The organism is Streptomyces sp. x-19, from assembly GCF_046549115.1.
In the GTDB taxonomy this organism is placed as follows: domain Bacteria; phylum Actinomycetota; class Actinomycetes; order Streptomycetales; family Streptomycetaceae; genus Streptomyces; species Streptomyces albulus_C.
In genome coordinates this window covers 343,062-458,404 of record NZ_JAJPWK010000005.1, presented here as the reverse complement: position 1 = coordinate 458,404, position 115,343 = coordinate 343,062, and the positions used below count along the sequence as shown (strand labels likewise).

The 115,343-nt window shown below is 72.3% G+C and carries 86 protein-coding genes and 1 pseudogene (2 of these 87 cut by a window edge); 50 read left to right on the top strand and 37 right to left on the bottom strand.

Annotated elements, in window-relative coordinates; genetic code table 11:
* The 12 genes from ACLJT4_RS16680 to ACLJT4_RS16625 all read left to right on the top strand — a co-directional run.
* Window positions 1–799, top strand: the 3' portion of a protein-coding gene (locus ACLJT4_RS16680; RefSeq protein ID WP_411123103.1) for a hypothetical protein. The gene continues 53 nt to the left of window position 1, outside the view; only the last 799 of its 852 coding nucleotides appear in the window; its start codon lies beyond the left edge, outside the window; it ends in the stop codon at window positions 797–799.
* Window positions 796–1,524, top strand: a complete 729-nt coding sequence (locus ACLJT4_RS16675; protein ID WP_411123102.1) for a hypothetical protein — start codon at window positions 796–798, stop codon at window positions 1,522–1,524. The genes ACLJT4_RS16680 and ACLJT4_RS16675 overlap by 4 nt, the downstream gene beginning before the upstream one ends.
* Before the next feature lie 35 nt (window positions 1,525–1,559).
* On the top strand, window positions 1,560–2,789 hold the full coding sequence (locus ACLJT4_RS16670; RefSeq protein ID WP_411123101.1) for a cytochrome P450 family protein: 1,230 nt from the start codon (window positions 1,560–1,562) through the stop codon (window positions 2,787–2,789).
* A 167-nt stretch (window positions 2,790–2,956) separates the two neighbouring features.
* On the top strand, window positions 2,957–3,382 hold the full coding sequence (locus ACLJT4_RS16665; protein ID WP_411123100.1) for a protein-tyrosine phosphatase family protein: 426 nt from the start codon (window positions 2,957–2,959) through the stop codon (window positions 3,380–3,382).
* Between the two features lie 378 nt (window positions 3,383–3,760).
* Window positions 3,761–4,609, top strand: coding sequence for an oxidoreductase (locus tag ACLJT4_RS16660; protein ID WP_411123099.1), 849 nt, complete (start codon window positions 3,761–3,763; stop codon window positions 4,607–4,609).
* Window positions 4,609–5,223 (top strand): TetR/AcrR family transcriptional regulator, encoded by a 615-nt coding sequence (locus tag ACLJT4_RS16655; RefSeq protein WP_411123098.1) that lies wholly within the window; start codon window positions 4,609–4,611, stop codon window positions 5,221–5,223. The genes ACLJT4_RS16660 and ACLJT4_RS16655 overlap by 1 nt, the downstream gene beginning before the upstream one ends.
* Window positions 5,224–5,449: 226 nt before the next feature.
* Window positions 5,450–6,079: an AAA family ATPase gene (locus ACLJT4_RS16650; protein ID WP_411123097.1), complete on the top strand. Its 630-nt coding sequence runs from the start codon at window positions 5,450–5,452 to the stop codon at window positions 6,077–6,079.
* A 275-nt stretch (window positions 6,080–6,354) separates the two neighbouring features.
* Window positions 6,355–7,509 carry an ABC transporter substrate-binding protein gene (locus ACLJT4_RS16645; RefSeq protein ID WP_411123096.1) on the top strand — a complete coding sequence of 385 codons (1,155 nt, stop codon included), beginning with the start codon at window positions 6,355–6,357 and terminating at the stop codon, window positions 7,507–7,509.
* A gap of 244 nt (window positions 7,510–7,753) precedes the next feature.
* Window positions 7,754–9,298: an FMN-binding glutamate synthase family protein gene (locus ACLJT4_RS16640; protein ID WP_411123095.1), complete on the top strand. Its 1,545-nt coding sequence runs from the start codon at window positions 7,754–7,756 to the stop codon at window positions 9,296–9,298.
* A 130-nt stretch (window positions 9,299–9,428) separates the two neighbouring features.
* Complete coding sequence (locus tag ACLJT4_RS16635) at window positions 9,429–10,202, top strand: alpha/beta hydrolase family protein (RefSeq protein WP_411123094.1); 774 nt, start codon at window positions 9,429–9,431, stop codon at window positions 10,200–10,202.
* 112 nt (window positions 10,203–10,314) lie between these two features.
* Complete coding sequence (locus ACLJT4_RS16630; protein WP_411123093.1) at window positions 10,315–10,881, top strand: flavoprotein; 567 nt, start codon at window positions 10,315–10,317, stop codon at window positions 10,879–10,881.
* Between the two features lie 219 nt (window positions 10,882–11,100).
* A complete protein-coding gene (locus ACLJT4_RS16625; protein WP_411123092.1) occupies window positions 11,101–14,109 on the top strand; it encodes a BTAD domain-containing putative transcriptional regulator in 3,009 nt (1,002 codons plus the stop codon).
* 86 nt (window positions 14,110–14,195) lie between these two features.
* On the opposite strand, the gene ACLJT4_RS16620 is transcribed toward ACLJT4_RS16625, so the two are convergent.
* The 6 genes from ACLJT4_RS16620 to ACLJT4_RS16595 all read right to left on the bottom strand — a co-directional run bounded on the left by ACLJT4_RS16620 (window position 14,196) and on the right by ACLJT4_RS16595 (window position 27,571).
* The gene (locus ACLJT4_RS16620) at window positions 14,196–21,848 is read right to left on the bottom strand and encodes an amino acid adenylation domain-containing protein (RefSeq protein WP_411123091.1); all 7,653 of its coding nucleotides are present in this window, start codon (window positions 21,846–21,848) and stop codon (window positions 14,196–14,198) included.
* 28 nt (window positions 21,849–21,876) lie between these two features.
* Window positions 21,877–22,077, bottom strand: coding sequence for an MbtH family protein (locus tag ACLJT4_RS16615; protein ID WP_016577617.1), 201 nt, complete (start codon window positions 22,075–22,077; stop codon window positions 21,877–21,879).
* 72 nt (window positions 22,078–22,149) lie between these two features.
* Window positions 22,150–22,950: a thioesterase II family protein gene (locus tag ACLJT4_RS16610; protein ID WP_411123090.1), complete on the bottom strand. Its 801-nt coding sequence runs from the start codon at window positions 22,948–22,950 to the stop codon at window positions 22,150–22,152.
* A gap of 105 nt (window positions 22,951–23,055) precedes the next feature.
* Window positions 23,056–24,891, bottom strand: coding sequence for a non-ribosomal peptide synthetase (locus tag ACLJT4_RS16605; RefSeq protein ID WP_411123089.1), 1,836 nt, complete (start codon window positions 24,889–24,891; stop codon window positions 23,056–23,058).
* Window positions 24,888–25,901, bottom strand: coding sequence for a TauD/TfdA family dioxygenase (locus ACLJT4_RS16600; RefSeq protein WP_411123088.1), 1,014 nt, complete (start codon window positions 25,899–25,901; stop codon window positions 24,888–24,890). The genes ACLJT4_RS16605 and ACLJT4_RS16600 overlap by 4 nt, the downstream gene beginning before the upstream one ends.
* Before the next feature lie 332 nt (window positions 25,902–26,233).
* Window positions 26,234–27,571, bottom strand: coding sequence for an MFS transporter (locus ACLJT4_RS16595; protein ID WP_411123087.1), 1,338 nt, complete (start codon window positions 27,569–27,571; stop codon window positions 26,234–26,236).
* Between the two features lie 132 nt (window positions 27,572–27,703).
* Here ACLJT4_RS16595 and ACLJT4_RS16590 point away from each other — a divergent pair, with 132 nt between their 5' ends.
* Window positions 27,704–28,738 carry a LuxR C-terminal-related transcriptional regulator gene (locus tag ACLJT4_RS16590; RefSeq protein WP_411123086.1) on the top strand — a complete coding sequence of 345 codons (1,035 nt, stop codon included), beginning with the start codon at window positions 27,704–27,706 and terminating at the stop codon, window positions 28,736–28,738.
* Between the two features lie 31 nt (window positions 28,739–28,769).
* On the opposite strand, the gene ACLJT4_RS16585 is transcribed toward ACLJT4_RS16590, so the two are convergent.
* The 7 genes from ACLJT4_RS16585 to ACLJT4_RS16555 form a co-directional block, all read right to left on the bottom strand.
* A complete protein-coding gene (locus tag ACLJT4_RS16585) occupies window positions 28,770–30,062 on the bottom strand; it encodes a condensation domain-containing protein (protein WP_411123085.1) in 1,293 nt (430 codons plus the stop codon).
* Between the two features lie 323 nt (window positions 30,063–30,385).
* Window positions 30,386–32,110, bottom strand: coding sequence for an AMP-binding protein (locus ACLJT4_RS16580; protein WP_411123084.1), 1,725 nt, complete (start codon window positions 32,108–32,110; stop codon window positions 30,386–30,388).
* Window positions 32,111–32,124: 14 nt separating this feature from the next.
* Window positions 32,125–34,035 carry an FAD/NAD(P)-binding protein gene (locus tag ACLJT4_RS16575; RefSeq protein ID WP_411123083.1) on the bottom strand — a complete coding sequence of 637 codons (1,911 nt, stop codon included), beginning with the start codon at window positions 34,033–34,035 and terminating at the stop codon, window positions 32,125–32,127.
* Between the two features lie 30 nt (window positions 34,036–34,065).
* Complete coding sequence (locus ACLJT4_RS16570; RefSeq protein WP_016573838.1) at window positions 34,066–35,457, bottom strand: TrpB-like pyridoxal phosphate-dependent enzyme; 1,392 nt, start codon at window positions 35,455–35,457, stop codon at window positions 34,066–34,068.
* A 20-nt stretch (window positions 35,458–35,477) separates the two neighbouring features.
* The gene (locus ACLJT4_RS16565; RefSeq protein ID WP_157846738.1) at window positions 35,478–35,735 is read right to left on the bottom strand and encodes an acyl carrier protein; all 258 of its coding nucleotides are present in this window, start codon (window positions 35,733–35,735) and stop codon (window positions 35,478–35,480) included.
* A gap of 49 nt (window positions 35,736–35,784) precedes the next feature.
* A complete protein-coding gene (locus ACLJT4_RS16560; RefSeq protein ID WP_260222763.1) occupies window positions 35,785–36,381 on the bottom strand; it encodes a LysE family translocator in 597 nt (198 codons plus the stop codon).
* Window positions 36,382–37,024: 643 nt separating this feature from the next.
* A complete protein-coding gene (locus tag ACLJT4_RS16555; protein WP_411123082.1) occupies window positions 37,025–37,522 on the bottom strand; it encodes a MarR family winged helix-turn-helix transcriptional regulator in 498 nt (165 codons plus the stop codon).
* Between the two features lie 170 nt (window positions 37,523–37,692).
* On the opposite strand from ACLJT4_RS16555, the gene ACLJT4_RS16550 reads away from it, so the two are divergent.
* Window positions 37,693–39,195, top strand: a complete 1,503-nt coding sequence (locus tag ACLJT4_RS16550; protein ID WP_411123081.1) for an MFS transporter — start codon at window positions 37,693–37,695, stop codon at window positions 39,193–39,195.
* Window positions 39,196–39,276: 81 nt separating this feature from the next.
* Here the strand turns inward: ACLJT4_RS16550 and ACLJT4_RS16545 are convergent, their stop codons facing one another.
* Window positions 39,277–39,429: a DUF6191 domain-containing protein gene (locus ACLJT4_RS16545; RefSeq protein ID WP_411123186.1), complete on the bottom strand. Its 153-nt coding sequence runs from the start codon at window positions 39,427–39,429 to the stop codon at window positions 39,277–39,279.
* A gap of 50 nt (window positions 39,430–39,479) precedes the next feature.
* Complete coding sequence (locus ACLJT4_RS16540; RefSeq protein WP_411123080.1) at window positions 39,480–40,385, bottom strand: NADP-dependent oxidoreductase; 906 nt, start codon at window positions 40,383–40,385, stop codon at window positions 39,480–39,482.
* A gap of 484 nt (window positions 40,386–40,869) precedes the next feature.
* Between ACLJT4_RS16540 and ACLJT4_RS16535 the strand changes: the two genes are divergently transcribed.
* From ACLJT4_RS16535 to ACLJT4_RS16510, 6 genes are all read left to right on the top strand, one after another.
* On the top strand, window positions 40,870–42,009 hold the full coding sequence (locus tag ACLJT4_RS16535) for an LPXTG cell wall anchor domain-containing protein (RefSeq protein WP_411123079.1): 1,140 nt from the start codon (window positions 40,870–40,872) through the stop codon (window positions 42,007–42,009).
* Between the two features lie 110 nt (window positions 42,010–42,119).
* A complete protein-coding gene (locus ACLJT4_RS16530) occupies window positions 42,120–42,722 on the top strand; it encodes a hypothetical protein (RefSeq protein WP_411123078.1) in 603 nt (200 codons plus the stop codon).
* A gap of 638 nt (window positions 42,723–43,360) precedes the next feature.
* Window positions 43,361–44,653 (top strand): helix-turn-helix domain-containing protein, encoded by a 1,293-nt coding sequence (locus ACLJT4_RS16525; protein WP_411123077.1) that lies wholly within the window; start codon window positions 43,361–43,363, stop codon window positions 44,651–44,653.
* Between the two features lie 13 nt (window positions 44,654–44,666).
* Complete coding sequence (locus ACLJT4_RS16520) at window positions 44,667–45,422, top strand: toll/interleukin-1 receptor domain-containing protein (protein ID WP_411123076.1); 756 nt, start codon at window positions 44,667–44,669, stop codon at window positions 45,420–45,422.
* Window positions 45,419–47,410 (top strand): hypothetical protein, encoded by a 1,992-nt coding sequence (locus ACLJT4_RS16515; protein WP_411123075.1) that lies wholly within the window; start codon window positions 45,419–45,421, stop codon window positions 47,408–47,410. The genes ACLJT4_RS16520 and ACLJT4_RS16515 overlap by 4 nt, the downstream gene beginning before the upstream one ends.
* Window positions 47,407–48,492, top strand: a complete 1,086-nt coding sequence (locus ACLJT4_RS16510) for a hypothetical protein (RefSeq protein ID WP_411123074.1) — start codon at window positions 47,407–47,409, stop codon at window positions 48,490–48,492. Before ACLJT4_RS16515 ends, ACLJT4_RS16510 begins: the two co-directional genes overlap by 4 nt.
* Window positions 48,493–48,642: 150 nt before the next feature.
* Here the strand turns inward: ACLJT4_RS16510 and helR are convergent, their stop codons facing one another.
* The 4 genes from helR to ACLJT4_RS16490 form a co-directional block, all read right to left on the bottom strand.
* Window positions 48,643–50,799: an RNA polymerase recycling motor ATPase HelR gene (gene helR, locus ACLJT4_RS16505; RefSeq protein WP_411123073.1), complete on the bottom strand. Its 2,157-nt coding sequence runs from the start codon at window positions 50,797–50,799 to the stop codon at window positions 48,643–48,645.
* A gap of 309 nt (window positions 50,800–51,108) precedes the next feature.
* Window positions 51,109–51,909 (bottom strand): GNAT family N-acetyltransferase, encoded by an 801-nt coding sequence (locus ACLJT4_RS16500; protein ID WP_411123072.1) that lies wholly within the window; start codon window positions 51,907–51,909, stop codon window positions 51,109–51,111.
* A 136-nt stretch (window positions 51,910–52,045) separates the two neighbouring features.
* The gene (locus tag ACLJT4_RS16495; protein WP_411123071.1) at window positions 52,046–52,240 is read right to left on the bottom strand and encodes a hypothetical protein; all 195 of its coding nucleotides are present in this window, start codon (window positions 52,238–52,240) and stop codon (window positions 52,046–52,048) included.
* 43 nt (window positions 52,241–52,283) lie between these two features.
* On the bottom strand, window positions 52,284–53,741 hold the full coding sequence (locus ACLJT4_RS16490; protein ID WP_411123070.1) for an MFS transporter: 1,458 nt from the start codon (window positions 53,739–53,741) through the stop codon (window positions 52,284–52,286).
* A gap of 58 nt (window positions 53,742–53,799) precedes the next feature.
* On the opposite strand from ACLJT4_RS16490, the gene ACLJT4_RS16485 reads away from it, so the two are divergent.
* A complete protein-coding gene (locus ACLJT4_RS16485; RefSeq protein WP_411123069.1) occupies window positions 53,800–54,330 on the top strand; it encodes a CGNR zinc finger domain-containing protein in 531 nt (176 codons plus the stop codon).
* A gap of 27 nt (window positions 54,331–54,357) precedes the next feature.
* Here ACLJT4_RS16485 and ACLJT4_RS16480 read toward each other — a convergent pair whose 3' ends face one another.
* Entirely contained in the window at window positions 54,358–55,812 is a 1,455-nt protein-coding gene (locus ACLJT4_RS16480) for a hypothetical protein (protein ID WP_411123068.1), read from the bottom strand.
* A 253-nt stretch (window positions 55,813–56,065) separates the two neighbouring features.
* Here ACLJT4_RS16480 and ACLJT4_RS16475 point away from each other — a divergent pair, with 253 nt between their 5' ends.
* Window positions 56,066–56,644 carry a hypothetical protein gene (locus ACLJT4_RS16475; protein WP_411123067.1) on the top strand — a complete coding sequence of 193 codons (579 nt, stop codon included), beginning with the start codon at window positions 56,066–56,068 and terminating at the stop codon, window positions 56,642–56,644.
* 172 nt (window positions 56,645–56,816) lie between these two features.
* Here the strand turns inward: ACLJT4_RS16475 and ACLJT4_RS16470 are convergent, their stop codons facing one another.
* Window positions 56,817–58,268, bottom strand: coding sequence for an aromatic amino acid ammonia-lyase (locus ACLJT4_RS16470; RefSeq protein ID WP_411123066.1), 1,452 nt, complete (start codon window positions 58,266–58,268; stop codon window positions 56,817–56,819).
* 174 nt (window positions 58,269–58,442) lie between these two features.
* Here ACLJT4_RS16470 and ACLJT4_RS16465 point away from each other — a divergent pair, with 174 nt between their 5' ends.
* Entirely contained in the window at window positions 58,443–59,828 is a 1,386-nt protein-coding gene (locus ACLJT4_RS16465) for an MFS transporter (RefSeq protein WP_411123065.1), read from the top strand.
* Between the two features lie 37 nt (window positions 59,829–59,865).
* Here ACLJT4_RS16465 and ACLJT4_RS16460 read toward each other — a convergent pair whose 3' ends face one another.
* Entirely contained in the window at window positions 59,866–60,342 is a 477-nt protein-coding gene (locus tag ACLJT4_RS16460; RefSeq protein ID WP_411123064.1) for a (2Fe-2S)-binding protein, read from the bottom strand.
* A 44-nt stretch (window positions 60,343–60,386) separates the two neighbouring features.
* Window positions 60,387–62,759, bottom strand: a complete 2,373-nt coding sequence (locus tag ACLJT4_RS16455; protein WP_411123063.1) for a molybdopterin cofactor-binding domain-containing protein — start codon at window positions 62,757–62,759, stop codon at window positions 60,387–60,389.
* Between the two features lie 312 nt (window positions 62,760–63,071).
* Here ACLJT4_RS16455 and ACLJT4_RS16450 point away from each other — a divergent pair, with 312 nt between their 5' ends.
* Both ACLJT4_RS16450 and ACLJT4_RS16445 read left to right on the top strand, forming a co-directional pair.
* Window positions 63,072–63,536 carry a MerR family transcriptional regulator gene (locus ACLJT4_RS16450; RefSeq protein WP_411123062.1) on the top strand — a complete coding sequence of 155 codons (465 nt, stop codon included), beginning with the start codon at window positions 63,072–63,074 and terminating at the stop codon, window positions 63,534–63,536.
* An 8-nt stretch (window positions 63,537–63,544) separates the two neighbouring features.
* Entirely contained in the window at window positions 63,545–64,570 is a 1,026-nt protein-coding gene (locus ACLJT4_RS16445) for an aldo/keto reductase (RefSeq protein ID WP_411123061.1), read from the top strand.
* On the opposite strand, the pseudogene ACLJT4_RS16440 reads toward ACLJT4_RS16445, so the two are convergent.
* Window positions 64,528–64,761: pseudogene (locus ACLJT4_RS16440) on the bottom strand (putative quinol monooxygenase); the annotation flags it as partial. The gene ACLJT4_RS16445 and the pseudogene ACLJT4_RS16440 overlap by 43 nt on opposite strands.
* Between ACLJT4_RS16440 and ACLJT4_RS16435 the strand changes: the two are divergent.
* The gene (locus tag ACLJT4_RS16435) at window positions 64,663–64,989 is read left to right on the top strand and encodes an ArsR/SmtB family transcription factor (RefSeq protein WP_411123185.1); all 327 of its coding nucleotides are present in this window, start codon (window positions 64,663–64,665) and stop codon (window positions 64,987–64,989) included. The pseudogene ACLJT4_RS16440 and the gene ACLJT4_RS16435 sit on opposite strands and share 99 nt — an antisense overlap.
* Here ACLJT4_RS16435 and ACLJT4_RS16430 read toward each other — a convergent pair.
* The 3 genes from ACLJT4_RS16430 to ACLJT4_RS16420 all read right to left on the bottom strand — a co-directional run bounded on the left by ACLJT4_RS16430 (window position 64,957) and on the right by ACLJT4_RS16420 (window position 69,885).
* The gene (locus tag ACLJT4_RS16430) at window positions 64,957–67,584 is read right to left on the bottom strand and encodes an MDR family MFS transporter (protein ID WP_411123060.1); all 2,628 of its coding nucleotides are present in this window, start codon (window positions 67,582–67,584) and stop codon (window positions 64,957–64,959) included. The two genes, ACLJT4_RS16435 and ACLJT4_RS16430, sit on opposite strands and share 33 nt — an antisense overlap.
* A gap of 118 nt (window positions 67,585–67,702) precedes the next feature.
* The gene (locus ACLJT4_RS16425; RefSeq protein WP_411123059.1) at window positions 67,703–69,151 is read right to left on the bottom strand and encodes an ATP-binding protein; all 1,449 of its coding nucleotides are present in this window, start codon (window positions 69,149–69,151) and stop codon (window positions 67,703–67,705) included.
* Window positions 69,148–69,885 (bottom strand): response regulator transcription factor, encoded by a 738-nt coding sequence (locus ACLJT4_RS16420; protein WP_411123058.1) that lies wholly within the window; start codon window positions 69,883–69,885, stop codon window positions 69,148–69,150. The genes ACLJT4_RS16425 and ACLJT4_RS16420 overlap by 4 nt, the downstream gene beginning before the upstream one ends.
* A gap of 144 nt (window positions 69,886–70,029) precedes the next feature.
* On the opposite strand from ACLJT4_RS16420, the gene ACLJT4_RS16415 reads away from it, so the two are divergent.
* The 6 genes from ACLJT4_RS16415 (at window position 70,030) to ACLJT4_RS16390 (ending at window position 76,337) form a co-directional block, all read left to right on the top strand.
* Complete coding sequence (locus ACLJT4_RS16415; RefSeq protein WP_411123057.1) at window positions 70,030–71,391, top strand: ferric reductase-like transmembrane domain-containing protein; 1,362 nt, start codon at window positions 70,030–70,032, stop codon at window positions 71,389–71,391.
* A 9-nt stretch (window positions 71,392–71,400) separates the two neighbouring features.
* The gene (locus ACLJT4_RS16410; protein WP_411123056.1) at window positions 71,401–71,841 is read left to right on the top strand and encodes an FMN-binding protein; all 441 of its coding nucleotides are present in this window, start codon (window positions 71,401–71,403) and stop codon (window positions 71,839–71,841) included.
* Between the two features lie 34 nt (window positions 71,842–71,875).
* Window positions 71,876–72,637, top strand: a complete 762-nt coding sequence (locus ACLJT4_RS16405) for an FAD:protein FMN transferase (protein ID WP_411123184.1) — start codon at window positions 71,876–71,878, stop codon at window positions 72,635–72,637.
* Window positions 72,638–72,715: 78 nt separating this feature from the next.
* Window positions 72,716–72,880 carry a hypothetical protein gene (locus tag ACLJT4_RS16400; RefSeq protein ID WP_411123055.1) on the top strand — a complete coding sequence of 55 codons (165 nt, stop codon included), beginning with the start codon at window positions 72,716–72,718 and terminating at the stop codon, window positions 72,878–72,880.
* A 203-nt stretch (window positions 72,881–73,083) separates the two neighbouring features.
* Window positions 73,084–75,387, top strand: coding sequence for an ArnT family glycosyltransferase (locus ACLJT4_RS16395; RefSeq protein WP_411123054.1), 2,304 nt, complete (start codon window positions 73,084–73,086; stop codon window positions 75,385–75,387).
* 74 nt (window positions 75,388–75,461) lie between these two features.
* The gene (locus ACLJT4_RS16390) at window positions 75,462–76,337 is read left to right on the top strand and encodes a class I SAM-dependent methyltransferase (RefSeq protein WP_411123053.1); all 876 of its coding nucleotides are present in this window, start codon (window positions 75,462–75,464) and stop codon (window positions 76,335–76,337) included.
* On the opposite strand, the gene ACLJT4_RS16385 is transcribed toward ACLJT4_RS16390, so the two are convergent.
* Complete coding sequence (locus tag ACLJT4_RS16385; RefSeq protein ID WP_411123052.1) at window positions 76,277–77,020, bottom strand: SAM-dependent methyltransferase; 744 nt, start codon at window positions 77,018–77,020, stop codon at window positions 76,277–76,279. The two genes, ACLJT4_RS16390 and ACLJT4_RS16385, sit on opposite strands and share 61 nt — an antisense overlap.
* Window positions 77,021–77,316: 296 nt before the next feature.
* Here ACLJT4_RS16385 and ACLJT4_RS16380 point away from each other — a divergent pair, with 296 nt between their 5' ends.
* Together ACLJT4_RS16380 and ACLJT4_RS16375 are read left to right on the top strand one after the other, a co-directional pair.
* Window positions 77,317–79,509 carry a polymorphic toxin-type HINT domain-containing protein gene (locus ACLJT4_RS16380; protein ID WP_411123051.1) on the top strand — a complete coding sequence of 731 codons (2,193 nt, stop codon included), beginning with the start codon at window positions 77,317–77,319 and terminating at the stop codon, window positions 79,507–79,509.
* Between the two features lies 1 nt (window position 79,510).
* Complete coding sequence (locus ACLJT4_RS16375) at window positions 79,511–79,996, top strand: hypothetical protein (RefSeq protein ID WP_411123050.1); 486 nt, start codon at window positions 79,511–79,513, stop codon at window positions 79,994–79,996.
* A 100-nt stretch (window positions 79,997–80,096) separates the two neighbouring features.
* Here the strand turns inward: ACLJT4_RS16375 and ACLJT4_RS16370 are convergent, their stop codons facing one another.
* The 4 genes from ACLJT4_RS16370 to ACLJT4_RS16355 form a co-directional block, all read right to left on the bottom strand.
* Window positions 80,097–80,567, bottom strand: a complete 471-nt coding sequence (locus tag ACLJT4_RS16370; RefSeq protein ID WP_411123049.1) for a flavodoxin family protein — start codon at window positions 80,565–80,567, stop codon at window positions 80,097–80,099.
* Window positions 80,568–80,654: 87 nt separating this feature from the next.
* Window positions 80,655–81,803, bottom strand: a complete 1,149-nt coding sequence (locus tag ACLJT4_RS16365) for an NAD(P)/FAD-dependent oxidoreductase (protein WP_411123048.1) — start codon at window positions 81,801–81,803, stop codon at window positions 80,655–80,657.
* A gap of 208 nt (window positions 81,804–82,011) precedes the next feature.
* The gene (locus ACLJT4_RS16360; RefSeq protein WP_411123047.1) at window positions 82,012–83,358 is read right to left on the bottom strand and encodes an MFS transporter; all 1,347 of its coding nucleotides are present in this window, start codon (window positions 83,356–83,358) and stop codon (window positions 82,012–82,014) included.
* Window positions 83,355–83,576, bottom strand: a complete 222-nt coding sequence (locus ACLJT4_RS16355) for a hypothetical protein (RefSeq protein ID WP_411123046.1) — start codon at window positions 83,574–83,576, stop codon at window positions 83,355–83,357. The genes ACLJT4_RS16360 and ACLJT4_RS16355 overlap by 4 nt, the downstream gene beginning before the upstream one ends.
* A gap of 1,657 nt (window positions 83,577–85,233) precedes the next feature.
* Between ACLJT4_RS16355 and ACLJT4_RS16350 the strand changes: the two genes are divergently transcribed.
* The 10 genes from ACLJT4_RS16350 to ACLJT4_RS16305 all read left to right on the top strand — a co-directional run bounded on the left by ACLJT4_RS16350 (window position 85,234) and on the right by ACLJT4_RS16305 (window position 102,882).
* Window positions 85,234–91,236 (top strand): acyltransferase domain-containing protein, encoded by a 6,003-nt coding sequence (locus ACLJT4_RS16350; protein ID WP_411123045.1) that lies wholly within the window; start codon window positions 85,234–85,236, stop codon window positions 91,234–91,236.
* Complete coding sequence (locus tag ACLJT4_RS16345; protein WP_411123044.1) at window positions 91,233–93,053, top strand: non-ribosomal peptide synthetase; 1,821 nt, start codon at window positions 91,233–91,235, stop codon at window positions 93,051–93,053. The genes ACLJT4_RS16350 and ACLJT4_RS16345 overlap by 4 nt, the downstream gene beginning before the upstream one ends.
* A gap of 34 nt (window positions 93,054–93,087) precedes the next feature.
* Complete coding sequence (locus ACLJT4_RS16340; RefSeq protein WP_359821800.1) at window positions 93,088–94,872, top strand: type I polyketide synthase; 1,785 nt, start codon at window positions 93,088–93,090, stop codon at window positions 94,870–94,872.
* Window positions 94,869–96,107: a cytochrome P450 gene (locus ACLJT4_RS16335; RefSeq protein WP_411123043.1), complete on the top strand. Its 1,239-nt coding sequence runs from the start codon at window positions 94,869–94,871 to the stop codon at window positions 96,105–96,107. Before ACLJT4_RS16340 ends, ACLJT4_RS16335 begins: the two co-directional genes overlap by 4 nt.
* Entirely contained in the window at window positions 96,107–96,304 is a 198-nt protein-coding gene (locus ACLJT4_RS16330; RefSeq protein ID WP_016575682.1) for an MbtH family NRPS accessory protein, read from the top strand. Before ACLJT4_RS16335 ends, ACLJT4_RS16330 begins: the two co-directional genes overlap by 1 nt.
* Window positions 96,305–96,430: 126 nt before the next feature.
* A complete protein-coding gene (locus ACLJT4_RS16325; protein ID WP_411123042.1) occupies window positions 96,431–97,126 on the top strand; it encodes a formyltransferase family protein in 696 nt (231 codons plus the stop codon).
* A 112-nt stretch (window positions 97,127–97,238) separates the two neighbouring features.
* Window positions 97,239–98,906, top strand: a complete 1,668-nt coding sequence (locus ACLJT4_RS16320) for a membrane-associated oxidoreductase (RefSeq protein WP_411123041.1) — start codon at window positions 97,239–97,241, stop codon at window positions 98,904–98,906.
* A 70-nt stretch (window positions 98,907–98,976) separates the two neighbouring features.
* A complete protein-coding gene (locus ACLJT4_RS16315) occupies window positions 98,977–99,411 on the top strand; it encodes a PPOX class F420-dependent oxidoreductase (protein ID WP_038517486.1) in 435 nt (144 codons plus the stop codon).
* 196 nt (window positions 99,412–99,607) lie between these two features.
* A complete protein-coding gene (locus tag ACLJT4_RS16310; RefSeq protein ID WP_411123040.1) occupies window positions 99,608–100,735 on the top strand; it encodes a haloacid dehalogenase-like hydrolase in 1,128 nt (375 codons plus the stop codon).
* A 206-nt stretch (window positions 100,736–100,941) separates the two neighbouring features.
* Complete coding sequence (locus ACLJT4_RS16305; protein ID WP_411123039.1) at window positions 100,942–102,882, top strand: protein kinase domain-containing protein; 1,941 nt, start codon at window positions 100,942–100,944, stop codon at window positions 102,880–102,882.
* A gap of 140 nt (window positions 102,883–103,022) precedes the next feature.
* On the opposite strand, the gene ACLJT4_RS16300 is transcribed toward ACLJT4_RS16305, so the two are convergent.
* The gene (locus ACLJT4_RS16300; RefSeq protein WP_411123038.1) at window positions 103,023–103,553 is read right to left on the bottom strand and encodes a GNAT family N-acetyltransferase; all 531 of its coding nucleotides are present in this window, start codon (window positions 103,551–103,553) and stop codon (window positions 103,023–103,025) included.
* A 675-nt stretch (window positions 103,554–104,228) separates the two neighbouring features.
* On the opposite strand from ACLJT4_RS16300, the gene ACLJT4_RS16295 reads away from it, so the two are divergent.
* Both ACLJT4_RS16295 and ACLJT4_RS16290 read left to right on the top strand, forming a co-directional pair.
* The gene (locus ACLJT4_RS16295) at window positions 104,229–105,428 is read left to right on the top strand and encodes a hypothetical protein (RefSeq protein WP_331247288.1); all 1,200 of its coding nucleotides are present in this window, start codon (window positions 104,229–104,231) and stop codon (window positions 105,426–105,428) included.
* 81 nt (window positions 105,429–105,509) lie between these two features.
* Window positions 105,510–106,247, top strand: coding sequence for an SOS response-associated peptidase (locus ACLJT4_RS16290; RefSeq protein ID WP_411123037.1), 738 nt, complete (start codon window positions 105,510–105,512; stop codon window positions 106,245–106,247).
* An 18-nt stretch (window positions 106,248–106,265) separates the two neighbouring features.
* On the opposite strand, the gene ACLJT4_RS16285 is transcribed toward ACLJT4_RS16290, so the two are convergent.
* Window positions 106,266–107,492, bottom strand: coding sequence for a cytochrome P450 (locus tag ACLJT4_RS16285; protein WP_411123036.1), 1,227 nt, complete (start codon window positions 107,490–107,492; stop codon window positions 106,266–106,268).
* Between the two features lie 263 nt (window positions 107,493–107,755).
* The gene (locus ACLJT4_RS16280; RefSeq protein WP_411123035.1) at window positions 107,756–108,223 is read right to left on the bottom strand and encodes a hypothetical protein; all 468 of its coding nucleotides are present in this window, start codon (window positions 108,221–108,223) and stop codon (window positions 107,756–107,758) included.
* A gap of 266 nt (window positions 108,224–108,489) precedes the next feature.
* On the opposite strand from ACLJT4_RS16280, the gene ACLJT4_RS16275 reads away from it, so the two are divergent.
* Together ACLJT4_RS16275 and ACLJT4_RS16270 are read left to right on the top strand one after the other, a co-directional pair.
* Entirely contained in the window at window positions 108,490–109,914 is a 1,425-nt protein-coding gene (locus ACLJT4_RS16275) for a lamin tail domain-containing protein (RefSeq protein WP_411123034.1), read from the top strand.
* A gap of 285 nt (window positions 109,915–110,199) precedes the next feature.
* Window positions 110,200–111,654 carry a hypothetical protein gene (locus tag ACLJT4_RS16270; RefSeq protein ID WP_411123033.1) on the top strand — a complete coding sequence of 485 codons (1,455 nt, stop codon included), beginning with the start codon at window positions 110,200–110,202 and terminating at the stop codon, window positions 111,652–111,654.
* Between the two features lie 64 nt (window positions 111,655–111,718).
* Here ACLJT4_RS16270 and ACLJT4_RS16265 read toward each other — a convergent pair whose 3' ends face one another.
* Window positions 111,719–112,783, bottom strand: coding sequence for a D-alanyl-D-alanine carboxypeptidase family protein (locus tag ACLJT4_RS16265; RefSeq protein WP_275466104.1), 1,065 nt, complete (start codon window positions 112,781–112,783; stop codon window positions 111,719–111,721).
* A 412-nt stretch (window positions 112,784–113,195) separates the two neighbouring features.
* Here ACLJT4_RS16265 and ACLJT4_RS16260 point away from each other — a divergent pair, with 412 nt between their 5' ends.
* Together ACLJT4_RS16260 and ACLJT4_RS16255 are read left to right on the top strand one after the other, a co-directional pair.
* Entirely contained in the window at window positions 113,196–113,792 is a 597-nt protein-coding gene (locus ACLJT4_RS16260; protein WP_411123032.1) for a TetR/AcrR family transcriptional regulator, read from the top strand.
* Window positions 113,774–114,619 (top strand): MBL fold metallo-hydrolase, encoded by an 846-nt coding sequence (locus ACLJT4_RS16255; protein WP_411123031.1) that lies wholly within the window; start codon window positions 113,774–113,776, stop codon window positions 114,617–114,619. Before ACLJT4_RS16260 ends, ACLJT4_RS16255 begins: the two co-directional genes overlap by 19 nt.
* 22 nt (window positions 114,620–114,641) lie before the next feature.
* Here the strand turns inward: ACLJT4_RS16255 and ACLJT4_RS16250 are convergent, their stop codons facing one another.
* Window positions 114,642–115,343, bottom strand: the 3' portion of a protein-coding gene (locus ACLJT4_RS16250; protein WP_411123030.1) for an alpha/beta hydrolase. It continues 384 nt past the right edge of the window; the window shows 702 of its 1,086 coding nt (coding positions 385–1,086); the start codon falls outside the window, past its right edge — the gene reads right to left on this strand; its stop codon occupies window positions 114,642–114,644.

The window sequence follows — 115,343 nt, the reverse complement described above, 5'->3', positions numbered from 1 at the left end:
CGAGACCACCGCCCGAACTCTCGGTCGCCACCTGAAGGGGGCGTGGGAGGTTCCGAGCAAGGCGGTACGCATCTTCAAGGACTACGCCGTCGACCTGTACTTCCCGGCGAACCGCCTGTCCGTGCCCCAGCGCCTGCGGTGCTCGATACCGCTCCTCCTGGTCGAGTACCTGGTGTACCGGGTCGATTCCGTCGCCGAGCGCGCCAAGGACGTCGACCTCGACATCGCCAGGAACGACGACTACGACAAACTCCACCGGTACAAGGCCCGGTTCGAGAGCCTGCTGCGCCGCGCCCACGCCTACAACGACGTGGTCGCCCGGGAGATCGAGAACGGCGAGCGCTACGTCCGACTGGAGAACAAGGTCACGTCCAGCGGCACGCTCGACCACGCGGACGTGCTGCGCCTGGCGGAACTGCGGCCGTCGGACGTGCGCCTGCTGCACGGCATGGCCTTCGCCCTCCTCGGCCGGCCCGGCGACCCGGCCCTGCTGAAGCTGCTGTGGCCCGTCGAGGTGCTCGCCGACATCGGCAACGACCTCTCCCACTACCACCAGGACGTCGCCAGCGGCCAGTTCAACACCTACGCGGCGTTCGTCAAGCTCTACGGCGCCGCCGCCCCGGAACGGATCCGCGCCGAGATCGCCCGCTACGAGCGGATGTTCCTCGACGAACTCGCGGGGTTCCCCCGCGGCCGGCAAGCCGAGCTCCGGGCCCTCGCCACCCGGCGCTACCGCCCCCTGACCGCGGTCGTCCCCGACGCCCTTCCGGTCGCACGCCCGCATGCGGAACGCCCGTGATCAAGGACCCGCCCATCGTCGTCCTCACCGGCGTGCTGTGCGTGTTCTTCTGGATGGTCGCCTACGTCGCGATCATCTACCGGGGATTCCGCGACAAGACGTACGGCATGCCGCTCGCCGCCCTCGGCGCCAACCTCTCCTGGGAAGCGATCTACTCGTTCTTCCTGGACCCCATGGGCGACCACATCCACGCCCTGAGCATCCCCTGCTTCTTCATGGACCTGGTCATCGCCTGGCAGGTCTTCAAGTACGGCTCCCGCGACCGCACGGCGACACCATTCGCCCGCACGTACTTCAAGGCGCTCTTCTGCGCCGCGGTCGTCATCGCCTTCCCCCTCGTGTACCTGGCCTTCTACGAGTTCCACGACCCGCTCGGCGAGTACACCGGCTTCGGCATCAACTTCATGATGTCGTTCCTCTTCGTCGCCATGCTGACGCGACGGGAGGGCGTCGCCGGCCAGTCCCTGTACGTCGCCGTGTCCAAGTGGCTGGGGACGCTCTTCGCCTACATCGCGACCGGACTGACGGTGACCACCAGCAAGAACCACCCGATGCCCGACAGCCTGTGGTCCTTCGTGACCGGCACCGTCACCAGCACCTCCTATCCCCTCACACCGCTGATCAGCGTGCTGTACCTGGTCGTCTTCCTCGTCGACGTCCTCTACATCGCACTGCTGTACGCCCGTCTCAAGGAAGCCGGCATCTCCCCGTGGCGACGCTTCTGACGCCGGCCGGTCCCTCGTGAGAATGGAGCACACCGATGACCACCCCGTCCTCAGGACCGAACATCATGGACCCGGCGCTCATCGCCGACCCCTACGGGGGCTTCGACCGCCTCCGAGAGGAGGCACCCCTCGTCCTCGGACGGAGCGCGGACTCCACCCCGACCTGGTACGCGACCCGCTACGACGACGTGCGCGCCGTGCTCGCCGACCCCCGCTTCGTCGTCGACCCGGAACTGACGCCGGGCACCGAAGCAGTGGACAACCGCAACAGGATGCTCGACATGCTGGAACTCCCCAAGGAGTTCCACCCCTACCTCAGCGAGTCCATACTCGACGTCGACGGCGACCGCCACACCCGCCTGCGCGGCCTGGCGACCCGCGCCTTCACCGCACGCCGCGTCAACGCGCTGCGGCCCCGGGTCGAGGCGATCACCGCGTCGCTGCTCGACGGCTTCGGCGAGTCCGTCGAACTCATCTCGGAATTCGCCTATCCCCTGCCGATCGCGGTGATCTGCGAACTCGTCGGGATACCGGAGGAGGACCGCGACCTGTGGCGCACCGCGGGCTCGGCACTCACCTCGATCGCACCGGGCTCCAAAGGGGCCGCGGCCCACGAACTCATCGCGTACACCCACGCACTGGTCGACCAACGCCGCGCCGCACCCGCCGACGACCTGATCTCCGACCTCGTCAGGGTGCAGGACGAGGACGGCGACCGGCTCTCCGACGTGGAGCTGGTGACGATGCTCCTGGGACTGGCAACGGCCGGCCACGAGACCACCGCGAACCTCGTCGGCAACGGGGCGCTCGCCCTCCTCAGCCACCCCGACCAGCTCGAAGCGCTCCGCCGCACCCCGGACCTGTGGCCTACGGCGGTGGACGAACTGGTCCGTTCGTGCGGTTCGATCCTCATCACGCAACTGCGCTACGCCACCGAGGACATCGACGTCGGAGGGCAGACCATCAAGGCGGGCGAGGCCGTCCAGCCGGTCGTGGTGGCGGCCAACCGCGACCCCCGCGAATTCAGCCGGCCGGAATGCCTCGACGTGACCCGCCGGTCCGTCAAACCCGGTGACGGCCACGTCGGTTTCGGCCTCGGCGCCCACTACTGCCTGGGAGCCGCACTCGCCAGGCAGGAGTGCGAGGTCGCCCTGCGCGGCCTCTTCGACCGCTTTCCCCGCGTGGCCCTGACGACGGACGAGCACACCTGGGTCCCCGTACCGGGACTGCGCCAACTGGCCTCGCTCCCCCTCACGTTGCGCTAGCCTTCCGCGGCGCCGCGCCGCACTCGCCGCCCCTCGTAGGTCCCCTGAGACGGGACCAACAGAGCACACTCGTATGCACGTTCAATAATCCCCACCGAATTCAGACAGCGGCGTTTGACTGCGAAGAACATCGCCGCCACGGCAAACTCGAAGGATATGCTTGAGTCGTGAATGCCACATGGGAGCCCACAGAAGGCGTCTTACAACTGCCATCGGGACGACTCATCCGCGGTCGCGGCCTACGGAACCCGCTTCCCCCCGGACCGCAACCCGACTTCGCCCTCTACTTGCGCGGCCGTCAACCCCCGACGGTCGACTGGGAAAGTCGCTGGGTGCGCTGGCCCGACTTCTGGCTGCCCAGCGATCGGACGGCATTCGCCGAATCGCTGCGCGATCTGCTGGAACGGGCCGAAAACCAACGCGTGGAAGTCGCCTGTGGCGGCGGCTTCGGACGCACCGGAACCGCCCTGGCATGCCTTGCCGTACTCGACGGGATCCCCAGCGACAAAGCCGTGGCATACGTGCGCGAGCACTACTCGCACCGCGCCGTCGAAACACCCTGGCAGCGCCGCTTCGTGGCGCGCTTCGGCTGACCTACGCAATTCCCGAGAGCGCCGTGCGCGGCGGGAAACGGGAAGCAGCAAGCGGGCCGGAATACCGCAGTTGAGGTGATCCGGTCGCCTCGACACAGCCGGCCGACGCGCCACAGCGACGAGCCGGAGCCACCATGGCGCCCACCCCAAGACCGCAGGCCGTCGACATCGGCCGCGCAACGAAGCCCGCCGGAATCGTTCCGGCGGGCTTCGTCGTTCCCCGGGCCGGGTGCGGTGCGGGTGAGAGGCCGATCCGCTCCCGCACCGTGCAGCGTGCAGCGCGGGCAGAATCAACGCCATGGCGAGAAAAATCGACACTGTGTAGACTTTCTGGTGAGGGAGCACTCCCGCTCCTCGCAAGACCCTCTTGGAGGAGCAGTGGCGAAGCAGAACTGGCTCATCACCGGCGTCAGCACGGGGCTCGGACGTGCCTTCGCCGAAGCCGCCCTGGCCGCCGGGCACACCGTCGTCGGCACCCTCCGCGCACAGCGCGACCTACGGTCCTTCGAAGAGCTCAAGCCCGGGCACGCGCACGGCCGCATCCTGGACGTGACCGACGACGACGCCGTCTCCGGCGTGGTCGCCGAAGTGGAGCGAAGCGTGGGCCCGTTGGACGTCGTCGTCGCCAACGCCGGCTACGGCCTGGAGGGCACCTTCGAGGAAACCCCGCTGGCCGAGGTCCGGCGGCAGTTCGAGGTCAACGTGTTCGGTGCGGTGTCCACCCTGCGGGCGGCGCTGCCGCCCATGCGCCGGCGCCGACGCGGACACCTGATGGCCGTCACGTCCATGGGCGGGCTCATGGCCGTGCCCGGGATGTCGGCCTACTGCGGCAGCAAGTTCGCCCTGGAAGGCATCCTGGAGGCGCTGGGCAAGGAGGTCGCGCAGTTCGGTATCCACGTGACGGCGATCGAGCCCGGCTCCTTCCGCACCGACTGGGCCGGACGGTCCATGACGCGCGCCGCGCGGACCGTCGACGACTACGACGAGCTGTTCTCCCCGATCCGCGCGGCGCGGCAGAAGGCCAGCGGGAACCAGCTGGGCAACCCGGCCAAAGCCGGGGAGGCCGTCGTGCGCATCGCCTCGGTCGAGCGGCCGCCGGCCCACCTCGTCCTCGGCTCGGACGCGCTGCGCCTGGTCACCGCCGCGCGCACGGCCGTGGACGAGGACCTCCGCACCTGGGAGACGCTCTCCCGTACGACCGACTTCGCCGAGGGCGCTCAGCTCTGATGACCGGCAACCACCCCGCGCGCGGCCGCCGCACCACCGAACGCAAGGGCGACGTCCGGGAACGGGCCATCCTCGACACCTGCGAGGCCCTGCTGGCGCAGAAGGGCTACGACGCCATGACCGTCGGCGACATCGCCCAGGGCGCCGGCATCACCCGCGGCGCCCTGTACTTCTACTTCGGCTCCAAGCAGGAAGTGGTCACGGCGCTCGTGGCCCGGACCGTCGAGCACCTGTGGGAACGGTCCCGGGCCACGGCGCAGAGCGACGAGCCGCGCCAGGCCATCGCCACGGCCATGCAGCGCACGGTCGACCTGTGGAACGAACACGGTCTGGTCATGCGCACCGCGATCGACCTGTCGTTGACCGTGCCGGAGATCGGCGAGCTGTGGAACCACACGGCTGACCTGTTCATCACGGCGATCACCGCCGTCCTGGAACGGTCCGGCGTCCGGGCCGGCAGCGCACCGGACCAAGCGTCGGCGCTGGCGCGCGCCCTGTGCTGGATGATCGAGCGGACCTTCTACCACGCCTCCCAGGAGTCCCGCCGGAAGCTGCGCGAGGCGTCCGCGACCTGCGAACACATCTGGCTGACCAGCGCCGGTCTGACCGCCTGAGGCATCCGCCCAACTGCCCGACCACGGAAAGCTGCCCCCTACAGTGCATGCAGGAGTGTCAGCTGCGGTCTGAACGAGAAGGCGTCCACCGAATGCGGGCAGGCGTTGGGGAGATCGGTCAACCGCCGCGGCGACAGGGGCGGTGAGTCGGGTCAGAGGGCGGGTAGTGGGCGATTCGGTCGGGGCGGGTGCGGCGCAGACACCCGTTGGCGGGCATGCGGGGTCGGTGGTGCGGCCGCGCGGGCTGGTGGACCTGCGGGACTCGGGCGACGTGCCGGCCGTGTTGTCGTATCCCCCGGGTGCCGTGGTGGTGGTCTCCGGCCTGCCCGGCAGCGGCAAGAGCACACTGCTGCGGCGCTGGTCGGGAGCCGCGTTGGTGATAGATCCGCGAGTGGTCCACGTCGCCTGTGAAGCGGTGATGCCGACGTGGCTGCCCTACGCCGCGTACCGGCCCTGGGCACGGTGGAGGTACTTCCGTTGGCTGCGTGCCGCGGTGCGCGGTGGTGAGCCGTTGCTGGTGCACGACTGCGGCGGCCGGCCGTGGATGCGCCGGTGGCTTGCCGGCAGTGCGGGGGCGCAGGGTCGCGAACTGCACCTGGTCCTCCTGGACGTGGGGGTGGCCGAGGCGTTGGCGGGTCAGGCGGCCCGTGGCAGGTGGGCTCCGCGCAGTGCGTTCAGCCGGCATCGCAGGGGGCTCGACCGGCTGCTCGGCACGTTCTGCGGACTCGGGGAGGCGGCGGCCCCGAACCGTGGGCCGGTGCGGGAGGTCAGGTCGGTGGTCCTGCTGGACCGCGGGTCGCGAGAGCGGGTGTCCGTGGTGGAGTTCGGCAGCGGACGGGTCCGCACTCCTCGATAACGGCACCGCCGCGCCCTCGTCATGCGGCGCGGGAGGTGATCGTTGGGGCTTGCCCTGGCCGCGGTGTCGCGACGCGCCGCTGCGAACAGTGATTGCAGGACGGACACAGAGTTGTCAGTTTCCCCAATGTTTACCCGGCGGACAGCATAGTTGGGCCTACTAAGGCGCCAGCTTGTTCCGCCTTGACGTCGAACAGGTGCTCACCCCCCACGTGCATCCCCTGTGTGGCCCCACAGGAAACCCCTCAAACCTCTGTGCGTACCCCTGGAGAGACCGTGACCGTGCTCCGACCGAGGACCGCCGCCCTCACCGGCGTCCTCACCACCGCCGCCGCACTCGCCCTCAGCGCCTGCGGCGCGGCCTCCGACGCGTCGACCACTGCCGACGGGAGGAGCGCGGCCAGCGCGACCTCCGCCGAGGACTTCGGCGGCGTCGACGGCCTGGCCAAGGAGGCCAAGAAGGAGGGCACCCTGCACGCCGTCGCACTGCCCCGCGACTGGGCCAACTACGGCGCCCTGATAGACGGCTTCGAGAAGAAGTACGGCATCAAGGTCGAGGTCGAGAACCCGACCGGCACCAGCCAGGACGAGATCAGCGCGGTCACCGCGCGCAAGGGCCAGGACAACGCCCCCGACGTCCTCGACCTCGGCAGCTCCTTCGCCCAGAGCGCCGCGCAGCAAGGGCTGCTCGCGCCGTACATGGCCGCCGGCTTCAGCCGGATCCCCGACGACCAGAAGGACTCGATCGGCCGTTGGTCGAACGACTACGGCGGCTACATCTCGTTCGGCTGCGACACCAAGCGCGTGCAGACCTGCCCGACCACCTTCAAGGACCTGCTCAAACCGCAATACAAGGGGCAGATCGCACTCAACGGCAACCCCGCCAAGTCGGGTTCGGCCTTCGGCGCCGTGTACGCGGCCGCCCTCGCGAACGGCGGCTCCTTCGACGACATCCAGCCCGGCATCGACTTCTTCGCCCAGCTGAAGAAGGAGGGCAACTACATCCCCGTCGAATCCACCCCGGCCACGATCGAGGCGGGCAAGACTCCGATCAGCATCGACTGGGACTACCTCAACGTCGGATACACCGACGCGCTCAAGGCCAAGGGCCGCGGCTGGACGGTCACGGTCCCCTCGGACGGGCAGTTCTCCCAGTACTACTCGCAGGCCATCAACAAGGAGGCGCCGCACCCCGCGGCCGCGCGCCTGTGGCAGGAGTACCTCTACAGCGCCGAGGGGCAGAACCTTAGACTCAAGGGACACGCCCGCCCGGCCCTGATGACCGCCATGGACAAGGCCGGCACGCTGGACCGGTCCGCGGCGGCGAAGCTCCCGAAGGTCTCCGGCACGCCGAGCTTCCCGACCGAGTCCCAGCAGAGCAGCGCCAAGTTCGTCATCTCCCAGAGCTGGGGCCAGGCCGTCGCTGGATGACCGCGACCCGCATCGGGGCCGTCGTGGTGCCCGCCGTGCCCTCCCCCGCGGCCGGCACCACGCGGCCGGCGGGCTCGCCCCGCCCCCCTGCGCCTCCACCGGCCCTGGCGAGCCCCTAATATCATTTCGCGTTCTCCGACGGACGTGGACGCCCACGGGCTCGTGTCCGCCGCCCAACGCCCGGTACGACACGACGACGTCCACCGCACGACGATGGAGTCGAGCATCGAGGAGAGGAACGTTCATGCGCGCCCGGAGCATCGCCACGGCCACCGCAACAGCACTGGCACTGGTGGCCGCTCGTGACCTTGTCCAGAAGAAGCACGCACTGCTCCGGAACTTCCCGGTGATCGGGCACGCCCGGTACCTGCTGGAGACGATCGGGCCCGAGCTGCGGCAGTACATAGTCACCTCCAACGACGAGGAGCGTCCGTTCAGCCGCGACCAGCGCACCTGGATCTACGCGTCGTCGAAGGGGGAGAACAACTACTTCGGCTTCGGCACCGACAACGACGTCGAGCACATGCAGGGGCACGCCTACCTGAAGCAGCGCACGTTCGCCGGCCCGCTGCCCGACGTGCACGACCCGCAGGCCCCGCTGCCCTCGGCCAAGGTGCTGGGCGGGCCGCGCGGGCGCGCCAAGGCGTTCCGACCGGCGAGCGTGGTGAACATCTCGGCGATGAGCTTCGGCTCGCTCTCCGGCGCCGCGATCACGGCGCTCAACAAGGGAGCGGCGCTGGCGGGCACGATGCAGAACACGGGAGAGGGCGGCCTCTCCCCCTACCACCGCAACGGCGGCGACCTCGTCCTCCAGATCGGCACGGCGTACTTCGGCTGCCGCAACGAGGACGGCACCTTCAACATCGACAAGCTCAAGGACGTCGTCGCCAGCGCCCCGGTCAAGGCGATCGAGATCAAGCTCTCCCAGGGCGCCAAGCCCGGACTGGGCGGGATGCTGCCGGCCGCGAAGGTGACCGAGGAGATCGCCGGGATCCGCGGCATTCCGCTCGGCAAGGACTGCGCGTCCCCGTCGCGGCACACCGCCTTCAGCGACGTCGACTCGATGCTCGACTTCGTCGAACTGCTCGCCACCGAGACCGGTCTGCCGGTCGGGATCAAGAGCGCGGTGGGCGAGATGGAGTTCTGGCAGGAGCTGGCCACGCTGATGGCACGCGGTGACCGCGGTGTCGACTTCGTGACCGTCGACGGCGGCGAGGGCGGCACCGGAGCGGCACCGCTGATCTTCAGCGACTCGATGTCGCTGCCCTTCCGGATGGGCTTCTCCCGGGTCTACGGCACCTTCGCCGAGCTGGGGCTGACCGACGACCTGACCTTCATCGCCTCCGGCAAGCTGGGCCTGCCCGAGAACGCCGCGGTCGCCTTCGCACTGGGCGCCGACATGATCAACGTGGCGCGCGAGGCGATGCTGTCGATCGGCTGCATCCAGGCGCAGAAGTGCCACACCGACAAGTGCCCCACCGGCATCGCCACCCAGAACCCGCGGCTGGCCCGCGGCCTCGACCCGACCTCGAAGGCCACCCGGGCCGCCGTCTACCTGCGCACCCTGCGCAAGGAACTGTTGAAGGTCTCGGCGGCCGTCGGCGTCGCCCACCCGGCGCTCCTCACCCCCACCGACGTCGAGATCATGAACGGCGACTACGAGGCCCGCACCCTGGCCGGTGTCTACGGCTACAAGGAGGGTTGGGGCGAGCTCGGCCCGCACCTCGCCGAGGAGATCACCACCCTGCTCACCACCGAGTCGGCCCCCACACCGAAGCCGATCGTCTGACACCCTGGCAGCGGCCGGCACCGCGCCCGCTGCTCCCCCGCTCGGAGCACGCGCGCGGCGCCGGCCGGTGTCGCCCCTCCCCCTGCCCACGCACAGTCCCTGCTTAGGTGATCGCAACATGCCCGAAAAAGTGAGATTCCCGAGCGTCGTCGGCCCCGAACTGGCCGGCGCGATCGACCTGCCCGAAGGCGAGATCCGGGGCTGGGGGATCTTCGTGCACGGATTCACGCTCGGCAAGGACTCGCCGGCCGCCTCCCGCGTCAGCAAGCAGCTGGCGCGCGAGGGGATCGGCATGCTGCGCTACGACAACCTCGGGATCGGGGACTCCGACGGCGACTGGGGGGACGGTTCCTTCACCGTCAAGGTCCAGGACACCATCCGTGCCGCAGCCCTCATGGCGGAGCGGGGAACCCCGGCGGACCTGCTGGTGGGGCACTCGTGGGGCGGCGCCGCCGCGATCGCCGCGGCCACCGAGGCAACCGGCGTCCGCGCACTCGCCACGATCGGGGCGCCCGTCGAGCCCAGCCACGTCGAGCGGCAGTACGACGCGGTCATGGACCGCGTGCTCAGCGAGGGTTCGCACGAGTGGTTCGTCGGCGGGCGGACCCTGGTCCTCAAGCGCGCCTTCGTCGAGGACATCCGCCGCGCTCATCTGCGCGACCGCATCCGCGAGTTGAACCTCCCGCTGCTCGTCCTGCATTCGCCGACCGACCAGACCGTCGACATCGACAACGCCGGGGAGATCTTCCGCGAGGCACGCCACCCGCGAAGCTTCGTCGCGCTGGAAGAAGCGGACCACCTCCTGACCGCACGCGGACAGGCACAGCGGGCCGCCCACATCATCAGCGCCTGGGCCGACCAGTACATCCACGGGGCGCGGCCGGGAGGCAGGCCGTCCCGGTGACGCAACGCTCGCTCGGGTAGGGGGGCGGGGCCGCCGTCGAGTCGTGGCTCGGCGGCCGCCGTCGTACCCTGCCGGAACTGCACCACGTCAGGCGACAGTTGGGAGTCCCCGCGTGAGCGATCAGCGCACCGACCCGCAGACCGGGAAGAAGCCCTTCCTCTACGTCGTCGTGTGCGCCGCGGGGATCGCCGGCGACGTCGAGAAGCTGATCACGGCCGCCCAGGAAGCGCACTGGGACGTCGGCGTCGTCGCCACCCCGCAGGGCCTCGGCTTCATCGACGCGACCGCCGTCGAAGCCCGGACCGGCTACCCGATCCGCTCGGCCTGGCGCCGCCCCGGAGAGCCCCGGCCCCTGCCACCCGCCGACGCCATCGCGGTCGCCCCGGCCACGTTCAACACGATCAACAAATGGGCCGCCGGCATCTCCGACACCCTGGCCCTCGGCATCCTCTGCGAGGCATACGGCTTCGGCATCCCCACCGCCGTCCTGCCCTACCTCAACTCCGCCCAGGCCGCCCACCCCGCCTACGCCCGGAGCCTGGCACGACTGCGCGAGATGGGCGTCCTCATCAGCTCGTACGAACCGCACCAGCCCGACGCGGCCGGCGGAGCGGACCTGTTCCGCTGGGAAGAGGCACTGGAACTGCTCACCCCGAAACGGGCCGACGGCCGGGGGTGAACCCTGGGGGCTCCGGCGCACGCTGAGGGGCGTGCGACTCCGGCACACCGGGCTCCGAGGACGCGGTGCGCTGCCCCGTTGACGCCTCAGCCCCCACCGTCCGGCTCGGAATCCGGGCTGTCGGATCTCGCCAAAAAGTGCAGAGGACACGTAAGGTCCCGGCATTCGGGAGATGTCGTGTACGCGAGAAACCGGCCTACAGGAGACATGCAGGTAGATATGGCACAGACTTCCGTGCTGCCGGGATCGGACCGCATACGACTGCTGGGGCCCGTCCGGTACGTATCGGGCCGGGGGGACGTGACCCGGCCCGGTGCGCCCGGGCCGCAGACCGTGTTGGCGGCGTTGGCGCTGCACCCCGGCACGCTGGTGACGGTCGACGAGCTGATCGACGGGCTGTACTTCGACGACCCGCCCGCCTCCGCCCGGCGGGTGATCGTCAACTACATCCACCGGTTGCGGACGCACCTGGACCGCGAGGCCCACGGTGAACCGCCGGGCGACAGTCCGGGGCGGGCCGTGATCGAGACGATGGCCGACGGGTACGTGCTGCGGATCCCGGAGGACCGGGTGGACGCGCTGGACTTCGGTCGGCTGGTCGGGCTGGCCCGGCGGCACGCCGACGGCGAGGACCCGGCCGCGGGGGCCGCCCTTCTGGAGGAGGCGCTCGCGATGTGGCAGGGCCCGGCGCTGGCGGGGCTGCCCGGACCGTTCGCCCTCGACTGGCGCCGCACGTTGGGCGAGCAGTTGGCGTCCGCCCTGGAGTACCGGCTGGAGCTGCTGCTGGCGTGCGGACGGCATGCGGAGGCCGTGCCGGACATCGTGCGGGCCCTGAAGACGTACCCCTACCGGGAGCGGCTGCACGGCGCGTTGATGGTAGCGCTGTACCGGTCGGGGCGGGCGGCCGAGGCGCTGTCGGCCTACGATCGGGCCCGTCGCGTGCTCGCCGAGGACCTGGGCATCGACACCGGTCCCACGCTGCGCGCCCTGCACGCCGCGATCCTGGCCGGGGACCACGCGCTGCTGCTGCCGCCGGAGCAGGGCGACGAGGACGCCGGGGCGCCTTCGGGAGCCACCGGGGCGCACGCGCCCGCGGCGCTGCTGCCGGCCCAACTTCCGCCGGCGCCCTGCGATTTCACCGGGCGCCGGGAGCAGATGTCGGCGCTGGTGTCCGCGTTGACCGCGGGCCAGCCGCACGCCGTGGCCGTCGTGACGGGCATGGGCGGGGTCGGGAAGACCGCGCTGGCCCTGCGGGCGGCGCACGCGGTCGCCGGAACCTACCCGGACGGCCAGTTGTACGCGAACCTGCGGGCGCCCGACGGCGCGCCCGCCGAGCCGGCCGAGGTCCTCGCGGGGTTCCTGACCGGACTGGGGGTGCCCGCCGAGCGGATTCCGGGGTCCCTGGCCGAGCGGGCGGCGTTGTTCCGCACGCTGCTGTCGCCGCGGGCGGTCCTCGTCGTGCTGGACAACGCCACCAGCACGGCGCAGGTGGACCCGCTGCTGCCGGGTGCGGCCCGGTGCGCGGTGCTGGTCACGGGGCGGAGCCTGACCGCGCTGCCCGCCGCGGTCACCGTGCCGCTGCGGGGGCTGGGGGTCGACGAGGCCGTCGAACTGATCGGCCGGATCGCCGGGATCCACCGCATCCAGGAGGAGCCGGACGCGGTGACGGCGCTGGTGACGGCCTGTGGCCGCCTTCCGCTCGCGCTGCGGGCGGCCGGCGCACGGCTGGCGGCCCGCCCCGGGTGGAGTGTCGCCGCGCTGGTGGAGCGGGTTTCGGACCAGGCGCGGTTGCTCGCGGAGCTGCGGGTGGGCGAGGTGACGGTGGAGGCGGTGTTCGAGATGTCGTTCGCGCAGCTCTCCGCCCGGCACGCCGGGGCGTTCCTGGCCCTGTCGGTGCCGCACTGCACCGAGTTCGACGTGCGGGCCGCGGCGGCGGCCCTGCGGGTGCCGGAGCGGGCGGCAGAGGACGTCCTGGAGGCGTTGGTGGATGCCGCGCTGCTGGAGAGCGGGGCGCCGGGTAGGTACCACTTTCACGATCTGGTCGGGGCGTACGCCCGGCAGAAGGCACGTGCCGAGTTGCCCGCGTCCGAGCACCGGGCGGTGCTGCGCGGCGCGATCGACTTCCTGTGCGCCGGCGTCGTCGCGGCGGTCCGGGCCACCCAGCCGCTGAGCGGTCCCCTGACCGCGGAGATCCACCCGCGGCGGACCCCGGACCTCCCGATGTCGGGCGGGCCGGAGGCGGTGCAGTGGGTCCGGCGGGTGCTGCCCGTGCTCGCCGCCGTGGTGGAACAGGTCGCGGCGGGCGACGATCCCGACGCGGTCGCACTGGCCGTGGACGTGCTGACGCTCGTGCCCTGCTTCGAGGAGGTGCTGCCCCTGGGGTCGTTGGGGCGGGCGGCCGCCGCGCTGCTGCCCGCGGCGTTGGCGCACTGCGACGCGGACATGATCGGCACCGCCTACTACGCGGCGGGGACGATCCTCAAGAAGCACCCGGAGGCCGGTTCCCTCCAGTGCGCCCGGGAGTACCTGCGGCGGGTGGTGGCGGTCTTCGGTGACGCGCCCCGGCCCGAAGCGGGGCACCGGCCGTTCCTCGCCGTGCTGTTCACCCTCGCGATGCTGGCCCAACTGGAGCTCCAGTTCGGTGACTTCGAGGCGGCCCGCGGGTACGCACAGCGGTCGGTGGAGTTGGCCGGGAGCACCGGCGACCAGGCGCTGGTGGCCCGGCGGCGCACCCTCCTGTTGCAGATCGAGGTCCTGGACCCCGACCGGCGGACGGACCTGGCCGCGATCGGGGTGGAGTGCCGGGAGCTGGCCGGGGTCCTCACCCGCCACCAGGACGTGAAGTGGCTGATCAGAGTGATGATGACGGAGGCGGACAGCCTGCTGTACGCGGGGCAGCACGCCGCGGCGGCCGGGCTCTACCGACGGGTGCTGGCACGGGCCCGGGCCACCCACCACTTCCGTAATGTGACGGAATGCCAGTTCCAGTTGGCCGAGGTGATGTTGCGCGTCGGAGACGCCGGGGAGGCGGTGCGGCACGCACGGGAGGCACTGGCCGGCGCCCGGGACTCCTGTGAACAGCACCTGCTGGCCCGCAGCCACCAGGTGCTCGGCGAGGCGCTGCGCGCTGTGGGGCGGGAAGCCGAGGGGGGCGGGCACCTGGTGCGGGCCGCGGCGTTGTACCGGGAGTTGCAGCGGGACGGGCCGGCCGGCACCGCGGTGCCGTGACCCGCTCCCGCCCCGGCTGGACACCGGGGCGGGAGCGGGTCACCGGGCGGATGCGGAGCCCGGGTGGGCCGGGCCCGGTGCCGGCGTCACCGGGGCGCACGCTCCAGCCAGTCGGCCAGCACCGGCCCGATCTGGGCGAGCTGCTCCGGGCGGGTCAACTCGCCGTGGGCGCCGCGTACGGGGGTGACGGCGATCCGCCCCGTGACGTGCGGCCGCCAGTCGTCCGGTCGGGGCGCGTCCGCGGACTTGCCCTCGGTGGCCTCGAAGAGCAGCACGTCACCCGTGAACGTGCCGGGCACGAAACCGTCCTGGAGGTCGCCGTGGTGCGCGAAGACCCGCAGCATGGCCGCGGTGCCGCGTTCCCCGAGCAGGGCGAGCGGCCCGGCGGGGTCGTCGACGTCCGGCTGCCGGCCCAGCGACGCGAAGAGCACCTGCCGCAGTTCGGCCTCGTCGACCGTCTCCTCCCCGGGCAGCCGGAGCCCCGGCGGGAAGCTGTCCATCAGCACCAAGGAGGCGACGTCCTGGCCGGCTTCCTGGAGCTGGACCGCCATCTCGTGGGCGACCAGGCCGCCGAAGGACCAGCCGAGCAGGGCGTAGGGCCCGTCCGGCCGGACCGCCCGGACCTGTTCCAGGTACGCGCGCACCAACTGCGCCATGTCGCCCGGTGCGGCGTCCGGTTCGGTGAGCCCGGGGGCCTGGAGGCCGTACACCGGCTGGTCGGGCGGGAGGTGGCGGAGCAGCCCGGAGTACACCCAGCTGATGCCGGCCGCCGGGTGGACGCAGAAGAGGGGGGCGGGTGCGGCGGCCGCGCGGGACGACGCGGGGCGGGCCCTGCGCAGCGGGAGGAGCACGGCGAGGGAGTCCTCCCGTCGGTCCGTGCCGAGGCGTTCGCCGAGTTCGGCGACGGTGGGTGCGTCGAACAGGGTCCTGATGTCCAGCTCGGCCCCGAGAACCGACCGGATGCGCCCGATCAACCGGGTGGCGAGCATCGAGTGGCCGCCCAGCGCGAAGAAGTCGTCGTCGATGCCCACCTCGGGCACGTCCAGCACCTGTGCGTACAGTCCGCACAGGAACTCCTCGCGCACCGTGCGCGGGCCGCGCCGGTGCTCCGCCGCACCACCGCCGGGTGCCGGCAGCGCGCGCCGGTCCAGCTTGCCCCGGGAGGTCAGCGGGAGGGCGTCGAGGAGGACGAAGGCGGACGGCACCATGTGCCGCGGCAGGGTGGCCGCCGCGAAGCGTCGCAGCGCGCCGGCGTCCGGCTGCTTCGGGGCGGGGCCGACGCTGCCGCGTTCGGGGACCACGTAGGCCACCAGTCTGCGGTCGCCGGGCTGGTCCTCCCGGACGACCACGGCGACCTGGCGCACCGCTGCGTGCCCGGCCAGCGCCGTCTCCACCTCGCCCGGCTCGATCCGGAACCCCCGGATCTTGACCTGTTCGTCGGTGCGGCCCACGTACTCCAGGGCGCCGTCGGGGGTCCACCGGGCGAGGTCGCCGGTGCGGTACATCCGCTCGCCGGGTGCACCGAACGGGCAGGCCACGAACCGCTGCGCGGTCAGCGCCGGTCGGCCGACGTACCCGCGGGCCACGCCGGCTCCCGCCAGGTACAGTTCGCCGGTCACGCCCGGCGGCACGGGGCGCAGTCCCGCGTCCAGGACGTAGGCGCGGTTGTTGCCCATCGGGCGCCCGATCGTGGGCCGTTCGTGGTCGGCGGCGCGGGCGTGGGTGACGTACACGGTGGCTTCGGTGGGGCCGTAGCCGTTGACGGTCACGGTGCCGGGCACCGCCCGCAGCTCGCTCCACAGGGCCTGGTCACAGCCCTCGCCGCCGAGTTCGATGATGCGCGGCCGGGCGGGACGGTCGTCCGACAGCAGCCCGGCCGCCATCAGTTGGCGGCAGAACGTCGGTGAGACCTCCAGGTAGTCGATGGCTTCGTGGGCGACGTAGTCGGCGAGGGCCTGCGGGTCTCGGCGGGTCTCGTCGTCGACCAGGTGCAGTTCGTGGCCGCCCATCAGCCAGAGCACCGGGCACCAGGACGAGTCGAAGGTCAGCGGCCCGGTCAGCGCGGCCCGCAGGCGTCCGCCGTCCGTCGCCTGCGCGGCGTGCACCTCGCCGAGGTGACCGTGGAAGAGGTTGATCAGGCCGCGGTGTTCCACCGCGACGCCCTTGGGCCGGCCGGTCGAGCCGGAGGTGTAGATGACGTAGGCGAGGTGGTCCGGACGCAGCCGTACGGGGCGGTCGGCGCGGGTGGGGTCGGCCGAGGGGTAGCCGGCTCGGGTGGAGCGCACGGTCGGGTCGTCGAGCGGCAGGACCGGCAGCGTCGTCGCGCAGTGCGGTCGGATCCGCAGGTCGCCCGCCCCGTCGGTCAGCAGCAGGACGGGGGCCGCGTCGGCCAGCATGAGGGCCAGCCGCTCCACCGGGTACTCCGGGTCCAGTGGGACGTAGCAGGCGCCGGCCTTCAGCACGGCCAGCAGGGCGACGAGGTGGTCCGCGGTGCGCGGCAGCAGCGTGGCCACGTGCTGGTCGGCCACCACGCCCTGGGCCAGCAGGAGCCAGGCGAGTTGGTTGGCGCGGGAGTTGAGTTCGCGGAAGGTCAGCGGTCCGTGCGCGTCGACCAGGGCGATGGCGTCCGGGGAGCGGCGGGCGTGCTCCTCGAAGACCTCGTGCAGCAGCCGGTCGTCCGGGAGTGCGCGGTCGGTGTCGTTCCACTGCGTCAGGATGCGGGCGGTCTCGCCGGGGCTCAGCAGGTCCACGGCGTCGAGGCGGGTGTCGGGTTCCTCGGTGACCGTGTCGAGTACCCGCAGCAGGCGCTGGGCGAGGGACTCGACGGTGCCGTGGTCGAACAGGTCGGCCGCGTAGTGCAGCAGTCCGCGGATCCCACCGGGGCCGCCGTCCGCCGCCGTGACTTCGACGAAGGTGAAGTCGAGGTCGAACTTGGCCGGGACGGTGTCGAAGGTCCGGGGCGTGAGGGTGGTGTCGGCGAGGTGGAAGTTCGCCTCGGTGTTGTTCTGGAGCACCAGCATGGTCTGGAACAGCGGATGCCGGCCGCCGGTCCGGTCGGGGTTGAGTTCCTCCACGATCCGCTCGAACGGCAGGTCCTGGTGGGCCAGCGCGGCGAGGTCGGTCTCCCGCACCCGTCGCAGCAGCTCCGCGAAGGTCGGGTTGCCGGAGGTGTCGGTGCGCAGCACCAACGTGTTCACGAAGAACCCGACGAGGTCGTCGAGGGCCTGGTCGGTGCGCCCCGCGGTGGGCGTGCCGAGGGGAATGTCCGTGCCGGCGCCCAGTCGCGTCAGCAGCGTCGCCACCGCCGCCTGGAGCGCCATGAAGACCGTCGCCCCGTGCTCACGAGCGAGCCCGGCCAGACGCTCATGCAACCCGGCCGACAACTCGAACCGAACCAGGCCCCCTTCGTACGTCGGCTGCACCGGACGCGCCCGATCGGCAGGCAGGGACAACTCCTGCGGCAGGTCGGCGAGCGCACCCGCCCAGAACTGCGTCTGCTCCGCACCGACTTCCGCCAACAACTCCCGCTGCCACAACGTGTAGTCCGCATACTGCACCGGCAACGCACACCACTCCGGTGCCGCGCCCGACAACCGCGCCTCGTATGCGGCCGACAGGTCCCGCAACAACGGCGCCTCGGACCACCCGTCACTCGCAATATGATGCAACGTCAACAACAACACATGCGCCTCGGCACCAGGCGAGAACAGCGTCACCCGCAACGGCAACTCCGACGCCAACGCGAAGGGCGCGAACGCCGCTTGTTCGATCAGGGTGGGCAGTTCGTCGTCGTCGCACCGCACGACGGAGAAGTCCACCGTCGCCCGCTCGGGCGGCAACACCAGTTGGAAGGGCTCCCCCTCCACCGCCGGATACACCGTCCGCAACGCCTCGTGCCGCGCCACCACGTCACCGACCGCCGACCGCAACGCCACCACGTCCACCGGACCCTCGACACGGAAGGCGAACGGCGCGTTGTACGTCGGACTCTGCTCGAAACGATCCAAGAACCACAACCGCTGCTGCGCCGACGACAACGGCAACACCTCAGGCCGCGCACGGGGCAGCACCACCGGTCGCGCCGCCACCCCCTCCTGCGACAGCCGCTCCAGCAAACCCGCCACCGTCGGCGCGGCAAACAACGCTCGCACCCCCAACTCCACACCCAACACCGACCGGATCCGACCGATCAACCGCGTCGCCTTCAGCGAATGCCCACCCAACGCGAAGAAATTGTCGTCAGGCCGCACGCTCGGCAGGCCGAGCACCTGCGCGAACAGGCCACACAACAACTCCTCCCGCACCGACCGCGGCCCCCGCACCACACCACCCTCAGCGCCCGACACCGCCGAGGCTTCACGACGCTCCGCACCCGCACGCAGTTCGGCACGGCGCTGTTCACTGCGCCGCAACAAGGTCCGCTCCTGCTCCACGGACTCGAAGACGCCGACCGTCTCCACCCCGGCCTCAGGATCGCCCGTCACCGCGTCCACCACCCGCACGAACAGGCGGTGCAGCAGTTCGGCCGTGGCCGCGTCGAAGAGGTCGGTGGCGAAGACCAGGGCCGCCGCCATCCCCGCCGGGTTGCCCTCGGCGTCCTGCCGCTCGGTGAAGCTCCAACTGAGGTCGAACTTGGAGGGGAGGGTGTCGAGGGCGTACGGGGTGAGGGTGGTGTGGGCGAGGTGGAAGTTCGCCTCGGTGTTGTTCTGGAGCACCAGCATGGTCTGGAACAGCGGATGCCGGCCGCCGGTCCGGTCGGGGTTGAGTTCCTCCACGATCCGCTCGAACGGCAGGTCCTCGTGCCCGAACGCCGCCAGATCCGCCTCCCGCACCCGCTGCAACAACTCCGCGAAGGTCGGGTTGCCGGAGGTGTCGGTGCGCAGCACCAACGTGTTCACGAAGAACCCGACGAGGTCGTCGAGGGCCTGATCGGTACGCCCCGCAGTGGGCGTGCCGAGGGGAATGTCCGTGCCGGCGCCCAGTCGCGTCAGCAGCGTCGCCACCGCCGCCTGGAGCGCCATGAAGACCGTCGCCCCGTGCTCACGAGCGAGCCCGGCCAGACGCTCATGCAACCCGGCCGACAACTCGAACCGAACCAGACCGCCCTCATACGTCGGCTGCGCCGGACGCGGCCGGTCCGCGGGCAGGGACAGTTCCTGCGGCAGGTCGGCGAGCGTGCGCGCCCAGAACTGCGTCTGCTCCGCACCAACTTCCGCCAACAACTCCCGCTGCCACAACGTGTAGTCCGCATACTGCACCGGCAACGCACACCACTCCGGTGCCGCGCCGGCCAGGCGCGCCTCGTAAGCGGCCGACAGGTCCCGCAACAACGGCGCCTCGGACCACCCGTCACTCGCAATGTGATGCAACGTCAACAACACATGCGCCTCGGCACCAGGCGAGAACAGCGTCACCCGCAACGGCAACTCCGACGCCAACGCGAACGGCGCGAACGCCGCTTCGTGGAGGAGGGCGGGCAGGTCGTCGCGGGTGCACTGCACCACCTCGACCTTGGCGGCTGCCTGCTCGGGCGGCAGGACACGTTGGAAGGGTTCCCCGTCGACGTCGGGGAAGAGCGTGCGCAGGGTCTCGTGGCGGGCCACCACGTCCTCGATCGCCGCTTGCAGTGCGTCCCCGTCCACCCGGCCGTCGATGCGGAAGGCGAACGGCGCGTTGTACGTCGGACTCTGCTCGAAACGGTCCAAGAACCACAACCGCTGCTGCGCCGACGACAACGGCAACACCTCAGGCCGCGCACGCACAGCAAGCGCCGGACGCGCCACCACCCCGTCCCGCGACAGCCGCTCCACCAAACCCGCCACCGTCGGCGCCGCGAACAACGCCCGCACCCCCAACTCCACACCCAACACCGACCGGATCCGACCGATCAACCGCGTCGCCTTCAGCGAATGCCCACCCAACGCGAAGAAATTGTCGTCAGGCCGCACGCTCGGCAGGCCGAGCACCTGCGCGAACAGGCCACACAACAACTCCTCCCGCACCGAGCGCGGCCCCCGCTCCGAACCGCCGTCCGCATCGGATTCCGCCTGGGCGCTGCGCAGCCCGGCGGCGCTCAGCAGCTCACCACGCCGCTCCGCACTGCGCCCGAGCAACGTCCTTTCCTGCTCCGCTGACTCAAAGACCTCCACGCCCGCCACGCCGGCGTCCGGGTCCCCCGTCACCACGTCCACCACCCGCACGAACAGACGGTGCAGTGCCTCGGCGGTGGCGGGGTCGAAGAGGTCGGTGGCGTACTGGAGCATTCCGGTGATGCCGGCCGGGTTGCCGTCGGCGTCCCGCTGCTCCGTGAAGCTCCAGCCGAGGTCGAACTTGGAGGGGGCGGCGTCGAGGGGTTGCGGGGTGATGTGGGTGTCGGGGAGGTCGAGGCTGGCCTGTGCGTTGTTCTGGAGGACGAACATGGTCTGGAACAGGGGGTGCCGGCCGCCGGTGCGGTCGGGATTGACCTGCTCCACGACCCTCTCGAACGGCAGGTCCTCGTGCGCGAAGGCCGCCAGGTCCGCCTCCCGGACCCGCTGCAACACCTCAGCGAACGACGGGTTCCCCGAGGTGTCGGTCCGCAGCACCAACGTGTTCACGAAGAACCCGACGAGGTCGTCGAGGGCCTGATCGGACCGTCCCGCGGTAGCGGTACCCAACGGAACGTCGCCGCCGGCACCGAGCCGCGCCAGCAGCACCGCCAGTGACGCCTGGAGCGCCATGAACATCGTCACCCCCTGCCCGCGGGCCAGGGACTCCAGTCGGTGGTGGAGTTCGGCGGGCACCCGGAAGTGGAGGAGGCCACCGGCGTGGGTGGGGTGTGCCGGGCGCGGGCGGTCGGTGGGCAGGGCCAGTTCCGGCGGCAGGTCGGCGAGCGTCCGCGCCCAGAACTGTTCCTGCTCCTCCCCCACGCGCGCCAACAACTCCCGCTGCCACAACGTGTAGTCCGCGTACTGCACCGGCAACGGTTTCCACTGCGGCACCTCACCGGACAGTCGCGCCCCGTACGCCGCCGACAGGTCCCGCAGCAACGGCGCCTCGGACCACCCGTCACTCGCGATGTGATGCAACGTCAGCAACACCACGTGTTCCCGGACGCCCGACGAGAACAGCGTCACCCGCAGCGGCAGCTCCGTCGACAACGCGAACGGCCGGAACGCCTCCGTATGGAAGCGTCGGGTGACTTCGTCCGCCGGGCACTGCACGACGGAGAAGTCCACCGTCGCCCGCTCGGGCGGCAGCACCTGCTGGAAGGGCTCCCCCTCCACCGCCGGATACACCGTCCGCAACGCCTCGTGCCGCGCCACCACGTCACCGACCGCCGACCGCAACGCCACCACGTCCACCCGACCGTCGACGCGGAAGGCGAACGGCGCGTTGTACGTCGGACTCTGCTCGAAACGGTCCAAGAACCACAACCGCTGCTGCGCCGACGACAACGGCAACACCTCAGGCCGCGCACGGGGCAGCACCGCCGGTCGCGCCGCCACCCCGTCCGTGGTCCGGGCCGACAGCCGCTCGGTCAGGCGCGCCACAGTGGGCGCGCCGAACAGTTCCCGGATCCCCAGTTGCACGCCGAGCACCGAGCGGATCCGGCTGAGGAGCTGGGCGGCCTTGAGGGAATGGCCGCCCAGGGCGAAGAAGTTGTCGTCCGGCGCCACGCTCGGCACCCCGAGCGTCTGCGCGAACAGGCCGCACAGCAACTCCTCCTGCACCGACCGCGGACTCTGCGACTGGCTCATGACGCTCCCTTGAAGATCCGGAATGGGTTCAGTTGCTGAGCGCCGGCTTCGGCGTCAGGTCGGCCCAGTGCGTGTCGATGTAGTCCAGGCACGCCTGGTGGCCGGTCGCGCCGTGGGCCACGGTCCAGCCCATGGGGGGTGCCAGCCGGGCCGGCCACAGGGAGTGCTGCTGCTGGTCGTTGGTGAGGACCAGGTAGGTCCCGTCGGCGTCTTCGAAGGGGTTCGTCACCGCGTGGGTGTCCTTTCTGGCGGAACAGGGCGGAGGAAGGTCGGACTGGGGGTGCGGCGGGGCCGGGCGGCCTCAGGCACCGGCGGTGGACGGCACGGTGGACGCCGTCGTGGTCAGCGCGGGGATGTGCAGCGGCAGCCGGCGCCAGATCTCGGGGGTGTAGAAGTGACCGCCGGGCAGGACGTCGTGCTGGTAGGGGCCCCTCGCGACCCGGCGCCACTGGTTGCCGGCGTCCTGTTCGATGACGGCGTCGTCGGTCGCGGAGAGCATCTGCACCGGGATGCTCACGCGGGCGCCCGGCGTGTATCGGAAGGTGTCGCGGACCTGTATGTCGGCCCGCATGAGTTCCACCGCCATTTCCTGGAGGTCGGGGTCCTCCAGGACGTGCGCCGGCATCAGTCCGTTGGTGCGCATCCAGTCCAGCAGCGCGTCGTCCGTGTCCTGGCGGGCGGGGAACATGTCGCGGGGCGTCAGGCCGCGGTCGGGTGCGTTGCACGAGGAGACGATCAGCTTCTCGGGCAGCGGTCCGCCGTCGCGCTCGATGCGGCTGGCCACGTCGAACGCCATCCAGCCGCCCATGCTGTGGCCGAACAGGACGTACGGCCCCTGGACGGCGGAGAGCACGGCCTGGGTGGTGTCGGCGGCCAGTTCGTCCCAGTCCGTCGCGCAGGGCTCCAGGAACCGCCCCTCCCGGCCGGGGTAGCAGATGGCGGAGAGGGCCGTGTCCTCGGGGAGGCAGTCGCCCCAGGCGTGGTACGGCCCGGTGCCGCCGCCGCAGAAGCCCAGGCAGATGAGCGTGTGCGAGGTCCGCTCGGTCCGCTCCTTGATCCGGATGACAGTGGTGTCCTGTCGTCCCTGGGTGTGTCCGGCCATGATGGCTCGATTCCTCTTCCTGTCGTGCGGATGGGGTCGGGGCTGTGCCGCCCCGCGGCGGGGCGGTGACCGGCCGGTCCGTGCCCCGCCGGCCGGGGGCGACGGTCAGGCGGCGGCGCGCAGCGCTTCGACGTGCCGGGCGAGGTCCCGGAGCTGCGGGTGGCGGTAGACCTCGCGGGTCGACATGGCGATCCCGAACTGCTTCTTGAGCCGGGCCACGACGCGCAGCGCGATCAGCGAGTGGCCGCCCATGGCGAAGAAGTCGTCGTCGGCGTGGACGCGGGCGCGGCCGAGCACCTCGGACCAGACGGCCGCGATGAGCGTCTCGACCTCGCCCTGCGGGGCGTTGTCCGGGTCCTCACCGGTCTCCGGGGCCGCGGTGGGCTGCTCCTCGGGCGCGGGCAGGGCGGCGAGGTCCACCTTCCCGTTGACCGTCAGGGGCAGCGCGTCGAGCCGGGTGTAGGAGGTCGGGAGCATGAACTGCGGTAGTACGGAGGCCAGTTGGTCGCGGAGGGTCTCGGCGGTCGGGGGTGCGTCGGCCGGGTCCGCCGGGGACACGAAGTAGGCGGCGAGCTGTTCACCGGAGACGGGGCTGCGGTGCAGGGTGACGGCGGCCGCGGCGACGCCCGGTTGGCGGGTGAGGGCGGCTTCGATCTCGCCCAGTTCGACGCGGTAGCCGCGGATCTTGATCTGGCGGTCGATGCGGCCCAGGTACTCCAGGGCGCCGTCCGGGCGGCGGCGGACCTTGTCGCCGGTGCGGTACATCCGGGAGCCGTCGGCGGCGAACGGGTCGGCGACGAAGCGGGTGGCGGTCAGGGCGGGCCGGTTGAGGTAGCCCAGGGCGACCTGGGGGCCGGCGAGGTACAGCTCCCCGTCCGCGCCGTCGGCCACCGGGGCGAGGTCCGCGTCCAGCACGTGCGCGCGGACGCCGGGCAGGGCGGGCCCGATGTGGGGTCCGTCGCCGTCGATCCAGGCGGCGGCGGTGTCCACGGTGCACTCGGTGGGGCCGTACAGGTTGAGCGCGTCGAGCCGCCCGGCGGCGCGTTCGGCCGCCAGCTCCCGCCAGGTGCTCTCGGGAACGGGCTCGCCGCCCATGAACAGGCGCAGGTGCCGGCCGGCGGCGGCGCGCGCCAGCAGGTCGTCGCGGAGCAGGTGCCAGTGCGAGGGGGTCAGGTCGAGGTCCTGCACGCCGTGTGCGTCCAGGGCCGCGGTCAACCGGCCGGGGTCGGTGCGCTCGTCCTCGTCGAGCACGACGAGGGTGTCGCCGCGGCACACGCGTGCCCACTGCTGGACCGACGCGTCGAAGGAGACGCTGGCGTTCCAGGCCACGACGCGCGGCTCCGGGGCGTACATGCCCGCCTCCTCCAGCGCGGCCACCAGCGCGGCCACGCCGGCGCGGGTGGTCTGGACGCCCTTGGGGGTGCCCGTGGAGCCGGAGGTGTAGATGACGTAGGCGGGGGCGTGCGCGGCGACGGGAACGGGCGGTGTCGGACGCGGGGCGGTCGACGTGGCGGTCCGGTCGACGGTGACGCCGCGCACGCCGGACGGCCAGTCGCCCGCGGCGGCCGTGGTCACCACCACCCGGACGCCCGCGTCGCGCACCATCGCGTGCCGGCGCTCGCTCGGGTACGCGGGGTCGATCGGCACGTACGCGGCGCCGGCCCGCCAGACGGCGAGCAGCGCGACGACGAGGTCCGTGCCCCGGGGCAGGCTGACGCCCACCCGGTCGCCGGGGCGGACGCCGGCCCCGGTCAGCGTGGCCGCCACCGTCGTCGTCAGCGTGTCGAGTTGACCGAAGGTGAGGGTGTCGGCCCGGTCGCGGACGGCGGTCCGGTCGGGTGCGTGCGCCACGGTCCGGTGGAGGCGGTCCATGAGGTCGACGGGCCGGCCGGGGGCGACGGTCGTGTCGAGGCCGTGCGGGCCTTCCAGTACGCCGGTCACGCGGGCTGCTCCTCTCGGGCGGCGGGGGCCACGGTGGGCCGGCAGTCTGCGAGGGCGACCGGTTCGCCCATGGCGACGACGATGCGCCGGTCGCCGCGGAACGGGTCGCGGCCGTGGGTGGCCAGGACGTTGTCGACGAGCAGGATGTCGCCGGGCTCCCAGGTGCGGCGCAGCGTCGCGCCCTCGTAGGCGGCGTTGATCGTGTCGACGTCCGCGCGGGTCAGGGGCTTGCCGTCGCCGAGGCCGGTCTCGAACGGCAGCCCGTCGGCGCCGAATTCGTCCTGGAGCGCCTCGCGGATCTCCTCGTCCAGTGACCAGGAGTTCCAGAACGCCATGTGGTTGAACCAGACGTCCTCGCCGGTCTCGGGGTGGTGGATGATGCCGGGGCGCAGTTGGCGGGTGCGCAGGGCGCCGTCGTCGTCCCACGCGCAGGAGACGAGGTTGTCCGCGCAGTACTTCTCGACGTCCGCCCGCTGGTCGGTGGCGAAGGCGGTGCGCCAGTCCAGGGAGATGTGCTCCGAGTAGTTGCGGGTCAGCAGCCAGCCCGCGGTGCGCATCCGCTCGACCAGGTCGGCGGGGAGCCGGCGGAGGACCTCGCGGCAGTCGGCGACGGGGGTCGCGCCGCCCTCCTCGGGGGCCGTCAGGCAGCCGAACAGCAGCAGGCCGGGGAAGGTCAGCGTGTAGCTGTTCTCGTTGTGCATGCGGATCGGTTGGTTGGGCGGCAGGTCGGTGGAGGAGTAGACGTCGTTGCCGTAGCTGCTGCGCGGCGTGGCCTTCTCTCGGTAGGGCGTGCGCTGCGGGACGAGGACGTCGCGCACCGCGGCGAAGTCGTCGACGTCGTGGACCGGCAGGCCGCGGAGGTACAGCGCGCCGTGGCGGTGCAGTGCCGCGCGCAGCTCGGCGTGGACCGAGGTGAGCCATGCGCACGCCTCGGCGGCGTCCGCGAACTGCGGGACCTGGGTCGTGGCCGGCTTTCCGGGCTCGATGGTCCAGAAAAGGGAATCGGTCATCGTGATGCGCGTCCTGTCGTGTCGTTTCTCACGGATTTCCTCGTGCGCCCATTACTGCGGCGCGTCATCCCCATCCGGTGTCGTGCTCGTCGAACGGTTCGCCGGGTCCGGCCGAAGGCAATTGGGCTAAGCGCATGGGGGGTTCTCCTGCTTCTTCGAAGGGGGCCCGAGCGACTCACGGGATTCGGTCTCCGGATTCGGTGGGGGCCGACGCGCTTCACGCTGTCACCGGAATAGGTCGGCCACCAGGGTCGTCGAGGGCTGACATACACGTCTGTCGCATAGACGAGAGGGCGCAAAGCGGGCATACGACACCGGGGTGGGCGCGCGCCTCAATGCCCCGCGTCCGCCCGCGTCGGCAGGTCACGGCAGGTCCGGACGGGCGAGCAGAGCAGGATCAGCGCGCTCAGCGGGATGCCCGCGATCATCACCCAGAGCGTCGGGCGCACCCCGAACCAGGTGCCCAGCGCCCCGGCGAGCAGCGCACCGAGCGGCAGCGTGCCGAAGTTGAGGAACGACGAGCACGCGGCGACCCGACCGAGCACGTCGGCCCGGCAGTAGCCCTGTTGGAACCCGGCCTTGATGACGTTGCCGGCGACCACGCCCACCGAGACCGCGGCATAGCCGATGACGAAGAGGGCGAGCCCGGCGCCCCGGGAGGTGAGGGCCATCAGCGGTGCCAGCGCGGGCACCGCGAGTTCGAACAGGAGCAGTGCCCGGGCCGTGCCGAAGCGGGTCACGCCCCGGCGCACGACGAGCGCGCCGACCACCCCGCCCGCACCGCCGATCGCCACCAGCACGCCCACCCCGCTGTCGGTCAGCCCGACGTCGCGCACCAGGAACACCACGAGCAGCGACTGGTAACCGGCCAGGAAGAGGTTGGAGACGGCGCCGAAGAGGGTGAGGCTGCGCAGATAGGGGTCGCGGGCCACCAACCGCACGCCCTCGCCGACTTCCCGGAACAGCGCGCCGCGGGCCCGTGCGCCGCGGGGCGGCGGCGGCTCCCGATGGCGGATGCGGGCCACGCACGCGAAGGAGACGAGGAAGGTCAGCGCGTTCGTGAGCATGCCGTTGACCGAGCCGACGACCTGGGCGATCAGTCCGCCGGAGCCGGTGCCGGCGATCTGGGCGGCGGAGGCGCTGCCGTGCAGTTTGGCGTTGCCCTCGGCCTGGTCCGCGGGGCCGACGATGCTGGGGAGGTAGGCGGTGTAAGCGGTCTGGAAGAAGACGGCGGCGGTACCGGCGAGCAGCGCGACCAACAGGAGCCGGGTCACGTCGAGGGCGCCGGACCAGTAGACCAGCGGCACGCTCACGAACAGCACGCAGGAGACGGCGTCGCTGACGAGCATGACCGTCCTGCGCGGCCACCGGTCCACCCACACCCCCGCCGGCAGGCCGATGAGCAGCCAGGGCACCCAGGTCGCGGCATTGAGCAGGCTCACCTCGAAGGTGGTGGCGTGCAGGACGGAGACGGCGACCAGCGGCAGCACCACGCTGGTGACCGCCGCGCCGAATTTCCCCGCGCTCTCGCCGTACCACAGCTTCTTGAAATCTCTGTTACGGCGCAGTAATCCACCGGTCGCAGGGCGGTTGGTTATTCGCCGCCGGGCGTCCTTGCGGGTCCGGTGCGCCACTTCCCCTTGCGGGTCGTCGCGCTCTCTCACCGGCATGCGGTCATTCCCGTCTGCGCGGCGTTGACCGGTTGTTGATCGGTCGTGTCTAGGCTTCCCTCCGACCAGGGGAAGACTCTGATACAGCAGGGGTAGGCCATGAATACCTCACGTTCAGTCAGTGAACTCAAGATGAGCCAGAGAGCCTTAGAAGTCTTCGAATTCGCGGCGAACCGGACCGCATTCGACATCGAGGACCTCGCCGTCCTCGGCCTCGACGCCGACGAGGCGGAGCGGGTCGTCAAGGAACTCGCGGGCCTGCGGCTGCTGTCCCACGCCGAGGGCACCCCCGGGCGGCTGGCCGTCGTACCGCCGCGGATCGCCGCCAACCGGGTGCTGCGCCCGATGGAACGCGAGGTCCGCAGCCAACAGGACGAGATCGAGCGGTTCCGGTGGATGTTCGAGACGCTGGTGCCCGCCTACGAGACGGGCCAGGCACGCCACACCGACGTGGCGCACGTGGAGATGATCGACGACCTCGGCCTGGTACAGGAGCTCATCGAGGAGCTGACCCTGAACTGCCGTGCGGAGGTCCTCACCACGCAACCGGGCGGGGCCCGCTCCCCCGAGGCGCTGCGGGCGGCGTTGGAACGGGACCGCCGGATGCTCGCGCGCGGCGTCACCATGCGCACGCTGTACCAACACCCGGCCCGCTACCACCAACCGACCATCGACCACGTGCAGCGGATGACGAGCCTGGGAGCGGAGGTGCGCACCCAGTCCGAGAGCCTGTGCCGGATGTTGGTCTTCGACCAGCACGCCGCGCTGCTCGGCGTGCCGGACGACCCGCAGGCGGCCCTGCTGGTGCGCGAACCGCGGCTCATCCACAGCATGCGGGGCTTCTTCGACTGGGCCTGGCGCGGCGCCTCGCCGTTCCCGCTCAGCTTCGACGCGACGGCGGCCGTGCAGATCTCCGGCGAGATCCAGGAGACGATCGTCGCGATGCTCGCCGAGGGGCTGGAGGACAAGTCCATCGCGCGGCGCCTGGGGATGTCCGTCCGCAGCTGCCAACGTCATGTCGCGGAGGTGATGAAGGCGCTCGGCGCCAAGAGCCGCTTCCAGGCCGGTTTCCTCATCGGCCAGTTCCGCGAGCGGCCCGACGGCGGCGCGCCGTCCGGTGCCCAGGCCCTGGCGCTCGGCGCCGCGCTCGCCGCCCGGCGGGAGTGACGGCGACCCGCCGACGGCCCCGGTCGACGCGTCATCCCGGCTGCGGTGCCGGGGCGGGAAGGGGCGCCGCGGGATCGGCCGCGGCCAGTGCCGCCACGAGTCGGCCGAGGCCCTCGGCGTGGCGGTCGGTCTCCGCCGCCGAGTAGGTGGCGGGGTTGGCCTCCACGCTCACGGTCGTCCCCTCGCGCGGCGACCGTACGTCGAAGAAGAGGCTGAGGTCGGGTACGGGGCCGGTGTTCAGCGTGCGCACCGAGCCCCGGGCCGCCCCCAGGCGCAGGTCGCGGTCGAAGTTCACGACGTTCACCAGCGGGCCCACCCCCGGCGGTTCCGCCGGCCCCGCGGCGACGGCCAGCGCACGCCGGAACTCCTCGTAGCGGTAGCGGTGGTGACGCATCGCCTGCCGTATCCGGCCGTCCGCGTGCGCGAACGCCTCCCCCACGGAGGCGTTCGGATCGACGGTGACCCGCAGCGGCAGGATGTTGGCGAGCGGCGCGACGACCCCGCGCAGGGCGCGCGTGGCCCGTCCGCCGACCGAGCAGCCGAACGTCACCTCGTCCGCCCCGGTGGCCTGCCGCAGGTACAGGGCGGTGGCCGCGATCAGGAAGTGCGCGGAGGGCACCGCCAGCCGCTCGCTCTGCTCCTGGACCGCGGTCACCGCGGACGTCGGCAGGTGGTGGCGGCCCTGGAGGGCCGCGGAGGCCGGCGGCGCCTCCGCGGACAGCCGTCCGGTGGCCGGCCAGGCAGCCGCCTCCTGCGCCCAGAACTCCCGGTCCGAACGGTACGTGCGACCGGCCGCGTAGGCCCGGTCCTGCTCGACGGCGACGGTGACGGGCTCGAAGGGGTGCGGCTCCGGGGGCGTTCCGCCGTGCAGGGCGTTGTAGAGGTCCGCCGTCCGGCGGGCGAGCGCGGCCAGGCCGTGGCCGTCCGCGACGATGTGGTGGACGCGGCGGTACCAGAGGTGGCGGTCGGCCGACACCTTGATCAGGGCGGCGCCGAGCAGCGGGCCGGTGGTCAGGTCGACCGGTCGGGCGAGGTCGGCCTGCATCCACGCCAGGGCCCGGGCGTCCGGATCGGGCTCCCCGCTCAGGTCCAGCACCTCGAAGTCCCATTCGGCGGGGGCCAGTTGCTGCACCGGCGTCCCGTCGGCCTCCGTGACGAAGCGGGCGCCCAGCGATCCGGCCTCGTCCACCGCGGTGCGCGCCGCCTGTTGCAGCAGTGCCGGGTCGAGGACGCCGGTGATCTCGTAGTAGTCGCCCACGTTGTAGGCCGTGCCCACCGGCTCCAGGATCTGGGAGATCCAGATCTCCAATTGGCCTGCTGTCAAAGGGACTCGCACGTTGGGGCTCCAGACGCCTCGGGACCGTCGTCCACCGACCCTGCCATGCGTCACGGGCCGCGCACAGAGCGCAGTGGGGGTGGTGTTCCCGCCTGTCGTGGACCCGAGGGGGCGTACCGCACGCCAGGCGCCGCGCCCTCCGGCGGCGTCACTCCGGGGACGAACTCGCCGGTCACCGCGAGGCGGCGGAGATCGGCGACGACGCCACGATCGTCTGCCTGGACTGGTTCGGCCGGTGAGGGCGAGCGGCGGCGCGGGGCGGGCCGCCGCCCGGGCGGGGCGCAGGCCGCCCGCGCCCCTCGGCGGCCGCGTCAGCGCGCCCGGAGTTCCCCCTCGGGGGCGGCGCTTCCACCGGGCCGACCGTCGTGCCGACCCGCGGCGGGCGCCGCGGCGGTGAACTCCACGTGCCGGGACCGGCGCAGCCCCCGGACGGCCTCGCGCCGCACCTTGCCCGACTCCGTGCGCGGCAGGTCGTCCACGAACTCCAAGAACCGCACGGACTTGGACGCGGGCAGGCGCTCCCGCAGGTGGGCGAAGAGCACCTCGGCGGTGGCCCGGCTGGCGTTCCAACCGGCGGACAGCACCACATACGCCTTCGGCACCGGGCCCGTGTCCTCGGCCACCGGGACCACGGACAGTTCGGCGACGGCGGGGTGCAGCACCAGGACGTGCTCCAACTCCAGCGGGGCGACCAGGACGCCGTCCGGCCCCTCGAAGACGTCCTTGCGGCGCCCGAGGTAGACCAGGGAGCCGTCGTCGTCCCACCGGGCCAGGTCACCGGTCCGGTACAGGCCGCCGGGCGTGCGGCTGGCGGCGTTGTCCTCCGGGTCGAGGTAGCCGCGCATCATGCCGACGGGTGCGCCGGACAGGTCCAGGCACAGCTCGCCCTCCCGAGCCGGCTCGTCGGTGTCGGGGCGGACCACCACCAGTTCGTAGCCCGGCAGCGGGTGGCCCATGGAGATCGGGTCCGCCGAGGAGGACGCGGTCACTCCGGCCATCGCGGTGACCTCGGACTGCCCGAAGCCGTTGCGGACGGTCACCCCGGCCAGTTCGCGGACCCGCTCGACCACGTCGCCCATGAGCGGTTCACCGACGCTGACCGCGTTGCGCAAGCCGGGCAGGCCGTCGGGCAGCCCGGTTCGGATCAGCGCCCGCCAGGTGCTGGGCGGCGCGCAGAAACTGGTGATCGTCCCCGTCCCCAGCACCTCCAGCAGCCCCTGCGGGGTCGCGTCGGCGGTGTCCATCGACACCACGGTGGCCTCGGCGTTCCAGGGGCCGAACAGTGAGCTCCACGGGAACTTCGCCCAGGCCGGGGCGGAGACGTTGAGGTGCCTGTCCCCCGGCTTGAGGCCGTTCCAGTACATGCTCGCCAGATGGCCGATCGCGTAGCTGACGTGCGTATGCACCACCAACTTCGGCCGCGCGGTGGATCCCGAGGTGAAGTAGTAGAACAGCGGCTCGTCGGCTTCGGTCGGGCCCTCGGGCACGAAGTCGCCCGCGTGCCCGACCGAGGTGGCGAAGTCGGTCCAGCCCTCGTGCTCCCCACCCACGATGATCTTGGTCTGGAGTCCGTCCACCGCGAGCCCCGGCACGACGCGGTGGTCGGCGATCACGTGCTGGGCCCCGGCCCGGCCGATGCGGGTGCGCAGTTCCTCGGGCGAGATGGTGATGAAGGCGGGTGCGACCACCGCCCGGACCTTGATCAGTGCGAGCATCAGCTCCCACAGCTCGGTCCGGTTGTCCATCAGCAGCATCACCACGTCGCCGCGGCGCACGCCCTGGGAGAGCAGCCAACTGGCGACCCGGTCGGAGCGGCGCGAGAGCTCCTGGAACGTCAGCTCGCCCTGGCCGACGACGTGCAGGGCCACCCGGTCGTTGCCCTCCGCGATCCGGTCGAACCAGTCGATCGCCCAGTTGAAGCGTCGTGGCCGCGGCCATCGGAACGCCTTGCGCGCGGCGTCCTGGTCCCCGGCGTGGTGCAGCAGCAGGTCCCGCGCGGCCCGGAACTCCCGGTACGCATCGTCTTGCTCGGACAACGTGTCCCCGATCGTTAGAAGGCGTTGGACTTGGCCCGGCGCAGCACGCTGAGCGCGACGACGTCGGCGTCCCTGGTGAACGAGGTGTGCACACCCGGCCGGCCGTTGCCGATCTGGGTGAACCAGCAGGCCCCTTCGGTCGGGATGCCCAGCCCGTAGACGGCTCGGTGCGGTCGGCCGTGAGCGGTGATCACCCGGCGCTCGGCCGGGGTGATGTGCAGTGCGCCGGTCTCGAACGTCTCGTCGGCGTCGCCGTGCACGAAGCCGGCGGCCATCCGCTCGCCGACCAGCTGCCGCATCAGCGGATCGGTGTTGCGCAGCAGGCCGGCGGTGGGGATCCGCGAGTCGATGAGCACGTCGCAGTGCCTGCGCGAGTCCTCCACGGCCGGGGACTCCAGGAAGAACCGGCCCTGCTCGGGGTCGCAACCGTGCGCCACGTCCGGCCCGACCACCTCCAGCACCCCGGCGTCGATCAGGGCCAGGAACTGCGCGGTGCGTTCCAGCGGTGGTCCGGTGAACAGCGGCGAGGTGCGCGACGCGAACCGGCCGAGGAAGTCGGCCCGATGGGACCGCGGTTCCAGACCGCCGAAGTCCACGGCGTGCCGCAGCGCCTCGCGGGAGTCCCGGATGGCGTCCAGCGCGGCCTTGAGCGGACTCTCCACGTTGCCGCGGCGAGCCGCCTCTATGTCGGCGAGCAGGATGCGCCGCACCTCGGCGACCAGATCGGCGCCGGAGGCGAACCGCTTGCCGCGCAACGGCCTGGACAGCTGGTCCAGGTCGAGCGGTGCCACGTCCGTCAGTCCGTGGCGCCGCGCCACCCCGCGCCAGCCGGCCGGGTCCGGTCCGAGCGCCCGCAGTTCCGCGGCGACCGCCTCGGCGCGGTCCGGCCCGTGCTGGGTCCGCGCCTGGGTGGTGTAGTAGACGTAGTTGACCTCGGCCCGGAGCAGGGGGAGCACGTCGCGGTCGAAGTCCAGGGCCGGATTGCCGCGCTGCTGCACGTTGCGCTCGCGCAACCGGCCGACGGCGGCCGAGGTGAGGAACTTCGGCGCGGCCCGGCTGGTCACCCCCTTCTGGTTGCGGCCCCGCGAGCGGATCGGCAATCCGCTGCGCGAACCGGCCACCACGCGGGGCTCGTTGCCGCTGGGCACGTAGAACAGCGAGCCGTCGGGCCCCTCCTTGAACCTCCCGCCACGGCCGACGGTGAAGGACATGAGGATGTCGTAGAAGGACAGGCCGAGCCCGACGACCCCGACGACGGCGCCCGGCTCGATCGAGGACAGTTCCAGGTCGGCGGCCGAATCCCCGCTGAGGTAGCGGAGTTCGGGCCGCTCCCGGGCGAATCCCGCCAGCTCCGCCTGGTGCCCGGACAGCACCGCCGGAGCGTGCCCGGTGGTGATCACCACCGCGTCGGCGGTCACCGTCAGCTCGCCGTCCACCGTGGACACGCGGAGCTCGTAGCCGCTGTCGACCTCGCGCAACGAGGTCGTCGTGCCGACCACCTCGACGACGTCGCCGAGCCCGGACATCCCGCGCACCACCGAGTCGTACACGTACCGCAGGTACCTGCCGTAGGCGTACCTCGGTGCGTATTCGTCGTGGCCCAGCCCGGACAGTGCCGGGTCCGGCTGGGTGCGCAGCCACTGTTGGAAGGACAGGCCGGCGCCCGGCCGGCACGGAGCGCGGTCGAGGACCCCGGAGAACATGCTGATCTCACCGACCACGGTGTTCATCAGGAAGCAGGTCTCCTGGTCGGTCTGCCAGATGCGCCCCGCGCCCAGTTCCACCGCGTCGATCAGCCAGATCCGGACGGTGCGCGGTTCCGGTTCGGCCGTCAGGTTGGCCGCGATCCGCTCGAACACCGAGATCCCCCGTGGACCGGTTCCCACGATCGCGACGTTCAGCACCTCGTCAGTCGGGTTGTGCACGGCCTGTCCCTCCATCTGTAGGGCTCGTTCTCAGTGCGCTGCCGCGCCCAGGTCGTCCATGGCCGGCAAGCGGCCGAGCGAGGCGGCGATCGCCTCGTCCGAGGCCGCCATGTCCGTCATGTTTCCGCTGAGGAACTGCTGGTAGGCGGAGAGGTCGAGCAGCCCGTGGCCACTGAGGTTGAACAGGATGACCTTCTCCCGGCCCTCCTTCTTCGCCAGCAGCGCCTCTTCGATCGCGCCGCGGATGGCGTGCGCCGACTCGGGCGCCGGAATGAGGCCCTCCTCGTGGGCGAAGGTGATGCCGGCCTCGAACACCGAGCGCTGCGGATAGGCCACCGCCTCGATCAGCTTCTGGTGGTACATCGCGCTCACCAAGGGGGCGGCGCCGTGGTAGCGCAGACCGCCGGCGTGGATCCCCGGGGAGACGAAGGTGTGCCCCAGGGTGTACATCTTCGTCATCGGCGTGATGCCGGTGTAGTCGTTGTAGTCCCAGGCGTAGCGGCCCTTGGTGAGCTTCGGGCACGCCTCCGGCTCCACCGCGACGAACCGGGTGTCCAGTCCCTCGCGCACCTTCTCGTGGAAGAACGGCAGGGAGACGCCGGAGAAGTTGCTGCCCGCGCCGACCGAACCGATCACCACGTCCGGGAAGTCGCCGATGGCGCGGAACTGCCGCACCGCTTCCTGGCCGATCACGGTCTGGTGGAGCAGGACGTGGTTCTCCCCGCTGCCCACCGAGAGGTTGCAGCGCTCCACTTGGCGGGCGTGCTCGAACGCCTCCGCGTTGGCGATGGACAGGCTGCCGTCGGTGTTCGGATCGCGGGCCAGCGCGGCGCGGCCGGCCTCGGAGTTCTCGTTGGGGCTGGAGATGACCTTGGCCCCGTTCATCTCCATCATGATCCGGCGGTAGGGCTTCTGGTCGTAGCTGACCCGCACCATGTAGACGGTGCACTCAAGGCCGAAGATGCGGCAGGCGACGGCGAGGGCCGAGCCCCACTGGCCGGCGCCGGTGCCGGTGGTCAGGCTGGTGATGCCGGCCTGCTTGTAGTAATACGCCTGGGCCAGCGCGGTGTTGAGCTTGTGGCTGCCGGTGGTGTTGGTGCCCTCGTACTTGTAGTAGATCCGGGCGGGGGTGTCCAGCAGCTGCTCCAGCCGGCGGGCCCGCTTGAGCGGGGTCGGCCGCCAGCGCAGGTACTCCGCGCGCACCTCCTGCGGGATCTCCACGAACCGTTCCCGGCCCATGCTCTGCCGGTACATCGACAGCGGGATCTGCGGGGCGACCGCGTCGCCGTCCGTGCGGGTCTCCGGCCTTGCCTGGCGCAGCTTGGCCGCGTCCTCGACACCGCTGAGGTCGGACAGCACGTTGTACCAGTGCGTGGGAACGATTTCTTCAGCGGTCAGCGATGCTTCTGCCGAATTCATCATTACGTTTCCGTACCTCGTTTCTAGGAATTTGCCATGTTCGACTGCACCAACTCGACGAGATCGCCGACACGCTTCAGCGAGGCTTCGAAGAGCTCACTGTCGCCGATCTTGATACCGCATTCCTCTTCGACTCGCACCACGATGGCGAGAATGCTCAACGACTCGACTCCGATTTCATGCAACTCGGCATCGAGTCGGATTTCAGATGGCGCGGACGAACCAAGCACGGACGCGATGATTTCGCGCACCTGGGATTCGACCTTTTCGGGCGGCGTCAAGATTTCCCTCTTCTCCCCTGGACGGGTCTTCGCTTTTCCAGCCGTTCGGCTAGAGCATGGAGCTGGTCATCACCGCGGTGCGCAGCCCGAGCGTCAACAGGACGGCGGCACTCACCCAGGCCAGCCCCACCTGCACCGCCGGCACGGCGAACAACCGCCTCGCCAGCCCGACGAGGGCGACCACCACGGCGTACCAGCCGGCGCTGATCGCGATCTGCACGGCGGTCAACGTGACCACGTCGGCGGGCGTACCACCGCCGGGCGGCAGGAACTGCGGGATCAACGCCAGATAGACGGTGGCCATCTTGGGATTGGCGGCGCTGGTGACCAGCCCTGATCGGTAAGAGCGCCACAGCGTGGCGGCGTCGCGCGCCGGGGACTCCTCCGCCGGTTGGCGTCCGAAGTTCCGTCGGTTGCGCACGGTCATGACGGCGAGGTAGCAGAGGTAGGCGGCACCGGTCAGCTTGAAGACGGTGAACACCAACTCAGAGGTCTGTGTCAGCGCGGCCAGCCCCAGGGCGGAGGTAGCCGCCCACATGAGCAAACCGGTACTGCTACCGAGAATGGTCACCAGCCCGGCCCCGCGTCCGAAACGCAGGGTCTCATTCACCAGAACCATGAATGAGGGTCCTGGGGCGGCCACCATCGCAAAAACGGTCGCGATGAAAGCCCCGTTCACCATGGGGCCGTCACGATCCCGATCTCCATTCGATCGGGAAACAGTCGTATCGCGTCCACGTCCAATTCAAACGCACCCTCTCCGAGTTCCGACACCTCCGACTGTTGATCACCACCGGCCGCACGCTATCCGCTCGCGATGGGCCAGGCAACAGTTTGTTGAATTACTTGCGGGTGGGCCGAGAACCTACGGGCCAGTAGGCATCGATTCCCGGCCAGTGGACAGCGCGACCACCAGCGCACCTCGCAGGATGCACCGCTTCGGGCGATGCATCTCAGCCATGAGCATTCCCGCGTCCGCATGCTGGACCAAGGGGGCAGGGAGGACCTTTCGACGCGCCAGGCAGGCAACACAGAGGCCGCGCCATGCACCGCGAACGCCCGGTCCCCGACCGCAGGCACCGGGCACCAGACACCAAACGCCAGACGGCAGATGACGGAGGACAGATGACGGAGGACAGACACCTGACGACAGGCACCGGAGCAGAGGCGCCAGACACTTGACCACGGGCACCGGACGACAGGCACCGGACGACAGGCATCAGAGGTCAGGCCCCGGAAGGCACGGAGCCGCGGTCGGTCGCCGCGGAACTGCCTGCTTCGCGCGGCGCTCAGCCGACGTCGGAGTCGCCCTCCAGATGCCTGGCGATGCGCAGGAGACCGGGCAGGGCGGCGCGGACGGCCGCCCGATCCACCTCGTCGAGCGCGGCGAGCGCGTCGTCCAGGCGCCGTTCGTGGGCGCCGGCCCAGGCGGTGAGTTGGGTGCGCCCGGCCTCGGTGAGGGTGACGACGGAGGCGCGGCGGTCAGCCGGGTCGACCGCGCGGGCCACCAGCCCCGCGTTGATCATCTGGCCGATGAGCCCGCTGACCGTACTGGCGGCGAGACGCTGGCGGGTGGCGAGGTCGCTGATCCTGGCCGGGGAGTGTTCCGCGAGGACCTGGAGCAGTTCGACCTGGGCCATGGGCAGTTGCTCCCACGGGTAATCGGTCCGGATGGAAGCGCGCAGCGCGCGGCGGAGCCGGGTGACGGCCTCGGTGAGCAGGCGGGCGTCCGTGCCCCCGTCGCCGGGCGCGGGCGACGGGGACGCTGGGTGGCGTTGCTGCGGCATGGACCGACTCTAGCCGCGGGCCTTCGCGCGCCGGGCGGGGCGTCCGCATCCACCCCCACACACGCATCGGCTACCGAATATTTCGGATGCCGATGTAATATGAGAGTCATGGAGGGTCCTTCGCGCGCACTGCGGTCCACGGATCAACGCCTCTCGCTCAGGGGGCCGAGGTGACGGGGCCACGCACCGCCGGTCCCCCGCGCCGACGCCTGCTGCCGAAGGCGCTGACGCACGAACGCCCGCGCCCGGAGCGCATACGCGACCTCCCCGGGGCGTGGTGGCTGGCCGTCGCCACCGTCTGCTTCGGTGCCTTCATGGGCCAGCTCGACGCCAGCGTCGTCACGCTCACCTACGGCAGCCTGCGCACCGAGTTCGGGGCCGAGCTGGCGGCCGTCGAATGGGTTTCGCTCGCCTACCTGATCACGCTGGTGGCGCTGCTCGTGCCGGCCGGTCGCCTGGCGGACGCGCACGGCCGGAAGCTGTTCTACCTGTACGGATTCGTCGTCTTCACCGCCGCGTCAGCCGCCTGCGGACTGGCCCCGTCACTGGGCGCGCTGATCGGCTGCCGGATCGTGCAGGCCGCCGGGGCCGCGATGATGCAGGCCAACAGCGTCGCCCTGGTCGCCACCAGCGCACCGCGCGGGCGGATGCGCACCGCGCTGGGCGTCCAGGCAGCGGCCCAGGCACTCGGTCTGGCCCTGGGGCCCACCGTCGGCGGCGCCCTGGTGTCCACGTTGGGCTGGCGCTGGGTCTTCGGCGTCAACGTGCCCGTCGGCCTGGTCGCCCTGGTGGCCGGGCACTACCTGCTGCCCCGCACCCGGAGTCGTCAGCACGTCACGGGCTTCGACTGGCCCGGGCTCGCCCTGCTGGCCGTGGCCACCACGTCCGGGCTGCTCGGCGTCTCGGCGGCTTCCGGTCTGCCGGTACCGGCGTGGGGCATCGGTGGCCTGTTCGTGCTCTGCGCGGTGTCGGCCTGGGCGTTCGTCGGGCGGCAGCGGCGCGCCGCGACGCCGTTGCTGGATCTGACACTACTGCGCCTGCGGGCGGTCTCGTCCGGGCTGCTCGGTGCGTTGAGCGGTTACCTGGTGCTGTTCGGACCGCTCGTCCTCGTCCCGGTCGTCCTGACGGGGAACGGGCACTCCGACCTGACCGCGGGAGCGGTGCTCACCGCGCTCCCGGCGGGCTTCGCCGCTGCCGCCACCACGGCCGACCGGCTGCTGCCCCCCACCCTGACGGACCGCACCCGGTGCCTGCTGGGCGCCGCCGTCTGCACGCTGGCGCTGACCGCCCTGCTCGTCGTCCCCCTCACCCCGACCGGTCTGGCCCCGCTGTTGGCGCTGCTCGGGGTGGGCCTGGGCATGTTCACGCCGGCCAACAACACGCTGATCATGAGCGCCATCCCGGCGGCCTCCTCCGGCACCGGCGGCGGACTGGTCAACATGACGCGGGGGCTGGGCACCGCGCTCGGCGTCGCCCTCGTCACCCTCGCCCTCCACGCCGCCCCCACCCACGGCACCCTCGACGGCCCCCGATGGGCGCTGATCGTCCTGATCGGCGCCTCCGCACTCACCCTGGCCGCGGCCTGGCTGGGGCCCAGGGCGAAGGACGGCACCCGGCACGGCCGCCGACCGGTGCGGCGCATCGCACCGCACCGACGCGGAAACGCCGGCTGAGCGGTTGGTGGAGCAGGACGCCGTCGGAGGGATCTCACCCAGCCGGATCGGGCCGTGGCCGCGCCCGACCGCACCGGAGGTTCAACGGGTCCGGCGGATCACTGGGCGCCCGCCGTCCACGTCGATGCCCATGCGGGGAGGCGCGCCGTCATACTGGTCGTCCTGCAAGGTGAGATCCGCTCGCCGCTGTTCCCGCTGGCAGCGGCGCCGGTGGGCGGCACTGTCACGGTGAATTGAGAGGCTCCCCGCAAGGCGCCCGAGGTGCTCGCCCTGCGGCCGCCGGCTCAGAAGGTCACCGCGATCTTCCCGGACAGACCGCCCCGGAGGAAGCGTCGGTGCGCGGCCCGGATCTGGTCGACGCCGAAGGCGGCGTGCAGGCGCAACCGCAGCGAACCGTCGTCGACGAGTCCGGCCAACTCGCGCAACCCGGCGCCGTCCTCGTGCACTTGGTTGACCGTGGTGCGGACGCCGCGTGCGGACAGGTCGGGGACCGGACCTGCCTGGGTGGCGATCGACGCGTACCGGCCGCCGTCCGCCACGGCGTCGGTCAGGAAGGCCCCGAAGGTGTCGAAGACCGCGTCGTAGCTCCGGGCTCGGAACGCGTCAGGGTCGGTGGCGACCACCTCGGCGCCGTGGTCACGGGCGAACGCGACCTGCGCGTCCCGGGAGACCAGCACATCAACCGCGACGCCCCGTGCGCGCGCCAGTTGGAGCGCCACCCCGCCAACCGCACCGGCGGCCCCGGCGATCAGCATCCGCTCCCCGGCAGACACCGCCAGCCAGTTCAGCGTCTGCCAGGCGGTCAGTCCGGGCAGCGGCAACGTGGCGGCCTCGACCAGGCCGACCGCCTGCGGCGCGACGGCCACGGCCGACGCGGGAAGCGCAACCAGGTCGGCCCAGGTCCCCCGGCCCGAGCCGAGCTGGTGCGACATCGCGATGACGCGTTCCCCCGCGCGCAGTCCGCTGTCGCCCCCGTCGGCCACGATGCCGGCCAGGTCCCAGCCGAGCGTCATCGGCAGCGGGGGCGTGCCCTCGCCGATGGCCCCTTCCCTCGTCTTGTCGTCGACCGGGTTGAGGCTGGACGCCACGGTCCGGATCAACACCTCCCCGGGCCCCGGCTCAGGCTCGGGAGCCTCGACGAGGTCCAGCACGTCGGGTGTGCCGAAACGGTCGATCTGTATGGCGCGCACGGAAACCCCTCACACGGTTGCGGCTGACCCGACCGACAACCCGCCGACCCGTCACGGGATTCCCGCACCCCGCGTCGCGTCACCCGGCCCGGCAACGCGAGAACCGCACAGCCGCCGCCGAGGTGCCCCTGCGGCCCTACCGCGGGGACGCGCCCAGCGACGGCCCGCGACATCAGCACGTTCGACAACTCCCGCCCGCGGTAAATGAGTTGATGGCAGGGAAGCACCCCACCCCGATCCACCACCACTCGATGCCCCCTCGAAGGCGACCCCGAACCGGAATCCGGGCGCCTTACCCCTCCACACGTCACTTCAGTGACTTCAGTGTGCAACCTTTTCGCCATACGCGTCGTCACATATGTGGCGCAACCGTGCGCACGTACGCCTGCGCACCCCCGCACACCATGCGTCATGCACGGTCTGAACGTGGCGTACGTCAACCTGTGCCGCTCAGACGGCACTTGGGATCCGAGAGGTCTGCTCGATGAAGATTCGCCGCGCCCTGACGGCCGCCGCCGCAGCCGCCGTACTGGCGCCCGCCGCCGTACTGGCCGCGCCCACCGCCGCACTCGCAACGGATCCGGTGTCCGAGGCCGGTCCCCGCACGCCCGCCACTCCCGACTCCCCCGACGCCGCCACACCGTCGGACCGGCCGGCGGATTCCGCAACGAGCGGCGGCGGAACGACCAACCCGGACGAGCCGCGGCGCCCGAGCGACGCCGCTGCCGGCGGTTCGGCGTCCCAGGACCGCGACGGGGCCACCCGCCCCTCCTCCGGGAAGCCGCCGAGAGCCGCCGGGACCGCCGAGCGGACCGGCGCCGCAGGAGCTGCCGCCGCTGGACGCACGGACGCCGTTGGTCGCGAGGACGCCGGTGGTTCCGACGGTGCGGGTCAGTCCTGCGCGTTCGAGTCCGACCAGTTGCAGGTGGCCGTCCACGGGCTGCCGTCCAAGCTGGCTGCGGGCGGCGCCTGGACCCCGTTCTCCATGAGTCTCACCAACACCACCGGCAAGCCGCTGGCGGAGGTCCAACCCTTCCTGCTCGTGTCGTCCGCCGAAGACGTCGACCGGCCGTACTGGGAGCTGGAGACCGAGTACCGCGACGCCAAGACGGGGCGGTGGAAGACCTTCCACGACGCGACGCCCGACGAGCTGTTCGGCTCCTTCGCCGTCGGCCCGGGCAGCACCCTCACGCTCCAACTGCGCACCCGCGCGGTCAAGGACGCCAAGCCCGGCGCCGGGTACGCGCTCGCCGCCGGCGACTACCGCAACCCCGACGGTTCCTGCGGTTCGGCCAAGGAAGCCTGGTACGACTTCACCATCCTCCCCGCGGGCGCGAAGCCGACCCAGTCCCCGACCGCCAAGCCCACCGAGCCGGGCAAGCCGGGCGGCACGGCCGAGCCCGGTCAGAGCGCCGCGCCCGTAGCCGGTACGGGTGGTTCCGCTTCCGCCGGTGGCCTCAGCCCGATGGGCGGCGCCCACCTCGCCGCGACCGGCTCCTCCTCCGCGCTCCCGGCGATCGCCCTCGCCGGCGGAGCCGCGCTGGTGGTCGGCGCCGGTGCGGTCATCGGCGTGCGCCGCCGCAAGGGCCTGACCGGTCCGGGCGCCACGGACGCCACCGCGTAAGCCCCACCCTTCCCCCAAGCACCTCACCACCCAAGGATCCACGGCCTGAAAACCCAACAACACGGGAAACGAAGGCACCGAGGGTCCGAAGAACCCGGAAAGAGATCTTCATGAAGCTGCGCCGCGCCCTGTCGGTCTCGGCCGCGACGGCCGCCCTGCTCCCCGTGGCGGTGGCCGCCGCACCCGCCACCCAGGCAGCCCCCGCCGCGGACATCCCGACGTGCTACGACCTCGACACCGCCTACGGGCAGTACCACAACAACACCTTCGTGGGCCGCGCGTTCGGCATACCCAAGTCGCTCACTCTCGGCACGCAGTGGACGACCTACACGGCCACCCTCACCAACGCCTCGACGAAGGAGCTGAAGTCGTTCGAACTCAGCGCCAAGCTGGGCAGTTACGTCTACAACGAGGGCGAGCGCGACCTCGGCCCGTACGGCGATCTCCAGTACTGGGACACCGCGCAGAACGCCTGGAAGACGCTGCGCCAGGCGGATGGCACGGCCCGCGGCACCATCCCCGGCCCGAAGACACTGAAGCCCCGCGAGTCCGTCCACGTCCAACTGCGGTTCAGGGTGGGTGAAGACCTGCCCATGGACCAGAACTACGACGCGTTCACCGGCATCACCGGCACCTTCGTCGACCGCTACCGCAACATGGACTGCACCGCCAGCGGCGACGCCAGCGGCGGCTTCTCCCCCCACAAGGGCTGACGCTTCCGGGAGGGGCGGAGGGGCGTCGCCGTCGGGGCCCGACGGCGGCACCCCTCCTACGACCCATGGGGTTCCGCAGGTAGCCCTTGAGGTAGGTATCTCGCCACCCCGTAGCCGGTGTTGCTGTCCATCCGCCGCGTCCCCGGTGGGCCGCCGGCCCGGTGCTTGAAGGCGGTGCCCGTCGTTCCAACCCTGCTTACGAGGCTCGGCCTTTGGCGGTCGTCCGCGACGACGAGGCCCAGGTTCCCTTCACCGACCAGTTCCCGCACGTCACCGCGGTGAACGTCTTCCTGTTGCGGCCGATCCGCACCCGGCCGTCCAGTGGCAGCGAACGCCGGCGGCCGCGCCGGGCCCCACTGCCACTGCGCTGCCAGCTCCGGCGGCCCGGGCGGCACATCCCTGCCCCGGCCGCCGCCCCGAAGCCACCGGACTCCCGGCTGTGGCACGGGCGTTGTCGCCCTGTGGATCGGCGTGGATTCCCGATCGCAACACCACCGCACGCTTCCGCGACTACTGCGCCCCCGCCGCGGAGAAGGAAACGGGAAACAGCACCGTTCGCCTTGTCCGTCCGGGCGCGGTTGGCGCACTCTTTCGTGCGGCAGCCCCGTTCACACGGACGGATGGTCATGGAGGTTCTCGTGCCGCAACCGTCCACCGCGTTCGGCGAGGAACTGAGGAAACGACGTTTGGACGCCGGCCTCAGCCTCACCGCGCTCTCGTCCGCCGTTCACTACAGCAAGGCACAACTGAGCAAGGTCGAACGAGGCATCAAGGCGCCCAGCCGCGATCTCGCCCGGTTGTGCGACGCCGCCCTCCGGGCCGGTGGAGCACTGATCGCCCTGGTCGCCGCACCGGCTTCGGCCATCCCGCAGGAGCCCGCACCCGGCGGAATCGACGAGGAGGAGTGGACGATGCAACTGTCTCCGGACGGCTCGGGGAGCTTCGAGCCCATGGGGCGGCGTCAGGTGGTGGGGGTGGGCGCCGCTTCGTTGCTGCGCTGGCGCACCGGCGGTCAGGGTCCGGTCCCGTCGGCCACGGGGGTCGGAATGTTGGCGGCGTCCCGTGACCTGTTCGCGCACTACCGGCAGCTCGGCCAGAGCGTGGAGCCCGGCTTCCTGCTCCCCGGACTGATCGCGCAGACCCACACGCTGCGGGAGTTGTCGGCACACGTCGACTCCCGCACCCGCCGGGAACTGCTGGCGCTCGGCTCCCGCTACGCCGAATACATCGGCTGGCTGGTACAGGAGACCGGCGACGACGCGGCGGCGCTGTGGTGGACCCAGCGTGCAGTGGATCTCGCGGCCGCCGGTGGTGACCGAGCGCTGGCCGGATATGCCCTGGTCCGCCGTGCCTTGGTCACCCTGTACCAGGACGACGCCGAACAGACCATCGCCCTGGCCCAGCGGGCACGGAGCGGCGCGCTCCCACCCCGGATCCGCGGACTCGCCGCTCAGCGCGAGGCACAGGGCCATGCGCTCGCGGGTGACCACGGTGCCGCTCAGGCTGCCTTGGACCAGGCCCGGGAGCTGCTCGCCGACCGGTCGGAGGCATCCGACGCACCGGTGATCGGCAGCATGCACCTGCCCGACTCGGTCAGCATGGTCCAGGGGTGGTGCCTGTACGACCTGGGGCGTCCGCGGCAGGCCGCCGAAGCACTGGACCGGCAGCTCGCACAGGTCTCTCCCCACGCGGTGCGCACCCAGGTGCGGTACGGAGTGCGCCGGGCGCTCGCATACGCCGCCGACGGCGAGATCGACCACGCCTGTGCGCTGACCGCGGCGCTGCTCGGCGGGGTCGCCGCCGTACGGTCCGCAACCGTCACGATCGACCTCCGGCGTCTCGCCCGCGTCCTGGCCCGACACTCGCAGCACGCGTCGGTGCGCCAGCTCTCCCCGCGGCTCGCCACGTTATGCCGCTCCACCACTTCCTGAAGAGGAGTCCACGATGGCCGACGTATTCATCAACTACCGGACCGGCGACGGGAACGAAGCCGCCGCCCTGATCGACAACGAGCTCTCCCACCGCTTCGGGCGGAACCTCGCCTTCCGCGCTTCGAAGTCCATTCCACCCGGGACCCCGTACCCCGATGCCCTCGTGACGAGCTTGCGGCGCAGCGCGCTGCTTCTGGCAGTGATCGGGGCCGATTGGCTCAACTTCCGCGAGAGGCTGCGCGATCCGGAGGACTGGGTGCGCAAGGAGATCCTGCTGGCGTTCGAATGCGGGCTGCCGGTGATTCCCGTCCTGGCAGGCAGGACGACAGGTCGCCTGAAGAAGGGCGATTTGCCGGACGCATTGGCGCGGCTGGCGGATCTACAGTCCGTCCGGCTGGACACGCAGAGCGCAGAAGCCGATCTCAAGCGGCTCGGCGACGTGATCGCCGAGATGGTGCCCGAGTTGCACGACGTGGAGAACGCCGACCTGCCTGGCAGCGACCTGGACACCGTGTCCAACTCGACCGGAGACGTCCTCGGAACCGCGGTGCAGAGCCGTGACGTCACCGGCGACGTCGTCGGCACCGTCATCAAGGGAGCGAGCGGACCGGTCCACTCCGGCAACGGCAACATCTACCAGAACTCCCGCCACCAGTCAGGGGGACGTCACTACTCGGGCGACGGCATGACGATCGTGGAGGGCGATCAGCAGGGCGGCATCCAGCACCGGTTCGGCGGGCGGGGACGGCACGAGGACGACGTGCGGTGAACGAACGGGGCGCAACGCGGGTCGGCAGTGCCCGCGGCGCGATGCACACCGGGTACGGGGACCTCTACAACTGGAACGTCACCATCGGCCCGCAGGAAGCGACCGGCCGCAGCCCCCGGCGCATCGCGGACGACCAGCTCCGGCGGCTCAGGCAGCGCTTCGTCGACCCGGCGGGCATGGGTGAGGCGCGCCGCCTGCTGGCGGAGCACAGCACCGTGATCCTGTCCGGCGGGCCGGGCAGTGGGAGGCATGCGGCTGCGCGCGTGCTCCTGTACGAACTCCCTCGGGAAACGGGCATCTTCCGCGAATTGCTGCCCGGCGATGAGGGGGAAGCCACCCTCACCGACGCCACGTTGGTCGGCGCCGGCGACCGGCTGTTGTTGGACCTGGCCGACGCCGGCGGAACCCGATGGGCGAAGGACTGCAGGGACCTGTCGTCGCTGCGCAAGGTCGTGCACGAGCAGCAGGCGCACTTGGTCGTCGTCATGCCGTACGGCGACGACCTGGAAGCCGACCTCCAATTCCTCCGAGCCGACATCGCACGGCCGCCGGCCGAGGAAGTGCTCCTTCGCCACTTGCGGCTCCACGGCGTACCGCACGAGGCATTCCTGCAACCGGCGCCCGCGATGGTGGAGTTCCTGGGAGAACAGCGCCCGCTCGCGGAGGTCGCGGGCTTCGCCGACCGCGTGCGTCGGGCTCGTGCCGCGGAACCGGGTGCCGGCTTCGCCCGGTGGTGCGAGCAGGCACGGGACGCGCGCAAGACCCGACGGAAGGAGGTGGCACGTCTCGTCGCCGAACGGTGCGAGGCATCTCAACGGGCGCTGCTGTTCACCACGGCCATGCTGCACGGGGCACACTCCGACGTCATCCACCGCGCCACGGACGTGCTGCTGCACCTGCCCGGGGGCCCTCGGGAGGAAGGGCCCTCGCTGGCGTGCAAGGACCTGGCCGAGCGGCTGGAGGAGATCCACGCATCGACCGGAGTGTACGGTCACGTCCAGTTCAAAGAGTTGGACTACGACGATGCGGTACGCGTCCACTTCTGGGACCACATGCCCCACCTCCGGCCCCTGTTCAGCTCGTGGACGGCCCGCAGTTCCAAGCTTGACGATCCACACCTCACCCCGAGCTTGCGCGAAGAGTTGGTGAGTCGGCTCGCCGACCAGTACTTGCGCACCAGACAGTGGCAGGGACTGGCAGCCCTGGCGGACGAGTGGACTGCCGGGGCCGGATCGCGGGCGCTGGTGCCGGCCGCCGTCCACGCGCTCTCCCGTGGCCTGGAACACCAGGAGTTCGGGAGCGCCTTCCGGCAACTGGTCCGGGTGTGGTGCCGGGACAAGCAGCTGACGAGGGAACTCGCCGACGTTCTCCGCTATGTCTGCACCAACGTCATCGCCCCGACCCACCCCGACCAGGCAATGATCCGGCTGCTTCACCTGGCGCGCCGCGAGCACGGAACAACGCCCGCGCTGGACGCCCTGTGCGCACTGGTCGCGACGAGCAGCCGGCTCAGGCGCCGCGCCCTCGATCGCGTCACCCGGCAGTCCTCCGCCCCGGCCGCCGACGCGCGCCTCTTCCTGCGGATCTGCGATCCGGGACCGCTGACGGAGCCGGGCGGAGCACCCCACGCACTGGTGGACGAGCGGTACGTACAGGAATGCGTTTCCCTCGGCTGGCACGTCGTTCTCACTCACCTGCCACAGCCTGACTGGCAGCCCTACGCGAAACGCTGGCTGCACCTCGCCTCCGACTCCGACGACCGCCGTGACCTGCTGCTCGACCTGTTGGTCCACGGCGCGGGCGGGAACGGCACCCATTTCGCCGCGCTGTACGCGGCGGCTCGTGCCGCGGAACCCACCACGAGCGGCGGCCCGGCACGCGGCGCCAAGACGACCGATCGGCTGCTCCACAAGATCTCGGCGACACAGGGCCTGCGCCCACGTGACGCATCACCTCGATCCGCGAGTCCCGGGGGGACGACACCATGACGACGGGATCCAAGACCACCACCGTGTTCCTGACCACCTTGTGCGCTCTGCTGCTGACGATCGTCGGCCTGGTGCAGCGATGGCCCGGTTGGGCCTGGGCGGCCCTCGCCGTTCTCCTCGTCGCCGTGCCCACGGTGGCCTTCAAGATCGCCGAATCGCGGCGCGGCGCGTTCACCGTCGACTTCGAGGAGCAGCGGACGGCAGTGCCCATCGAACGCCGGGAACACCGTCTCAGTTCCGTTGCGCTCCCCAGTCAGTGGGCCGACTACGACTTCCTGTTCTCCGCGACCGTGCGGTGGTACCCGCTGGATCCCAACGGCCACGGTCCGGTGGTCAATCCGGCCGGCCTCGCCGTCGAGGCGGTGCTCGAACGGGCTCGTGCGCTCACGGAGCTGCGCGATCCCGACCGCGTCTCGCTAGTCGAGCACGAGTTGGGCGGTGCGCTCAGCCGGTTGTGCCCGGACCGCACCGAACACCTCCAGGCCATGGCGGAGAACGTCACACTCACCTTGCACGAACACGATCGGGAGCGGCTGGACAAGCTGGCGGAGGTGCGCAAGGACAAGGCGGTCTGGGAACACCAACGCAAGTACGAGCAGAGCAAACGCGAGTACCTGGGCGAAGACGTGCTGAAGGACACCGGCAGTGCGGTGGTCTGGTGGCTGGCGAAGAACGGGGACCAGGTGGAGAAGACCGTGGCGGACCTCGGCCTGATCGCGCAGCTCGCGTCCGCCGCCAATGACGCGGACGTGCCCGATCGGCTGCGGTCGTTCGTGCCTCAACTCTCGGACGAGCAGGCCGACATGGAGGACCTCGACGGCCCACCCACCACCGTCGAGCGCGAGCCGACCGCCGCTGAGCACTTCGAGGCGTTCCTCACCAGTATGGGCTTCCCCGACGGGGACGCCCGGCGGAGCATGCTCGCCAAACAGGTCGCGGAGGTCATCAAGACCCAGGACCGGTACGAGACCGCCGAGGAGTTGTTGCGGCGGCTCGACCCGCCGGCGAGCTACCGACCGACTGACGAGGATCCGCCGGCCGGCGAGGACGACGCCGGATCCGAGGAGCCGCCAGGGCGATGACCCGTCGGCGCGGCGTTCGGCGGCGCGGTCGGTTTCGTGCAGGTGGTTCTGCCGGCGGTGGAGGAAGTCGTGGATCTCCTCGTGGGATGAGAGCGGTGTCTCCGGGCCGGTCCCCCCGACCCCGTGGCCGCCCCCGCGCCCCGGTCCGTGTCAGGGGCTGGTGAGGACGACCAGTTGCCGGGTCGCCCGGGTCATCGCGACGTAGCGGTCCACCGCGCCTTCGACGCCCTCCCCGAACGCCTCCGGGTCGACCAGGACGACCAGGTCGAACTCCAGGCCCTTCGACAGTTCGGGTGTCAGCGAGCGGACGCGGGGCGTTGCCCGGAACGTGGGGGCGCCGATGACGCAGGCGACCCCGTCGGCGTGCGCGGCGAGCCAGGCATCCAGGATCGTGTCGAGTTCCGCAACGGACCCGTGGGTGACGGGCACGTCGCCGTCGCGGATGGAGGTCGGCACGTTGGCGTCCGGGAGCACGGCGCGGATGACCGGCTCGGCTTCCGCCATGACCTGCGACGGCGTGCGGTAGTTGACGCTCAGCGAGGTCACCTCGATCCGGTCGAGCCCGACCCGCGCCAGTCGTTCGTGCCACGACTCGGTGAAGCCGTGCCTGGCCTGGGCCCGGTCCCCGACGATGGTGAGGCTCCGGGACGGGCAGCGCAGCAGCAGCATGTGCCACTCGGCGTCGGTCAGTTCCTGGGCCTCGTCCACGACGATGTGCGCGAACGGCCCGGCGAGCCGGTCCGGTTCGCTGCCGGGCAGGGCGGCCGCGTCGATCAGGCTGTCCTGCAGGTCCCGGCCGCGCAGCATGGTCACGGCCCCCTCGCCGTCGTCGTCGGCCGCGAGGACGTCGTCGATGACGTCGGCCATCCGGGCGCGCTCGGCGGCGACGGCGGCCTCGTGCCGGCGCTGTCGCCGGGCCGCCGCCGGGTCACCGAGCCGCTGTCGGGCCGCGTCGAGGAGCGGCAGGTCGGCCACCGTCCATGCCTGGGGCGCCTGCTTGCGCTGGAGTGTGCGCACCTCGTCGCGGCTGAGCCAGGGAGCGCACAACCGCAGGTACGCGGGGACCGACCACAGGTCGCCGACCAGGTCGGCCGCTTCGAGCAGCGGCCAGGCACGGTGGAGGGTGGTGACCAGTTCCTCGTCGTGCCGCAGTGCCCGGCCGAACAGCTCGGGCGGAACGTCCTCGTCGAGTTTGTCCAGCAGGATGGTGACCAGTTCCGCCCAGATCTGCTCGCGCGCCTCGTTGTGCGGCGTGCCGGCTCCCGCTGCCTGGAACGCGTCGGCCCAGTCATCGGCGCTCAGCCGGACGTCGGCCCAGTCCGTCATGACCGTCATCCCCTCGGTGGGCGGCTCCTCGTAGAACCTGACGGCCGCCTCGATCGCCCGCACCATCCGCGCGGACGACTTCAGCCTGGCCACCTCCGGGTCGGTCTCGCTCGCCGCCCCGGCGCCCTCGGCGACGAGGTCTCGCACGGTGCAGGTCTGCACGCCCTCCTCGCCCAGGCTGGGCAGGACGTCGGCGACGTAGGCCAGGTAGGGCTGGTGCGGCCCGACGAACAGCACCCCGCCTCGACGGTGGCCCAGGCGGGGGTCGGCGTGGAGGAGGTAGGCGGAGCGGTGCAGGGCGACGACGGTCTTGCCGGTACCGGGGCCGCCGTCGACGACCAGGGCGCCGCGGGACCCGGCCCGGATGATGGCGTCCTGGTCGGACTGGATGGTGGCGAGCACGTCCCGCATCCGGGCCGACCGGCTGCCGCCCAGGCTGGCGATGAACGCGGACTGGTCGTCGAGCGCGGCGTGCCGTCCGAGCGCCAGCGCGTCGGCGGTGAACACCTCGTCCCAGTAGTCGCCGATCCGGCCGCCGGTCCAGCGGTACCTGCGGCGGCTCGCCAGTCCCATCGGGTTGGCGTGGGTCGCCCCGAAGAACGGCTCGGCGGCCGGCGAACGCCAGTCGACGAGCAGTCGGCGCCCCGAGCCGTCGGTGAGGCCGAGCCGGCCGACGTACACGGGCTCGGGGTCGTCGGCGGTGACGATGCGCCCCAGGCACAGGTCCAGGCCGAACCGGCGCAGGGCGCGCAGGCGAGCGGTCAGCCGGTGGATCTCGGCGTCCCGGTCCATGGCGGCCCGGCCGACGCCGCCGGGTGCCTTGAGCGTGGCGTCGAGTTGGTCGGACAGCTCACCGATCGCGCGGTCGAGGCTCTCCGCGAGGGCCGCGAAGTGCCGCTCGTCCTCGGCGACCAGTGCCTGGTCCGCCTTGGCCGCGAGCCGGGCGGGAAGCGCGAACGCGCTGGTGGTCAGGGAACCCATGACATCAACCCCGATCCGCGGCCGCGGCCGCGACGTCCACCGACCCGGTGCCGGGCACCAGCAGCCGCCGGCCCCGTCCCACCGCCCGGGCGTCAGCGCCCGGCGCACAGTCCCACCACACATCACGCACTTCGGGAGTCCCCGTTTCCGCAGGTTTCTGGCTTCGGCCTGCGATTTTGCGGGACGACCGGGGCCTTGCCGCAAGCCCCCCGGTGCGCTATAAGTTAAGAGTGGCGAGGAGCGGTCGTACTCCTTGCCTTTTCTCGTTTCGGCGCCGGTGGCGCCGGTCACCTGCCGGCCGCGGCGCTCTCAGCCCTTCAGGCCGTAGAAGTGGATCCGGGAGTTCGGGGTGAAGCCGATGCGGGGGTAGACGGGGGCTCCGGCGGCGGTGGCGTGCAGGGTCGCGCGGGTCAGTCCGCGGGCCCGGGCGCCCTCGTGCAGCGCCTTGCGTGTGACGGCCTCACCGTAGCCGCGGCGTTGCCACTCGGGGGCGGTGGCGACGAGCGCGACGAAGAGGCGGCCCTCGGCCTCCACCGTCGCGGCGCACGCCACCGGAGCACCGTCCCGCAGGGCCAGATAGGCGTGCATCCGGCTCTTCCACAGGCGGGAGCCGTCCAGGCCGTCCCGGCCGGCCGCCAAGGGGAGGCCGTACGCACGGGAGTTGAGGTCCGCGTAGGCCCGCAGTTGCTCGTCCGTGGTCACCCGCTCGTACGTCAGGTCGGGGTGGGCCGGCTCGGGGACGGGGAGGAGGTCTCCGGCCATGCCGGTGCCGGGGAAGGCGTAGGCGAGGCCGGCCCGTTCGACCGCTTCGCCGAGCGCCGCGCGCGCCTCGTCGTGGAGCAGGTCCTCGAAGACCCACAGGAAGCCCGGGTGCCGCTTCGTGCGCATCAGGTCCGCTGCCTGGCCCACCCGCCGCGCGACGAGCGCCGCGTCCGCGTCCACCTCGGTCAACGCGGCGCAGTTCCAGAAGGCGAAGCGGCAGTCGGCCCAGCGCACGGCGATGCCCGGGAGGTCCCGGACGTCCGCGTGCGCGTCGCGGTCGAGCACCATGGCCCGCCAGACGACGGCGAGTTGTTCCACCGATTCGATCGACTCGGTACGGTCCGTCATCCGAATTCCCCTTCGGTCGTCACGTGTCGGGAGGGCCGCGCAGCAGCGCGCCCGGGTGTCCCGGAGGGCGGCTCCCCTGAGCAGCGATCATCGTGGACGCGCTGCGGTGGCGGGGCGCGCCACACGGAATTCACCCTCATCCGGCATCGCCGCGACCGCGTGCCGGCGGCAGCGACGACGATCCGGCCCGCTGGGCGAAGCGGCTGCGGGCCGGGCAGGCGCCGGGCGGCAGGGGCGTCAACGTCCAGGTGTGGAAGGCCGGTTCGCCCGACGATCCGGTCGTCGCGGTCGCCGAGCCGTGGGCGGCGGAAACGGGCTGGCGGGCGTCCACCACAGTGACGGCGCGGCCGGCGCCTGACGGAGAGGGGTGGCTCCTACGCGTTCATGCTCCGCGAACTGCCCCCGCTCATCGACCGGTGGCGCACGGACTTCGCGGCGCGGCGCCACCCCGACGGACCGGCACCGCCGCCACGGGGCGGGGTGAGCAGCCACAGGGCCAGCAGTCCGCTCCCCACGCCGACGGCGGCGGCGACCGCGAACACCGCGACGAGGCCATGGGCGTACCGGGCGGGCAGGGCGGCGCCCGCCGCGCCGGACGAGAACCGGTGGAACACGGAGCCGAGCACCGCGATGCCCAGCGCCAGGCCGAGTTGGCGGGCGCAGTTGGCGGCGGCGGAGGCCACGCCGCTCTGGGCCTCGGGAGCGGCGGACATGGCGACGGCGGGCAGCACGGGCGAGACGATGCCGGCGCCGATGCCGGTGAGGACCAGTCCCGGCAGGAGCGCCGGCCAGGAAGAGCCCCCCTCCACCGTCAGCATCAGGGCGTCGCCGACGCCGACGGCCACCGTGCCGCCGCCGAGCGTCCAGTGCGCCGGGAGCCGGTGCAGCATGCTGCCGAGTCCCGCGGACGTGGCGAAGAACGCCACCGGCTGCACCGTGATGACCAGGGCCGCGGGCAGCGCGGTGAGCCCCGCCCCGTCCTGCAACCAGATCGACACGACGGGCAGCGCCCCGAACGCGGCGAGGTAGTACCCCGTGGCCGCGACCAACGTGCCGTTGAACCTCCCCTTGCGGAACAGGTCCGGTGAGAGCATCGGGTTGCTGCCGGCCCGCTCCACGAGGACGAACGCGAGGAGCATCACCAGGCCGAACCCGAGGCCGAGCAGCGCCGGCGTCTCTCCCCATCCCCGCTCTCCGCCGCGGATGATGCCGAAGGTGATGCCGATCGCCGCCAGCGTGAAGGTGGCGATGCCCCGGTGGTCGATGCGGGTCGAGGTGGTGGTGTCGTCGATGAGCACCGCGGCGGAGAGGGCCAGCGTGAGCGCGCAGACCGGCACGCCCGCGAAGAAGATCCACTGCCAGGACAGGAACTGCGTCAGGACCCCGCCGGCGACGTTGCCGATCCCGGCGGCCGCACCGGCCACCGCGCCCCAGATCGCGAAGGCCACGCCCCGGTCGCGCCCGGTGTAGGTGAGCCCGATCAACGGGAGCAGGGTCGAGAACATCGCGGCACCGGCCAGACCCTGGACCGCTCGCGCGGCGATCAACACCGCGGCGCTGCCGGCCAGTCCGCACCCGAGCGTGGCGACGCCGAAGACGCCGAGGCCGGACAGGTACAGGCGTTTGCGCCCCAGGTTGTCCCCGAGCGAGCCCATGCCGAGCAGCAGCCCCGCCAGGGCGAGGGTGTAGACGTCGACGATCCACTGCGCGGCGCCGAAGCCCGAGTGCAGGTCGCGGGCCATGCCGGGCAGCGGCACCGTCACGATCGTCGAGTAGACGAGCAGCATGAACGTTCCCGAGCAGGTGGCGACCAACGGCAGCCAGGCACGCATGGTGGGGATTCCTTCCGAAGCCTCGAACCTTCCGGGACCAGGCTGCTGTAATACCCTTGTGCAGCAGAACCCTTACGGAGAAGAGCCCGTCAGGCTGATCCTGGATCTCGCCGCCCAACCGCCGTGCACGCCCTCGGAGTTCGCCGAACGGTGTGTCGCCGCGGGCATGGCGATCGACCGCCCGGTGGACGACGGGGACCTGGCGGAGATCCTGGGTTTCCTCCCGCGCTGGCTCGCGGTGGTCGACGCCGACACCCCCGAGCGGCGGGCGGCCCTGCTCAACGCGCTGCTGACGGACGCGTCCGAGCACCCCCGACTGACCGACCACGCCGACGGCGGCTGGCACATCCACTACCGTGCCGACGGCCTGGGTCTGGCCGGTGTGGTGCGGGCGGTGGTCAGCGTGGGCACCGCCCTGCACCTGACCGGCCGCGGCATGGACCGGCTGGGCCGGTGCGCCCTGCTCGAATGCGGGCGGGCGTACGGCGACTTCACGCGCGGCGGTCGGCAGCGCTACTGCTCCCCCGCCTGCGCGAACCGCGACGCCGTACGCCGCTTCCGCGCCCGCCAGGCCGCGCGGAAGCCGTGAGGCCGGCGGCGCAGCACCCGCCCCGGCTCACCACCCCGTCCGGCCCGCCGCCCGCAACTCCGCCCGCGCGCAGCGCACTTCGTCGATGGCCTGGAGGTGCCCGCCGTCGGCGGCGCAGCGCCCGGCCCGTTCCAGCAGTCGGGTGGCCTCCTTCGGCGCCGTGCCGCCCCGTACGCGGGCCAGCGCCGTGAGGGCGAACGCCAGGGCGGTGCCGCCGAACGGCTCGGCGAGTTCGACCGAGGCCAGGGCCAGGCGCTGCGCGTCCACCCGCTCGCCGCACAGCAGATGGAGTTCGGCGAGGTTGGCACGCTCGAAGGCGGTGGCCGTGGGGCGGCCCGCCTGTTCGGCCAGGGCCAGTGCGCGGTGGCCGTGGGTCAGCGCGTCGCCGTACCGGCCCGCGCGGCGCTCGGTCTCCCGCAGCACGGACAGCACGGTGGCCAGCAGGGCCCGGTCACCGGACGCCTCGGCCGGCGCCAGTGCCGCGGCGGCGGGGCCGGCCGCCTCGTGGGCCAGGCCCGACAGGCCCAGGCACACCGTCTGCTGCGCCCGCGAGCGGGCCAGCAGCACGGCATCGTCGGCGCCCTGGGCCGCGGCGCAGTGCTCCGCCGCCCGGGCGGCCGCCAGGCCCTCCTCGTAGCGGCCGCAGTAGGACAGCACCGCGGAGTGGGCCATGTGGTGGGCGGCCCGGATGGGGTCGGGGGCGCCGGGGCCGGGCGGATGGGCGGCCAGGACGGCGAGGGCCTCGTGGGCCCCCGGGCCGCGGCCGAGCACCTCCGCCAGGCGGGCGGCGGCCAGCGTGCAGGCATCGCGCTGCCCTTGTCGCTCGTACGAACCGAGGGCCTCGCGCACCACGGTGACGGCCTCCGCGTACCGTCCCGAACGGTCCAGGTGCAGCGCCCAGTCCAGCCGTACCCGCGCCGCGTCCGCCTCGGGCCGCACGGACCGGCCGCCGCGGGGCCGGCCGGCTGCAGCCAGGGCCCGCCGGAGTTCGGCCCGCCGTTGCGCCAGTCGCGTGCGGGCCGGTTCGGCCCAGGGCGCGTGGCGGTCCTCGGGCAGCAGCTCGCCGCTCAACGCCTCCAGGGCACGGGTGAGCGCGCGGTGCCCGCCATGGCGCAGGGCCCGCCGGGCGGCGGCTTCCGCCTCGTCGGTGTCCACGCGTACCGTGTGCGGTGCCAGCCGCAGCAGGTCGCCGTCGGCGGTCAGGTACGCGGAGGCGCCGCGCGGCGGGAGTTCGGGTTCCATTGCGTGCCGGGCGGTGTGCAGCGCCACCCGCAGGCTGCCGAGCGCGGACCGGAGTTCGGCGTGCGGCCAGCAGGCCGCCATGACCTGTTCGCGGTGCAGCGCGTGGTCGGGGGCGAGGGCCAGCAGCTTGACGAGCGTCCGGGCGCCGGGTCGGGACCAGCGTTCCACGGGCGGGGCCCCGTCCTCGCGGACCAGCCGGAACCCGCCGAGCAGTCGAATGCGCAGCATGGGGGGAGGCATCGGCCGGTCACTCTAATCGGTTCCGAACGGCTCTGGTGGATCGCGGAGTTACACCGGCGTTACTGGCCGGATCCGGTCGCCGGTCGGGGCACGTCGGTCGGGCTCCGGTCGGTGGGAACGCGCCAATGTCGTCGGGGCGGCCGGGATCCCGGGGGACCTGCGTTGACGGTGTGACGGGCGGTTGCTGGGATGGGCGGGTGCGCAGCGCCCGGCCGGCGGCGTCGTTCCCATCCCACGTCCCTGAGGAGGAAGCGTGAAGCGCTCCCCTGCCCTTGCCGTGTCCGTTCTCGTCCTGGTGTCCGGTACCGCCGTGGCGGCCAACGCCGCCGGTCCGGCCGCCGCTCCCGCGCCCCATGCCCGCTCCGCGGCGGCGGCCTGGTGCGAGAAGCAGGGCGGTACGGCGGAGACCCGCGTCCCGTACTACACGGGCACCGGCAACAAGCTCACCCCGCTGGGCGGCGAGCGTGAGATGTGCGTCTTCGCGGCCGCCGACGGCAGCAAGATCATGATCGCCGCGGACACCCTGGCCGCGGACAAGCCGACCCTGGCCGCGCTCGCCTACGTCCGCAAGCCCGGCGGCCCGAGCAGCCCGGGCAATCCGTCCATCGCCTACTGCCAGGGCATCAACGGCACCGCCATGTTCGGCAACAAGCCCACGGACGGCGGCGGTTGGGGCGCCAAGAACGAGACCGACCCGTCCAAGGCGACCTCCAGCTGCATGTTCGCCGACGGCTCACTGATCGACGCCTGGGGGCTGAAGTACCACCAGGGCGGGGTGATCCGCGGCGCCGATCTGACGAAGAAGTTCCAGGCGACCATCCCGGGGGCGTGAACGGCCGGCCGCGGCCGTCGGCGTCTCAGGCCGGCGGCGCGAGGTGTTCGACGATGACGGGCGTGCCGCTGCTGCCGGGACGTACGGCGTGCGCGACGCCCGCCTCGACGACGTGCGCCTCCCCGGCACGCACCTCGACCTCGCTGCCGTCGGTGCCGGGCGCCGGTCCGCGTCAGTACGTCGCCAGCTCCGCCAAAAGGTGTTCGGCGGTGGTGATCTCGCCGCCGAGGGGGTGGTCCGCCGCGACGTACGGGAGGCGGTCCGCCGCGGCGGCGAAGGCGCGGGAGACCGGGGCGGACGGGAGGGGTGCGCGGGACTGGCGCAGTGCCCGGACCGCGCCGATCAGTTCGCAGGCCAGGACCGTGCGGTAGGCGTCGACCGCGGCGGTGGTGGAGCGCGCGGCGTGGGTGGAGAAGCTCGCGTGGTCCTCCAGTCCCCGCGAGATCACGGCCGTGCCGAGGGTGACCGGGGCGGCGGCGTGGCGGAGTTGGGCCAGCGCGTCGTGCGCGACGTACTCCAGGATCATGATGCCGGAGCTGCCGGCGGGTCCGGCGGCGAGGAACGGCGTCAGTCGGGTCAGGTCCGGCTCGACCAGGTCGCTCAGGCGGGCGGCGGAGAGTTCGGCGGCGTGGTGCAGGGCGGCGCGCAGGCCGTCGAGCGCGAGGGCGAGGTGAGCGGTGGAGAACTGGCCGTGGTGGTGCACCTGCGCGCGTTCGATGTCGATGAGCGGGTTCTCGGCGGCGGCGTTGACGTCGATGGCGAGGACGCGTTCGAGGGTGTCGGCGGCGTCGAGGGCGGGTCCGTGCACCTGCGGGTAGGCGCGCAGGCCGAAGGGGTCCTGAAGTCGGCGACCGGCGGGGGCGTCCTCGTCCAGTCCCAGCAGGCGGCGCATCGCGGCGGCGCAGGCCACCGAGCCGGGGTGCGGGCGGGCCAGGTGCACCGCTTCGGCGAACGCCTCCGGGGAGCCGCCGAGGGCGCAGTAGGACAGCGCGGTGATCGCATGGCTCGCGCGCAGCAACTGCCGCAGGTCGTGCCAGGCGAGTACCGACTGGGCGAGCGTGGTGGCATTGCTGGAGATGAAGGCCAGCGCGTCGCCGGGGCTGATCGGAACGGGGCCCAACGCCCCCTTCGCGTAGGGTAGTTCGCCCGCCAGGGTGAGGGCGATCTCGGCGAGTGTGGTCAGGTCGCCGGTGCCGATGGCGCCGCGGGCGTGGACGCGCGGCAGGGCGTCCAGGGTCAGTGCCGTCTGGAGGGCGCGGAGCAGGCGGGGGTGCACGCCGCTGCCGCCGGCCGCCAGTTGGTTGAGCCGGATGAGGAGTGCGCCGCGCACCACGTCGTCGGGCAGCCGCTCGCCGCTGCCGCCGGCGTGGCTGCGCAGCAGGCGCAGGCCGTGCTGGTCGGCGGCGTCCCGGTCGACGACGGCGTGCCGGTTGGCGCCGACGCCGGTGGTGCGGCCGTACACCGCGCGCTTGGCCCCGCTGTCCCGGGCTATCGCGTAGGCGCGCGCCGCGCGTTCCAGCGCCTTCTCGTCGAGTTCGACGGGGGTGGCGTGCCGTGCGGCGTGCGCGACGTCGTGACAGTCGAGGTGCGTACCGGTGATGCGGAGGGGAACGGTTTCCGGCATGGCGACTCCTCTTGACAAGAATCTATTCAGCTCGCAGGCTGCATGAAACCTTCCATTCGCCACGTTGGCAAGAGCCGTCACACCACGGCATCCGGGGCCCGTCCGCCGCTCCCCCTCCCGCCCCGTCCGTGGCCCCAGGCTCCTGCTTCCCCCTGAACGGAGAGCTGGTCAGCCATGCCCGAAGACAGGCTCCGCCCCACTGCGCCCGGCCGTCCCGCACCTCCGGAACAGGCCCCCGCCCGCCCGGCACCGCCCGGTGCGCACGCCTCCTTCGACGACCTGCCGCTCAACCGCTTCCACCTCAAGATCACCGCGCTGACCTTCGGGGCGAACTTCTCCGACGGCTACCAACTGGGCATCATCGGCATCGCCTTGACCGCGATGGCCCCGCAGATGCACCTCGGGGCCCTGTGGCAGGGCCTGATGGGCGCCTCCGCCCTGATCGGCGTCTTCGTCGGCAGCATCGTCATCGGCTGGGCCGCCGACCGGATGGGCCGCCAGCGGCTCTACATGCTCGACTTCCTCCTCATCGCCGTCGCCTCCGTCCTGCAGTTCTTCGTCACCGGCCCCGTGGAACTGTTCGTCCTGCGGCTGCTGATCGGCTTCGGCATCGGCGCCGACTACGCGCTCGGGCCCACCCTCGTCGCGGAGTTCGTGCCGCGCCGCTACCGCGGCGGCCTGCTGGCGTCCCTCACGGTGCTGTGGACGGTCGGCTACATCGCCGCCTTCTTCTTCGGCACCTACCTCGTCGGCCTCGGCGGCGACTCCTGGCGCTGGCTGCTGGCCAGCAGCGCGGTGCCCGCGATCGTGGTACTCCTCCTGCGGATCGGCACCCCGGAATCCCCGCGCTGGCTGATCGGCAAGGGCCGGATCGACGAGGCCCGGCGGGTCGTCACCGCGTACGTGGGCAGCCAGGTCGACTTCGACGCCTTCGCCGCACAGCAGCGCACCGAGCTCAAGCCCGCGCCCTACCGCGCGCTCTTCGGCCGCAAGCACTGGCGCAACACGGCCTTCGGCGTCCTGTTCTACAACTGCCAGGTGATCCCGTACTTCGCGATCTACACCTTCCTGCCGCTGGTCCTCGTCAAGATCAGCCTGGCCGGTCAGGGATTCCTCAGCGAGGCGCTGCTCAACCTCTTCCTGCTCCTGGGCGGCGTCGCCGGACTGTGGCTGGTGGCCGGGCTGACCCGACGGCGGCTGACGATCGGCTCCTTCGCGGTGCTCGCCGCGTCGCTCGCACCGATGGGCATCTGGCCCGACGCGCCGGCCGCGGTGCTCTTCCCGCTGTTCCTGGTCTTCACCTTCACCATGTCGGCGGCCACCAACCTGGACCAGGTCTACCCGCCCGAACTCTTCCCCACGGAACTGCGCAGCTCCGGCGTCGGCCTGCTCAACGGCATGAGCCGGGTCGGCTCCGCCATCGGCACCTTCCTGCTCCCGGTCAGCCTCAGCGGCATCGGCTTCGCCCCGACCATGATGGCCCTCACCGTGGTCCTGTTGGTCGGCGCGCTGGTGTCCGCGCTGTGGGCCCCCGAGACGAGCGGCGCCGCGCTGGAGTGACGGCGGTGGGGCGCCGCCCACCGCCGACGGCCCGGAGTCAGAAGCGCTTGGAGCCCTCCGCGATCGCCTCACGGATGCGGTGGTAGGTGCCGCAGCGGCAGACGTTGCGGATCTCGTCCAGGTCGGCCTCGGTGATCTCCCGGCCGGCGGCACGGGCCTGCTTGACCTTGGCGACCGCGGCCATGATCTGGCCGGGCTGGCAGTAGCCGCACTGGGCGACGTCGTACTCCAACCACGCCTCTTGCATGGGGTGCAGGTCCTTGCCGACGGTGGCGGGCAACCCCTCGATGGTGGTGACCTCGTCGTCCGGCCGGACGTCCTTGACCGGCACCGAACAGGGGTTGAACGCCTTGCCGTTGAGGTGGCTGGTGCACGCCTGGCAGACGCCGAGGCCGCAGCCGTACTTCGGCCCGGTGACGCCCAGGACGTCGCGCAGCACCCACAGCAGCCGCACGTCGTCCTCGACCTCGGCCGTGACGGGCTTGCCGTTGAGGATGAAGGTGTGTTCGGGCACGGTCGCTCCTTGCGCTCCTAGGGGGCCGCCACCGACGGTCGCCCCTAGTAGGCGCGGTCCAGGCCGTCGGTCGGCGATTGCGGGATCGGGGGGACGGTCGGCAGCGGTTCGAAGCCGAGCGGGCCGGAGTGGTTGAGGGGGAACGTCGTCGGCATGGTGCCGGTGGCCGCGCCGTACGCACAGGCGACGGCGGCCGAGGCGGCGCCGACCGCCAGTTCCCCCGCCCCGCCCGGCTTCCCGCTGGTCGGCGGCATGACCACGATCTCCAGCTCGGGCGGGGTGTTCCACTGGCGGGTGTAGAAGTAGTTGTCCCAGCTGCCTTCCAGGAACGCACCGTCCTTCAGGTGCAGCCCCGAGGTGAGGGTGACGGCGATGCCGTCCATGATCCCACCCATCATCTGGGCCTCCAGGCCCTTCGGATTGACGGCCAGGCCCACGTCGACGGCGCAGACGACCTTGGTGACGCGCGGCCCCGTGCAGGCGTCGGGGACGTGCCGGCCGGTGGTCTCCGGCCGGCAGTCGATCTCGGCGAGCACCGCGACGACGCCGTGGTACTCCGGGTGCACGGCGAGGCCCTGGGCCGTGCCGGCGGGCATCTTGCGTCCCCAGTCACCGAGTTCGGCGACCTTGTCCAGGACCGCCCTGGCCCGGTCGTTCTTGATGAGCTGCCGGCGGAAGCCGAGGCGGTCCTTGCCCAGCTCGTCGGCGAGCCGGTCGACGATGAGCTCCTGCGCGCACCGGACGTTGGGCGAGTAGATGTTGCGCATGCTGCCGGTGTTGAAGCCCTTGTCCACCTCGTTGAGGAGCTGGGTGGTGAGCCCGAGGTCGTAGGGCGACTGCTGGCTGAGCGTGAAGATGGTCTCGGAGAAGGTGAGGTCGCCCACCGGCAGCTTGGCGGCCGTCGCGGTGATGATCTCGCCCAGGCCGTGGCCGAAGTCGGTGGACACGGAGGTGTGCCGCTGCTCGTAGGTGAGCACCTTGCCCAGGGCGTACGTGGCCCGGATCCGCGAGGTGGCCATCGGGTGGGTGCGGCCCTGTCGGAACTCGTCGGTGCGGTGCCACATCAGCTTGACGGGCTTGCCCATCGCCTTGGATGCCTCGACGGCTTCCAGTGCGGCGTCGGAGAACAGCTTGCGGCCGAACGAGCCGCCGCCTTCGGCGACGTGCACGGTGACCGCGCCCGGCGCCAGGCCCAACTTGGCCGCGATCGCCTGTTGGGCGACGATCGGCGACTTCAGGGCGGCCCACACCTCGGCCCGGTCCGACCGCACGTCGGCCACCGCGCAGTTGGGTTCCAGTGCGCTGTTGCTGGCGAAGTGGAAGGTGAAGGAGCCCTCGACGGTCTTCGCCAGCGGGTTCAACTTCGGTACGACGAGCGGGACTTCGGCCGCCTTGAGCTCGCGCAGCACCGTGTCGTCGGACGCCCGCTCGGCGGTCCCCGGCCCCCAGTCGACCGAGAGCGCGCGCACCGCGTCGATGCACTGGCCGAAGGTCCGGGCGCGCACCGCCACGCCCGTCGAGAGGGTCGCGACGTCGGTGACGCCCGGCATCGCCCGGACCGCGGCGAGGTTCCGCACGGACCGCACGGTGCCGTTGATCGTGGGCGGGCGGCACACCATGGTCGGCGCCGCGCCCGGCACGTGCAGGTCCATGGCGAACTGCTTGCGGCCGGTCACGCTCGCCAGCGCGTCGACCCGGTTGCGCGCGGTGCCGATGACGGAGAAGTCCGAGCGGGCCTTGAGGTCGGCGGTCACCCGCACGGTCTTCAGGCTGGCGGCCTTCTCGGCGAGCGAACCGTAGGTCGCGCTCCGCCCGTTCGGGGCGGTGATCACTCCGGCCTTGCAGGTCAGCGCGGAGAGTTCGGTGCCGAGCAGATCGGCGGCGGCCTCCAGGAGGCGCTTCCTGGCGATCGCGGCGGCCACCCGGATCGGGGTGTAGGTGGAGATGGTGGTGTTGGAGCCGCCGGTGAGCTGGTTGAAGAGCAACTCCGGGCGGGCGTCCGCGAGGGTGACCCGGATCTTCTCCAGCGGCAGGTCGAGTTCCTCGGCGATCAGCATCGCGGTGGAGGTGGTGATGCCCTGGCCCACCTCGGCACGCGGCAGCGCGAACGAGGCGGTGCCGTCGGTGTGGACGTGGATGGTGATCAGGCCGGCCGTCGGCAGGGCCGCGGTCGTGAGCATGTCGTTGAGGTCGAAGATCTCGGTCAGTTCGGGGAGCGGGCCGACCGCGGCGTGCGCCTGGCTCGTTCCCACGGCGGCCTCGCCCAGTTGGGCGGCGACCGCGAGGGTCGGCGCGGCCAGGACGTAGCCGAGGAACTTCCGGCGCTCGACGCCGTCCCGGGGTGCCTCGGTGGCCCGGGTGCCTGGGACGGCGGCCCCGGTGCGCTCCGTCGGCAGACGATCCTGAACGTCCATCATCCGTCCTTCCGAGGAGCATCGTTGATCGACCTACCGGATGGTAGCGAAAGCATGCGCACGACAAAACAGCGGGGACGTCGCGACCTGCCAGTCAGCGCCAGACATCGCCAACTCCGCATGTTTGACGTTTACTTGACCACCAGAGCGGAGAGCGGGACCCGGTTGGCGGAACCCGCTCGGTGGGAAGGTGTGCCGGCAGGGAACTCTTCGAGGTCGCTCACTGCGGGCACCGGGGCCGGCGCTCCCGACCGGGCCGTCGTCGGTGTCGGGGTGCTTGCTTCAAGTGCACTCGAACCTCCTAGCGTGGTCGACATGACGGCGATCGACAGCTCCCCCGTGCAACCACCGCCCGTGGACGCCTGCGTGTCCGCGGGGACGGTGCACCCCCGACCCGACGGCCAGGACCGCTACACGATCAGCGAGGTCGCGGCCTTCACCGGGCTCAAGGCCCACACCCTGCGCTGGTACGAGCAGATCGGGATGTTGCCGCAGGTGGAGCGGTCGCACACGGGCCAACGCCTGTTCCGCAACCGGGACCTGGACTGGCTCGGGTTCGTGACCAAGCTTCGGCTGACCGGGATGCCGGTGGCCGACATGGTCCGCTTCGCGGAGCTGGTCCACGGGGGCGAGGCCACCTACGGCGAACGCCGGACGATCCTCCAGCAGTCCCGGCAGGAGGTCGCCGCGCGCATCGTGGAGCTCCAGGACACCCTCGCCGTGCTCGACGCCAAGATCGACTTCTATGCGGGCGCCCCCGAGGCGCCGGAAAGGGCCTGAGCGCCATCATGAGCCACATCACCGAACGGATCGACACGGTCGAACTGGGCACCGGCGGCCCCCTCGTCGGCGTCCAGGGCTTCGGCGCCATGGGCATCAGCGCCGCCTACGGCGCGACGGACCAGGACGCGGCCCGGGACACCCTGGAAGCGACCGTCGAGGCGGGCGTCACCCTCATCGACACCGCCGACATGTACGGCATGGGGAGCAACGAGGAGTTCCTCGCGCCGTTCGTCGCCGCGCACCGCGACGAGATCACCCTGGCCACCAAGTTCGCCTTCGAGTTCCGTGCCGACGACCCGGGCCACCGGGCCATCCGCAACGATCCCGCGTACGTGCGGACGGCCGTCGAGGCGAGCCTGCGCCGCCTGGACGTCGAGGTCATCGACCTGTACTACATGCACCGCAGGGACCCGGCCGTCCCGCTCGCCGAGTCCGTCGGCGCCATGGCCGACCTGGTGCGGGAGGGCAAGGTCAAGCACCTGGGACTGAGCGAGGTCACCGGTGCCGAACTGCGCGAGGCGCACGCCGTGCACCCGATCACCGCGCTCCAGTCGGAGTGGTCGGTCTTCAGCCGGGACGTCGAGCGCAGCGCGGTCGGCGCGGCGGCCGAACTCGGCGTCGCCTTCGTGCCGTACTCGCCGCTCGGCCGGGGCTTTTTGACCGGTGCCTTCGCCGACGCGAGCACGGACCTGTCCGGCAGCGACTTCCGGCAGGCGCTGCCGCGCTACAGCGGCGACAACGCCAAGGCGAACGTCGCGCTGCTGGCGCCGCTGCACGCGATCGCAGCCGCGCACGGCGCCAGCACCGCGCAGATCGCCCTGGCCTGGGTGCAGCAGCGGGCCCGGGAGCACGGCCTGACCGTCGTGCCGATCCCCGGGACCCGCCGGCGCAGCCGCCTGTTCGAGAACGCGGCGGCCACCCGGATCGTCCTGACCGCCGACGAACTGGCGCTCCTGGAGCCGCTCGCCGGCCGGGTCGCGGGCGACCGCTACGCGGACATGTCGCTGACCTCCGTGGACCGGGAGGCGTAGGGGCTGCGCATAGTGAGGTACCGGATCTCCGGGTCGCGCTCCAGGTACTCCATGCGGTGCTCCCAGAAGTCGCGGAGGTGCGGGAGGGCCAGGTGCGCGTCCAGGTCCCGTTCGCTGCGCCACGCCTCGTAGAAGACGAACCCGCCCGGCTCGTCGCGGTCCTCGTGGAAGGGGTACTCCAGGCAGCCGGGCTCCTGCCGGGTCGGCTCGACGAACGAGAGCAGGAGGTCCCGCAGTTCCTCCTGCCGGTCAGCAAGGCGACGGTGACCCACCACTTCCGCACGCTCCGCGAGGCGGGCCTGATCCGCCAGGTCAACCGCGGCAACAGCCGGACGGCCACCCTGCGCCGGGCCGACGTCGAGCAGCGGTTCCCCGGGCTGCTGGCCCTACTGACCGCCGAAGGGGCCGGGGACGTCTGACGGCGTCTGCCCCGCGGACCCGACGGACCCGACGGACCTGGCGGTCCTGACCAGCAGGCCGGCGACCAGCGCCGCGAGCAGCGTGCCGCCGATCGCGCACCACAGGGCCGTGGCGTAGCCGTCGAGCGTCGCGGCCCTGAGCACGCGGGCCAGTTGCGGCGGAGCCACCTGCAGATCGACGACCTGACCGTTCGAGGTCGCCGCGACGAGGCCCGGCGGGATCCCGGGCACGGCCGCCATCCGGGCCGCGACGGCCGCGGAGACGACGCTGCCGAACAGCGCCGCCCCGAGCATCCCGCCCACCTGGTTGGCCGCGCCTGTCACAGCCGCGCCCGCGCCGGAGTCCGGGGCGGCGACACCGTCCGTCGCGACGGCGAGGAGGGGCATCAGCGCGACGCCCATTCCCAGGCCGGCGAGGAGCATGCCGGGCAGGACCACGGTGACGTACCCGCTGTCGGTCCCGAGTCGGGTCAGCAGCAGCAGGCCGAGCGCCGTCAGCAGCAGGCCCGGCACGATCAGGTGGCGCGGCGGCACGCGGTGCAGCAGTCGCGCGGAGAGCTGCGTGGCACCGAGGGCCATCGCGACGGCCGCGGGCAGCATGGCCGCGGCGGCGACGCTCGGCGGGTAGCCGCGGACGCTCCCCAAGTGCTCGGTCAGGGTCGGCAAGAGGGCGAACGCGCCGACGCCGGCCAGGAACAGGGCCAGCAGCGCACCGAGCCGATCGCGGTCCGCGAGGACGTACGGCGGCAGCAGCGGGGCGGCCGTCTTCCGCTGCCACTGCACGAAGGCCACGAGCAGCGCCGCGCCGACCGCCAACGGCACCAGCACCAGTGGGCTCACCCAGCTGCCCGCGGCGGCCTCCTGGCAGCCGTAGACGAGGGCGAGGATCCCGCCGGAGCCGAGCAGCAGGCCCGGCACGTCGAGGCGCGGGCCGGTGCGGGCCGGGTGGTCGTGCACCAGGGTGGCCGTCCCGATCAGCGCGATCACGGTGAGCGGGACGGCGGCGTACAGGCACCAGCGCCAGCTCAGGGTCGTCGCCAACCACCCGCCGGCGAGCTGGCCCACGGCCGAGCCGCCGGCGGCCGTCGCGGCGTAGACGCCGAAGGCCCGGGCCCGGGCCTTCGGTTCGGTGAAGTTGACCAGGACCAGGCCCAGTGCGGCCGGCGACAGCAGCGCGGCGAAGAGGCCCTGGAGGGTGCGGGCCGCGATCAGCACGCCGGAATCGGGGGCCAGGCCACCGACCACCGCGGCCACCGCGAAGCCGGACAGCCCGACGACCACCATCCGCTTGCGGCCGATCAGGTCCGCCAGGTGCCCGCCGAGCAGCAGCAGCCCGCCGAAGGCCAGCGCGTACGCGGTCGTCATGGTGCGCAGCTCGTCGGTCGGCAGGTGCAGATCGCGCACGATCCACGGCAGCGCCACGCGCAGGGACGTCGCGTCGAACAGCACGAGCAACTGCACGAGGGCCACCACCGCCAGTCCCCACCACCGCTTGGGGTGCGGAAGCCGCCCGCCGTCGCCGGGGGCCGGGGCGGGCCAGGCCGCGCCCAGGGGTGGGCCGAACCCCTGCGGCGGGACGAACCGCGCCGGGGTCGTGGGGGCGTAGGCCGGCGGCGGGGGCGTCGGCGGCGGTGTCTGCGGGTCCGGGACGTGCGGCTGCGCGGCGGCTGCGACGGCGGCCGCGGAGAGGGCGGTTTCCGGTGCGAAGTCCAGCAACTGCGCGGCATGGCGGCCGAGTTGGGCGAGCACCGAGCCCGGGAGCCACTCGCCTTCGGCGGCCTCGGCCGTGCGGGTCGCGACCTCTGGGAGGGTGGGCCGCGCGGCCGGGTCCTTGTCGAGGCAGGCGCGGACGAGGTCGAGCAGCGACGCGGGGACGCCGGTCAGGTCCGGCTCCTCCTCGGCGACCCGGAAGAGGTGGGCGTGCAGTCCGGTCTCGGTGGCACCGAAGAGCAGGCGTCCGGTGGCGGCGAAGACGAGGACCGCGCCCAGGCAGAACACGTCGCTGGCCGGGGTGAGTTCGAGCCCGCGGACCTGCTCGGGCGACATGAAGCCGGGGGACCCGATCAGCATGCCGGTGCGGGTGTGCAGGCTGTCCCCGGCGAGGCTGTCCATGGCCCGCGCGATGCCGAAGTCGATCACGCGCGGGCCGTCCACCGTCACCAGCACGTTGGACGGCTTGAGGTCCCGGTGGATCAGCCCCGCCTCGTGCACCGCCTGGAGGGCGAGGGCCAGGCGGTTGGCCAGGACCCGCACGGAGTCCTCCGGCAGCGGCCCGAAGTCGGTCGCCACCACGGTGGTCAGGTCCGGCCCCGGAATGTACTGGGTCGCCACCCACGGCACCTCGGCGTCGGTGTCGGCGTCCAGCACGGCCGCCGTCCACGCGCCGCCCACCTTCCGGGCGGCCGCGACCTCACGGGCGAAGCGCCGGCGGAAATCCGGATGCTGGGCGTGCTCGGCCTGGACGACCTTGACCGCGACGGTCCGCCCGGCCTCGGAACGGCCCAGATAGACCAGCCCCATGCCGCCGGCGCCCAGGCGGGCGATCAGGCGGTAGGGGCCTATGTGCGTCGGGTCTGAGGAGATCAGCTGGTCCACGGGGGCAAGGTAGACCACGGCGCGGGTCCCGGTACCGGATTCCACATTTCCCACTCGGGAACGCACCGGTTTGCCCTGCCTGGCGAGTTCGGCCGGCCTCCGGCCCCACCGCCGTGCGTCAGCTGCCGCCGGCGCCGGCTGCCGCCCGGGGGAAGGTCACGGTGAACTCGGTGCGTCCGGGACGGCTGTGCAGGACGACCCGGCCGCCGTGCGCGGTGACCACCGCCTCGACGATGGCCAGTCCCAGGCCGGTGCCGCCCGCGGCCCGCGAGCGGCTGTGGTCGACCCGGACGAAGCGGCCGAACACGTCGGGTTGCAGCTCCTCGGGCACGCCGGGGCCGTCGTCGACGACGGTCAGGCGGGTCCCGCCGTCGTCGGTGGCCAGTCGCACCGTCACGGCGGTCCCCTGCGGGGTGTGCATCCGGGCGTTGGCGAGGAGGTTGCCGACGACCTGGTGCAGGCGGTGTTCGTCGCCCTGCACGGTCACCGCGGTCTCGGGCAGGTCGAGCAGCCAGCGGTGGTCGGGGCCGGCGGCCCGTGCGTCGTCGGCCGCGTCGAGCACCAGGCGGGTGAGGTCCACCGGTTCGCGCTCCAGGGCACGGCCCGCGTCGAGGCGGGCCAGCAGCAGGAGGTCGTCGACCAGGCGGCTCATCCGTTCCGACTCCGCCTGGATGCGTTCCAGGGAGCGCCCGACCGGGCCCGGCACCGGGCCGGTGTGCCGGAGGGCGAGTTCGGCGTGACCGCGGACGTTGGCGACCGGGGTGCGCAGTTCGTGACTGGCGTCGGCGGCGAAGTGCCGCAGTCGTTCCTCGCTGGCGTGGCGACGTTCCAGGGCGTTACCGACGTGGCCGAGCATCCGGTTGAGGGCGGTGCCGACCTGACCGACCTCGGTGCGCGGGTCCGCCACCGGCACCGGTGCCGGCATCGCGACCTCGCCGCTGGCCAGCGGCAGCTCGGCCACGCTCGCCGCCGTGGTCGTGACCCGGCGCAACGGGCGCAGCGACAGCCGCACCCACAACGCGCCCAGGACCCCGGTCACCACCAGGGCCCCGCCGAACACCGCCGTCTCGACCGCTTCCAAGCGGTGCACCGTCTCCTCCACCGGACGCAGCGGCAGCCCGGTGAGCAGGACGTCGCGGTCGTCCCCCACGACCGCGTTGACGCGGTAGCGCCCCAATGCGGACAGGCGGACGTCGTGCCCGGAACCGTCGGTCGGCAGGGCGGCCAGTGCGCGGCGGTCGTCGGCGGACAGCGGCACCGCGGCGTCGGTCCGGTCCCGCACGACGGCCGCCCGGGTCGGCGTACCGGCCAGCAGCCGGGCGCCGAAGGTGCCCTCGGACTGGCCGCGGGTGTCCGGCTGGTTGTCGGCGTCCGGCCTGGCCTCGTGTTCCAGGCTCGCCGCGAAGCGACCGGCCGAGGCGGAGAGCTGCTGGTCCAGGCGGCCCACCAGGAACCCTTCGAGGGCGACGACCGTGGTGACGCCGACCGCCAGGCAGGCCAGCGCCAGCAGCGCCACGAGGCCGGCGGTGAGCTGACTGCGCAGGGTGCGGGGGCGGAGCCGCTTCACGAGGACTCCGGCTTCAGGACGTAGCCGACGCCGCGGACCGTGTGGATCATCGGGGTCCGGCCGGCGTCGATCTTCTTGCGCAGGTAGCTGATGTAGAGCTCGACGACGTGTGACCGGCCGCCGAAGTCGTAGGACCAGACCCGGTCGAGGATCTGCGCCTTGGACAGCACCCGCCGGGGGTTGCGCATCAGGAACCGGAGCAGCTCGAACTCGGTGCGGGACAGGTCGATCAGTGCGCCACCGCGGACCACCTCCCTGGCCTCCTCGTCCATGACGAGGTCCCCGACGACGAGCTGGTCGCCGTCCGGTTCGTGCGCCATGCCGGCGCGCCGCAGCAGGCCGCGCAGCCGTGCCAGCACCTCTTCCAGGCTGAACGGCTTGGTCACGTAGTCGTCGCCGCCGGCGGTGATGCCGGCGATCCGGTCCTCCACCGCGTCACGCGCGGTGAGGAACAGCACGCAGACCGTCTTCAGCTCCTGGCGCAGCTGGCGCAGCACCTGGAGGCCGTCGATGTCGGGCAGCATCCAGTCCAGGACGACGGCGTGCGGGCGGAAGGTCCTGGCCAGCGCGAGCGCGGTGGCGCCGTCGGCGGCGCTGCGGACCTCCCACCCCTCACCCGCCAGGGCACCGGAGAGCACTTCGGTGAGGTCCGGCTCGTCGTCGATCACGAGGACCCGCAGCGGCGAGCCGTCGGGGCCGTGCAGCGGGGAAGGGGGGCGGCGGTGCGTGTGCATGGTGCTTCAAGCATCCCTCCCGTCGGGGCGTGCTCAGGTCTGTGCCGGCTCTGAGTTTCCTGTGAATCGGCCGGCGGGCCGTCGCTCAGAGGTTCTTCAGAGGTTGCGCTGCGACGCTGGCGCCGACCACGGAAGGAAAGCCCCATGAGCACCCTCTCGCACAGTCACCGCAGTGCCCGCGGCGGCGCCCCGCCGCGCCGGGCGCCGGCCCCTGCCCCGTTGCTGGTGCAGGCCGTCATCGGGGCCGGAGCGCTCGGTGTGCTGGCCCTGTGGTGGACCGGCACCGCCTCCGTGGTGGGCCCGGCGGGCTGGCTCACCGGCGCCGGCCGGATCACCGGCCTGCTGGCCGGCTACGCCTGCGCGGTCCTGGTCGCGCTGATGGCCCGCGTCCCGCTGCTCGACCACGCCCTGGGCACCGACCGCCTCGCGCGCTGGCACGCCGCCGCCGGGCGCTACACGGTCTCGCTGGTGCTGACGCACGTCCTGCTGATCGTCTGGGGCTACACCCTCACCTCGCGCAGCGGCGTGCTGCACGAGGCGACCACACTCGTCCTGGACTACCCGGACATGCTCAAGGCCACGGCGGGCTGCGTGCTGCTGCTGGGCACCGGCCTGGTCTCGGCGCGGGCCGCCCGGCGCCGGATGAGCTACGAGACCTGGCACTACCTCCACTTCGCCACCTACCTGGCCCTCTTCCTCGCCTTCGGCCACCAGCTCGCCAACGGCGCGGACTTCGTGGGTCGGCGCCCCGCGCAGTTGGGCTGGTACGCCCTGTACGGGACCGTGGCGGCGCTGCTGGTCTGGTACCGCTTCGCGGTCCCGGTGCGGCGGGCGCTGCGCCACCGGCTCCGCGTCGTCGACGTCCGCCCGGAGGCGCCGGGGGTGGTGTCGGTGCACCTCGCCGGGGAGCGACTGACCGAACTCGGCGCCCGGCCCGGCCAGTTCTTCCGCTGGCGCTTCCTGGCCCCGGGCCTGTGGTGGACCGCCAACCCCTATTCGCTGTCCGCGCCGCCGCTGCCCCAGCACCTGCGCATCACCGTCAAGGCCGCCGGCGGGCACAGCGCGGCCCTGGCCCGGCTGCGGCCCGGCACCCGGGTGTGGGCCGAAGGGCCCTACGGTGCCTTCACCGAGGCCCGGCACCGCGCGCCGAAGGTGCTGCTGCTCGCGGGCGGCGTCGGCATCACCCCCCTGCGCACGCTCTTCGAAACCCTCCCCGGCGAGGTCACCCTGGTGTACCGGGCGCGGCGCCCGGAAGACCTCGCGCTGCGCGCCGAACTCGACGCGATCGCGGCGGCCCGCGGTGCGGCCGTCCACTACTGCGTCGACGAACCGGCCGCGTACGCGGTGCCGTTGACCGCCCGGGCGCTGCGGCAGCTGGTCCCGGACCTGGCCGCCCACGAGGTGTACCTGTGCGGTCCGCCCGGCATGACCGACGCGGCCCGCCGTGCCCTGCGCGGGGCCGGCGTGCCCCGCCACCACATCCACCACGAATCGTTCGCGTTCTGAGGAGCCGTCGTGCGCCGAGCCGTTCTGACCGCAGCGTCGACCAGTGCACTGGTCGTCCTCCTGCTCGCCCTCAAGCCCCACCAGCCCGCCGGCCTGACCGACGACCTGGCCCAGGGCGGCGCCGCGCCGTCCCCGGCTCCCACCGGCAGTGCGCCGCGGGCCGCCCATCCGCCCAACGGCACCTTCACCGGCGATCCGGTCAGCACCCGCTACGGCACCGTGCAGGTCGCGGCCACCGTCGCGGCCGGCCGGCTGACGGGCGTCCGCGTGCTGCACGTCCCGTCGGAGAGCGGCCGCGACCAGGAGATCGCGGCGTACGCGGTGCCCCGCCTGACGCAGGAGGCGCTCGCCGCGCACGGCGCCGGCATCGACGCGGTGTCCGGCGCCAGCTACACCAGCGCCGGCTACATCCGGTCCCTGCAGAGCGCCCTGGACCGGGCCGGTGTCTGAGCCCCGCCGCGGACTGCGGCACGTCGAACGGGCGATGGGCACGGTTTTCTCCTTCGACGTGCGCGACGCCCGGACCGCCGCCATCGAGTCCGCCCTGTGCGAGGCCGTCGCCTGGCTGCACCACGTCGACGCGGTCTTCTCGACCTACCGTCCCGACAGCGCGGTCAGCCGACTGGCGCGCGGTGCGCTGCGGCTGGCCGACTGCCCCGCGGAGGTGCGCGAGGTCCTCGCCCTCTGCGAACGGGTGGGGCACACCACCGACGGGTGGTTCAGCGTCACCGTGGGCGGCAGCCTCGACCCGACCGGGCTGGTCAAGGGCTGGGCGGTCGAACGTGCCGCCGACCTCCTGCGGGCCGCCGGCGCCCACCACACCTGCGTCAACGGCGGCGGCGACCTCCAGCTCAGCGGGGAGGCGGCCCCCGACCTGCCCTGGCGCATCGGGGTCGCCCACCCCCTGCGCCCGGACCACCTGTGCACCGTCGTCACCGGTCGCGACCTGGCCGTCGCCACCTCGGGCACCGCCGAGCGCGGGCCGCACGTCCTCGACCCGCGCACCGGTGCGCCCGCGACGCGGCTCGCCTCGCTCACCGTCGTCGGCCGCAGCCTCACCCTCGCCGACGCCTACGCCACGGCCGCCTTCGCCATGGGCCCGGACGCCCGGGACTGGCTGACCGCACTCGACGACCACGAGGGGTTCGCGGTCGCCCCGGACGGCAGTACCTGGCACACCCCGGGGTTCCCCGGAACCGTGACGACGCCCCGACGGGCCGACGACCGCACGGCAACCGCCAGCTGAGGGACACAGCGCATACAACCAGGGCAATACGGGCAAGGTGAGCGCGACCCACACGCTCACACGGGAAGGCCCAACGCAATGCGCCGTGTCGCTGCCGCCCTCATCGGAACTCTCGCCGCGCTGGGAATCCTCACCGCGCCGGCGAGCGCCGCACCGCACGACGCCCCCTGGGCGACGGGCACGTACGACGGCACCCTCCTCGACCCGCAGGCCGGCGACACCAACATGGCCATGGACCACTAACCGCGCCGCCCAGAAGGCCCGTCCGCCCGACGAGCGCCGCGACGGGAATCGCGTGCGGCGTGGCCGTCGCGGGTAATGAATCGCGTGGCGCGGATTAAAGGCGGGATCAGGTCGGTAAAGGCTTCCCCCGCATCCGATGAGAAATTCCTTGGAACGGCCGACTGGGGCGTGACGGGCTCCGAACATGCCGAAGACTGCAGCGCATGGCCACGACAGTCCTCGACAGAACCACCCCCACCGGCGCCGCCCCCCGTCGCGCGCCGTGGCGTTCGCCGGTGGGTCAGCCTGCATACGCACGACCCGCGCTGCTGGTCCTCGCCGTGCTCGCCGCCGTGCTCTACGCATGGGGCATCAACCACAGCCAGTACCACACCTTCTACGCGAACGCCGCGCGCAGCATGACGGAAAGCTGGAAGGCGTTCTTCTACGGCTCGTTCGATCCCGGCAATTCGATCACCCTCGACAAATTGCCGGGATTCCTCTGGCCGCAGGCGCTTTCTGCCAGGATTTTCGGCTTCCACCCTTGGGCGTTGACCCTGCCGCAGGTCCTGGAGGGGGTGGCGAGCCTGCTGGTGCTGTACCGGGTGGTGCGCCGCTGGGCCGGCGACCACGCGGCGCTGATCGCCAGCGGCGCGTTCCTGCTGACACCGGTGGCGGTGGGACTGTTCCGCACCTCCGTCGAGGACCCGCTGTTCACCCTGTGCGTGCTGCTCGCCGCGGAGGCCACCCAGCGCGCGGCCGCGGCGGGCCGGGTGGGTCCGCTGGTGCTGGCCGGCGTCTGGGTCGGCGTCGGCTTCCAGTCGAAGATGCTGGAGGCGTGGGCGGTGCTTCCCGCGCTCGCCCTGGTGTACCTGCTCTCGGCACCGGTGGCGCTGCGCAGGCGACTGGCCCACCTCGCGCTCTCCGCGCTGGTGATGACCGCCGTCTCGGCCTCGTGGATGGTGGCCGTCGCCCTCACCCCTGCTCAGGACCGGCCGTACGTCGACGGCACCACGAACAACTCCGCGTTCAGCATGGTCGTCGGCTACAACTTCCTCAACCGCTTCTCCTCCCTGGGCGTCAGCGCCGCCTCCACCGGCAGCATCAGCGCGACGCGGGGCGGCGGGGGCCACGGCGGCGGCGCGCACGACGGCGGACGCGGCACCGGCCCGGCGCAGGCCCTCCGGTCACAGCGCACCGCAGCCCCGGGCCACGACGCCACCCACCCACCGCAGCGGAGCACCGGCACCGCCGCCGGCACGCCCCACGCACCGGCGGGGCACCACCCGGCCACCGCCCCGCTCCCCCGCCACACCGCCCGCAGCGGCGGCCCCGGCGGCTTCGGCGGCGGTTCCCAGGACGGCTGGGGCAAGATGTTCGGCCCGTCGCTCGCGTCGCAGACCGGCTGGCTCTACCCGTTCGCCGCCATCGCGGTGGTCTGCGGACTCCTGTGGCGCCGGGGCCGGTCGCGCACGGACCGGATCCGTGCCGGCTTCGCCCTGTGGGGCACCTGGCTCGCCACCTACTTCCTGGTGTTCAGCGCGGGCAGCGTCGGCGGCCACACGTACTACATGGGCGTGATCGCCGTACCGCTCGCCGCCCTGACCGGCGGCGGGACCGTCGCGCTGTGGCGGGCGTACCGGGCCGGTGGGCGCCGCTCGTGGGTGCTGCCCGGTGCGGTCGCCGCGACCGCGGCCTGGGGCGTGTTCCTGACCAGCGAGTTCCCGACCTTCCTGCCGTGGCTGGCCCCCGCGGTGGGCGCACTGGGACTGGCCGCCGTCGTCGTGCTGGTCCTCGCCCGCCCCGGCGGCCCCCGGACCGGCGGACGCCTCGCACTGGCCGGTCTCGCGGCCTCGCTCGCCGCCCTGCTCCTCGCGCCGGGCGCCTGGGCGGTCCAGGTCTTCAACCCCGCGTACGGCAGTTCCGGCATGGGCGCGGTCGGCCCGTCCGGCATGCGCGGCGGACACGGCGGCCACGGCTCGTCGAAGTGGCCGGGCAACGGACACGGCAAGGGCGGCTTCGGCGCCTCCACCGGCCAACTCAACGCAGAACAGCGCGCGTTGCTCGCCTACACCACCGCCCACCGCGGCACGTCCCGCTACGCCTTCGCCACCGACGGCTGGAACGGCGCGTCCCCCTACATCCTCGCCACCGGCGCCCACGTCCTGGCGCTCGGCGGCTTCAGCGGCCAGGTCCCGTTCCCCACCGAGCCCCAGTTCCAACGCCTGGTGGACACGGGCGCGGTCCGCTTCGTCCTCCTCGGCACGGGCCGCGGCGCCGGCACCCCGTTCGGCGGCGGCAGCGCGACGACCGCCGCCCGGATCGCCGACTGGGTGCGCACCGACTGCCCCCGCGTCCCGGTCTCGGCCTACGCCGGCCCGCACGCGCCAAAGCCCGCCCGACCGGGCCCGGGCGCCACCGCCCAGACCCTCTACCAGTGCGGCCCCGGCACCACCGACGGGTCGGCCGGAAGCCGGGCCCCGCACCCGCGGCTCGGGGAGGCGACGGCCCGCAACGCACCGCGGTAGCCGGAGCCGTGCCCCGACATGCCCCCGTGGACAGGCGCTAGGCTCCGCGTCGGCCGGATGGCGGAGGAGGCGACGTGAACGAGGGTTTCGCGGCGGGGCAGGCCGAGTGGCGGGCGCGTTTGGGGACGCTGCGGCAGGTCGTGCGTCAAGAGCTGGTGGCGCGACAACTCGCCGACCAGTTGCCTGATCTGCCGCCCCGCCGGGTGCTCGACGTCGGCTGCGGCCAGGGCACGCAGGCCCTGCAACTGGCCCGCCGAGGGCACGCGGTCACCGGACTGGACGCGTCGGCCCAACTGCTCGACGACTGCCGCGCCGCGCTGGCGAAGGAGCCGGTCGAGGTCCGCGCCCGGGTGCGGCTGGTCCGCGGGGACGCCGAGCGGCTGGTCGAGGCGTTCGGGCCGGCGAGCCACGACGTGGTGCTCTGCCAGGGCGTCCTGATGTACTTCCCGGATCCCGGTCCCCTCATGGACGCCGTCGGGCAGGTCCTGGCGCCGGGCGGCTTCGCCTCCCTGCTCGTGCGCAACGGCGACGCCCTGGCCATGCGCCCGGGACTGCTGGCCGACTGGGACGCCGTCGAGGGGGCGTTCGAGGGGCACGCCTACCGCAACCGGCTCGGCGTGGACGCGCGTGCGGATCGCCTGGCGGACCTCACGGCGGCGTTGGCGCGGCGCGGGATGGCCGTCCGCCAGTGGTACGGGGTCCGGGTGTTCACCGACCACGCGGCCTCGGACGCGCCGCTGCCGGACGCGGAGACCCTCGACGCGATCCTCCGCCACGAAGAGCGCGCCGGCCGCACCGATCCCTACCGGCGGGTGGCGGCGCTGCTCCACGTGATCGCGGAACGCCCGCAGGAGCAGTCGCCGCACCCGGCCGCGGCAGGGGCGGACGTTCAGGGCAGCTCGGGCGTCCGACGCACCACCAGGGACACGAAGCCGAACGCGCCCCGGTAGCCGTGCAGCCATTCGGAACGGCGGGTGGCGGCGGTCGCCAGCGCGTGCGCACCGTCGGGCTCGGCGGGCCGGTCCAGGGCCCAGGAGGCCAGCGCCCCCCAGCACGCCCACTCGTACGCGTCCAGTTCTCGGCGCGTGCTGACGTGCCCGTGCACGGGGGTCCACCCCTCGGCGACGACCCGGTCCACGGTCGTCGCCAGGTCGCTGAAGTCGCCGAGCATCTCGACGGCTTCCAGGGACGGCGGGTGCTCCCAGAACCCGTCGCCGATCAGGACCCGGCCGCCGGGGGCCAGGTGCGTGCGGGCCGCCGCGAGCGTGCCGGGCAGGCCGCCGAAGGCGTGCGCGGCTCCCACGCTGACCACCAGGTCGAACGGCTGCGCCGACGCGAAGTCCGCGGCGTCCTGGTGGTGGAGGACGAGGCGCTCGGCCACGCCGCGATCGCGCGCCGACTCGCGGGCCTGCGCCAGGGCGTCCGCTGAGGTGTCCACGCCCTCGGCGTGCAGGTCCGGGTGCGCGGCCAGGGCGCGCAGCAGCCATTCCCCGCTGCCGCAGCCGAGGTCGAGGACGCGTTCGTCGCCGCGGGGCAGCCCGCGGGCGAGTAGTTGACGCACCGCGGCGTCATCGAGCGGAGCCTTGATCGGGTGATCGGCATGGGCGATCCGGGAGATCTGTTCACGGTCCACCGGCGCAGCCTGGCAGTGCCGCGGGCCGTGCGCATCCCCCTTTCCACGCGGAGGGGTCCGGTGGGCGGACACCCGTACGCCCGTCCGTGTCAGGTCCTCGGCCGGAGCGGAGGCGCCGTCGGCGGGACGCCGGGCGGCCAACGGCCGTGCGGGGCACCGCCGTTCCCACGCAGCACGGTCCACTGTCCGATAATCGCCGGTTCCTCGCTCGAACGATTGACAGGTGGATCGCGGCACCGAGACTGACCTCCTATCGCTGACGGCGATGGTCGGACATTCACGGGGGAGTGCACGGCATGAGTGAGCAACTGGGCGGAGGGTACCCGCACGACCGGACGGCACCGGCGGGACATCCCGGATGGGGACCGGCAGGGGCGGGCGCACCGCCCCCGCCGCCGGTGCGGAGTGGATGGCGACGGCCCTGGTTGCTGGGGGTCGCGGTGTGCGGACTGGTGCTGGCGGTCGTCGCCGGGACCCTGCTGTGGTGGTCGGCGCGGCCCGAGGCCGCGAAGGACACCGACGCGGAACGGGCCCCGTTCTACCTGGCGGTCTACAACCTGGCCCAGCAACCCGCGGCGCACTACACGGGTTCCGCCCCGGACGGCGCGACATGGGACCTGACCGTCACCGCCGGGAGCGAGGCACACGGCACGATCACCGCCGCCGGGCGCCGTACCGAGGTCCTGACGGTCGACGGGAAGACCTACGCCAAGCCTCCGAAGGACATGTTGACCGACCTGCCGGGCGGGCTCTCCGCCAGCACGCTGGACGGCAAGTGGGTCACCGGCGAGGACCGTCTGACCAGCACGCTGTCGGACGTGCCCCGCTCCCCCGCGGCGCTCGCCGCACGGCTGTGGGCGGGTCTGGACCGGGCCGCGGGCTTCCCCATCGCCAAGAGCGGCGGGGGCGGGGCCGCGACGCTGACCGTGACGACGCCGGACGGCGCGCTCTCCGTCTCGGCCACCGCGCCGTACCGGGTGGTGAAGTTGGCGTCGGCCAAGCCGACGGCCCCGTCATCGTCCTCGGCATCGTCGTCTTCTTCGTCGTCTTCTTCGTCGTCGGGGGGCCTGGCGCGCACGAGCCTGGTCTCCGCCGCGATGCATCCGGCCGCGGCCGACCGCACCGTTTCGGGCAGCCAACCGGGCCTGGGCAACGTCGACTTCACGCCAATGTCCCCCGAGGACGTCGGCAAGGCGTACGACGACCTCATCGGGCAGACCAAGACCCTCGGCAGTGCCGTGGACCTCGGGATCAGGTTCAACTTCAACCAGACCGGCAACCTGCGCTGTTCGGAGTCCTGCACGGTCAACGAGAACGTCGTCACCACGACGACCGCCGCGCCCGGTGCCAGGTTGACCGGCACGGTCAACGCCTCCATGACGGCACAGGTGACCGTCAACGGGCAGTCCGGCGGGGGCTGCACGCAGGCCGCGACCCTGCCCATCAACGGCGGCGGCACGATGAGTTGCGTCGCCGCCGGGACCGCCCCCATCGTCCAGCAGATCAAGGCGGAGAAGCAGCGGGAGGCGGACGCCCAGGCCCGGGCCACCCGCCGGCCGGTCCGCATCCCGTACACGCTCAACTTCCAGGCACGGGTCCAGATCTCGGCCATGGCCTTCGCCAAGGCCGAGATCGCCCAGAAGGTCAAGGCGCAACAGGCCGAGCGGGGCAAGGCGGTCGAGAACGCGAAGGAGGACGCCGGCCCCAACCCCGACTGCTCCAAGGACAGCTTCGTGGCGGGCACCCCCGTCCTGATGGCGGACGCGCGCACGGAGCCCATCCAGCGCCTCCGGGTGGGAGACCGGATCGCCAACGCCGCCCCGCGCAGCGGCGCGGTGCAGCAGCACACCGTCTCCGCGGTCGTGGTCACCGACGACGACCGCGACTTCGTCGAACTCACCGTCGCCGGCCCCCGCGGCACCGGCACGGTCCGCTCGACCGCGCACCACCTGTTCTACGACGTCACCACCGCGCGCTGGACCAAGGCATCCGCCCTCAAGCGCGGCGACCGCGTCCAGACGACGGGCACGGCCGTGGCGACGGTCCGGGAGGTCCGTGCGTACCGCGCCGCCGTGCGCACCTACAACCTCAGCGTCGACGGCGTCCACACCTACTACGTGCTGGCCGGCGACACCCCGGTCCTGGTGCACAACTGCGCGATGAAGCGCGACGCCAAGAGCCTGAAGGGGGTGAAGGTCCCCCGGCAGTACCAGGGCCTGGACACCGCTCACGTACGGAAGAACCACTTCCCCGGCGGGTCCGGCGTGACGCCCCGGAAGGACATGTGGCCTGCGAAGATGACGGACGCGCGGTTGGCGCAGATCGCCCAACAGGCGATGCGGAACAATCCGAAGGTGATCGGGTACGACCCGCAGACCCAAATGATCCAGGCAGTGGCCGTGGTGGAGGGCAAGATGGTGCAGTTCCAGATCCCCCGGGGCGGAGGCGAGATGAGGTCCATCTACCCGCTGGAACCTTGGAGCAGCTGACGTGGACGGCCTGACGGTCTCGGTGGCGGCGTTGGCGGTGTCCGCCGGCACGCCCCGGCTGGTCTCCGGGGAGATCTGGTTCACGCTCGGGGGCGTCGACTTCCCCGAGGCCCACTGGACCGACTCCCCGGTGTCGGTCCTCGGTTCGATGGGCGAGGCGCTGCGCAGTGCCGCTGCGGGCGAGGTCGGCGAGGTCTACTTCTTCGAAGGGCCCTACCACGTGAGGCTGACGCCCCGCGTCGCGGGCGCGCGGGGCGACGTCGAAGTCGAGGTCACCGCCGTCTGCGACCGTGCGCAGCAGCTTTCCGGCACGGGCGGAGGGGACGTCGAGGCGCGCTGCGTCGTGCCGCTGCAGGCACTGCAACGGCACTACGCGGACGTCGTCGGCGAGCTCGGCGGGTGGGCCCGGGAGCACGGGCACGCGGAAGTGGCGGCCGTGCTGGCGCGGATGGCCGCGCCCGCCCGCCCGCCGTCGCGTGGCGGCTGACGCCCGGGTCGAGCGGCGCGCCCCGCCCGGCCCGGCGCCCGGAAGCCGACGTGCGGCTCCGGTGCGCAGGCGGCCGCCTTGCGCGGCCGGTCCGGGGCGGTCAGGACGCCCGGGTCCGTGCCCGCAGCCCTTCGGCGAACGTGCGCGCCGCCGCCAGATCGGTGGCGTCGGGCCGTCCCGTGTTGATGCCGCCCACGGGCTTGAACGGGAGCCAGGTGTCGAGCGCACGGCACGAGAAGGTGTCGCGCACTTCGAAGCCCTTCTGCCCGAGGAGCCGCACGAGGGGCCGGGTGAAGGGCCGGAACCGCAGTTCGGGCAGGCCGCTGGTGGCGAAGACGAACGCCGCGCGCCGTTCCGTGCGGGGCAGCGACGCGACGAATTGGCGCAGCCGCGGATGGAACCGCATCGAGAAGATTCCCGAGCCGAAGCCGACGAGGTCGTAGCCGGCGAGGTCGGCGGGCTCGATCTCCTCGGGATCGACGACGCGGGCCTGTAGTGCCTGGCCCATGACGTCCGCGACCTTCCTGGTGTTGCCGTGGGAAGCCGAGACGCAGACGATGACGGCCTTCATGGTGATGCTCCTTCTCCATTGGAACGGTGTCGGTCGGGGTGCCGGTCGGATCGGGTGGCGGTGCGCCCGCCCGTCAACCCGCACGGCTCATCGGACGGCGGTCGGGGGCGGTGCGGGCGCGGGCGGCGTCGCGGCGGTACGCCAACGGTAGGCGCGCGGGAACCGCATCGAGCTGAGGGTGAAGCGGCACACGCGTTCCTTGACCAGGGCCGCCGCCCGTCCGGACAACGTGAACCGTCGGGGGGTGTCGTCCCGGTGCGTGGCCTGGGCGAAGCCGTCGCGGCGGCCGAGGCTGATGCCCTGTCCCACCATGCCGATCGACAGCGCCACCGGTCGCTCCCCGCGGATCAGGGCCAGCACCGTGTCGGCCGCGTGGGCGCCCAGGGGCATCGCCGCTTGGCAACTCATCCGCAGGTGCCCGGCGACGTGCGGCGGCGGTGCGACCGCGTCGCCCGCGCCGACGATCCGTGGGTGGCCCAGGCAGACCAAGGTCTCGTCGGTGCGCAGGCGTCCGTCGGGCGCGACCGGCAGGCCGCTGCGCCGCGCCAGGTCCGGCACGGCGAGCGCGCCGGCCCACACCGTGCACGCGCTCGGCAGCCAACCGGCGTCGGTCGCCACACCGTCGGGGTGGACTGCGGTGGCCCGACGACCGGTGCGCAGCACGATCCCGGCGTCCACGAGCTTGCGTGCGATGCGGGTTCGGCTCGCGTCGGGCAGCCAGGCGGCGACCTCCGGCGCGACCAACTCGACGTCCAGGAAGGGGTAGTGGTACGCGATTTCGGCGGACGTCTCGATCCCGGTCAGCCCACCGCCGATCACCACGACGCGCGCTCCCCCGGGCAGCTGCCGCAGGCGCGTGCGCAGCGCCTGGGCGCCGTCGAGGTCGGCGACGTGCCAGGCGTTCTCGGTCCCGGGCAGGCCGTGGGCGGCCGTGCTGCCCACGGCGTACAGCAGGTGGTCGAAGGCGAGCGCGCCGCCGTCGTCGAGGCGTACCGACCGCTCGGCGATCGCGTCCACGGTGGCCACTCTGAGCCGCACGTCGCGGTGGAGCAGACCGCTCAGCGGCCGTACCGCGTGCGTCGCACCCGCCGCGTGCTCGTGCAACCGGACGCGTTCCACGAAGTCCGGCCGGGGATTGACCACCGTCACCCCCACGTCCGAACGCCCCGCCGCCGCCAGCCGGTTCGCGGCCATCACGCCCGCGTAGCCCGCGCCGATCACCACCACCCGTGCCACCGCACCCACCTCCGGTTCCGCTCGTCGTCACACGAGGGGGACCCGGTAGCTCCGGCGATCGTGACGGCTTTGGAGTGTGACGCCGATCACGGCGGGGTGGGGGCGGGGTGGGCTCGGGTGCGTCGCTGCTGCCGGGGGCGAGGGACCGCCTGTCCGGCGCAGCCGACCGGACCCACGCGGTGCTTGGGCCGGTCGGCTGCGCGTGCGGTCAGGTCCGCCGGACCGCCGCAATGGCCACCGCACCGATCGCGCAGGCGACGGCGGCCCCGAGGTAGGCCAGGTGGTAGCCCGACAGGCGACTGGCGCTGGTCGCCGCGACCAGGACGAGGACCGCGACGCCGACGCTGGATCCGATCTGCTGCGCAACGACGTTCACCGCGCCGGCGACCGCGTGCTGGTGGGTCGGCACGCCGTTGAGGCCGGCCGTCGTCATCGCGGGGAAGTTGAGGCCCTGGCCGAAGCCGCTGAGCACCAGCCCGGGCATCACGTGCAGCGCGTAGTTGCCGTGCTCCGGGGTCGTCATCCACAGCGCCGTCCCCGCGCCGATGAGGAGGAGTCCGGTGACCATCAGGGTGCGGGGGCTGTACTTGGTCAGCAGGCGCCCGGTGGCGAAGGTGGCCGTGAGGAAGACCGTCAGCGACATCGGCACCAGGGCGAGACCCGAGGCGACCGGGGAGTATCCCAACATGCCCTGGAGGTACAGCGGCGCGAAGAACACGATGCCGACCGATGCCGTGTACTGGAGGACCGCCGCGGCGGTCGCGAGGCGTACGGCGGGGATCCGGAAGAGGGCGAGGGGCAACAGCGGGTCGGCCGTGCGGTGTTCGCGCACGACGAAGAGCACGAGGAAGACCACCGCGGCGGCGACCATGCCCCAGGCCACGGTCCCGCCCCAGCTCACGCCGACGATGAGCAGCGTCAGACCGAGGGTGCCGGAGACGGCGCCGGCCAGGTCCAACGGGGCCCGGCGGCCCGTTCCGTCGGGCAGCCCGGCCCGGGTGACCGCCAGCACGATCACGCCGAGCGCCACCGAGAACCACAGGACCGAGCGCCAGCCGAGGAACTCGGTCAGCACGCCGCCCAGCAGCATGCCGCCGCTGAAACTGGCCGCGCCGACCGCGGCGTACACGCCCAACGCCCGGCTGCGCTCCGGGCCGGCCGGAAACACCTCGGTCAGCAGGGCCAGGGCGGCCGGGCCCGACAGGGCCGCGCCGATGCCCTGGACCGCCCGCGCGCCGAGCAGCACCGCGCCGTCCGGTGCCACGGCTCCGACCAGCGCGGCCACGGTGAACAGGGCGACGCCGACCTCGAAGACCCGCCGTCGGCCCCAGACGTCGGCCAGGCGGCCACCGACCAGCAGGAAGCCGGCGAACGTGACGGAGTAGGCGGTCATGACCCACTGGAGGGTGGTGTCGCCCAGGCCGAAGCGTTCCCCGACGGACGGCAGGGCCGCGTTCAGGACGGCCATGCCGCTCAGGTCGAGTGCGAGCGCGCCGGCCAGCGCGCCGAGCGCCAGGCCCGGTCGGCGCCGGGTCGTCGCGGCGAGGGCGGTCATGCGGACCTGCCCAGGGACGCTGCACCGTCGGCGTCGACCACGACGGTGCGGGCCGCCCCGCCGCCGGCGTGACCGGCGGCGGCCCGATGGGGGTTGCGCCTGCCGGTGGCGGGCAGCTGACTGTCGACATGCGCCGGGCCGACCAGGGTCGCGGGCGCCAGCGGGGCCGCGCCTCTCGCGGCCGGCCGGACCCGCCCCCGTAACGATCTGTTGCGCATAGCGGTGTTGCTCCCTCTTCCCAGGCGGGTTGGACACGAACCTCGTAAGCCGATCACCGCACCCTTCCAAGGTCAACCAATTGTTTCCCAACTGGCTGGAAACGACACGCAGTTCATGTGTGGCTGCCAGGTGCGGAGGCCGGACTTCACTTCGCTGGTGCCGCGACGACACCTCGGACGGCCCGCCTCTGGCCGCGCCCGACGTCTCTGACCTCCCCGGATCACCGCACGGGCCGGAAGGGTGACGCCCAGTCACCCTCCCCCGGCACGGGGACGCGCAACGGTGCCCGTCACGACGGGCGTCGAGCCCGCTCCCGCGACGCACGAGCGCCTGCCTGTCGCACGCTCCGGACAACCGCCCACCCCGGTCACCTCCGGCCGCCGGCCGCGCGAACCGAAACCGCTGGTGGCGGCGGCAGCGGCGGCGCCGCCCCCGGACGGCGGGCAGGCCGGGCCGCCCCCTAAGCCCACGACTGGCCGTCTTGCTCAAATGCGCACACCTTTGCGCCTGATGCCGCAATTGCTCCTGTGTCATCGCACGAGGAAAGAGCGAACCAGCCACTTGGGGGTCAATTCTTGCCACTGCAGGTTCAGGCCAGCAGATCACTCTTGTCTCGCCAAAGTCAGAGTGGCAGTCTGATGTTCGCCGATCGGGCGAGCACCTCGTAATCCGGTCCACCTGGGTAAAACGGACCTCGGCGCCCGTCGACGGTAGTTATGCAGGAAAAAGTTCCGCGTGCACGTTTCCACAGTCAATGCAGTCGCCCATCGACATGACCAGAAGACGGACGACTCACCCGGCGGATGGAATGCCGGGCAGCTTCCGAATCGGATCGTGATCCGATTCGGTCAGGATGACTTTACGGGGGCAGTCACAGTGCAACCATGGGTTTTTCGGCAGCTTCGTCTTCAGATACGGGGCGGTACCGCCCGTCGCGCACCGCTCTGCTCCCTTTACCCGGACGGGACTTCCGCACACTTCCCCAACTCGCCGTATTCCGGCTCGGCCGACGAGGCCATTGCGGCACTGAGCGCAGCCGCGGCGGCCCGGTAGGTCCGGCCACACCGAAGCAACGGCACGGAATCGTCAACAGTGAAAGCGGCGGTCACCGGACCCACCGGCCCAGGACCGACCAGGTGGGGTCGTGAGAGTGCGAGCCCACCGGTGACCGGCTGCGGAGCCGCAGATCCGGGATCACCGGGACGCTTCGGGGACTCCCGATCACCAACCCGAGACGGCCGATCGTGCATGGCTTTCGCGCGTCGGGATCCGCCCAGGGCCGTCCAGTGGAAAAACCTTTACCCACCGCATGCCCACTTTTTCCCCTGCGTGTGCGGAACGCGAAGCGGTGACGCAACTCCGCCTGCCGAAAAACATTCCAAGACCGGCTCTCCGGGCACCGGCTGACCTTTCCGAGGCCCACCGAACCGGACCGTGTGGACCAGCACGGCCGAAAGTGCACCGCACCGCCCCGGCTCCATCGCGCTGCCCTGTCGCGGTTGACGGAGTTATCGAGCCGGCCGTCTGCCACCGGAACTCCCTACCAGCCCCTGCCATCCGCCCTGCCGAGGAGGCGAAATGCCCCATGAGCGCGGAGCGCGCACCGTGCGCGCCGTAACAGATTTTCTGCTTTCTCGTGTCGTTGAACTGCTGGACGTGTCCAAGGACGCGGTGGATCGTTGGGCGCCGCTGCACAAGTACGGCCTGGAATCGGTGAAAGCGGCGACTCTCGCCGCCTCGTTGTCCGAATTCCTTGGCTGGAAAGTTCCGGTCACGTGGATGTGGCAGTACCCGACGATCGACGAGCTGTCCCGTGCGCTCGTCGAGGGTCCGCGCGCCGCGGAGACCGCCGCTCCCACCACCGAGCGCCGTGGGCCGTCGCACGAACCCATCGCGATCGTCGGCATCGGCTGCCGGTTCCCGGGCGGGCCGGACCCGTCCGCGTTCTGGCAGTTGCTGGCCGAGGGGCGCGACGCCGTCGGCCCGGTGCCTGCCGCGCGGCGCGAGCTGCTGCGCGACACGGTGCGGTGGGGCGGGTTCATCGACGACGTCGACCGGTTCGACCCGTTGTTCTTCGGCATCTCGCCCCGGGAAGCCGTCCAGATGGACCCGCAGCAGCGCCTGGTGCTGGAGTTGGCCTGGGAGGCGCTGGAGGACGCGGGCGTCCCGCCCCTCAGTCTCGTCGGCAGCGACACCGGCGTGTTCATGGCCTCCTGTTGGGGCGACTATGCCGCGCTGGCGCACTACCGCGGTCCCGACAGCCAGATCACCCCGCACACCGCGACCGGCATGCACGACGGCATCATCGCCAACCGCGTCTCCTACATCCTCGGCCTGCAAGGCCCGAGCATGGCCATCGACGCCGCCTGCGCCGGATCGCTGGTCTCGGTGCACGTGGGGTGCCAGTCCATCTGGATGGGCGAGAGCGAACTGGTGCTGGCCGGTGGCGTGAACCTGAGCTTCGTCTCCGACTACTACACCGCCATGGACCAGATGGGCGCGCTCGCCCCGGACGGCCGCTGCAAGTCGTTCGACGCCCGGGCCAACGGCTACGTCCGCGGGGAGGGCGCCGGCGTCGTCGTGCTCGCCCCGCTGAGCGTGGCGCTCGAACGCGAACTGCCGGTGTACTGCGTGATCAAGGGCAGTTCGTCCAACAACGACGGTCTGAGCAACGGCATGACCGCGCCCAACCCCCAGGCACAGGAGCTGATGCTCCGCACCGCCTACCGACGGGCCGGCATCGCGCCGTCCCAGGTGGACTACATCGAGTGCCACGGCTCCGCGACGCCCCTCGGCGACCCGATCGAGGCCAATGCCATCGGCGCGGTCCTGGGTGGCGACCGCCAGGCAGCGCTGCGACTGGGGTCCGTCAAGTCCAACGTCGGGCACCTGGAAGCGGCGGCCGGCATCGTCGGCCTGGTCAAACTCGCCCTGTCGATCCGCAACGGCGTGCTGCCGCCCAGCCTGCACTACACCAACCCCAACCCGCAGATCCTGTTCGACGAGTACCGCCTCGCGGTGCAGGACCGGCTGACGGAGTGGCCACGCCGGTCCGACGCGCGCCGCGGGGGCGTCAGCTCGTTCGGCTTCGGCGGCGCGATCTGTCACGTCGTCGTCGAGGAACTGCCGCGCCCCGAGGGCTCGCTTCTGCTGCTGGCCGAGGACTCCCCTGAAGCCCTGGCCGAGCGGGCCCGGAGCCTGCGCGACGAGAACGACCTGCGGGCGGTCTGCCGGCGGCCGCCCGGCGACGGCAGGTTCCGGCTCGCGGCCGCCGCCCGCGACATGAGCGAGCTGCGCACGCAGCTGGACGCCTTCGCCACCGGCACGACGGCTGCCGGGCTGAGCGTCGGGGAGGGGACCGCACGCCCGCCGCGGGTGGCGTTCCTGTTCTCGGGCAACGGTTCGCAGTGGGTGGGGATGGGCAGGCAACTGCTCGCCGGGATGCCGGTGTTCCGGCGGTCCATGATGCGCTCCGACAAGCGGATGCGGGAGCTGCTGGGCTTCTCGCTCGTCGACCAGTTGCTGGCTCCGGACGGCCGCCTCGACGACATGGACGTCTTCCAGCCACTGCTGTTCTCGCTCCAGGTCGCGCTGGCCGATGCCTGGAAGTCGCTGGGGGTGGAGCCGGACGTCGTGGTGGGGCAGAGCGTCGGGGAGTTCGCCGCCGCCCACGTCGCCGGGGCACTCGACTTCGAGGACGCCTCCCGCCTGGCCGCCAGTCACGGTCGGCTCCTCCAGCAGTTGGCCGTCGGACGCGGCGAGGGCATCGTCGTCACGACCGGTGCGGACGTCGTCAAGCAGTACCTGACCGGCCAGCTCACCGTGTCCGGCCACAACGGTCCGAACTCCACGCTGGTCACCGGCACACCCCAGGAGATCGACGGACTGGTCCAGCGGCTGACCGAGGAGGGCGTCACGACCCATCGCGTGCGGATGGGCCACGCACCGCACTCGCCGCTGGTCGACCACGTCCTCGCCCCGCTGAAGACCGAACTCGCCGACCTCCGGCCCCGGACCACACGCATCCCGATGATCTCGACGGTCACCGGCGAACTCGTCGACGGGACGGAACTCGGCCCGGACTACTGGGCGAACAACCTGCGCTGGGAAATCCAGGTGGTCGAGGCCCTGACGAAGCTGAGCGAGCACGACGTCGACGCGGTGGTCGAGATCAGTCCCCATCCCGTCCTGCTCAAGTCCGTGGCGGAGATGCTCCCGGCGGCCACCCTGCCCTCGCTGCGGCGCGGCAACGACGAGGCCGCGACCCTGCTCGGCTCGCTCGGCGCCCTGTACGCCGCCGGCCACCCCGTCACGGCGAGCCCGTTCCTCGCCGGTGACCGGGGGCGCCACGTCACGCCGGGCCCGAGCGGCCCCGCCGCCGACGAACAGGTGCACCTCGTGCCGGTCGCGGCGCACTCGGCGGGGGCGCTGGCGGACACCTGCCGCGAGCTGTCCAACCACGTGGAACGCGACGCGGGCCTGCGGGTCTCCGACCTCGCCTACACCCTGGCGACCCGGCGCAGCCACCAGAACCACCGGATCGCGCTGTTCGCCCGCAACCGTCAGGACGTCCTGGACGGACTCGCCCGGGTCGCCGCCGGCCAGCCCCACCCCGACGTCGTCACGGGCACGGTCGTCGGCAACGGCGACCGGCGCGTGGCGCTGGTGTTCTCCGGCGGCGGCACCCAATGGGTCGGCATGGGCCGGGAACTGATGCGCACGCACGACGGCTTCCGCCAGTCGATGCAGCGCTGCGACGCCGCCGTGCGCGCGGCCGGCGGCTGCTCGGTGCTCGACCAGCTCGACGCCCCGGCCGACCGGGCCAGGTTCGAGGAGATGGACTTCCAGCAGCCCGTCCTGTTCGCCCTCCAGGTCTCGTTGGCGCACGTGTGGCTCGATCTCGGCGTCCAGCCGGCCGCCGTCGTCGGGCACAGTCTGGGTGAGGTCGCGGCCGCGTGCGTCGCCGGCCTGCTGTCGCTGGAGGACGCCGCCCGCGTCGTGGTCGCCCGCTCGCACCTGCTCGAACGGAAGGCCGCGCCCGGGGCCATGATCTCCGTCGACCTGCCGGAGCAGGAACTCCTGCCGCGGCTCGCCCCGTACGCCGAACACGCGGCCATCGCCGTGGTCAACAGCCCCACCAGTGCCGCGGTCTCCGGTTCGCCCGAGGCCGTCCGCGCCCTGGAGGCCGACCTTCGACGGGACGGCGTCTCGACCAGGAACATCCGCGTCGAACGGCCCGTGCACAGCCCCGGCATGGACCCGCTGATCCCGCCGCTGCGCGAACTCCTCGCCGGCATCACCCCGTTGACCGGCACCCTGGACTTCCACTCCACGGCGTTGGCGGACACCGTGAACCCGGTCGCCGACGTCGACTACTGGGTGCACAACCTGCGCAACCAGGTCCGGTTCGCCGAGACGATCGGCGCACTGGTCGACGACGGCGTCGGCACCTTCATCGAGATCGGCCCGCACGAGACGTTGCGCGGCGCCGTCGAGGAGATCGCGGTGACCCGCGGGGCCCGAGTGCACGCGATCAACTCCCTGCGACGCGACGAGAGCGACGTCCGCTGCCTGCTGGGGGCCGCCGCCTCGCTGTACGTCAGGGGTGTCCCGTTGACCTTCGACGCGTTGTTCGCCGACGACGTCGAGGTCGTCGGGACCCCGCTCGTGCAGTGGCAGAAGGACCGCTACTGGCTGGACGCCGCGCCCCGCGTCGACGCCGCGCCGGCACCGGTCGCCGCGGGCGGGGCCCAGCCCGCGCCGCAGCCCGTGGCCGCGGCCGAGCCCGTGGCCACCGCCGTGCCCGTGGAGCCGGCCGCGGCGAACCGGCCGGTGGGTGAGGTGGTCCTCGGCGAGATCGCCGACGTGCTGGGCGTCCCGGCGGAGAAGTTCCACGAGGGCGCGAGCCTGCGGGACTTCGGCCTCGACTCGATGCTGGCGATCCGCCTGGTCAACCGGCTCCAGTCGCTGTTCGGGCAGCGGGTGTCGCCGGTGGTGTTCCTCGACGGCCGCAGCGTCCCCGAACTCCTCGACCACCTCGGGGAGGTCATCGGCCAGCCGGCCGCCGCGCCCGCACCCGCGCCGGCGCCGCCCGCACAGGCCGCCCCGGCACGGACGCCGGACACCCCCTCGGCGGCGGTGGCCGCGCGGGCCCCGGCGCCCGCGGCCGCGCCGGTCCGACCCGTCCTCGACGACCTGTCCGAGGTGGACGCCGAGGAACTGCTGGACGAACTGGCCGCCCGCGGGTTGCTGGACCCCACCGACGCACCGGCCCTCGACCAGCTGCGCACCGACGGTCTCGGCCTCGAACTGGCACCGGCGTCACACGGCCAGGGCTCGTTGTGGTTCATGCAGCAGATCGCGCCGGACGCCGTGCCCTACAACTTCATGGTCGCCGCCCGGATCCGCACGGCGGTCGACGAGGAGCGGCTGGAACGCGCCCTGCGGGCCGTGATGGAGCGGCACCCCGCGCTGCGCACGATCTTCGTCGAGGCGGGCGGCAGCCCGTACCAGGTCATCCTCGACGAGCCGGTGTACGAGTTCCTCGTCGTGGACAGCACGCACCTCGACGACGAGGAGGCCCGCGAGGAACTCGCCGCCCAGGGGCACGTGCCGCTGGACGTGGACAACGGGCCACTGGTGCGCGTGGTGCTGATGGCGCGCGGGCCGGCGGACCACTACCTGCTGGTGCTCGTGCACCACATCGCCTCGGACGCGGCGTCGGCGGACGTGATGATCCGCGAACTCCAGGAGTTCTACGAGGGGGCGGACCCCGCCGCCAGCGAGCCGGTCGCCCCCTACACGGAGTTCGTCGCGTGGGAGCGGCAGTGGCTGGCCGGTCCGGCCGCCGCCGCGGCACTGGACTGGTGGTCGGAGCGGCTGGCCGACCCGCCCGCCCACCTCGACCTGTCCACGAAGGAGCGCCCGCCCGGCGTCACCTACGAGGGCCGCGACCTCGCGTTCCGCTGGAGCACCGAGGAGAGCCACCGGCTCCGCGCGTTCGCGGTGCGCGAGGGCGTGTCGCTCAGCACCGTCGCGCTGGCCGGCTTCTTCGCCACGCTCAACCGCGCGGCCGGCGTCGAGGACTCCGTCCTGGCCACCGCCATCGCGCAACGCGCCGAGCCCGGCTGGGAGTCCGCCATCGGCTACTACCTCAACACGGTGCTGGTGCGGGCGAAGCCGGCCGGGGACCGCAGTTTCCGGGAGCTGCTCCAGGAGGTGCACGCGTTCTCGCTCGGGCTGCTGGAGCACATGAACTACCCCCTGGACCTGTTGGCGTCCGCCCTGAAGCCGCCGCGCGGCGAGGGCCGCTCCCCGTGGTTCGACGTGGTGCTGAACTGGCTGTCCTCGGACGCCTTCCCCCGCTCCGTCAGGCTCTTCCACGGCATCGGCGACACCCTCGCCCCCGACGGCGCGCTGCCACTCGAACCGCTGCCCGTCCGCCGGCACCTCGCCAAGTTCGACCTGGAGATCTCCATGGCCGAGGTCTCCGGCGAAGTGGTCGGCCACGTCCAGTACAAACCGAGCTACCTGGAGGAGCAGACCGTGACGGAGCTGCTGGCGCTCTACCGCACGGTGCTCTTCGATTCGATCGCCCACCCCGACCTGGCGCTCGACGACATCGCGTCGGGCGGCCGTTCCGAGGAGACGGACCAGTGACCCAGACCCTGTACACCGAGTTCGTCGCGCAAGCCGACAAGAACCCCGACGCCACGGCGGTCTACTCCGACGCCGGCGTCCTGACCTACCAGGACCTGGCCGAACGGGCCCGCGCACTGGCCGAACGGCTCGTCGCCGAGGGCGCCGGCCCCGGCGTCCCGGTCGGCCTCTGCATCGAGCGCTCGCCCGACCTGCTGGTCGGCATCCTGGCCGTCCTGCGCGCCGGTGCCTGCTACGTGCCGCTGGACCCGAGGTACCCGACCGAGCGGTTGACCTTCATGGTCCGGGACAGCGGCACCCGCCTGCTGCTGACCACTCCGGAGTCCCGCGCCAACTGCCCGACCGGCCCGACCGTGGTCGTGCTGGCCGGCACGGTGACGACCGAGCCCGGCGAGAAGCCGGTACCGGTCGTGCCCGCCGACACCGCGTACGTGATCTACACCTCGGGCTCCACCGGCCGGCCCAAGGGTGTGGCCGTCCCGCACGGCGGCTGCGTCGCCATGCTGTCCGAGATGGACCGGACGCTCGCCGAGTGCGACCTGAGCGGGGTCTCCGCGGCCAGCTCGATCTGCTTCGACATGTCCGTGATGGAGATCTTCCCCGCGCTGTGCCGGGGCGGCGCCGTGGTGCTGGTGGAGAGCGCCGTCCACCTGCCCGAGAGCCCGCACGTCGACAGGATCACCCACCTGCACGCCATCCCGTCGGTGATGAACTCCCTGCTCGACGCCGGCGGCCTGCCGCCGAACCTGCGCACCGTCGTGTTCGGCGGCGAGCCCCTGCGGCGCAAGCTGGTGGACCGGGTGTACCAGGAGACCGGCGCCGACCGGGTCTTCAACGCCTACGGGCCCACCGAGGGGACCGTCTTCTGCACGTTCGGTCCGGTGCCGAGGGACGGGACCGGCGAGCCCACGATCGGCTCGCCGTCGGCCAGTGCCCGCGTCTACGTGCTCGACGAGGAGCTCGCGCCGCTGCCGGCCGGCGTGCCCGGCGAGCTGTACCTCGGCGGCGCGGGCCTCGCACACGGCTACGTCAACCGGCCGCGGACCACCGCCGAACGGTTCGTGCCGGACCCGTTCCTGGACGGCGAGCGCATGTACCGCACCGGCGACGTCGTGAAGTTCACCGACGACGGCGAGCTGGAGTTCGTCGGCCGCACCGACAACCAGGTCAAGGTGCGCGGCCACCGCATCGAGCTGGAGGAGGTCGAGGCCCGGCTGACCGCCCGCCCCGAGGTCCGGGAGGCCGCCGCCGTCGTACGGGGCCGCCGGCTCGTCGGCTACGTCGTGCCGGAGAGCGACCCCCGCGAGGGCGTCTGGCTGGACGCCGCGCTCCAGAGCACCGTCACCGGCAAGCTCGCCGTCGAACTGCCCGAGTACATGGTGCCCGACACGCTGGTGTTCCTGGCCGCCCTGCCGCTGACGCCGGGCGGGAAGCTGGACCGCGCCGCGCTGCCGGAGCCGCCGGCCGTCGATACCGGGGCGCCCGTGACGGCCGCCGGCACGCCGACCGAGGTGGCACTATCGGAGATCTGGGGCCAGTTGCTCGACCTCGAACCGGCCGGCATCGACGTCCGGGCCGCCTTCTACGACCTCGGCGGCGACTCACTGCTGCTGGTCCGGTTGGCCCGGCTGATGACCCGGCGCTTCGACCGCCGGGTGCGCGTGCCCGATCTCTTCCGCTTCCGTGACATCCACTCCCTCGGCCGCTGGCTCGACGACGAGAGCGGCGCCACCCCCGAGGCGGTCCAGTCGGCCCGCCGCCGGGCCTCCGTCCGCCGCGCCGCGCTGCGCGGCCGCGCCGCCTCCACCGGCAACTGAGCCCCACATCCACCGACTTGAGCAGGAGCCTTTCATGTCCGACAGTCCAGAGCAGGACTACGACCCGGGCGACGTGGCCGTCATCGGCATCTCGGCCAAGGCGCCCGGCGCCCGCACCAAGGAACAGTTCTGGGACAACCTCGTGCACGGCAGGGAGTCCGTGACGTTCCTGTCCAAGGACGAGATCAGGGTCGACGAAACCTTGATCAACAACCCGTCCTACGTGCGGGCCTGCGGCGTCCTCGACGGGTACGACGCGTTCGACCCGTCGGTGTTCGGGATCAGCGACCGGATGGCGGCCGCGATGACCCCGGAGAACCGGCTGTTCGTGGAGAGCGCCTGGGAGGCGCTGGAGGACGGCGGCTACGACCCGGACCGGGTCACGGGCGAGGTCGGCATCTACGGGGCCAACAACCCGCAGACCGCCGCGCTCTACAGCTCCCCGCCGGACCGGGTGTCGGTCGGCCCCGAGGCGATCGAGCACGGCCTGGCCTGGTCGCCCGACACCATGACGTCCAACGCGCTGTACTACATGGGGCTGACCGGTGAGGCCGTCACCGTCACCACCGCCTGCGCCGGATTCCACTACGCGGTGCACCTGGCCTGCCAGTCACTGCTGCTCGGCCAGACCGACATGGCGATCGCCGGCGGCGCGATGGTCCGCCTGCCGCACCCGCGCGGTCACCTGTGGGAGGAGGGCCGCATCCTGTCGAAGGACGGCCACTGCCGCCCGTTCGACGCGGCCGGCACCGGCGCCGCGCTGTCCAGCGGTGTCGTCACGCTGCTGCTCAAGCCGCTGGCCGAGGCCGTCGCCGCCCGCGACCACATCTACGCCGTGGTCAAGGGTTCGGCCATCAACAACAACGGCGTCAGCGCGGTGGCCTACGGACTGGCGCAGCCCGAGCGACTGAGCGCCTGCATCGCCAACGCCATGCAGGTCGGTGGCGTCAGTCCGGACACCGTCTCCCTGTACGAGGCGAACGGTCTCGGTCTGCCGATGACGGACGAGCTCGAAGTGCACGCGGCGAACATGGCGTTCGGCAAGCAGACCGGCACCTGCTCGATCGGCGGGGTCAAGGGCAACGTCGGCCACGGCGGTGTGGTGGCGGGCGGCTTCGGTGCCCTGAAGGCCGCGATGGGCCTGTACCACCGGAAGTTGGTGCCGACGATCAACCTGACGGAGGTCAACGAGGACATCGACTTCCCCAGCACCCCGTTCGTGCCGCAGCGGGAACTGGCCGACTGGGAGCCGGCGGCCGGCATCCGCCGCGCGGGCATCACCGCGATCGGCGGCGGTGGCTACAACGCGCACCTGGTACTGGAGGAGCCGCCAACGCGCGCCGAGCGGGCCCCCGAGGTCGCCGACCGGCCGCGCCTGGCCACCCTGTCAGCCCTGGACGACGAGGCACTGGCACAGCAGCGGGCGCGACTGCGGGACTGGCTGGAGGCCCGTCCCGAACTCCGCCTGGACGACGTGTGCTTCAGCCTCAACGTGGGCCGTAAGGTGCTGGCCCGCCGCTGGGCGGCCGTGGTCCGCAACCGTGCGGAACTGATCGAGGCGCTGTCCGCCGACTCCCCCCGCGGCCGGACCGTCGCGACCGGCGCCGCGCCGCAGGTGGACGTGGCGTCCCTGCCGCGCAACGACGACGGGATCGTGCCGTCCGGGCAGGACGGACAGGCACTGTTCGACCTTGGCGCCGCCTGGGTGAGCGGCCAGCGGGTCGACTTCGACTCCCTGCACCAGGGGGAGGCCAGTCACCGGGTTTCGCTGCCCACCTACCCGTTCCGGCCGCGTCGGTTCTGGCGTACGGACTGGTGACCGTGACCACACCAGCACTGGACGTCGTGGACCTGGGCGACCCCGCCACGTTCGCGGACCACGACCTCGACGCGTTCTGGCGCACCCTGCGCGACACCTACCCGGTCTACTGGAACCCGCCGGTCGACGGCCGCCGCGGCTTCTGGGTGCTCTCCCGCTACGACGACATCATGGCCGCCTACCGCGACGACGTGCACTTCACGTCGGAGCGCGGCAACGTGCTCGTCACGCTGCTGGGCGGCGGGGACGCCGGTGCCGGTCGGATGCTGGCCGTCACCGACGGGCACCGCCACCACGAGCTGCGGAAGATCCTCCAACGGGTGCTCTCGCCGAGGGTGCTCAGCGAGGTCGCCGCCGCGGTGCGGATCAACACCCGGCAACTGATCCGCGAGGCGGTCGAGGCCGGCGGCTGCGACTTCGCCGAGCAGATCGCCAGCCGGATCCCGATGACCACCATCTCGAACCTGCTCGGCGTGCCCGAGCAGGACCGGGACCACCTGCTCGCGCAGACCAAGGCCGCGCTGTCGACCGACGCCGAGGACGTCGACGAGGTCGACTCCGAGATGGCCCGCAACGAGATCCTGATGTACTTCATGGACATGGTCGAGGAGCGGCGGGAGTCGCCCGGCGACGACGTGATCAGCATGCTGGTCGCCAGCTCCATCGACGGCGTGCCGCTGTCCGACGAGGACATCGTGCTCAACTGCTACAGCCTGATCATCGGCGGCGACGAGACCAGCCGGCTGACGATGATCGACGGTGTCCACACCCTGGCGGCCCAGCCCGAGCAGTGGCGGCGGCTCAAACACGGTGAGGTCGCGATCGACACCGCGGTCGACGAGGTGCTGCGCTGGGCGTCGCCCACCATGCACTTCGGGCGCAGCGTGGTCGGCGAGACCGAACTGCACGGCGTGCAGCTGCGCCCGGGCGAGATCGTCACGCTCTGGCACGCCTCCGGCAACCGGGACGAGCGGGTCTTCGACCGGCCCGGGACGTTCGACCTCGGCCGCACCCCCAACAAGCATCTGGCCTTCGGCTACGGTCCGCACTTCTGCATCGGGTCGTACCTGGCCAAGGTGGAGATCGCCGAACTGCTCATGGCGTTGCGGGACTTCACGACCGGGTTCGAGACGACCGGTGAGGCGCTGCGGATCCGGTCCAACTTCCTGACCGGGTTCTCGTCGCTGCCGGTGCGGTGGCGACCCGACCACTCCGGAATGAAAGAGGTCGACTGATGAGCGGCAACCCCTTCGACGACGGCGAGGGTGACTGGCTGGTCGTCTCGGACGCCGACGGACGGCACGCCCTGTGGCGCCCGCAGCTACCGGTGCCGAAGGGCTGGCGGATCGTCTACTCCGGCCCGCACCGCGACGGCGCCCTCGACTTCGTCGAGCAGAACGTCGGGGCGACGGCGGGCACCCCGACGGCCTGACCACCGTGGAACGGGGCGCAGGCACCGCGCTCGCCCTCCCGGTGCGGGCGCGGTGCTGCTCCGCAGCAACGACAGCGGTGCACGCGCACTGAACAGACACCCGAACGGCGACCGCCTGGAGCGCGAGTGAACATCTACATGTCAGGGCAAGGAGCATTCGCGGTACAGGTCGCGGATGCCCTGTGGGACGAAGGGCACAAGATCGCGGGCGTGGCCGCCCCCCGGCTGCGCAAGGGGCACTCCGACGAGGGCAACGCCCTGTCCTGGGACCGGCTGCGCTCCTGGGCGTACCCCCGGAGCATCCCGTGGACCGATTCGGCCGAGCTACGGGCGATGCACATCCCGGACGGGGTGGACGTCATCATCGCCGCGCACTCGCACGCCTTCATCGGCCGCCAGACACGGGCCCGTGCCACCGTCGCGACCATCGGCTACCACCCCAGCCTGCTGCCGCTGCACCGCGGCCGGGACGCGATCCGCTGGACGATCCGCGACGGGGACAAGGTCACCGGCGGGAGCGTCTACCACCTCACCGAACGCACCGACGGCGGCCCGATCGCCGCGCAGGAGCACCTGTTCGTGCCCCCGGGCTCGACCCCCCAGAGCCTGTGGCGCGAGCACCTGGCCCCGCTCGGCGTGCGGTTGCTGATGCAGGTGGTCGCCGACCTCGCCGAGGGCCGGCACGTCGAGGTCCCGCAGGACGAGAAGCTGGCGACCTGGGAACCCGCGATGGACACCCAACCACTGTTCAAGCCCGAACTCATCGCGCTGCCCGGCACGGCACCGGTCGACGGCAGCAAGTGGGCGCTACACGCGCGGTAACGGGGGGGGTGGACTGGGCGGGGGCCGAGCGGGCCGCAGCCGGCCCGGGCGCCGACTGCCTTGCCGTACAAGCGTGTTGACGCCGGAACGCGGGTTTCGAGAAGGTGCGCGGATGGAGACCAGCGATCTGACGGCCGCCGAACAGCGGGTGTGGCGGGCCTTCGTCCACGGCACCGCGGTCGACTTCCGCGCGCACGAGGACGAGGTGACGCCGTTCGGGAGCGCCTGGGGTGCGGACCGCACGGTGCGCGGTGAGGTGCTGCGCGCGCTCCTGCTCAGCGGGGCCTCGGCCGACGGGGCGATCGCCGGCCTCTGGGTGATGGGCGCGCGCGTAGCAGGACGGCTGGACCTGGCGCACGGGACCGTTGACGTCCCGATACGGCTGATCGGTTGTCATTTCGCCCGCGCGCCGAACCTGTTCGGCGCCGGTCTGCGTCATGTGGATCTGAGCCGGTCCCACCTGCCCTGCCTGGAGGCCGCGGAGGTCCGCGTGGAGGGGGCGCTGCGGTTGACTGCCTGCCACCTCACCGGCGCCACCCAGCTCGGCGGCGCCGAGGTCACCAGCAGCCTCCACCTCGATCGGACGACGGCGACGGGACCCGTGTGCCTGGACGGCGCCCGCATCGGCGACGCCCTGGTGGTCAAGGGCGCACGGCTGTCCGGCAGTGACGGGGTGGCGCTGAGCGCCGCCAACACGGCCGTGGGCGGTGGGGTCGTCGGCGCGGACCTCGACGCACACGGCACGCTGCTGCTGACCGGCCTGCGGGTGGGCGGCACCCTCAACCTGGAAGGGGCCCACCTGGCCCGTCCGGGCGGCGCGGCCCTGGCGGCGGCCGTGCTGGCCGTCAACCTCGACGTGCTCTGCAACGGCCTACGCGCCGAGGGCGAGGTGCGTTTCACCCGGTCCCGGATCGGCGGGCGGCTCAGCCTGGAGGGCGCCCGGGTCACCAACCGGGGGCAGGCGGCCGTGCGGCTCGGCGGGGCCGTCGTCGGCGCGGAGGTGGCCGCGGCCGACCTGCGCACCGAGGGTCAGGTCAACCTCAGGAGCGCGACCATCACGGGCGCGTTGGTGCTCACCGACGCCCGCTTGTCGCACGCCGGCGGCGCGGCCCTCCTCGCCAGCGGGTGTTCGGCCGCACAACTCTGGCTGGACGGGACCGAGTTGGTCGAGGGCCATCTCTCCTTGCGGGGCGCGGTGTTCACCACGGTCCACGCCGCCCCCGAGACCTGGCCGGCCCAGGTGTGGCTGGACGGGCTCACCTACCAGACACTCTTCCCCCGCCTCGCCCCCGCCCATCGCTTGGCTCCCCTCCGGCGCGACGGTGACGGATACGTGCCGCACTCCTACGAACAGCTCGCCGCCGCCTATCTGCGCCTCGGTGACGAGGCGGCCGCCCGCACCGTCCGCCTGGCCAAACAGCGCCACCACCGGTCCACCCGGCCCCGGTACGCCCGGATCTGGGGGTACGTGCAGGACGCCACCGTCGGCTACGGCTTCCGGCCCCTGCGCGCCACGGGGTGGTTGTGCGCCCTGCTGCTCACCGGTGTCACCGTGTTCGGCCTGCACCCGCCGAGGCCGTCGAAGCTCGGGGAAGGGCCCGACTTCAATCCGTTCGTCTACGCGCTCGACCTGCTGCTGCCGGTGGTTGACTTCGGCCAGGCGAAGGCGTTCCAACCGCAGGGCTGGTACCAGTGGCTGTCGTACCTGTTGATCGCGCTGGGGTGGGTGCTGGCCACCACCGTCGTCACCGGCATCACCCGCACCATCAGCCGCCCGTGACGGGCGCGGCCACTGACCGGCCCCCGTTCGGGCGCGTGTCCGGGCCGCCGTCCGTGGGCAGCCCTTGGGCATGGTCGAGCTACCGCATGTCATCCGCCGGCGGATCGAAGCGCCGCACATCTGGTACGTCGCCACGGTCAACCGGGACGGGTCGCCGCACGTGAGCCCCATGTGGGTCGGCCTCGACGGGGACCTGGTGCTGTTCAACACCTCGGTCGGCCGGGTCAAGGAGCGCAACCTGCGCCGTGACCCGCGCGTGTGCCTGTCCCACGCGGACCCGGACGACCCCTACGACCGGGTGCAGATCCGCGGACGCGCCGTCCGGTTCGTCGAGGGCCCGGAGGCGGACCGCACCATGGACGCCCTGGCCCGGGTCTACCGCGGCACCGACCGCTACGAGTGGGGAATCCCCGGTGAGGAGCGCGTCGTCGTCCTGATCGAGCCGTTGCGGGTGAGCCGGGTGGTGGGGGTGGAGCCGCTGCCCAAGGGGGCGCCCGGGGCCTGAGTCCGCTCCGAAGTACCGGGGACCGGAGGGGCGTTGCGCCGCCCGCCCGATCCTGAACCGGCTCCCCTACCCCCGTTCTGCCTGGTCACACGTAGCGCCCACGGTGACCTCCCTCATGGGCAACTCCCGTGCGGAACCGTACGATTACCCGCCGCTCCGGTCGGGGCGGTGGGTAGTCCTCGGAGGAACGGAAACCATGGCAGTACGAGCAAGGGGCAAGCTGGCGGCCTTCGGCACCGCGGGGGTGCTGGCCGCCGCGGTCTTCGCGGGCAGCGCCCTGTGGCCGGGCGGCAACGAGGCCGAGGCCGTCGGGTCGTCGTCGCGGGTGGCGTCGGCGGAACTGAAACACTGGCCCGCGCCGGTGGCCGAGAAGCTCGGCGAGGTCATCACGGCGAACGAGCACAAGGGCGCCTACGCGGTCTTCGACGCGGACAACACCACGTACCGCAACGACTTGGAAGAGGCGCTGCTCCCCTTCTTGGAGATGAAGGGCGTCCTGACCCGTACGTCCATGGCGCCGTCCCTGAAGGTCATCCCCTTCAAGGACACCGCGACGCACAAGGAGAGCCTGTACAGCTACTACAACCGCCTGTGCGAGGTCGACGACCAGGTCTGCTACCCCTGGGCGGCCCAGGTCTTCTCGGGCTTCACCCTCAAGCAGCTCAAGGGGTACGTGGACGAGTTGCTGGCCTACCACAAGCCGATCCCCGCCGAGTACTACGCGGACGGCAAGCTCACCAGGACGGAGGTGCAGGCCCCCCGCTTCTCCCGCGGCATGCAGGAGCTCTACCACGCACTGCGCAGGCACGGCGTGGAGGTGTACGTGGTGAGCGCGGCGTCCGAGGACTTGGTGCGGATGGTGCTGAGCGACCCCCGGTACGGGTACGACGTGAAGCCGGAGAACGTCATCGGCGTCTCCATGCTCCTGAAGGACCGCACCACGGGCGACGTCACCAGTGCCCGCAAGGAGATCGCGGCCGGTCGCTTCGACCCGAAGAAGCTCGCCGACCGGGAGTTGACGCCGACCCTGTGGGCCCCGTTGACCTGGTACGAGGGCAAGCCGGCGGCGATCAACACCTACATCGACGAGTGGCGCAAGCCGATCCTCGCGGCGGGTGACACCCCCAAGAGCGACGGGCCGATGCTCTTCCATTCCACGGACGTGGAGCACGGTGGCGTCCGGGTGTGGGTGAACCGCAAGGAGAGCTCCATGAAGGAGCTCGACGCGATGAAGCGCGCCAACGCCCAACGCCAGAAGGAATTGGGCCAAAAGGTCACCGCGGACAAGCACTGGCTGACGGTGACGCCCGAGCAGATCGACTGAGGTGGTCCCGGCTGCGTCGCGCGCCGGAGGGGCTGCGGCTTCCTCCGGCGCCCCCGGCCTAGGCATGTCTTGCTCCGGTTCGTCCCGGAGTCGACCGTCGATCAGGCATCGACCGCCCGGAGGGCGCGCCGACCGGCGCATGACGGCCCCCTATGCTGGAGGCCGCCCGGCCGAAAATGACCGGGTCGACGACGCGGGAGGGGTTTGTGGCAGCGCTGGATCCGGACGACCCGCGTTCCATCGGCGGATACCAGTTGTTGGGGCGGCTGGGCGCCGGCGGCATGGGGCGGGTCTTCCTCGGGCGTTCACCCGGTGGCCGCCAGGTCGCGGTCAAGGTGGTGCACGCGGCGCTGGTCGACCAGCCGGACTTCCGGTCCCGTTTCCGGCGGGAGGTGCACGCCGCGCGCGCGGTCAGCGGGGCGTTCACCGCGCCGGTGATCGACGCCGATCCGGACGCGCCCGAACCCTGGCTGGTGACCAGTTACATCTCCGGCCCGTCGCTGGAGCGCGCGGTCACCGACTGGGGGCCGATGCCCACGGCGCGGGTGTTCGCCCTGGCCGCCGGGCTCGCCGAGGCGCTGGTGTCGATCCACGGCGCACAGCTCGTCCACCGCGACCTCAAGCCCTCCAACGTGCTGCTCGCCACCGACGGGCCGCGGGTCATCGACTTCGGGATCGCCCGGGTCGTCGAGGGCAGTTCCCTCACCATGACCGGGTTCGCGCTCGGCTCGCCGGGCTTCATGTCGCCGGAGCAGGTGAACGGCGAGGAGATCGGTCCGGCCAGCGACGTCTTCTCGCTCGGCTCGGTGCTGACCTACGCGGCCACCGGCGGCAATCCGTTCGGCAACGGCCATCTGGCGTCCCTTCTCTTCCGGGTCGTCCACGACAGCCCCGACATCAGTCCGGTCGCCGACCCCGCCCTGCGCGCGCTGATCAGCGACTGCCTGGCCAAGGACCCCGCCCAGCGCCCCACGCCGCGGGAGATCCTCGCGCGGTGCGGCGAGGCGGCCGGGGAGGCCGCCTCCGACGGCGGCGACGCTTCCTCGGGCGAGAGCCACCACACGATCGGCGGCACCCTGGACTCCGGTGCGCCGGGCGCAGCGACCCATCCGGGCAGCCGACCGGGCGACGGGGCGCCGACGGTGCCCGCCGCTGCCGCGTCCCGGACGCCGACCGCCCCGCCGACTCCGGTGCAGAGCGCGCCCGCGACCCCGGCACAGCCCGCACCGGGCAACCCCCCGGCTCCCGTGCCGAGCGTGCCGCCGACTCCGGTGCCGAGCGTCGCGGAGACGCCGGTGCCGAACGTCCAGGACACGCCGGTGGCAGGTTCGCTGCCGATTCCCCCGCAGGCACAGCCGCTTCCGGACGGGACGGCGGCCCGGCGCGGCCCCAGCCGCCGCACGTTGCTGATCTCGGCGGCCGCCGCGGCGGCCGTGGTGGCGGTGGGCGTGCCCGTGGCCCTCTCGCTCGACGAGCACGACACTCCGCCGACCCAGCCGCCCCAGCCGACCCGGCCGACTCAGCCCGGCGGCCCGGAGCCGGTCGCGGTCTGGCGACTCGACGAGCAGGCCGGCACCTTGGCGGCGGACGCGGTCGGTGCCCACGACGGCACAGCGGCCGATGTCCGCTGGGGCATCGGCAACAGCGGCGCCGCCCTCTTCAACGGCGTCAGCAGCCAGATCGTCACCCGCGGCCAGGTGCTGGACACCGGCCCGGGGCAGAGCTTCACGATCTCCGCCTGGGTCTACCTCACCAGCCCGAACGGCTTCGCCACCGTCATCAGTCAAGGCACCGACAGCAGTTCGTTCTTCCTCCAGTACTCCGGCGAAGACCGCCGGTGGGCGTTCTCCCGGCCGGGCGTCCGGGCACTCGCGGCCCAGCCGCCCGCGTTGAACACCTGGACCCACCTGGTCGGGGTCTGCGACGCCGGCGCCCACCGACTGCACCTCTACGTCAACGGTACGCAGCAGGGCACCGCCACCGACACCCGGCCCGTCACCCGGCCCGGCCCGCTCATGATCGGCCGCGCCGCCCTGGGCGGCCGGCCCGTCGACTTCTTCTCCGGCGGCATCAAGAACGTCCAGGTCTTCGACCGGGCGCTGGGCCCGAGGCGGGTCGCTGCGCTGGCGCACGGCGACGCGCAGTGAGCCGTGACGGTCGGCCGGCCGCGCGGGTGCCCTCCCCCGGCCGGCCGGCGCCACCGGCGGGCGCCGGGGCCTGAGGTGCGGGGCGTCGGCGCCCGGCGGTCGAGCGGCGACGCCCTCCGGTCGGAGCACCGCACCCCGAGTCAGCCCACCCGTCGGGCCAGCACCTGCCCGGGCCACGTACCGGACCGGAAGGGTTCGGTCGAGGTGAAGCCGTTGCGCTCGTAGAACGCGACCAGTTCGCCGCCGCCGCCCGCCCAGCAGTCGACGCGCAGCAGTTGCACGCCGGCCCGCCGGGTCTCCTCGACGGCGTGGGCCAACAGTGCCGCCCCGACGCCCAGGCCGGCGTGCCGGCGGTCGGAGACCAACAGCCTTACGTACCGCTCGGGTTCCCCGGCCGGCGCGATCGGCATCTGGGGGCTGGGGCCGGAGTCCAGCACCAGGGCGCCGACCACGGTGCCGGCCAACTCCGCGATGTACGGGGCGTTCTCGGTCGTGTACCGCTCGACCCGCGCCACCCCGCCGGGCTTCTGCGAGTAGGGGGTGGTGCCCCACTGCTCGGTGTTGCCGCGGGCGTTCATCCAGGCCACCGCGGCGTCGAGCATGTCGAGGATGGCCGGTGCGTCGGCCGGGCTGCCAGGTCTGATCCGTAGGTCACGCGTGGTGTCGTTCACAGCGGCACCCTATTGCCACGGGGATCGGCCTGCGACGCCGCTGGCCCGGACGGCTTGATTGGGACTGCTGGGGCCTAACGTCCGGGCCCGTCTTCGTTGGCGTCGGGGGTTTCCGTCATTAGCGAGGCGTTATCGGTGCGCTAGTGATCCACGGCAGAGTCGGGGACGTACAAGGGCGTTGGTCGAGGACCGCCGGAGCTTCCGGGCTCCGACGGCCCGTCGAACGGGGGAGCACGCATGCACGAGGTGGGACACTCCACGGAACGGGCGGGGCCCGCCCGTAGCGTTCCTCCGCCGTGCCGTGCGCACGCCGGGCGTCCCTGACGGACCCTGCCGCAAGGGCACGCGGCGATGGGCCGTCGGGACGTGCGGCGCCCTTGACTGGGGGGGAGCCGGCTGCGTCGCGCTGGGGAGGCATGGCGCAGCCGGCGACGCCGAAGACTTCCCGGGCCACGGCCCGGGACCGCGGGGCGCCGGCTCTCCGTCGCTCTTCCCTTGGCCTTCCGTTGCTCCGCTCTTGCCGCTCCGTTGGCCTTCCGCTGAGAAGTTGCCCTTCTCGGGGGCGGGACGCGGCGAGCGCGGCACCCGCCTCCCCGCCTCCTTCTGGGCGTCCCAGTCACTCCGTTCTGGGTGCCCCACAGACCAGAACTCCGAACGAATGCGATGGGGATTGTCATGCGTGCATTGAGCCGCCGGGGCGTGTTGGGACTCGGGGTGGGAGCGGCGGCCGCACTCACCGTGGCCGGCTGTTCGCCCTTCGGGCCGTCGGGTTCCGACACCGTCGCGGCCAACCCCGGCGGGACGCCGGCCAAGCCGATCGGGGACGGCTCGACCGCGTTCACCGGGAAGCAGCCCCACCAGCCGCCGACGCCGCAGAAGCTGGAACCGGGCCAGAAGCCGCCGCAGTTCGTCGTCTTCTCGTGGGACGGGGCGGGCGAGGTCGGCAACGGGCTCTTCCCGCGGTTCCGCAAGCTGGCCGCGGACCACAACGCCTCGATGACGTTCTTCCTGTCCGGGCTGTATCTGTTGCCCGAGCAGAAGAAGCGCATGTACCGCCCGCCGAACAACCGCGTCGGCGCCTCCGACATCGGCTACCTCACCGACGACCACATCAGGGCGACGTTGCAGAACGTGCGGGCGGCGTGGTTGGAGGGCCACGAGATCGGAACGCACTTCAACGGCCACTTCTGCGGGACCGCTTCGGGCTCCGTGGCGCACTGGACCCCCGCGCAGTGGAACGACGAGATCGAGCAGGCGGTGTCCTTCGTCAAGAACTGGCGGACCAACACCGGCTTCACCGACCTCGAAGCGCTGCCCTTCGACTACGACAAGGAACTGGTCGGCGGCCGCACGCCCTGCCTGCTCGGCCAGGACAACCTGCTGCCCACCGCCCGCAAGCGCGGCTGGCGGTACGACGCCAGTTCCCCGGGCGGTCTGCAGATGTGGCCCCGCAAGAAGCAGGGGATATGGGACTTCCCGCTGCAGCAGATACCGTTCCCCGGCCATTCCTTCGAGGTGCTCTCGATGGACTACAACATCCTCGCCAACCAGTCGAAGAACTCCACCAAGGCGCCGCCGGCCAACTACCCGGGTTGGCGCAAGCAGGCCAGCGAGGCGTACATCGCCGGATTCCAACGGGCCTACGAGACCAACCGCGCGCCGTTCTTCATCGGCAACCACTTCGAGCAGTGGAACGGCGGCATCTACATGGACGCCGTCGAGGAGGCGCTCAAGCACATCGCCGACGAGCGGAACAAGGACGTCCACCTGGTTTCGTTCCGCCAGCTCTGCGACTGGCTGGACGCCCAGGACCCGCAGGTCCTCGCCGACCTGCGCCGACTCGGGGTGGGACAGCAGTTCACCGGACGCCGGTGACGGCCCCGGGGCACGGGCAGCCGCGCCGTGCGGACGCCCCGGTTGCCGGGCCGGCAGCCGGGGCCGTGGCAAGGTGTGGGCATGTGCGGCCGATTCGTTGCCACCCGCAGCCCCCAGGACCTCAGCGGCCTCTTCCACGTCACGCAGTGGGACCCGGCGGACCTCGTCGCGCCCAGTTGGAACGTGGCGCCGACCGATGACGTGTGGACCGTGTGGGAACGCCTGGACCGCGGCACCGGGGCGGTGGAGCGGCAGTTGCGCGCGGTGCGGTGGGGGCTGGTGCCGTCGTGGGCGAAGAACCCGGGCGTCGGTGCGAAGATGATCAATGCGCGGGTGGAGACGGTGCACGAGAAGCCAGCCTACCGGCGCGCGTTCGCCAAGCGGCGCTGCCTGCTCCCGGCGGACGGCTTCTATGAGTGGCAGCCCCTCCCGGCCGCCCCGGGCTCGACGGGGAAGCCCCGCAAGCAGCCGTACTTCATCAGCCCCGAGGACGGGCAGGTGATGGCGCTGGCCGGCCTGTACGAGTTCTGGCGCGACCCGGGCGTGGCGTCGGACGACGATCCCGCGGCGTGGTGGACGACCTGCACCATCGTCACCACCGAGGCCATCGACGCCGCCGGCCGCATCCACCCCCGCATGCCGCTGGCCATCGCCCCGGACCACTACGACCAGTGGCTGGACCCGGCGCACCACGACACCGACGAACTCCGGGCCCTGCTGACCACACCGGCCGGCGGCCGGCTCGACGCCCGGGCGGTCGGCACCGCGGTCAACAGCGTCCGCAACAACGGTCCCCACCTCCTCGACCCGCCCGGGTGACGTGCGCGGCCGACGTGCTCACCCGGCCGTTTCCGTCCAGGTGACCGGCAGCTCGTGGACGCCGTAGATGTTCATGTCGGTCCGGAGCTTCACCTCGTTGGCGGGGATGGCGAGTTCCAGGGTCGGGAAGCGGCGCAGCAGTCCGGCGAAGCCGGCGCGCATCTCGACGCGGGCCAACTGCTGGCCCAGGCACTGGTGGACGCCGTGGCCGAAGGACAGGTGGCCGCGGGCCTTGCGGTGGACGTCCAGGGTGTCGGGGTGCTCGAAGCGCCGGGGGTCGTGGTTGGCGGCCAGCAGCGAGACGACGACGGTCGATCCCTTGCCGATGGTTTCCCCGCCGAGTTCGATGTCCTCGGTTGCGTAGCGGTAGAAGACGTCGCCGACGGTCAGGTAGCGCAGGAGTTCCTCGACGGCGTCGGGCAGCAGGTCCGGGTCGGCGCGGAGCTCCGCCAGCTGGTCGGGGTGCTCCAGGAGCGCGAAGGTGCCCAGTGCCAGCATGTTGGCGGTGGTTTCGTGGCCCGCGAGCAGCAGCAGGAAGGCGATGCCGGTCAGCTCCTCGACGGTCAGGTCGTCGTGGCGGGCCAGGTCGGAAAGGATGTCTTCGCCGGGGGCGGCGCGCTTGCTCGTGACCAGTTCGGCCAGGTACGTGGTCAGCGCCCCGTACGCGGCCATCTTCTCCTCCAGCGTCTGTTCCTTGACGAGGAACTTCGCGGAGTTGGTCTGGAAGGTGTCCCGGTTCTCGTAGGGGACCCCGAGCAGCTCGCAGATGACCAGCGAGGGCACCGGCAGGGCGAACTCCCTGACCAGGTCGACCGGCGGGGCCAGGCGGGCCATCGCGTCCAGTTGCCGCTCGGTGACCTCGACGATGTGCTCTTCGAGCTGTTTCATGCGCTTGACGGTGAAGGCGCCGGTGAGCCTGCGCCGCAGCCGGGTGTGGTCCGGCGGGTCCATGGCGATGAACACGCCGGGGATCTGCGGGGACGGTTCGGTGGGGACGGGCATGCCGGGGGTCTCGTACGGCACGTGGACCACCCCGAGGTCCAGGCGGGAGCTGAACCGGGTGTCGGCCATGAGCTGGCGGACCGCGTCGTAGCCGGTGACGAGCCAGCCCTCGTGGCCGTCGGGGAAGACCAGCGGGCTGACCGGGCGGGCCGCACGGAGCCGGGTGATCTCGCGGGGCGGGTCGAAGGGGTTGGCATCGCGGTCCATGGGCAGGCCGTGCGGAACGGGCATCGTCTGAGTCATCACAGGTCCTTTCGTGGCGGCTAGGACCCTCACTCTGGCCGGCGGGCCTGACACGCCGCTGACACGGTTCTGTCACGGGCCGGACCGGTGTCGGCGACCTCCGGGACGACCTCGCCGTCGTGCGCCTCGGCACGCACCCGCACGGTGCCGCGCGGGTGACCGCCGTCGTGCGGCACGGTGCGACCGGTGCGCGGTGCGGCCCGCCCTTGCCGACCGGGCGGGCCGCACTCTGGTGCCGTAGGGGCGTGCCGCACCTCCCGGCGTCAGAACACGAACGGCCCCGGCGACTGGGGCGAGGTGGCCTTGCAGGTCGCGGTGATGCCGAACACCACCACCTGGAGTGAGGAGCCTTCCAGTTGGTCGCCCGTGGCGACGGTGCCGGTGAGCGGGCCGGTGGAGACCGCACCGCCGGCCGGGATCGCCGGGTTGGAATTGCCGCTGAACACCACGGTGTCCGAGCCGTTCTTGGTCAGCGTGAGCTTCGAGGAGACCGAGTTCGCGCCGATGTCGAGGGGCGAGGTGATCGCCGACGTGGACACGCTGATGGTGGCGTCGGTGCCGCTCTGGGTGGCGGTGAGCGTGGCCGAACCGGAGCCGTAACTACCGCAGTCGAAGGAGAGGGTCGCGGTGTCCGGCGTCACCGCGGCGGAGGCCGGCGCCATCGCGAGGGTGCCCGCGAGGGCGACGCCGACGCCGAGTAAGGAGGCGATGCCGAGCTTGCCGTGTCTCATGGGAGACCGCCTTTGTGAGGGGGAGCCAATTGAGGCACGCGCCCCCGCAGACAACAAGACAACCCCTCATGATTTTTGGCGTGCCTATGCCAATACGCGCCGCGCTCGGACGCCGGCCCGCGGCCTCCGTGACCTGAGGGGGCGCGCCCCTACCGCCCGGCAATTAGGCTGGCGTTCACCGGGCGATCCCCCACCGGCAGGCGGGAGTTCGGCCCCGGTCGGAACTCTTCTGTCACCCTGTCACCACGGCCTTGAGGACGGACATCGTGCTCGGAGTACGCGCTTCCCGATGGCGGCGACGCCTCGCCTTCCGCTGCGCCGCCCTCACCGGCCCCGCGCTGGTCGCCGCCACGCTGCTGGCGCCGCCCTCGGCCCACGCGGCCGCCGCGGACGACATCCGCATCAACGAGGTGGTGACCACCGGCAACGTCAACGACTCGATCGAGCTGTACAACAAGGGCTCCGCCGCCGTCGACCTCTCGGGCTGGATCCTCAAGGACGACAACGACGGCTCCTCGTACCCGATCGCGTCCGGCACGACCCTGGCCCCCGGCGCGTTCCGGGCCTTCGACGTGCACGCGGCGTTCGGCCTGGGCTCCAACGACCAGGCGCGCCTCTACCACCCCGACGGCACCACCCTGGTCGACGCCTTCGGCTGGCGCAGTCACTCCGCCCCCTCCTGGTCCCGCTGCCCCGACGGCACCGGCACGTTCGGCGCGGCCAAACTGACCCTGGGCGCGGCGAACGACTGCGGCGGCAACGGCGGCCCCGCACCGACGGCGTGGCCCGGCGGCGGCTCCGTCACCACCGCCGACGCCGCCGACGTCTTCGGCGAGGACCTCAGCGGCCTGTACCAGGAGGGCGGCGTCATGTGGGGCGCACAGAACTCCGGCACGCTCTGGCGACTGGTCCCGGACGGCTCCGGTGGTTGGCAGCCGGACACCGCGAACGGGTGGAAGTCCGGCAAGACGCTCCGCTTCCCCGGCGGTTCCGGCAGCCCGGACAGCGAGGGCGTCACGCTCACCGGCGCCGGTTCCGCGGGCGGCGTCTTCGTCGCGAGCGAGCGCAACGGCGACGCGTCCGGGACCAGCCGCCTGTCCGTGCTCAAGTACGACGCCGGCGGTTCCGGTACGACGCTGACGGCCGCCAAGGAGTGGAACCTCACCGCCGACCTGCCGCCGGTCGGCGCCAACCTCGGCTTCGAGGGCATCACCTGGGTCCCCGACGCCTACCTGACCTCGTCCGGCTTCAAGGACGGCTCGACCGGATCGGCCTACGCCCCCAAGCGGTACGGCAGTCACACCGGCGGCGTCTTCTTCGTCGGCGTCGAAGGCACCGGCACGGTCTACGGGTACGTGCTCCAGGACTCCGGCGCGTACACCCGCGTCGCCACGCTCGACAGCGGCATGACCGGCGTGATGGAACTCCAGTGGGAGCCGCAGGCCGCACGCCTGTGGGTGGTCTGCGACGACACCTGCAACGGTCAGCACCGGACCATGAAGGTCGACGCGTCCGGCGCGTTCGTCACCACGGCCGTCTACGACCGCCCGAGCGGCATGCCCAACTACAACAACGAGGGCTTCTCCGTGGCCGGCGCCGACGCGTGCGTGAACGGCACCAAGCCGGTGTACTGGGCCGACGACAGCAACGACGACGGCCACGCGCTGCGCAGGGGCACCGTCACCTGCTGAACCGCACGTCGGCGGGAGTGCGGCCCGGGGCACGCCCGCCGGGTCGCACTCCGCCGTCGTGGGCCGGGCACCGGTCCGGCCGGCCACATCCCTCGCGTGCGCCCGCCCCCGCGGGCACCGCACCGTTTGCACCCGTTCGCGGTCGACAGCGCCGAATCTCCCCACCCGCTTGTTAGCGTGACGCTCCATCCCGCCCTCCGCCCCCTGTGGGCACAGGGCGGTGGTGTCTGGCGCCACTGCGATTCTGGGGGAACAGTGCGACACGGCAGGTTGTCCGGGTTCGGCGTGCCGAGCCTCCTCGCGCTCGGACTCGGGCTGTGGGGCATCACGCGCGAGCACAGCATGTGGCGCGACGAGGCCGCGACCTGGCAGGCCGCACACCGTTCCCTGGGCGAGTTGGCGCACATGGTCGGCCAGGCAGACGTCGTCCACGGCCTCTACTACGCCCTGATGCACGGCGTGTTCGCCCTGTTCGGCGACAGTCTCCTCACCCTGCGGCTGCCTTCGGTACTGGCCGCTGCCACCGCGTGCGGGCTGACGGGGCTGCTCGGCACCCGGCTCGCCGGGCACCGGGTCGGCATGGGGGCGGGGCTCGCCCTGGCCGTCGTGCCGGCCGTTCAGGAACAGGCACAGGAGGGCCGTTCGTACGCCCTGGTCCTCGTCCTCGTGGTCCTGGAGACCTGGCTCTTCGTGGAGATCCTGGCGCGGAAGGGCAGTTGGCGTTGGACGTGGTACGCCGGGACGGCGCTGTGCGCCGCCTGGCTCCATTGGTTCTCGCTGCTCGCCGTGGTCGCGCACGGCGTCACCATGGTGTGTGTCCGCCCGGGCCGGGCCCAGTGGGCACGTTGGGGACTGGCCGCCACCGGAGCCGTGGTCGGCACCCTGCCGGTCATCCTCACCAGTCGCACTCAGGTCGCCCTGGTCTCCTGGATCGCGCCGCTCGGTTGGTCGACCGTCCTCGGCATGTCGGGCATCATCGCGTTCGCGGCCCTCTGCGCCCGCCTGTCGCGCGGCGGTCCGGCGGGCCGCGCACACCACGGCGGGGCGGGCCCGGGGGTGTCGCTGGCGGCCGTCGCCCTCCCGCTCTGCGCGGTGCCGCAGCTGTCGCTGGCCCTGGTCTCCCTGGTCCACCCCCTCTACCTGACCCGCTACGTGCTCTTCACCTACGTGGGGCTCGCCCTACTCATCGGCGCTCTGCTCGGCACGCTCGGCACGCGCCTGCGCACACCCGCCCGCATGCTGCTGCCGGCCACCGTCGCACTGGCCCTCCTCGCCCTCCTCCCCCTCGAACTGCGCCTCCGCACGGTGGGCAGCCGCGTGGACGACGTGCTCACCGCGGCCACCACGGTCGGCCGCGTCCGCGGCAGCGCCGACGGGGTGCTCTACGTCCCCGCCGCACACCGCGACACCGCCCTCGTCTCGCCCGGCGAGTTCGCCGGCTTGCGCGACCTCGCACTGGCGCGGAGCCCGGTGGAGTCCGGCACGTTGAAGGGCGTGGAGGCCGCGCCGCAGGCCATAGAGCGGGCCATGCTGGGTGCGCGGCGCATAGTGCTGGTCACCGACCCCGGCCCCCAACGGTCCCCCTCGGTCCGCGATCTCACCAAGCAGCGCGTCCTGGCCGAACGCTTCACGCTCCGTTCGGACGTCGTCGAGCGGGGCCGGCGGATAAGCGTCTACGAACGACGCCCGCTCGACCACCCCGCCCGACATCCGGACACCGGCCCGGCACCGGCCCCGTGAGGCCGGGTCAGGGGCCGGCGGACCGCACGCGGTGCCGCAACTCAGCACCGGGTGGGTCGGCCGCTCAGTGGGCGAAGCCCCAGTCGAGCATCTTGGTGGCGTCGTCGAAGCGGCCCTTGTCGTCCTTGAGGATCACGCCGATCAGGGTCCGGTTGTCCCGCTTGGCGGCGAAGACCAGGCAGTAGCCGTCCTCCGGGCCGCTGCCGGTCTTGACGCCCAGGGCGCCGTCGTAGGTGGTCAGCAGCTCGTTGGTGTTGACCCAGGTGTAGTACCGGGTGTGGCCGTTGGCCGCCGGGGCCTCGGTCTTGAACTGCTTGTTCTTCACGACGTCGGCGAACACCGGCTGCAGCATCGCGCGCTGGCCGAGCTTGGCCAGGTCGCGAGCGGTGCTGTGGTTGTTGCCGTTGGAGAAGCCGTCGACGCCGTCGAAGTGCGTCGAGGTCATGCCCAGTTGTTGCGCCTCGGCGTTCATCTGGTTCACGAAGTCGGCGATCCGCGCGTCCTCGGTGTCCCCGGAGCCGAAGTTGTCGGCCAGGGCCCGCGCGGCGTCCGCGCCGGACGGGATCAGCATGGCGTGCAGCAGTTGCCTGGCGGTCAGCGTGTCACCGGTCTGGAGGTCGGCGGTGCTGGCGCCGACCTTCTGGACGTAGTCGCGGTACTCCTGCTTCACCGTGATCTGCCGGTCCAGCCACTCGGGGTGCTTGAGCACCACCATGGCCGTCATGATCTTGGTGGTGCTGGCCATCGGGACGCTCTCGTCCGCCTTGGCCCCGGCCCACAGCTCCCGCTCCTGGCTGCCGTCGCGGGCGTCCAGCAGGAAGGCGTGGTCGGCGTTGATCTGGGGAGCGGCCTGGTCCTTCGGGTCCTGCGCGACGGCGCCCGTGCCACCCGCGGCGTGCTGGCCGCCCTGGGACGGCTGGAGCTGCTGCGCAGCGCCCTGGTTCCGGTCGGCCGTCGTGGTGGCCGTGCCGCCCTGCTGACCGTTCTCGTCTGCGGAGTGCGTGGCACCTGGGGTGGCCGCCTGGGCCAGGCCACCGGCGGTGATCGGGAGGGCGGCACCGACGAGTGCGACCATCGCGATCCGGACTCCGGTGCGGTGTATGCGGTTGGGGCGTGCATGGGAACCCATGGGGCGTTCCTCCAGCCGGCGAGGGGACGCCGGCACGTAGTGGGAATTCAGTTCACAATGAACCTACTTGGGCGATGACAGTCACTGTCAAGCCGGCTTTGTCATAGTCAGGCAACAGCGCTCACCTGTGTGTATGTGTTGTGCAGGTGACTGGCGTTTTCCGTGAGGCAGCTCGCACGCAGCGCCCGGCCGGCTCCCCTGCGTCACGAGGGGCGACCATCCCACCCACCTCCCGCCGGACGCCAAGCGCGTTGCGCGGAAGAGTCGTTGACGACGCCCGTCACATGCGCCGCGGTCACGATCCGCCCCAGGAACGACGCATGCCGTGGGAACACCGCGTGGCCGGCACTCCCCCGCTCACCGATCCTCAATTAACTAGACCGGTCGTCATAGTTGGGCTAGCGTGACGACCATGGCTCCCCGAACTGACAGTCGGCGACGGATCCTTGAGTCCGCCGCCGAGCTCTTCCACACGCAGGGCTACCACGCCACCGGGCTCAACCAGATCGTCACCGCGAGCGGTGCGCCGAAGGGCTCCCTGTACTTCCACTTCCCCGGCGGCAAGGAGCAACTGGCCGCCGAGGCACTCCGGATGTCGGGCGGCGACCTGCGCGACGTCCTCGGCGAAACCGTCGCCGGGGCCCCGGACCCGGCGAGCGCGGTGGACGCCGTCATGGACCTCCTGATCGGTCTGCTGACCGCCTCCGCCTTCCAACGCGGCTGCCCGCTCGCAGCCGTCACGCTGGACGCCGCGGCGGACAGCGAACCCATCCGGCTGGCCTGCGCCGAGGGCTACGACTCCTGGCGCACGTTGCTCGCCGACTTCTTCACCGAGCAGGGACTGGCCGCCGACCGGGCGGACGCCCTGGCAACCGTCGTGCTCGCCTCCATCGAGGGCGCCTTGCTGCTGGCGAAGGCCCGTCACGACACCGCCCCGCTGCGCGCGGTCGCCGACCACCTGCGCACCACCCTCGCGAAGGAGTTCCCCCGATGCGCGTCCACCACCTGAACGCCGGCACCCTCCGCCCGACCGGCGGGCGGCTCGTCGACGGCGAGCCGGGGCTGTTCCGGAGGGCCGAGATGGTCTGCCACTGCCTGCTGCTGGAGACCGACGCGGGCCTGGTCCTCGTCGAGACCGGCATCGGCGCCCAGGCGAACCGCCGCCCCGAGGAGTGGCTCGGTCGACGGTTCGTGCACCTGACCAACCCGCTCCTCGACCCCGAGGAGCCCGTCGTCCGGCAGATATCGCGGCTGGGTTACGACCCGGCCGACGTGCGACACGTCGTCCTCACCCACCTCGACCTCGACCACGCCGGTGGCCTGGTGGACTTCCCCCAGGCCACCGTGCACCTCTACGCCGAGGAGCTGCACGCGGCCGAACGCCCTCGCTCCGTGCGCGAGCGGAACCGCTACCGCACGGCCCAGTTCGCCCACCGCCCGACGTGGGCACCGTACGAGGGGCTGGGCGAGCCGTGGTGGGGGTTCGACGCGGTCCGTGAACTCGACGGTCTGCCGCCGGAGATCCTGCTCGTCCCACTCGCCGGACACACCCGGGGCCACGCCGGGGTCGCCGTCGACACCGGGGACGGCTGGCTCCTGCACGCCGGCGACGCCTACTTCCACCCCGGCCAGCTCGACCCCGCCCGACCGCACTGCCCGCCCGGCCTCGCGGTGTTCGAGTCGATGATGCAGACCGAGAAGCGGGCGCGACTGCACAACCAACAGCGGCTGCGCGAACTGGCCCGCGACCACGGCGACCGGGTCCGGATCTTCTCGGCCCACAACGCCGCCGAATACCGCCGGCACGCCGCCGTGCCGACTCAGGCCGCCGCCTGACCCGGAGGTCCCGGCAGTCCGCTCAGCGGCCGGGACCTCCGTCCGCTCCGGGCGGGGCGAGGAGGCGCCGGAGCCAGCGGGTGCGGGCCTCCAGGGCGTGCCGGCTGAGGGCCGCGCCGGGGGCGAAGGTGTCGAAGCCGTGGCAGGCGCCGGGCCAGACGTGCAGTTCGGCCTGGCCGCCGGCCCGCCAGAGCGCGTCGGCGTAGGCGACGCCCTCGTCCCGGAAGGTCTCGGCCGATCCGACCTCCAGGTAGGCCGGGGGCAGCGCGGACAGGTCCGTGGCGCGGGCGGGAGCCGCGTAGGGCGGCACGTCGTCGGCCCCGTGGCGGTCCCCCAACAACGCCTGCCAGGCGGTGGCGTTGGAGGTGCGGTCCCAGGTGTCGTGACCGGCCATCTGGTGACTGGAGAAGGTGTCGTTGCGGTCGTCGAGCATCGGGGACAGCAGCAGTTGCCCGATCGGGGTGGGGCCACCGCGGTCACGGGTGAGGAGGGCGAGCGCCGCGGCGAGTCCGCCGCCGGCGCTCTTCCCCCCGAGGACGATGCGGTCCGGATCGACGCCCTGTTCCGCCGCGTGGGCGGCGATCCAGACGAGTCCGGCGTAGCCGTCCTCCACCGCTCCCGGGTACCGCGTGCCCGGCGCCAACCGGTACTCGACGGAGATGACGGCCATCTCCAGGGGGTGACCCCAGTCGCGCAACAGCCGGGGCAGCACGGACCACGCGTT

Bases quoted from the DNA above. Each gene is read 5' to 3' on its own strand.
- ACLJT4_RS16670 (WP_411123101.1), top strand. From the start codon at position 1,560: ATGACCACCCCGTCCTCAGGACCGAACATCATGGACCCGGCGCTCATC.
- ACLJT4_RS16655 (WP_411123098.1), top strand. From the start codon at position 4,609: ATGACCGGCAACCACCCCGCGCGCGGCCGCCGCACCACCGAACGCAAG.
- ACLJT4_RS16640 (WP_411123095.1), top strand. From the start codon at position 7,754: ATGCGCGCCCGGAGCATCGCCACGGCCACCGCAACAGCACTGGCACTG.
- ACLJT4_RS16625 (WP_411123092.1), top strand. From the start codon at position 11,101: ATGGCACAGACTTCCGTGCTGCCGGGATCGGACCGCATACGACTGCTG.
- ACLJT4_RS16620 (WP_411123091.1), bottom strand. From the start codon at position 21,848: ATGAGCCAGTCGCAGAGTCCGCGGTCGGTGCAGGAGGAGTTGCTGTGC.
- ACLJT4_RS16610 (WP_411123090.1), bottom strand. From the start codon at position 22,950: ATGGCCGGACACACCCAGGGACGACAGGACACCACTGTCATCCGGATC.
- ACLJT4_RS16600 (WP_411123088.1), bottom strand. From the start codon at position 25,901: ATGACCGATTCCCTTTTCTGGACCATCGAGCCCGGAAAGCCGGCCACG.
- ACLJT4_RS16595 (WP_411123087.1), bottom strand. From the start codon at position 27,571: ATGCCGGTGAGAGAGCGCGACGACCCGCAAGGGGAAGTGGCGCACCGG.
- ACLJT4_RS16590 (WP_411123086.1), top strand. From the start codon at position 27,704: ATGAGCCAGAGAGCCTTAGAAGTCTTCGAATTCGCGGCGAACCGGACC.
- ACLJT4_RS16570 (WP_016573838.1), bottom strand. From the start codon at position 35,457: ATGATGAATTCGGCAGAAGCATCGCTGACCGCTGAAGAAATCGTTCCC.
- ACLJT4_RS16560 (WP_260222763.1), bottom strand. From the start codon at position 36,381: ATGGTGGCCGCCCCAGGACCCTCATTCATGGTTCTGGTGAATGAGACC.
- ACLJT4_RS16555 (WP_411123082.1), bottom strand. From the start codon at position 37,522: ATGCCGCAGCAACGCCACCCAGCGTCCCCGTCGCCCGCGCCCGGCGAC.
- ACLJT4_RS16535 (WP_411123079.1), top strand. From the start codon at position 40,870: ATGAAGATTCGCCGCGCCCTGACGGCCGCCGCCGCAGCCGCCGTACTG.
- ACLJT4_RS16530 (WP_411123078.1), top strand. From the start codon at position 42,120: ATGAAGCTGCGCCGCGCCCTGTCGGTCTCGGCCGCGACGGCCGCCCTG.
- ACLJT4_RS16520 (WP_411123076.1), top strand. From the start codon at position 44,667: ATGGCCGACGTATTCATCAACTACCGGACCGGCGACGGGAACGAAGCC.
- ACLJT4_RS16510 (WP_411123074.1), top strand. From the start codon at position 47,407: ATGACGACGGGATCCAAGACCACCACCGTGTTCCTGACCACCTTGTGC.
- helR (WP_411123073.1), bottom strand. From the start codon at position 50,799: ATGGGTTCCCTGACCACCAGCGCGTTCGCGCTTCCCGCCCGGCTCGCG.
- ACLJT4_RS16500 (WP_411123072.1), bottom strand. From the start codon at position 51,909: ATGACGGACCGTACCGAGTCGATCGAATCGGTGGAACAACTCGCCGTC.
- ACLJT4_RS16490 (WP_411123070.1), bottom strand. From the start codon at position 53,741: ATGCGTGCCTGGCTGCCGTTGGTCGCCACCTGCTCGGGAACGTTCATG.
- ACLJT4_RS16480 (WP_411123068.1), bottom strand. From the start codon at position 55,812: ATGCCTCCCCCCATGCTGCGCATTCGACTGCTCGGCGGGTTCCGGCTG.
- ACLJT4_RS16470 (WP_411123066.1), bottom strand. From the start codon at position 58,268: ATGCCGGAAACCGTTCCCCTCCGCATCACCGGTACGCACCTCGACTGT.
- ACLJT4_RS16465 (WP_411123065.1), top strand. From the start codon at position 58,443: ATGCCCGAAGACAGGCTCCGCCCCACTGCGCCCGGCCGTCCCGCACCT.
- ACLJT4_RS16455 (WP_411123063.1), bottom strand. From the start codon at position 62,759: ATGATGGACGTTCAGGATCGTCTGCCGACGGAGCGCACCGGGGCCGCC.
- ACLJT4_RS16450 (WP_411123062.1), top strand. From the start codon at position 63,072: ATGACGGCGATCGACAGCTCCCCCGTGCAACCACCGCCCGTGGACGCC.
- ACLJT4_RS16445 (WP_411123061.1), top strand. From the start codon at position 63,545: ATGAGCCACATCACCGAACGGATCGACACGGTCGAACTGGGCACCGGC.
- ACLJT4_RS16420 (WP_411123058.1), bottom strand. From the start codon at position 69,885: ATGCACACGCACCGCCGCCCCCCTTCCCCGCTGCACGGCCCCGACGGC.
- ACLJT4_RS16415 (WP_411123057.1), top strand. From the start codon at position 70,030: ATGAGCACCCTCTCGCACAGTCACCGCAGTGCCCGCGGCGGCGCCCCG.
- ACLJT4_RS16405 (WP_411123184.1), top strand. From the start codon at position 71,876: ATGGGCACGGTTTTCTCCTTCGACGTGCGCGACGCCCGGACCGCCGCC.
- ACLJT4_RS16400 (WP_411123055.1), top strand. From the start codon at position 72,716: ATGCGCCGTGTCGCTGCCGCCCTCATCGGAACTCTCGCCGCGCTGGGA.
- ACLJT4_RS16395 (WP_411123054.1), top strand. From the start codon at position 73,084: ATGGCCACGACAGTCCTCGACAGAACCACCCCCACCGGCGCCGCCCCC.
- ACLJT4_RS16380 (WP_411123051.1), top strand. From the start codon at position 77,317: ATGAGTGAGCAACTGGGCGGAGGGTACCCGCACGACCGGACGGCACCG.
- ACLJT4_RS16370 (WP_411123049.1), bottom strand. From the start codon at position 80,567: ATGAAGGCCGTCATCGTCTGCGTCTCGGCTTCCCACGGCAACACCAGG.
- ACLJT4_RS16360 (WP_411123047.1), bottom strand. From the start codon at position 83,358: ATGACCGCCCTCGCCGCGACGACCCGGCGCCGACCGGGCCTGGCGCTC.
- ACLJT4_RS16355 (WP_411123046.1), bottom strand. From the start codon at position 83,576: ATGCGCAACAGATCGTTACGGGGGCGGGTCCGGCCGGCCGCGAGAGGC.
- ACLJT4_RS16340 (WP_359821800.1), top strand. From the start codon at position 93,088: ATGTCCGACAGTCCAGAGCAGGACTACGACCCGGGCGACGTGGCCGTC.
- ACLJT4_RS16330 (WP_016575682.1), top strand. From the start codon at position 96,107: ATGAGCGGCAACCCCTTCGACGACGGCGAGGGTGACTGGCTGGTCGTC.
- ACLJT4_RS16320 (WP_411123041.1), top strand. From the start codon at position 97,239: ATGGAGACCAGCGATCTGACGGCCGCCGAACAGCGGGTGTGGCGGGCC.
- ACLJT4_RS16315 (WP_038517486.1), top strand. From the start codon at position 98,977: ATGGTCGAGCTACCGCATGTCATCCGCCGGCGGATCGAAGCGCCGCAC.
- ACLJT4_RS16310 (WP_411123040.1), top strand. From the start codon at position 99,608: ATGGCAGTACGAGCAAGGGGCAAGCTGGCGGCCTTCGGCACCGCGGGG.
- ACLJT4_RS16295 (WP_331247288.1), top strand. From the start codon at position 104,229: ATGCGTGCATTGAGCCGCCGGGGCGTGTTGGGACTCGGGGTGGGAGCG.
- ACLJT4_RS16290 (WP_411123037.1), top strand. From the start codon at position 105,510: ATGTGCGGCCGATTCGTTGCCACCCGCAGCCCCCAGGACCTCAGCGGC.
- ACLJT4_RS16285 (WP_411123036.1), bottom strand. From the start codon at position 107,492: ATGACTCAGACGATGCCCGTTCCGCACGGCCTGCCCATGGACCGCGAT.
- ACLJT4_RS16280 (WP_411123035.1), bottom strand. From the start codon at position 108,223: ATGAGACACGGCAAGCTCGGCATCGCCTCCTTACTCGGCGTCGGCGTC.
- ACLJT4_RS16265 (WP_275466104.1), bottom strand. From the start codon at position 112,783: ATGGGTTCCCATGCACGCCCCAACCGCATACACCGCACCGGAGTCCGG.
- ACLJT4_RS16260 (WP_411123032.1), top strand. From the start codon at position 113,196: ATGGCTCCCCGAACTGACAGTCGGCGACGGATCCTTGAGTCCGCCGCC.
- ACLJT4_RS16255 (WP_411123031.1), top strand. From the start codon at position 113,774: ATGCGCGTCCACCACCTGAACGCCGGCACCCTCCGCCCGACCGGCGGG.